Annotated in this window: 99 protein-coding genes (2 of these 99 running past the window's edge); 53 read left to right on the top strand and 46 right to left on the bottom strand. The window is 71.0% G+C overall.

What is annotated here, in order from left to right; all coding sequences use genetic code 11:
* The 3 genes in view from SALPAC2_RS0109745 to SALPAC2_RS27290 are tightly spaced (at most 21 nt apart) and all read right to left on the bottom strand, a layout consistent with a single transcriptional unit that may run on beyond the window.
* Window positions 1-1,204, bottom strand: partial view of an FUSC family protein gene (locus SALPAC2_RS0109745; RefSeq protein ID WP_018216475.1) — the 5' portion only. Its footprint begins 977 nt before the window's first position; only the first 1,204 of its 2,181 coding nucleotides appear in the window; it begins with the start codon at window positions 1,202-1,204; its stop codon lies beyond the left edge, outside the window.
* 21 nt (window positions 1,205-1,225) lie between these two features.
* On the bottom strand, window positions 1,226-1,558 hold the full coding sequence (locus tag SALPAC2_RS24675) for a hypothetical protein (protein ID WP_018216474.1): 333 nt from the start codon (window positions 1,556-1,558) through the stop codon (window positions 1,226-1,228).
* Entirely contained in the window at window positions 1,555-1,890 is a 336-nt protein-coding gene (locus SALPAC2_RS27290) for a hypothetical protein (RefSeq protein WP_162561325.1), read from the bottom strand. The genes SALPAC2_RS24675 and SALPAC2_RS27290 overlap by 4 nt, the downstream gene beginning before the upstream one ends.
* Before the next feature lie 297 nt (window positions 1,891-2,187).
* Here SALPAC2_RS27290 and SALPAC2_RS0109735 point away from each other — a divergent pair, with 297 nt between their 5' ends.
* Window positions 2,188-2,454, top strand: a complete 267-nt coding sequence (locus SALPAC2_RS0109735) for a winged helix-turn-helix domain-containing protein (protein ID WP_018216473.1) — start codon at window positions 2,188-2,190, stop codon at window positions 2,452-2,454.
* Between the two features lie 122 nt (window positions 2,455-2,576).
* Here SALPAC2_RS0109735 and sucB read toward each other — a convergent pair whose 3' ends face one another.
* Together sucB and lpdA are read right to left on the bottom strand one after the other, a co-directional pair.
* Window positions 2,577-4,367: a 2-oxoglutarate dehydrogenase, E2 component, dihydrolipoamide succinyltransferase gene (gene sucB / locus SALPAC2_RS0109730; RefSeq protein ID WP_018216472.1), complete on the bottom strand. Its 1,791-nt coding sequence runs from the start codon at window positions 4,365-4,367 to the stop codon at window positions 2,577-2,579.
* Window positions 4,368-4,433: 66 nt separating this feature from the next.
* A complete protein-coding gene (gene lpdA / locus SALPAC2_RS0109725) occupies window positions 4,434-5,861 on the bottom strand; it encodes a dihydrolipoyl dehydrogenase (RefSeq protein ID WP_018216471.1) in 1,428 nt (475 codons plus the stop codon).
* A gap of 140 nt (window positions 5,862-6,001) precedes the next feature.
* Between lpdA and SALPAC2_RS0109720 the strand changes: the two genes are divergently transcribed.
* Window positions 6,002-6,328, top strand: coding sequence for a hypothetical protein (locus SALPAC2_RS0109720; RefSeq protein ID WP_018216470.1), 327 nt, complete (start codon window positions 6,002-6,004; stop codon window positions 6,326-6,328).
* Window positions 6,329-6,407: 79 nt separating this feature from the next.
* Here SALPAC2_RS0109720 and SALPAC2_RS0109715 read toward each other — a convergent pair whose 3' ends face one another.
* Entirely contained in the window at window positions 6,408-7,973 is a 1,566-nt protein-coding gene (locus tag SALPAC2_RS0109715; RefSeq protein WP_018216469.1) for a leucyl aminopeptidase, read from the bottom strand.
* 161 nt (window positions 7,974-8,134) lie between these two features.
* Here SALPAC2_RS0109715 and gcvT point away from each other — a divergent pair, with 161 nt between their 5' ends.
* The gene (gene gcvT / locus SALPAC2_RS0109710; RefSeq protein ID WP_018216468.1) at window positions 8,135-9,259 is read left to right on the top strand and encodes a glycine cleavage system aminomethyltransferase GcvT; all 1,125 of its coding nucleotides are present in this window, start codon (window positions 8,135-8,137) and stop codon (window positions 9,257-9,259) included.
* Between the two features lie 57 nt (window positions 9,260-9,316).
* Here the strand turns inward: gcvT and SALPAC2_RS0109705 are convergent, their stop codons facing one another.
* The 3 genes from SALPAC2_RS0109705 to SALPAC2_RS0109695 form a co-directional block, all read right to left on the bottom strand.
* Window positions 9,317-10,612: a hypothetical protein gene (locus SALPAC2_RS0109705; RefSeq protein ID WP_018216467.1), complete on the bottom strand. Its 1,296-nt coding sequence runs from the start codon at window positions 10,610-10,612 to the stop codon at window positions 9,317-9,319.
* 64 nt (window positions 10,613-10,676) lie between these two features.
* Window positions 10,677-11,450, bottom strand: coding sequence for an adenosylcobinamide-GDP ribazoletransferase (locus SALPAC2_RS0109700; RefSeq protein WP_018216466.1), 774 nt, complete (start codon window positions 11,448-11,450; stop codon window positions 10,677-10,679).
* Window positions 11,440-13,386: a bifunctional adenosylcobinamide kinase/adenosylcobinamide-phosphate guanylyltransferase gene (locus SALPAC2_RS0109695; protein ID WP_018216465.1), complete on the bottom strand. Its 1,947-nt coding sequence runs from the start codon at window positions 13,384-13,386 to the stop codon at window positions 11,440-11,442. The genes SALPAC2_RS0109700 and SALPAC2_RS0109695 overlap by 11 nt, the downstream gene beginning before the upstream one ends.
* A gap of 162 nt (window positions 13,387-13,548) precedes the next feature.
* On the opposite strand from SALPAC2_RS0109695, the gene SALPAC2_RS0109690 reads away from it, so the two are divergent.
* Window positions 13,549-13,749, top strand: coding sequence for a hypothetical protein (locus tag SALPAC2_RS0109690; RefSeq protein WP_018216464.1), 201 nt, complete (start codon window positions 13,549-13,551; stop codon window positions 13,747-13,749).
* Window positions 13,749-14,546, top strand: a complete 798-nt coding sequence (locus SALPAC2_RS0109685; protein ID WP_026184586.1) for a site-2 protease family protein — start codon at window positions 13,749-13,751, stop codon at window positions 14,544-14,546. Before SALPAC2_RS0109690 ends, SALPAC2_RS0109685 begins: the two co-directional genes overlap by 1 nt.
* A gap of 84 nt (window positions 14,547-14,630) precedes the next feature.
* Here SALPAC2_RS0109685 and SALPAC2_RS0109680 read toward each other — a convergent pair whose 3' ends face one another.
* From SALPAC2_RS0109680 to nadA, 5 genes are all read right to left on the bottom strand, one after another.
* Window positions 14,631-15,629 (bottom strand): aldo/keto reductase family protein, encoded by a 999-nt coding sequence (locus tag SALPAC2_RS0109680; protein ID WP_018216462.1) that lies wholly within the window; start codon window positions 15,627-15,629, stop codon window positions 14,631-14,633.
* A gap of 119 nt (window positions 15,630-15,748) precedes the next feature.
* Complete coding sequence (locus SALPAC2_RS0109675) at window positions 15,749-19,189, bottom strand: tetratricopeptide repeat protein (RefSeq protein ID WP_026184585.1); 3,441 nt, start codon at window positions 19,187-19,189, stop codon at window positions 15,749-15,751.
* A 408-nt stretch (window positions 19,190-19,597) separates the two neighbouring features.
* Window positions 19,598-20,191: a DUF3043 domain-containing protein gene (locus SALPAC2_RS0109670; protein WP_026184584.1), complete on the bottom strand. Its 594-nt coding sequence runs from the start codon at window positions 20,189-20,191 to the stop codon at window positions 19,598-19,600.
* Window positions 20,192-20,286: 95 nt separating this feature from the next.
* Window positions 20,287-21,735, bottom strand: a complete 1,449-nt coding sequence (murA, locus tag SALPAC2_RS0109665) for a UDP-N-acetylglucosamine 1-carboxyvinyltransferase (RefSeq protein WP_026184583.1) — start codon at window positions 21,733-21,735, stop codon at window positions 20,287-20,289.
* A gap of 118 nt (window positions 21,736-21,853) precedes the next feature.
* Window positions 21,854-23,053: a quinolinate synthase NadA gene (nadA, locus tag SALPAC2_RS0109660; RefSeq protein ID WP_018216458.1), complete on the bottom strand. Its 1,200-nt coding sequence runs from the start codon at window positions 23,051-23,053 to the stop codon at window positions 21,854-21,856.
* A 68-nt stretch (window positions 23,054-23,121) separates the two neighbouring features.
* Here nadA and SALPAC2_RS0109655 point away from each other — a divergent pair, with 68 nt between their 5' ends.
* The 3 genes from SALPAC2_RS0109655 (at window position 23,122) to SALPAC2_RS0109645 (ending at window position 25,895) form a co-directional block, all read left to right on the top strand.
* Window positions 23,122-24,258 (top strand): glycerate kinase family protein, encoded by a 1,137-nt coding sequence (locus tag SALPAC2_RS0109655; protein ID WP_018216457.1) that lies wholly within the window; start codon window positions 23,122-23,124, stop codon window positions 24,256-24,258.
* A gap of 138 nt (window positions 24,259-24,396) precedes the next feature.
* Window positions 24,397-24,759, top strand: a complete 363-nt coding sequence (gene erpA / locus SALPAC2_RS0109650; protein ID WP_018216456.1) for an iron-sulfur cluster insertion protein ErpA — start codon at window positions 24,397-24,399, stop codon at window positions 24,757-24,759.
* Between the two features lie 158 nt (window positions 24,760-24,917).
* Window positions 24,918-25,895: a carbohydrate kinase family protein gene (locus SALPAC2_RS0109645; protein ID WP_018216455.1), complete on the top strand. Its 978-nt coding sequence runs from the start codon at window positions 24,918-24,920 to the stop codon at window positions 25,893-25,895.
* A gap of 34 nt (window positions 25,896-25,929) precedes the next feature.
* Here SALPAC2_RS0109645 and SALPAC2_RS0109640 read toward each other — a convergent pair whose 3' ends face one another.
* A complete protein-coding gene (locus SALPAC2_RS0109640) occupies window positions 25,930-26,160 on the bottom strand; it encodes a sulfurtransferase TusA family protein (protein WP_018216454.1) in 231 nt (76 codons plus the stop codon).
* Window positions 26,157-27,308 (bottom strand): cysteine desulfurase family protein, encoded by a 1,152-nt coding sequence (locus SALPAC2_RS0109635; RefSeq protein WP_018216453.1) that lies wholly within the window; start codon window positions 27,306-27,308, stop codon window positions 26,157-26,159. The genes SALPAC2_RS0109640 and SALPAC2_RS0109635 overlap by 4 nt, the downstream gene beginning before the upstream one ends.
* A 191-nt stretch (window positions 27,309-27,499) precedes the next feature.
* Between SALPAC2_RS0109635 and ctaC the strand changes: the two genes are divergently transcribed.
* Complete coding sequence (ctaC, locus tag SALPAC2_RS0109630; protein WP_026184581.1) at window positions 27,500-28,471, top strand: aa3-type cytochrome oxidase subunit II; 972 nt, start codon at window positions 27,500-27,502, stop codon at window positions 28,469-28,471.
* A 10-nt stretch (window positions 28,472-28,481) separates the two neighbouring features.
* Window positions 28,482-28,907, top strand: a complete 426-nt coding sequence (locus tag SALPAC2_RS0109625) for a cytochrome c oxidase subunit 4 (protein ID WP_018216451.1) — start codon at window positions 28,482-28,484, stop codon at window positions 28,905-28,907.
* A gap of 139 nt (window positions 28,908-29,046) precedes the next feature.
* On the opposite strand, the gene trpD is transcribed toward SALPAC2_RS0109625, so the two are convergent.
* The 3 genes from trpD to SALPAC2_RS0109610 form a co-directional block, all read right to left on the bottom strand.
* Complete coding sequence (trpD, locus tag SALPAC2_RS0109620; protein WP_018216450.1) at window positions 29,047-30,108, bottom strand: anthranilate phosphoribosyltransferase; 1,062 nt, start codon at window positions 30,106-30,108, stop codon at window positions 29,047-29,049.
* A gap of 77 nt (window positions 30,109-30,185) precedes the next feature.
* Entirely contained in the window at window positions 30,186-30,581 is a 396-nt protein-coding gene (locus tag SALPAC2_RS0109615; protein WP_018216449.1) for a response regulator, read from the bottom strand.
* A gap of 91 nt (window positions 30,582-30,672) precedes the next feature.
* Window positions 30,673-31,641 carry a cytochrome c oxidase assembly protein gene (locus SALPAC2_RS0109610; RefSeq protein ID WP_018216448.1) on the bottom strand — a complete coding sequence of 323 codons (969 nt, stop codon included), beginning with the start codon at window positions 31,639-31,641 and terminating at the stop codon, window positions 30,673-30,675.
* A 107-nt stretch (window positions 31,642-31,748) separates the two neighbouring features.
* On the opposite strand from SALPAC2_RS0109610, the gene ctaE reads away from it, so the two are divergent.
* From ctaE to SALPAC2_RS0109585, 5 genes are all read left to right on the top strand, one after another.
* On the top strand, window positions 31,749-32,348 hold the full coding sequence (gene ctaE, locus SALPAC2_RS0109605; RefSeq protein ID WP_018223187.1) for an aa3-type cytochrome oxidase subunit III: 600 nt from the start codon (window positions 31,749-31,751) through the stop codon (window positions 32,346-32,348).
* 72 nt (window positions 32,349-32,420) lie between these two features.
* A complete protein-coding gene (gene qcrC, locus SALPAC2_RS0109600; RefSeq protein WP_018216446.1) occupies window positions 32,421-33,254 on the top strand; it encodes a cytochrome bc1 complex diheme cytochrome c subunit in 834 nt (277 codons plus the stop codon).
* Between the two features lie 67 nt (window positions 33,255-33,321).
* Window positions 33,322-34,404: a cytochrome bc1 complex Rieske iron-sulfur subunit gene (qcrA, locus tag SALPAC2_RS0109595; RefSeq protein ID WP_018216445.1), complete on the top strand. Its 1,083-nt coding sequence runs from the start codon at window positions 33,322-33,324 to the stop codon at window positions 34,402-34,404.
* Window positions 34,401-36,008 (top strand): cytochrome bc1 complex cytochrome b subunit, encoded by a 1,608-nt coding sequence (qcrB, locus tag SALPAC2_RS0109590; RefSeq protein WP_018216444.1) that lies wholly within the window; start codon window positions 34,401-34,403, stop codon window positions 36,006-36,008. Before qcrA ends, qcrB begins: the two co-directional genes overlap by 4 nt.
* A gap of 143 nt (window positions 36,009-36,151) precedes the next feature.
* Window positions 36,152-36,832 (top strand): DUF4142 domain-containing protein, encoded by a 681-nt coding sequence (locus SALPAC2_RS0109585; RefSeq protein ID WP_018216443.1) that lies wholly within the window; start codon window positions 36,152-36,154, stop codon window positions 36,830-36,832.
* A gap of 107 nt (window positions 36,833-36,939) precedes the next feature.
* Here the strand turns inward: SALPAC2_RS0109585 and SALPAC2_RS0109580 are convergent, their stop codons facing one another.
* The 5 genes from SALPAC2_RS0109580 to SALPAC2_RS0109560 form a co-directional block, all read right to left on the bottom strand.
* Window positions 36,940-37,227: an Lrp/AsnC family transcriptional regulator gene (locus SALPAC2_RS0109580; protein WP_018216442.1), complete on the bottom strand. Its 288-nt coding sequence runs from the start codon at window positions 37,225-37,227 to the stop codon at window positions 36,940-36,942.
* Between the two features lie 36 nt (window positions 37,228-37,263).
* The gene (locus tag SALPAC2_RS0109575) at window positions 37,264-38,133 is read right to left on the bottom strand and encodes a sugar phosphate nucleotidyltransferase (RefSeq protein ID WP_018216441.1); all 870 of its coding nucleotides are present in this window, start codon (window positions 38,131-38,133) and stop codon (window positions 37,264-37,266) included.
* Complete coding sequence (locus tag SALPAC2_RS0109570; protein WP_018216440.1) at window positions 38,130-38,672, bottom strand: NUDIX hydrolase; 543 nt, start codon at window positions 38,670-38,672, stop codon at window positions 38,130-38,132. The genes SALPAC2_RS0109575 and SALPAC2_RS0109570 overlap by 4 nt, the downstream gene beginning before the upstream one ends.
* A 53-nt stretch (window positions 38,673-38,725) precedes the next feature.
* On the bottom strand, window positions 38,726-40,513 hold the full coding sequence (locus SALPAC2_RS0109565; protein ID WP_026184580.1) for a RelA/SpoT family protein: 1,788 nt from the start codon (window positions 40,511-40,513) through the stop codon (window positions 38,726-38,728).
* Between the two features lie 124 nt (window positions 40,514-40,637).
* Window positions 40,638-42,395: a DEDD exonuclease domain-containing protein gene (locus SALPAC2_RS0109560; protein WP_018216438.1), complete on the bottom strand. Its 1,758-nt coding sequence runs from the start codon at window positions 42,393-42,395 to the stop codon at window positions 40,638-40,640.
* Between the two features lie 171 nt (window positions 42,396-42,566).
* On the opposite strand from SALPAC2_RS0109560, the gene SALPAC2_RS0109555 reads away from it, so the two are divergent.
* The 4 genes from SALPAC2_RS0109555 (at window position 42,567) to SALPAC2_RS0109540 (ending at window position 47,293) form a co-directional block, all read left to right on the top strand.
* Entirely contained in the window at window positions 42,567-44,174 is a 1,608-nt protein-coding gene (locus tag SALPAC2_RS0109555; protein ID WP_018216437.1) for an NYN domain-containing protein, read from the top strand.
* A gap of 217 nt (window positions 44,175-44,391) precedes the next feature.
* Window positions 44,392-44,601 (top strand): hypothetical protein, encoded by a 210-nt coding sequence (locus tag SALPAC2_RS0109550; protein ID WP_018216436.1) that lies wholly within the window; start codon window positions 44,392-44,394, stop codon window positions 44,599-44,601.
* A 305-nt stretch (window positions 44,602-44,906) separates the two neighbouring features.
* Window positions 44,907-46,166 (top strand): M48 family metallopeptidase, encoded by a 1,260-nt coding sequence (locus SALPAC2_RS0109545; RefSeq protein ID WP_018216435.1) that lies wholly within the window; start codon window positions 44,907-44,909, stop codon window positions 46,164-46,166.
* Window positions 46,163-47,293, top strand: a complete 1,131-nt coding sequence (locus SALPAC2_RS0109540; protein WP_026184579.1) for a glycosyltransferase family 4 protein — start codon at window positions 46,163-46,165, stop codon at window positions 47,291-47,293. The genes SALPAC2_RS0109545 and SALPAC2_RS0109540 overlap by 4 nt, the downstream gene beginning before the upstream one ends.
* Window positions 47,294-47,335: 42 nt before the next feature.
* Here SALPAC2_RS0109540 and SALPAC2_RS0109535 read toward each other — a convergent pair whose 3' ends face one another.
* The 5 genes from SALPAC2_RS0109535 to SALPAC2_RS0109515 all read right to left on the bottom strand — a co-directional run bounded on the left by SALPAC2_RS0109535 (window position 47,336) and on the right by SALPAC2_RS0109515 (window position 54,205).
* Window positions 47,336-49,045 carry a putative bifunctional diguanylate cyclase/phosphodiesterase gene (locus SALPAC2_RS0109535; RefSeq protein WP_018216433.1) on the bottom strand — a complete coding sequence of 570 codons (1,710 nt, stop codon included), beginning with the start codon at window positions 49,043-49,045 and terminating at the stop codon, window positions 47,336-47,338.
* Window positions 49,046-49,085: 40 nt separating this feature from the next.
* Window positions 49,086-49,895, bottom strand: coding sequence for an SAM-dependent methyltransferase (locus SALPAC2_RS0109530; RefSeq protein WP_018216432.1), 810 nt, complete (start codon window positions 49,893-49,895; stop codon window positions 49,086-49,088).
* A gap of 131 nt (window positions 49,896-50,026) precedes the next feature.
* A complete protein-coding gene (locus tag SALPAC2_RS0109525; protein ID WP_012014490.1) occupies window positions 50,027-50,692 on the bottom strand; it encodes a response regulator transcription factor in 666 nt (221 codons plus the stop codon).
* A 7-nt stretch (window positions 50,693-50,699) separates the two neighbouring features.
* Entirely contained in the window at window positions 50,700-52,391 is a 1,692-nt protein-coding gene (locus tag SALPAC2_RS0109520) for a sensor histidine kinase (RefSeq protein WP_033661865.1), read from the bottom strand.
* A gap of 14 nt (window positions 52,392-52,405) precedes the next feature.
* Window positions 52,406-54,205 carry an AMP-dependent synthetase/ligase gene (locus tag SALPAC2_RS0109515; protein ID WP_018216430.1) on the bottom strand — a complete coding sequence of 600 codons (1,800 nt, stop codon included), beginning with the start codon at window positions 54,203-54,205 and terminating at the stop codon, window positions 52,406-52,408.
* A gap of 126 nt (window positions 54,206-54,331) precedes the next feature.
* On the opposite strand from SALPAC2_RS0109515, the gene SALPAC2_RS0109510 reads away from it, so the two are divergent.
* The 5 genes from SALPAC2_RS0109510 (at window position 54,332) to SALPAC2_RS0109490 (ending at window position 58,885) form a co-directional block, all read left to right on the top strand.
* The gene (locus SALPAC2_RS0109510) at window positions 54,332-54,775 is read left to right on the top strand and encodes an SRPBCC family protein (RefSeq protein WP_018216429.1); all 444 of its coding nucleotides are present in this window, start codon (window positions 54,332-54,334) and stop codon (window positions 54,773-54,775) included.
* 42 nt (window positions 54,776-54,817) lie between these two features.
* Window positions 54,818-55,441 carry a hypothetical protein gene (locus tag SALPAC2_RS0109505; RefSeq protein ID WP_018216428.1) on the top strand — a complete coding sequence of 208 codons (624 nt, stop codon included), beginning with the start codon at window positions 54,818-54,820 and terminating at the stop codon, window positions 55,439-55,441.
* Window positions 55,442-55,498: 57 nt separating this feature from the next.
* Window positions 55,499-56,455: an ROK family glucokinase gene (locus SALPAC2_RS0109500; protein ID WP_188115892.1), complete on the top strand. Its 957-nt coding sequence runs from the start codon at window positions 55,499-55,501 to the stop codon at window positions 56,453-56,455.
* Window positions 56,456-56,554: 99 nt separating this feature from the next.
* Window positions 56,555-57,961 (top strand): flavin-containing monooxygenase, encoded by a 1,407-nt coding sequence (locus SALPAC2_RS0109495; RefSeq protein WP_018216426.1) that lies wholly within the window; start codon window positions 56,555-56,557, stop codon window positions 57,959-57,961.
* Window positions 57,962-58,069: 108 nt separating this feature from the next.
* Window positions 58,070-58,885: an alpha/beta hydrolase gene (locus SALPAC2_RS0109490; RefSeq protein ID WP_018216425.1), complete on the top strand. Its 816-nt coding sequence runs from the start codon at window positions 58,070-58,072 to the stop codon at window positions 58,883-58,885.
* Window positions 58,886-58,896: 11 nt separating this feature from the next.
* On the opposite strand, the gene SALPAC2_RS0109485 is transcribed toward SALPAC2_RS0109490, so the two are convergent.
* The 3 genes from SALPAC2_RS0109485 to SALPAC2_RS0109475 form a co-directional block, all read right to left on the bottom strand.
* The gene (locus tag SALPAC2_RS0109485; protein WP_018216424.1) at window positions 58,897-60,315 is read right to left on the bottom strand and encodes an alpha,alpha-trehalose-phosphate synthase (UDP-forming); all 1,419 of its coding nucleotides are present in this window, start codon (window positions 60,313-60,315) and stop codon (window positions 58,897-58,899) included.
* A gap of 264 nt (window positions 60,316-60,579) precedes the next feature.
* A complete protein-coding gene (locus tag SALPAC2_RS0109480; protein ID WP_018216423.1) occupies window positions 60,580-61,383 on the bottom strand; it encodes a DUF308 domain-containing protein in 804 nt (267 codons plus the stop codon).
* Window positions 61,384-61,576: 193 nt separating this feature from the next.
* The gene (locus SALPAC2_RS0109475; protein WP_018216422.1) at window positions 61,577-62,269 is read right to left on the bottom strand and encodes a Crp/Fnr family transcriptional regulator; all 693 of its coding nucleotides are present in this window, start codon (window positions 62,267-62,269) and stop codon (window positions 61,577-61,579) included.
* A 259-nt stretch (window positions 62,270-62,528) separates the two neighbouring features.
* Here SALPAC2_RS0109475 and SALPAC2_RS0109470 point away from each other — a divergent pair, with 259 nt between their 5' ends.
* The 3 genes from SALPAC2_RS0109470 to proC all read left to right on the top strand — a co-directional run bounded on the left by SALPAC2_RS0109470 (window position 62,529) and on the right by proC (window position 65,157).
* The gene (locus tag SALPAC2_RS0109470; RefSeq protein WP_026184575.1) at window positions 62,529-63,050 is read left to right on the top strand and encodes a polyadenylate-specific 3'-exoribonuclease AS; all 522 of its coding nucleotides are present in this window, start codon (window positions 62,529-62,531) and stop codon (window positions 63,048-63,050) included.
* A 189-nt stretch (window positions 63,051-63,239) separates the two neighbouring features.
* Complete coding sequence (locus SALPAC2_RS0109465) at window positions 63,240-64,268, top strand: 6-phosphofructokinase (RefSeq protein WP_018216420.1); 1,029 nt, start codon at window positions 63,240-63,242, stop codon at window positions 64,266-64,268.
* Between the two features lie 70 nt (window positions 64,269-64,338).
* Entirely contained in the window at window positions 64,339-65,157 is an 819-nt protein-coding gene (proC, locus tag SALPAC2_RS0109460; RefSeq protein ID WP_018216419.1) for a pyrroline-5-carboxylate reductase, read from the top strand.
* Between the two features lie 170 nt (window positions 65,158-65,327).
* On the opposite strand, the gene SALPAC2_RS0109455 is transcribed toward proC, so the two are convergent.
* Entirely contained in the window at window positions 65,328-69,611 is a 4,284-nt protein-coding gene (locus SALPAC2_RS0109455) for a GH92 family glycosyl hydrolase (protein WP_018216418.1), read from the bottom strand.
* Window positions 69,612-69,916: 305 nt separating this feature from the next.
* On the opposite strand from SALPAC2_RS0109455, the gene SALPAC2_RS0109450 reads away from it, so the two are divergent.
* The 5 genes from SALPAC2_RS0109450 (at window position 69,917) to SALPAC2_RS0109430 (ending at window position 75,288) form a co-directional block, all read left to right on the top strand.
* Window positions 69,917-71,158 carry an ABC transporter substrate-binding protein gene (locus SALPAC2_RS0109450; RefSeq protein WP_018216417.1) on the top strand — a complete coding sequence of 414 codons (1,242 nt, stop codon included), beginning with the start codon at window positions 69,917-69,919 and terminating at the stop codon, window positions 71,156-71,158.
* Between the two features lie 105 nt (window positions 71,159-71,263).
* Window positions 71,264-72,160 (top strand): carbohydrate ABC transporter permease, encoded by an 897-nt coding sequence (locus SALPAC2_RS0109445; RefSeq protein WP_026184574.1) that lies wholly within the window; start codon window positions 71,264-71,266, stop codon window positions 72,158-72,160.
* On the top strand, window positions 72,157-73,050 hold the full coding sequence (locus SALPAC2_RS0109440; RefSeq protein WP_018216415.1) for a carbohydrate ABC transporter permease: 894 nt from the start codon (window positions 72,157-72,159) through the stop codon (window positions 73,048-73,050). Before SALPAC2_RS0109445 ends, SALPAC2_RS0109440 begins: the two co-directional genes overlap by 4 nt.
* A 1-nt stretch (window position 73,051) precedes the next feature.
* A complete protein-coding gene (locus SALPAC2_RS0109435; RefSeq protein WP_018216414.1) occupies window positions 73,052-74,329 on the top strand; it encodes an AGE family epimerase/isomerase in 1,278 nt (425 codons plus the stop codon).
* A complete protein-coding gene (locus tag SALPAC2_RS0109430) occupies window positions 74,326-75,288 on the top strand; it encodes a carbohydrate kinase family protein (RefSeq protein WP_018216413.1) in 963 nt (320 codons plus the stop codon). Before SALPAC2_RS0109435 ends, SALPAC2_RS0109430 begins: the two co-directional genes overlap by 4 nt.
* Before the next feature lie 58 nt (window positions 75,289-75,346).
* Here SALPAC2_RS0109430 and SALPAC2_RS0109425 read toward each other — a convergent pair whose 3' ends face one another.
* A complete protein-coding gene (locus tag SALPAC2_RS0109425) occupies window positions 75,347-76,363 on the bottom strand; it encodes a LacI family DNA-binding transcriptional regulator (protein WP_018216412.1) in 1,017 nt (338 codons plus the stop codon).
* 401 nt (window positions 76,364-76,764) lie between these two features.
* Between SALPAC2_RS0109425 and SALPAC2_RS0109420 the strand changes: the two genes are divergently transcribed.
* The 4 genes from SALPAC2_RS0109420 (at window position 76,765) to SALPAC2_RS0109405 (ending at window position 81,698) form a co-directional block, all read left to right on the top strand.
* The gene (locus SALPAC2_RS0109420) at window positions 76,765-78,387 is read left to right on the top strand and encodes a glycosyl hydrolase family 18 protein (protein WP_026184573.1); all 1,623 of its coding nucleotides are present in this window, start codon (window positions 76,765-76,767) and stop codon (window positions 78,385-78,387) included.
* 140 nt (window positions 78,388-78,527) lie between these two features.
* Window positions 78,528-79,016: a hypothetical protein gene (locus SALPAC2_RS0109415; RefSeq protein WP_018216410.1), complete on the top strand. Its 489-nt coding sequence runs from the start codon at window positions 78,528-78,530 to the stop codon at window positions 79,014-79,016.
* Between the two features lie 119 nt (window positions 79,017-79,135).
* Window positions 79,136-80,542 (top strand): class II 3-deoxy-7-phosphoheptulonate synthase, encoded by a 1,407-nt coding sequence (locus SALPAC2_RS0109410; protein WP_026184572.1) that lies wholly within the window; start codon window positions 79,136-79,138, stop codon window positions 80,540-80,542.
* Window positions 80,543-80,678: 136 nt separating this feature from the next.
* The gene (locus SALPAC2_RS0109405) at window positions 80,679-81,698 is read left to right on the top strand and encodes a threonine aldolase family protein (RefSeq protein ID WP_018216408.1); all 1,020 of its coding nucleotides are present in this window, start codon (window positions 80,679-80,681) and stop codon (window positions 81,696-81,698) included.
* A 20-nt stretch (window positions 81,699-81,718) separates the two neighbouring features.
* Here SALPAC2_RS0109405 and SALPAC2_RS0109400 read toward each other — a convergent pair whose 3' ends face one another.
* Together SALPAC2_RS0109400 and pknB are read right to left on the bottom strand one after the other, a co-directional pair.
* The gene (locus SALPAC2_RS0109400; RefSeq protein ID WP_026184571.1) at window positions 81,719-82,582 is read right to left on the bottom strand and encodes a deoxyribonuclease IV; all 864 of its coding nucleotides are present in this window, start codon (window positions 82,580-82,582) and stop codon (window positions 81,719-81,721) included.
* On the bottom strand, window positions 82,579-84,561 hold the full coding sequence (gene pknB / locus SALPAC2_RS0109395) for a Stk1 family PASTA domain-containing Ser/Thr kinase (protein WP_018216406.1): 1,983 nt from the start codon (window positions 84,559-84,561) through the stop codon (window positions 82,579-82,581). The genes SALPAC2_RS0109400 and pknB overlap by 4 nt, the downstream gene beginning before the upstream one ends.
* A 183-nt stretch (window positions 84,562-84,744) precedes the next feature.
* Between pknB and SALPAC2_RS0109390 the strand changes: the two genes are divergently transcribed.
* The gene (locus SALPAC2_RS0109390; RefSeq protein WP_018216405.1) at window positions 84,745-85,125 is read left to right on the top strand and encodes an Rv2175c family DNA-binding protein; all 381 of its coding nucleotides are present in this window, start codon (window positions 84,745-84,747) and stop codon (window positions 85,123-85,125) included.
* A 47-nt stretch (window positions 85,126-85,172) separates the two neighbouring features.
* Here SALPAC2_RS0109390 and SALPAC2_RS0109385 read toward each other — a convergent pair whose 3' ends face one another.
* Entirely contained in the window at window positions 85,173-86,255 is a 1,083-nt protein-coding gene (locus SALPAC2_RS0109385) for a polyprenyl synthetase family protein (RefSeq protein ID WP_018216404.1), read from the bottom strand.
* Window positions 86,256-86,436: 181 nt separating this feature from the next.
* On the opposite strand from SALPAC2_RS0109385, the gene metF reads away from it, so the two are divergent.
* Together metF and SALPAC2_RS0109375 are read left to right on the top strand one after the other, a co-directional pair.
* On the top strand, window positions 86,437-87,354 hold the full coding sequence (gene metF / locus SALPAC2_RS0109380; RefSeq protein WP_018216403.1) for a methylenetetrahydrofolate reductase [NAD(P)H]: 918 nt from the start codon (window positions 86,437-86,439) through the stop codon (window positions 87,352-87,354).
* A gap of 44 nt (window positions 87,355-87,398) precedes the next feature.
* The gene (locus SALPAC2_RS0109375) at window positions 87,399-88,088 is read left to right on the top strand and encodes a CDP-alcohol phosphatidyltransferase family protein (RefSeq protein ID WP_018216402.1); all 690 of its coding nucleotides are present in this window, start codon (window positions 87,399-87,401) and stop codon (window positions 88,086-88,088) included.
* Between the two features lie 135 nt (window positions 88,089-88,223).
* Here SALPAC2_RS0109375 and SALPAC2_RS0109370 read toward each other — a convergent pair whose 3' ends face one another.
* Genes SALPAC2_RS0109370 through SALPAC2_RS0109345 form a run of 6 tightly spaced genes read right to left on the bottom strand, consistent with a single transcriptional unit; the run spans window position 88,224 to window position 93,595 of the window.
* Entirely contained in the window at window positions 88,224-89,711 is a 1,488-nt protein-coding gene (locus tag SALPAC2_RS0109370) for a phytoene desaturase family protein (RefSeq protein WP_018216401.1), read from the bottom strand.
* A 9-nt stretch (window positions 89,712-89,720) separates the two neighbouring features.
* Window positions 89,721-90,848: a glycosyltransferase gene (locus SALPAC2_RS0109365; protein ID WP_018216400.1), complete on the bottom strand. Its 1,128-nt coding sequence runs from the start codon at window positions 90,846-90,848 to the stop codon at window positions 89,721-89,723.
* A gap of 52 nt (window positions 90,849-90,900) precedes the next feature.
* Window positions 90,901-91,779, bottom strand: a complete 879-nt coding sequence (locus SALPAC2_RS0109360; RefSeq protein WP_018216399.1) for a carotenoid biosynthesis protein — start codon at window positions 91,777-91,779, stop codon at window positions 90,901-90,903.
* Window positions 91,776-92,345 (bottom strand): GNAT family N-acetyltransferase, encoded by a 570-nt coding sequence (locus tag SALPAC2_RS0109355; RefSeq protein WP_018216398.1) that lies wholly within the window; start codon window positions 92,343-92,345, stop codon window positions 91,776-91,778. The genes SALPAC2_RS0109360 and SALPAC2_RS0109355 overlap by 4 nt, the downstream gene beginning before the upstream one ends.
* Window positions 92,342-93,100, bottom strand: a complete 759-nt coding sequence (locus SALPAC2_RS0109350) for a monooxygenase (RefSeq protein ID WP_018216397.1) — start codon at window positions 93,098-93,100, stop codon at window positions 92,342-92,344. Before SALPAC2_RS0109350 ends, SALPAC2_RS0109355 begins: the two co-directional genes overlap by 4 nt.
* 6 nt (window positions 93,101-93,106) lie before the next feature.
* Window positions 93,107-93,595 carry a YbaK/EbsC family protein gene (locus SALPAC2_RS0109345; RefSeq protein WP_018216396.1) on the bottom strand — a complete coding sequence of 163 codons (489 nt, stop codon included), beginning with the start codon at window positions 93,593-93,595 and terminating at the stop codon, window positions 93,107-93,109.
* 562 nt (window positions 93,596-94,157) lie between these two features.
* Here SALPAC2_RS0109345 and SALPAC2_RS0109340 point away from each other — a divergent pair.
* The 9 genes from SALPAC2_RS0109340 to SALPAC2_RS0109300 all read left to right on the top strand — a co-directional run bounded on the left by SALPAC2_RS0109340 (window position 94,158) and on the right by SALPAC2_RS0109300 (window position 104,680).
* Window positions 94,158-94,607, top strand: a complete 450-nt coding sequence (locus tag SALPAC2_RS0109340) for an SAV_6107 family HEPN domain-containing protein (RefSeq protein WP_018216395.1) — start codon at window positions 94,158-94,160, stop codon at window positions 94,605-94,607.
* 126 nt (window positions 94,608-94,733) lie between these two features.
* The gene (locus SALPAC2_RS0109335; protein WP_026184570.1) at window positions 94,734-95,516 is read left to right on the top strand and encodes a hypothetical protein; all 783 of its coding nucleotides are present in this window, start codon (window positions 94,734-94,736) and stop codon (window positions 95,514-95,516) included.
* A complete protein-coding gene (locus SALPAC2_RS0109330; protein ID WP_018216393.1) occupies window positions 95,513-97,099 on the top strand; it encodes a DNA polymerase Y family protein in 1,587 nt (528 codons plus the stop codon). The genes SALPAC2_RS0109335 and SALPAC2_RS0109330 overlap by 4 nt, the downstream gene beginning before the upstream one ends.
* A gap of 24 nt (window positions 97,100-97,123) precedes the next feature.
* The gene (locus SALPAC2_RS0109325; protein ID WP_018216392.1) at window positions 97,124-100,498 is read left to right on the top strand and encodes an error-prone DNA polymerase; all 3,375 of its coding nucleotides are present in this window, start codon (window positions 97,124-97,126) and stop codon (window positions 100,496-100,498) included.
* Between the two features lie 98 nt (window positions 100,499-100,596).
* The gene (locus SALPAC2_RS0109320) at window positions 100,597-100,776 is read left to right on the top strand and encodes a hypothetical protein (protein ID WP_026184569.1); all 180 of its coding nucleotides are present in this window, start codon (window positions 100,597-100,599) and stop codon (window positions 100,774-100,776) included.
* Between the two features lie 63 nt (window positions 100,777-100,839).
* Window positions 100,840-101,610, top strand: a complete 771-nt coding sequence (locus SALPAC2_RS0109315; protein ID WP_018216390.1) for a methyltransferase domain-containing protein — start codon at window positions 100,840-100,842, stop codon at window positions 101,608-101,610.
* Entirely contained in the window at window positions 101,607-102,845 is a 1,239-nt protein-coding gene (locus SALPAC2_RS0109310; protein ID WP_018216389.1) for an alkaline phosphatase family protein, read from the top strand. The genes SALPAC2_RS0109315 and SALPAC2_RS0109310 overlap by 4 nt, the downstream gene beginning before the upstream one ends.
* Window positions 102,846-102,907: 62 nt before the next feature.
* Window positions 102,908-104,167 (top strand): DNA polymerase IV, encoded by a 1,260-nt coding sequence (locus SALPAC2_RS0109305; protein WP_018216388.1) that lies wholly within the window; start codon window positions 102,908-102,910, stop codon window positions 104,165-104,167.
* Between the two features lie 114 nt (window positions 104,168-104,281).
* Window positions 104,282-104,680, top strand: coding sequence for a DUF3040 domain-containing protein (locus SALPAC2_RS0109300; RefSeq protein ID WP_018216387.1), 399 nt, complete (start codon window positions 104,282-104,284; stop codon window positions 104,678-104,680).
* Between the two features lie 49 nt (window positions 104,681-104,729).
* Here SALPAC2_RS0109300 and SALPAC2_RS0109295 read toward each other — a convergent pair whose 3' ends face one another.
* Genes SALPAC2_RS0109295 through SALPAC2_RS0109285 form a run of 3 tightly spaced genes read right to left on the bottom strand, consistent with a single transcriptional unit; the run spans window position 104,730 to window position 109,552 of the window.
* Window positions 104,730-107,186, bottom strand: coding sequence for a transglutaminase family protein (locus SALPAC2_RS0109295; RefSeq protein ID WP_018216386.1), 2,457 nt, complete (start codon window positions 107,184-107,186; stop codon window positions 104,730-104,732).
* Window positions 107,187-107,202: 16 nt separating this feature from the next.
* The gene (locus tag SALPAC2_RS0109290; protein WP_018216385.1) at window positions 107,203-108,498 is read right to left on the bottom strand and encodes a DUF58 domain-containing protein; all 1,296 of its coding nucleotides are present in this window, start codon (window positions 108,496-108,498) and stop codon (window positions 107,203-107,205) included.
* 1 nt (window position 108,499) lies between these two features.
* Complete coding sequence (locus SALPAC2_RS0109285; protein WP_018216384.1) at window positions 108,500-109,552, bottom strand: AAA family ATPase; 1,053 nt, start codon at window positions 109,550-109,552, stop codon at window positions 108,500-108,502.
* 326 nt (window positions 109,553-109,878) lie between these two features.
* On the opposite strand from SALPAC2_RS0109285, the gene mbhE reads away from it, so the two are divergent.
* The 5 genes in view from mbhE to SALPAC2_RS0109260 are tightly spaced (at most 20 nt apart) and all read left to right on the top strand, a layout consistent with a single transcriptional unit that may run on beyond the window.
* Window positions 109,879-112,629, top strand: coding sequence for a hydrogen gas-evolving membrane-bound hydrogenase subunit E (mbhE, locus tag SALPAC2_RS0109280; protein ID WP_018216383.1), 2,751 nt, complete (start codon window positions 109,879-109,881; stop codon window positions 112,627-112,629).
* Complete coding sequence (locus tag SALPAC2_RS0109275; protein ID WP_018216382.1) at window positions 112,626-112,949, top strand: sodium:proton antiporter; 324 nt, start codon at window positions 112,626-112,628, stop codon at window positions 112,947-112,949. The genes mbhE and SALPAC2_RS0109275 overlap by 4 nt, the downstream gene beginning before the upstream one ends.
* Window positions 112,928-114,412: a monovalent cation/H+ antiporter subunit D family protein gene (locus tag SALPAC2_RS0109270; RefSeq protein WP_018216381.1), complete on the top strand. Its 1,485-nt coding sequence runs from the start codon at window positions 112,928-112,930 to the stop codon at window positions 114,410-114,412. Before SALPAC2_RS0109275 ends, SALPAC2_RS0109270 begins: the two co-directional genes overlap by 22 nt.
* Before the next feature lie 20 nt (window positions 114,413-114,432).
* Window positions 114,433-114,819 carry a Na+/H+ antiporter subunit E gene (locus SALPAC2_RS0109265; RefSeq protein WP_033661869.1) on the top strand — a complete coding sequence of 129 codons (387 nt, stop codon included), beginning with the start codon at window positions 114,433-114,435 and terminating at the stop codon, window positions 114,817-114,819.
* A 3-nt stretch (window positions 114,820-114,822) separates the two neighbouring features.
* Window positions 114,823-114,989, top strand: the 5' portion of a protein-coding gene (locus SALPAC2_RS0109260; protein WP_018216379.1) for a monovalent cation/H+ antiporter complex subunit F. Its footprint extends 91 nt past the window's final position; only the first 167 of its 258 coding nucleotides appear in the window; the start codon lies at window positions 114,823-114,825; the stop codon falls past the right edge of the window.

The raw sequence follows: 114,989 nt of genomic DNA, 5'->3' as shown, positions 1-114,989 counted from the left end.
CGACGAACCGGGCGGCGGCCAGAGCGACGGCGAGTCGCAGGGCCCGCTGGAAGAACACGGAGCGTGGGGTGAGGTGTATCCGCAGCCGCTGCCAGTACAGCGACGGGGTGCTCCGCCGTAGATACCAGAAGCTGTGTGGTCCTCCCGGTTGATGGGGGGTGTTGCCAGGGTGGCCTCCCGCGATCCGGACGGCAGTCGCGACGAAGTCCGTGTGCCGGGCCAGCGACCGGACGATCATGGCCACGCGGAGCTTCTCGGTAGTGGCCGATCGCCCACCGTCCGGCTGCTGGTGCTCGCTGGAAACGGCCCGGTCGGGGGACGCCCGCTCTCTTCCCAACAGTGCGTCGCCGGAGTGGCGCAGGGACGCCGCGCAGTCCCGTAGGGACCTCGCCGCGCCCACGTCGGTGCTCGTCGGGTGGGCCTCAAGGAGCCACTCGGCGTGCCGGAACGTCTGGTGCAGGTCGGTAGCCGCGTCCCGCAGCGCGTGGTCTCGCCGGCTCGCCGAGGATGCCCGCTCGGACGGCGGCAGCCGCCACATCTGGGTCTGCTTGACCGCTTCGGCCGCCGTAGCCCGGCGCTGTCGGGCCGCCTCGCCCGCTGCTGACTGCCCGGCCAGCAGGTCCGCGAGCGCGGCCACGAACGAGGCGATACTCCGCGCGGCCCCGCCCAGGCGTCGCGAGGTGGTTGTCGGCGCCGGCCCGGGCCACAGCCACAGCTCTGCTGCCGCGATCAGCACGACGGCAAGCGTCACTCCGGCCAGCCGTTCCGGCAGGGTGTCGGGCTGGTACGGGGGAAAGCTGGCCAGGATGTAGGAGATCTGAAACGCGCCGACGAGGCCGATCAGGCGAGGTCCGCCGACACCGGCGAACGCCACGGCGAACCCGATCACCAGCATGCCGATCGTGGCGGCCCAGGTGCTCACCGCCAGGACGGTTCCGACGGCGATCAGGACCCAGATGACCGGCAGGGCGGCGAGCAGCGTCCGGGCCCGGTGCGCCGACCCGCCCGGCAGCTGGGCGAAGATGCCGGTGGCGATGGTGCCGAAGAGCGCGTACGTGGCCATGATCGTGCTGTTCAGGCCGTACCGGAAGCCGTAGAAGAGGAGGCAGGCGACGAGGGTCACCCGGGTCGCATGGCGGATGACGCAGTAGTCCGGATCCCGTTGCCGAAGCCACTCCAGGGCACGGACGTGTCGCGACCACACATACGAAGCGTATCGAAACGACTACTCGATCCGGACCTTGTTGGCGACGTGTTCGGCGCGGCACCCACCGCCGTTTGTCAGGTCCGCCGGTAGTTCGGGGCCGGACATCCGGCTTCGGTGCCAGCCGAGGAACCGGTCGAAGAGCTGACCCGCGTCCGGCATCTCCCGGGGGTTGAGCGCGTGCAGTTGGTCGGTCGCCTCGTACAGCAGCCCGCCGAGGTAGATGAGCAACGCAACCCGATCGTGGGCGTACTCCCGCAGCAGCGTCAGTCGCGCGGAGCCGCACGGCCACGGTGCGCCGCAGCGTCGGCACAGCCAGAGCGGCCGCAGTGGCGTGTGCGGCCGTTTCGTCACCAGTGCCCACCGTTCGCCCGCCAGGCCTGCGCGAGGGTCAACCGCCCGGCCCGCCCCACCTGTGGGTTGGCCTGGGTCGGCTCGTCGTACCAACGGGTGTTTCGCGGCCTCGGGGTCGGCGGTTCGGTCGGGATGGGTGCGTGCCGGTCCGGGCAGGCGGTCCAGCGTAGGCCGCACGAGCACCAGCGCCGTAGCCCCCGCCAGGTCCGCCGGTGTCGGGGCGCGAGTGGCACCGGCGGGTCGGGTCGCCGCCACCGGGGGAGTACGCGCGGCATGTTTCGCCTCGCCGAGTTGCGCTCCGCGCCGGTCGGTCGGGGTATGGCTCGTGGCATGGCGTCTCCTCTCGGGTCGCGGCACCGGAGGACCGGCGCGCGGAGGGTCCGGGCCAGGACGGTTGACGCCCGGAACTGTCCCCGGGGGTCTGAGGTCCTTCTCTGCGTCGGAGGCTCGGGCAGGGCGTGGCGCCCGACCGACCTCCGGGGGATGGGCGGCCGGTCGGGCGCGTTTCACGGAGTGACCAGCCCGGTTGCAGACCAGGGAGCCGGCCGAGACTCAGCATCACATAAGCGCTTATATAAAGCAAGGCATCGGTGGGCATTGGTTGCAATTACAAGTAGAGGCGTGATCAAATGGCGGTGCAGACCAGGGAGATTAAGATGCCCGCCAAACCCAAGTGGGCGAAGCTCGTTGACCACATCCGTGAGCAGGTTGCGTCCGGTGAGCTCGCTCCGGGAGACAAACTCCCATCAACACGGCAACTCTGCGAGGAGCACGGCGTCTCCGCCATCGTCGTGCGTCAAGCCATCTTCGCGTTGCGTACCGAAGGCTTGGTAGAAGGCGTGCAGGGAGTCGGCGTGTTCATCGCAGAACCGCCGGAGGGTGACAGCAGCGGCTAGTGTCGCTCGTGCCCTGTCCATCGCTTCGCCGACCATATCCGTGCGTCGCCGAGCAGCCGGAGCCCGGAGACGACGGTGGGCCGCCCGGAACACCGGGCAGCCCACCGTCGTCGGGTCGGGTGTTACCGGCCCAGTTCGGCCTCGAAGTTGCCGGCCTCCAGCCGCTCCTTGACCGCGCCAAGGAAACGGGCCGCGTCGGCGCCGTCGATCAGTCGGTGGTCGTACGACAGGGCCAGGTAGATCATCGACCGGACGGCCACGACCTCGCCCAGCTCCGGGTCGTTGACCACGACCGGGCGCTTGACCACGGCACCCGTGCCGAGCATCGCCGACTGCGGCGACGGCACGATCGGGGTGTCGAAGAGGGCACCGCGGCTGCCGGTGTTGGTCAGCGTGAACGTCGCGCCAGCGAGCTCATCCGGGCTGATCTTGTTGGTCCGGGTGCGCTCGGCCAGGTCGGCGACCCGCTTGGCGATACCGCCCAGGTTGAGGTCGCCGGCGTTGTGGATGACCGGCACCATCAGGCCCCGCTCGGTGTCCACGGCGACCCCGAGGTGCTCCGCCTCCGGGTAGGTGATCGTCCCGGCCCCCAGGTCCATCTGGGCGTTGACGATCGGGAACGCCTGCAACGCCTCGACGGCCGCCAGGGCAAAGAACGGCAGGAAGGACAGCTTCACGCCGTGCCGCTGCTGGAAGGCGTCCTTCGCCCGCGCCCGCAGCTTGGCGATCCGGGTGACGTCGACCTCGACCACGGTGGTGAGCTGCGCCATCTCGTGCAGCGACTCGTGCATCCGCTTCGCGATGGTCGTACGGATCCGCGGCAGCTTCTCGGTGCTACCCCGCTTGCTGCTGGGCGCGGGCCGGGCCGCCGGCTTCGCCGCGGGGGCGGCCGGCTGCGCCGCCGGGGCCGGAGCCGCCTTGGCGGCGCGGGCCTGCTCGGCCGCGTCGAGCACGTCCTGCTTGCGGATCCGACCACCCACGCCGGTGCCGTTGACCGTGGCGAGGTCAACCCCGTGCTCACTGGCGAGCTTGCGGACCAGCGGGGTGACGTAGCCGGCGTTCTCCGTGCCACCGGTCGTCGCCGGCCGGGGGGCGGGCGCGGACGGGGCGGAGGCCCGCTCCGCCTTCGCCGGGTCGGAGGCGCTCTCGGCTTCGGCCGCCGGCTCGTTGTAGGAGGCGCCCGGGGTCGGCTCGGTGACCTTCGGCTCGGGCTTCGGCTCCGGCTTGGGTGCCGGCTTCGCCTCGGGCTTGGGTGCCGGCTCCGGCTTGGGCTCGGGCTTCGCCGCCGCACCGGCGGTGCCGACGACCGCCAGTGTCGCGCCGACCTCGGCGGTCTCGTCCTCCGCCACGGTGATCTCCAGGACGGTCCCGGCGACCGGCGAGGGGATCTCGGTGTCCACCTTGTCGGTCGACACCTCGAGCAGCGGCTCGTCAATCTCGACGGTGTCGCCGACCTGCTTGAGCCAGCGGGTGACCGTACCTTCGGTGACACTCTCGCCGAGGGCCGGCATCGTCACCGGGCTGCCGTCGCCCGACGAGCTGCCCCCGCCGGAGGGCGCGGGAGCCGGCTGCTTCTGCTCCGGCTCCGGGCCGGTGCCCTCGGCGGCGGCGGTCGGCTCGGGCGTCGACTGCCGCGGCTCGGCCTCGCCGCCCGACGCCCCGCTGCCGCCCGACGCCTCATCGCCGATCGTCGCCAGCTCGCTGCCGACCTCGGCGGTCTCGTCCTCGCCGACCACGATGCGGGTCAGCACACCGGCCGCGGGGGACGGGATCTCGGTGTCCACCTTGTCGGTCGACACCTCGAGCAGCGGCTCGTCAACCTCGACGGTGTCGCCCTCCTGCTTGAGCCAGCGCGTGACGGTGCCCTCGGTGACGCTTTCACCGAGCCGGGGCATGGTGACCGATACCGGCATTTTCTCCAGACTCCTTCATTCCCCTGATGGGATCGTCGCCCGTCGCCGGACGCCGTGGTTGTCGTATCAGGCGTGCGCGTGCAGCGGCTTGCCGGCGAGGGCCAGGTGTGCCTCACCCAGCGCCTCGTTCTGGGTCGGGTGGGCGTGCACGAGCTGTGCCACCTCGGCGGGGTACGCCTCCCAGTTATAGATGAGCTGGGCCTCACCGATCAGCTCACCGACCCGAGCACCCACCATGTGCAAGCCAACGACCGGGCCGTCCTCGACCCGGACCAGCTTGACGAAGCCGGACGTCTTGAGGATCTGGCTCTTGCCGTTGCCGCCCAGGTTGTAGTTGTAGGTCTTGATCTTGTCGGTGCCGTACTGCTCCTTGGCCTTCGCCTCGGTCAGGCCGACCGACGCCAGCTCGGGGTCAGAGTAGGTGACCCGGGGAATGCCGGCCTCGTCGATGACGGCCGGGTTCTCTCCGGCGATCTCCTCGGCGACGAAGATGCCCTGCTGGAAGCCGCGGTGGGCCAGCTGGAGGCCGGGCACGATGTCGCCGACCGCGTAGACGTTCGGCACGCTCGTGCGCTGCCGCTCGTCGGTCAGCACGTAGCCCCGGTCCATCCGGACGCCCTGCTCCTCGTAGCCGAGGCCGGCGGTGTTCGGGCCCCGACCGACGGCGACCAGCAGCAGCTCGGCCTCGACGGTCTCGCCGCCGGCGATGGTCACGCGAACGCCGCTGTCGGTCTTCTCGACCTTCTCGAACGGCTTGCCGACCTTGAAGTTGATCTTCCGCTTCCGGAAGGCCCGCTCCAGCGCCTTCGACGACTCCGCATCCTCGGCGGCGACCAGCCGGGGCAGCGCCTCAATGATCGTGACGTCCACTCCGAAGGACTTCCACACGCTGGCGAACTCCACCCCGATGACGCCGCCACCGAGCACGATCACCGACGCGGGGACCCGGTCCATCACCAGCGCGTGGTCGCTCGTGATGATCCGCTCGCCGTCGACCTCCAGGCCCGGCAGGCTCTTCGCGTACGAGCCGGAGGCCAAAATGATGTTGCGGCCGGTGTACCGCTTCCCGTCGACCTCGACGGTGTTCGGCGCGACCAGCCGGCCAGCGCCGGCCACGATGGTGATGTTCTTCGCGCCGCGCAGCATGCCCTGCAGGCCCTTGTACAGCCGCGCGACCACCCCGTCCTTGTACGAGTTGACCGCCGCCATGTCGATGCCGACCAACTCGGCCTTGACGCCGAACTGCTCCGACTCGCGGGTCTGGTCGGCGATCTCGGCGGCGTGCAGCAACGCCTTGGTCGGGATGCAGCCGTTGTGCAGGCAGGTGCCGCCGAGCTTGCCCTTCTCGACCAACGCAACGGAGAGGCCCAGCTCGGCGGCGCGCAGCGCCGCTGCGTAGCCACCGCTGCCACCTCCGAGGATGACGATGTCGAAGGTCTCGTTCGGCTCGCTCACGTCCAACTCCCAGGTCGCCTGGCTGCATCGGGGGGTCACGGTGGGGTAATGCGGACACACCCCACCTCGGTCATCTTGTCACCACCACGCCCGGCACGGGTAACGAGGTGCCCAACGACACGTCCGAGACACGTACCCTTGGCATCAGCTTCGATGGTGCGGGTGTGGGGAGACGGCCGGTGGGACTGTTCCGACGGAAGAAGGCACGTCCGGTCAGTCCGGATCGCGGGGTTGACCGGGGTGATCTGGGCCACCTGGAGAACTTCGTACGGACCCGGCGGGGCGTCGAGGCGTACATCGAGCCCCGGACGACCATGACCGAGACCACGGTCATGCTGATCGCCGACGACGGTGAGTGGACCCGCCGCCGGATCGGCGGCCCGGACGGCGCGCGGCGCTTCGCCCACCGGCTGAGCATCCCGGTCTACGACGTGAGCCTGATGGGCTACCCGCAGCGGATGCGGGACTACAACGAACGCCGCAAGCGGCGCCCCGAGTTGTTCTGAAACCCGCACCGACCCGGCGGGTGGTGCAAGCAGGGGCCCTCATACCCGCCCGGCGGGTACGAGGGCCCCTGCTGACCGGTCAGCCCTGGCTGGCGATGTCCTCGATCAGGTGCAGCAGGGTGCGGACGGGCACCCCGGTGCCGCCCTTGGTCCAGTAGCCCGTCGGCTCACCCGAGTGGTAGCCGGGGCCGGCGATGTCGATGTGCGCCCAGGCGACCTCGTCGGTGACGAACTCACGCAGGAACACACCGCCCTGGAGCATGTGACCCGCCCGGTCCATCCCCGCGTTGACCTGGGAGATGTCGGCGACCTCGGAGTCCATGCCCTTGCGCACGTCCTCCGGCAGCGGCATCGGCCAGGTCGGCTCGCCGACCGCCTCGCCGGCGGTACGCACCCGCTCGCACAGCTCCGGCGTGCCCATCACCCCGGCGATCTTCTTGCCCAGCGCGACCACCTGGCCACCGGTGAGCGTGGAGGTCTCCAGCAGGTAGTCGCAGCCGTCCGCGCAGGCCCGGGCGATCGCGTCGGCGAGGATCATCCGCCCCTCGGCGTCGGTGTTGAGCACCTCGACGCGCTTGCCGTTGAACATCGTGATGACGTCGCCCGGCCGGTACGCCGTACCGGAGGGCATGTTCTCCGCCATCGGCACGTACGCGGTCACCGACACGGCGGGCGCGAGCTCCGCGACCGCCAGCATCGCGGCGGCGACGGCGCCGGCGCCGGCCATGTCGGCCTTCATCTCCCACATGCCCTGCGAAGGCTTGATCGAGACGCCGCCGCTGTCGAAGGTGATGCCCTTGCCGACCAGGGCGACCCGCTTGCCGTTGCCGCCGCCAGCCGGGGTGTAGCTGATTCGAACCAGCCGCGGCGGGGCCTGCGACCCCTGCCCGACGGCGGTGATGCCCCCGTAGCCGCCCTCGCGCAGGGCGACCTCGTCGAGCACCTCCACCTCCATGCCAGCCGCGCGGGCGGCGGTCGCCACCGAGTCGGCGAAGGCCGGCGGGCGCAGCTCGTTGGGGGCGGCGTTGACCCAGTCCCGGGAGGAGCGGACCGCGTTGGCCACCGCCTGCGCCCGGGCGACCTCAGCCGTGGCGGTGGCGTCACCCGCGTCCGGGACCGCGACCAGCACCTCCGCCACCGGCTCCCGCCGGGCCGGCTGCGGGCGGGTCTTGTAGCCGGCGAACCGGTAGCCGCCCAACAGGCCGCCCTCGGCGACCGCGCGCAGCGCGGCCGGCGCGTCGGCGTCGTCCGGCAGCGGCAGGGCCAGCGCGACTCGGGCCGAGCCGGCCAGCGCCCGCACCGCGGCACCGGCCGCCCGGCGCAGGGTCTCCGGGGTGGGGGCGGCGCCGGTCGGCTCCGGCCCGAGACCCACCGCGGCGATCACCGGAGCGGTAACCGTGCCGAGCGTGGCGAGCTTGATCACCTCGCCCGGGCCTCCGGTCGCGCCGAGCAACGCCAGCGTCTCGGTCAGTTTTCCATCGAAGGCCGCGGCGATGCTCTCCGCGCCGCTGGCCAGCAGCAGGGTGCCGACGAGGTCGCCGGCCGGCTCTCCGGTCTGGCTGTGCACGCCGATGACGATCGCGTCAACGGCGAGCTCGGCGGGGTCGGTGTCGACGAGGCTGAGGGAAATGGTGGGCGATGTCACTGAAGCTACTCCGGGCGGGCCGGGCTGGTCGCGTCGTCGCGTACCAGCGATGAAGGTCTCCGGCGGACCGTACCCGCCGTTGACCAGGGCTGTCCCGCCAGTGGTGCTGGCGGGTCCCGCCGATGCTAACCAGCCGGGGTGGTGCCGGTAAGTTGCCACCCATGACCGACGTGACCTCCGGCTCCGCCGAAACCCGGCTGCGCCGCTCCCCGCTGCACGACCGGCATGTCGCTGCCGGCGCCAAGTTTGCCCTCTTCGGCGGGTGGGAGATGCCGCTCGAGTACGCGGGGGGCGGGGTGCGCAGGGAGCACTCGGCGGTCCGCGACGCGGTGGGCGTCTTCGACGTGTCGCACCTGGGCAAGGTGCGGGTCACCGGCGCGGGGGCGGCGGAGTTCGTCAACGCCTGCCTCAGCAACGACCTGGCCCGGATCGGGCCCGGCCAGGCGCAGTACACCCTCTGCTGCGACGACGCCACCGGCGGTGTGGTGGACGACATCATCGCCTACCTGTACGCCGACGACCACGTCTTCCTGATCCCCAACGCCGCGAACACCGCCGAGGTGGTGCGTCGGCTGCGGGCCGCCGCGCCACCGACGGTCACGATCACCGACGAGCATGAGGCGTACGCGATCCTCGCGGTGCAGGGTCCGCGCTCGGCCGACCTGCTCGGCGCGCTGGGCCTGCCCACGGAGCACGGCTACATGAGCTTCGCGGAGGGCACGCTGGCCGGGGCCAGCGTGACCGTGTGCCGCACCGGCTACACCGGCGAACTGGGCTACGAACTGATCCTGCCCGCCGCGGAGGCGGGCGGAGTCTGGGACGCGCTCTTCGCCGCCGACGAGCAGCTACAGGCGTGCGGCTTGGCCGCCCGGGACACCCTGCGGACCGAGATGGGCTATCCGCTGCACGGGCAGGACCTGTCGCTGGAGATCACCCCGGTGCAGGGTCGTTCGGGTTGGGCGGTCGGCTGGGACAAGCCCGCCTTCTGGGGGCGGTCGGCCCTGCTCGCGGAGAAAGCCGCCGGGCCCCGGTGCCGGCTGCGCGGCCTGGTGGCGGTCGATCGGGCCATCCCGCGCCCCGGCATGGTCGTCTACCACGGTGCGACGCCGGTCGGCACGGTCACCAGCGGCACCTTCAGCCCGACCCGGAAACAGGGCATCGCCCTGGCCCTGATCGACACCGAGCCGGCCCTGGCCGACGGGGCCGAGCTCGAGGTCGACATCCGGGGACGCCGGGCAGCGGTGAGCCTGGTCCGCCCGCCGTTCGTCAACCCCTCGGTTCGGTAGCTCGCTCCCGGTCAGCCCCCACGCCACCCCCGCCGATCGGTGGGGGTGGGGCCGGGGTCAGACCGGCGGGGCGGGGCGTTCACCGGCATCCAGGACGGCCTGGGTCCAGCCGCCCTCCCGGACCCCGGTGCCGTCCAGGACCGCCCAGTCGACCACGTCGGTCGCCTCCACCACCACCGCCGAGCCGATCCGTACGGTCGGATCCGTGTTGGCGTCGCTGGCGCTGGCACCCTCGATCTGCTCCGGCGTCGGCCAGGAGGTCACCCCGGCCCACACGTACTCCGGGCCGTCCGCCCCGGGCAGTCCGTACTTCACCACCAGCTGCGTCTCCGGTGGTAGTGCCCCGGCGAGGAAGCGGGCGCGGATCTCGCCCAGCGCGGCGCGGGCGGTGGCGACCGCCTGGCTCATCGCGTCGCCGGAGCGGGTGTAGCGCACGTCGGGGGCGATGCCGGTGAAGAGGGTGCCACAGGCCGAGGCGTAGTAGCGGCCGTCCGGCCCGGAGTAGCCGGCCGGCGGCCGCAGGGTGAGGAACGAATCCGCCTCCGGGTCCGTCGCCGGGTCCAGTTCCAGCCGGAGCAGCACCGGGGCGGTGGCCCCATGCTGTTCCGGGTTGCCGTACGCCACCGCGATGTCTCCGCCAGTGACCGTGGCCAGTACGGGTAGCTGCACGAACGCCGGCAGCTCCTCGCCGGCCAGGCCGTCGGTCCACACCCGCAGCAGCCGCCGCGCCGTGCCGGTCATCACCGCGCCCCAGGCCCGGGTGAGGTGGTCCGGCACGCCCTGTGCCTGTAGTTCCAGCAGCCCGAACCGGCGCAACCCCTTGGTGGTGAACCAGAGCCCGTCGGCGTCGGACGAGTACGGCACCAGCACCCAGTCGACCAGCCGGACCCGGCCCTGCTCGTCGGGCAGGGACCGCAGCGCGGTCGTCGGGTCGAGGAACTGGAGCCCGAAGACATCCACCACGTCGCTGCCGGCGGTGTCGGCGACCGCCGCCGCCACCGCCCGCGCCGCCCACTCGTGCGCGGGGGGCCAGCCGGGCTGATACTCGGCCTGCACCACGACCAGATGGGTCGCCGCCGCCAGCCGGGACAGCTGGGCCTCGGTGGCGCCGAAGGCGGTGAGTAGGTCCGGCGGCAGCTCGGGGAACTCGTGGATCGGCCGGGTGTCCACGCTCATCAGTGGGCTGTCCAGCATCTGCTGGGCGAGGGCGTGCACCGGCTCGGCGAGCCGCCCGGTGAGCAGCCGTACCGCGGTCTTCGTGCCCACCTTCGGGAGCCCCGCCATCGGTACCAGGTAGGTGGCGTTCAGCGATTCCGGGACCGGTACGGGCAGGAAGTCGTCCGTGATGAGCATGGGTCTCCCGGATGGCCGTGCCGGTGTTGTCGTGCGTAACGCTACCCGTCGGGGTGGGCGGAGTTCAGCCGGACAAGACCAGTCCCAGGTAGACCAGGGTGGTGACCACCTCGACGGTGGCACCGAGCACGTCGCCGGTGATCCCACCGAGACGGCGTACCACGTGCTGGAGCAGCCAGGCCGCGGTGGCGAGGGCGGCGATGACGACCAGCGGTCCCTGCCACGGACGGTCCGGCACGGCGGCGAGCGCCAGCAGCGCCACCGCGGTGGTCCCGGTGGCGAGGGCGCCGAGCCGGACGGTCCCGGCGACTAGGGCCCCCAGCCCGTCCGGTCGGGCTGCCGGCACCCCGCGCCGGCAGGCCAGCGCGACTCCGAGCCGACCGGCGGCGGTGGCGGTCACCACCGCGGCCAGCGCGGTCGACGTGGACCGTTCGGCCAGCTCCGCCAGCACCGCCGCCTGTACCAGGAGGACGACCACCAGGGCGGTGACCCCGAACGGGCCGACATCCGGCTTCTTCATGATCTCCAGCGCGGCCGGCCCGCGCCGGTACGAGCCGAGTGCGTCCACGGTGTCGGCGAGCCCGTCCAGGTGCAGCCCTCGGGTGAGCAGCGCGCCGGCACCGACCGTGACGCCGGCCGCTACCAGTGGCGGCGCGAAGCCGCCGGCGAGTAGCAGCACTCCGGTGAGGAGGGCGCCGAGCAGCGCGCCGACGGCCGGGGCCAGGGACATCGCGGTGCCGGCCACGGCCCGGTCGATCCGGCCGGCCCGCACCGGCAACGTGGTGAACGTGGTCAGCGCCAGCCGGGCACCGGCGGCGAGCCGCGGTTCAGCCGGCACGCGGGCCGGACGAATCCAGCGGGGTGGACTCCGGATCGGTGCTGGTGGGCCCCGGTCCGGCCGGTTCTGGCTCGCGGAAATCCGGCTCTTCCTCCGTCGGCGGCGCCGGCTCCGGTTGCTCCGTCGTCGGCTCCGACTCCTCCGTCGGCGGTTCCGATTCGTCCATCGGCGGCGTGGCTTCGTCCGACTCGACCCGTAGCGACGGGTGTGCCGGCAGCGCCGCGGCCAAGGCCAGCGCCGACCGCAGCAGCGGCAACGCCACCAGCGCATTTCCGCCCTCGCCTAGGTCCAGCCGTAGGTCGAGCAGGGGAGTGAGGCCGAGCACGTCGGCGGCGAGCTGGACACCGGGGTGCCCGCCGTGGTCGGCGAGCAGGCACCAGTGCCGGGCCGGGCCGGCCAGGTCGCGGCTGACCAGACCGGCCGCAACTCCGACCGGCCCATCCAGAAGTACCGGCAGCCGCCGCGCGGCGGCGCCGAGCAGCACGCCGGTGGCGACCGCGATGTCGCCGCCGCCCACCTCGGCGAGGATCTCCCTGGGCTCGCGGGCCGAGTGGCGGCTGCGGTGCAGCCCATCCCGGACGGCCGCGCAGCGGACCATCCACGCGGCGTCGTCGTACTCGCCGGCCCCGGTGCGCACCCGGGCGAGTACGGCGGGTGGTTCGGCGCCGGCCGTGGCGGCGAGCACCGCTGCGGCGGCGGCGTCGGTGCCGGCGCCGCAGGCGCCCAGCACCAGCAGCCGTACGCCCGCGTCGGCGGCCTGGTCGGCGAGCCGCCAGCCGAGCTGCAAGGCCGCCTCGACCTGGTTGAGGGGGAGCGCCGGGTCGGTCTCGATCGGGTCCGCGGCGGGGGCGTCAACCACCTGCAGCTCAGCACCGGCCTCAGCGGCGAGGCGGGCCCACGCGCCCTGGCCGTCCCGGGCCTCCTGGGCCCGGCGGGCGGAGTCGCCCGGGGCGGTGCCGGCGGCGGCACCGCCCGCGTGGTCACCGTGCACCAGCAGCACCCGGGTGCTGGACCACGGGACGGGCTGCGGAGTGCCCTGGGTGGCGGCGGCGAACTCGACCAGCTGGCTGAGCCCGCCGAAGCCGGCGCCGGGCAGGTCCCGGGTGGCCGCCCGGGACCTGGCCTGTGAGCCGGCGTCCTCGTCGGGCATGGGTAGCTCCAGGCCCGGCTCGATGGCCAGGCCCGGCTCGATGGCCAGGCTGGTCGCGGCCACGGGCGGCACCAACCAGGGGGCGTCGGCGCCGGCGGTGACCGCGGCCGGTGTGGGCGGGGCGCTCGGGGTGAGCACCTCCGGTAGCGGCGGCGGTGCGAGGACCGGGCCGGTAGCGGCTCTGCTGTCGGCGGCGGCCGGCGTGATCTGCGCCGGGACGGCGGCTGGGCGGGTCGGTGGGGGCGGTTTGAGCCAGCTGGGCTGGCCGGCGACCACCAGTACGACCGTGTCAACCGCGTCGGCGATCGCCCGGTTGGCGGTGCCGAGCGCGTCGGTGAAGGCCCGGCCGAGCGGGGTCGTCGGCACCAGCGAGAGGCCAACCTCGGCGCTGACCAGCACCAGCCGCGCGGGGCAGGAGCGGATCGCCGCGACCAGCACGGCGACGGCGGCCGTGGCGTCGCCGGGTTGGTGGGCGGGGTCGAGGAGAGCCGTCACCCAGCCACCGACATCGTCGATGAGCAGCGTCTCGGCGGGCTGCGCGGCGGCCAGCAGCTCCGCCAGCCGGTGCGGCTGCCCCGCGGTCTCCTCCGTGGTCCACGTCGTCGGCCGGCGAGCGCGGTGAGCGTCGAGGCGGGTCGCCCACTCTTCGTCGTCGGCGCTGGTGTCGGCGGCGGTGGCCACATACCGGACTGTCGGCGCGTCGGCTACCAGGGCCTCGGCGAACTCCGACTTTCCCGACCGGATTCCGCCGAGTACCAGGACCGTGTTCCACCCGTCAATGGACATGTCCGTACCTTAAGGCCGCCCGCCTCCGGCCCGCCTCCCGCCCCGCTCCTCCCGGAGCTGCCCACATCCGCCTCGTAACGATCATGGCAGGCCGGACGTGCAGCCGTCGGCGGCGCGGCGGACTAGGCTGACGGGAGATCAGCGGCGAGGGGAGACACGCAGATGGCGTGGAGCTGGCAGTACGAGGGCGAGAACGGCGAACCGGCGTCGGGGCCGGCCGAGTCGTTCAGTAGCCAGGCGGACGCCGAGTCTTGGATCGGCCAGACCTGGCGGGAACTCGCGGCGGCCGGCGTAATCGCGGTCCTGCTTGTCGAGGACGACCGCGTGGAGTACCGGATGAGTCTGCAGCCCCCGGCGGAGTGATGGCCGGAGATCGTGCTGGAGGTGGGCCGCTGGTGCTGGGCGTGCCCCGGGCAGCGTTCCGCCCCAGCCCGGTCTTCCTCGGGCTGGTGGCCCTCTTCGTGCTCAGCGGGGTCCTGACCTGGCAGGGAGCTGGCAACGTCCGGGTGAACGTGTTCCTTTTCGTCGTCTCCGGGTGGCTGGTCTCACTCTGCCTGCACGAGTACGCGCACGCACTGGTGGCGTTCCGGGCCGGGGACCGTAGCGTCGCGCACCAGGGCTACCTCACCCTCAACCCACTGAAGTACAGCCATCCGCTACTGTCGATCGCTCTGCCGGTGGTGGTGGTGCTGCTCGGTGGTATCGGCCTGCCCGGCGGCGCGGTCTGGGTGGACCGGCACGCCATTCCGGGGCGGCTCCGGCACACCCTGGTCAGCCTCGCCGGCCCGGCCACCAACGTGGTGTTCACGCTGGTGCTGGTCATCGCCGTCCGGCTGGCAGCGGGCGGCGGCGGGCCGGTGCAGTTCTGGGCCGCGGTGGCACTGCTCGCCTTCCTCCAACTCACGGCGAGCCTGCTCAACCTGCTTCCGGTGCCGGGCCTGGACGGTGGCAACATGATCCAGCCCTGGCTCTCCCCGCAGTACCGGCGGGTGTACGACCTCTTCGCGCCGTACGGCTTTCTCCTGCTCTTCGCGCTGCTGTGGAACCCCCGGATCAACGGCTGGTTCTTCGGGACGGTCTTCGCCGTCGGCGACGCGTTGGGCCTACCGCCGGGCCTGTACGGGCTCGGCCTGGATCTGGTCCGCTTCTGGCAGGGCTGAAGCCCTGTGGGTGCCGCCGGTCATTCCGGTCGGCGCGCACGGCGGTGGGCCGGTCATGTCGGCTGGCCCACCGCCGTGGGCGGATCAGGGCCGCTGCGCGGGGGACTCGGTCCGGGCCGGGTCCCGCTCGACGACCGGCTCGACGATGTCATCGATGGCCTTGAGCAGGTCGGCGTCGAGCCGTACCCCGGACGCCTTGACGTTGTCGTGCACCTGCTCGGGGCGGGAGGCGCCGATGATCGCCGAGGAGACGTTCGGGTTCTGCAGCACCCAGGCGATGGCGAGCTGGGCCATGCTCAGCCCCGCCTGCTCGGCGAGCGGCTTGAGCTCCTGCACCCGGGTCAGCACGTCGTCGCTGAGCCACTTGGCGATGAAGCCCGCGCCGGACTTCTCGTCGGTGGCCCGGGAGCCCGCGGGTGGGGGGTGACCCGGCTGGTACTTACCGGTCAGCACACCCTGCGCCATCGGGGACCAGACGATCTGACCGACGCCCAACTCCTCGCTGGCCGGCACCACCTCGGCCTCGATGACCCGCCAGAGCATCGAATACTGTGGTTGGTTGGAGATCAGCGGAATCCGCAGTTCACGGGCGAGCTGGTGGGCCTGGCGCAGCTCCGTCGCCGTCCACTCCGAGACCCCGATGTAGAGCGCCTTCCCGGCGCGGACAACATCGGCGAACGCCTCCATCGTCTCTTCGATCGGGGTGCTGTGGTCGTACCGGTGCGCCTGGTAGAGATCGACGTAGTCGGTGCCCAGCCGGCGCAGCGAACCGTCGATCGACTCCATGATGTGCTTGCGGGACAGGCCCCGGTCGTTGCGACCCGGACCGGTCGGCCAGAACACCTTCGTGAACAGCTCGAGTCCGGCCCGCCGTTCGTTTTGCAGCGCCCGGCCGAGAACCTGCTCCGCCCGGGTGCCCGCGTACGCGTCCGCGGTGTCGAAGGTGGTGATACCGGCGTCCAGGGCAGCGCGGACACAGGCGAGGGCCGACTCCTCCTCAACCTGGGAGCCGTGGGTGATCCAGTTTCCGTACGAGATCTCGCTGACTATCAGGCCGGAACGGCCCAGGTGTCGGAATTCCATTCCCTGACCCTAACCCGGTGGCGCGCCGCCGACGGAGGGCACGGCTCGGCTCGCCGAACCGGTGCACCCGCGGGGATGGCCGTGGAGCTGTTGCTGGCCGTCCCTCCGGTCCGACCGGGTCAGAGGAGTGGCACCGCATCGGTGAGCAGCTGTTCGATCTCGGCGAGCACCCCGGCCTGGTCGGGCTGCGTCGGCTCGATCAGCGGTCTGCCCTGCCGGTCCAATGCTCCCCATCGACCGGCGGGGGTGGCTACCAGGTAGGCCACGGGGTGCACCACCAACGCCGGGTGCGCCGGCGGCACGATCACCCGGCCCGTCCGGTCCACCACGCCGTACCGTCCGGCCAGGTCAACGACGGCCAACCCCTCCTCGGTGAAGCCATCCACCTGCCCGCCGGCGGCGAGCATGGTGGCGAACCCGTGGTACCGGGTCGGTACCACCAGCCGGCCGGCGCGATCCACCGCGCCCCACCCCTCGCGCCGGACCACGGCGATACCCCGTCGGAACGGGCGCACGTCGGTGAAGCCCGGTGGCACCACGACCTCGCCCTGCGGGTCGATCGCACGCCAGTCACCGGGTTCGCCCTGGGACACCCAGGCCAGTCCGTCGGCGAACGGGCGGACCACCAGCCAGGACGCTGGCAACACGGTGCTGCCGGCTTGATCGAGCAGCGACCACCGTTGGTCATCCGGGTGGCGAACCCAGGCCAAGCCCTCCCGGAACGGCTGCGCCTCCGCGTACTCCGCCGCGATGGCCAGGTCACCGTCCGGGTCGGCGTACCCCCAGAGATCGCCGTCGCGCGCCGGCACCGGCGGCTGGTCCGGCTCCAGCAACTCCGCCCTGCTACGGGGGTACGGTCCGAAGCCGGTCTTTGCGGCCCGATCGGCGACCACGTCCAGACTCACCCGCACCCGGTCCAGCAGTTCCGGATCGGCGGTGCCGCGTAGGTCCAGAGCCCGCTCGAAATGCAGGCAGGCCTCGATCAGTCGACCTTGGTCAACGCAACACCGTCCCGCATGTTCGTGCAGCGCCACCCGTAGCCGGTCGGGCAACTCCGGCGAGTTCGCCTGGGCGAAGAGCCGGTCGGCTTCGTCGTACTCGCCCCGCCACCGCAGCACGTGTGCCAGCCGGGCCTGCGCGAGAGCGGACCGTCGCAACTCACCGGTGGCCTCCGCGTAGGTCAGGGCCAGTCGGCCGTCTGCCAGCGCCTCGTCCAGGTCACCGGCTGCCCGGGAGGCCACGGCCCGCAGACTGAGCAGCCGGGCCCGGGACCGGTTGTCCATGGCCGTGCCGAGCTTCTCGGTCAGCCGGTGTCGGATATTCCGGAACTGCTGGGGGTCGGGGATGACCTCGCGGAGCGTAGCCGGGTCCAGTCGCCAGGGAAGGCTGGCCAGCACCCGTTCGGGGTCGCCCGGTGGGGCGGTGTCGTTGACGTCCGGGGCCTCCGGTGGGTCACTCCGGTCCGTGGTGGTGGATGGAACCGTTGTGGGAGCGGCTGCCGTCTCCGGCGGGGGAGCGGTCGCTGCCTCCGGCGCGGGAACTTCCGTCGGTTCCGCCGCCTCCGTTGAGTCGGCCTCCGTTGAGTCGGCCTCCGTTGAGTCGGCCTCCGGCCGCGGCGTGGGGGGCGCGGGGAGCACCTGGGCCGGTTCCGGCGTGACCGTCGCCGCGGCCAGGTCTACCGGCATCGAGGTCGCTACAGTCTCCGGTTCCGGCTCTGGCTCCGGCTCCGGCTCCGGCTCCGGCCCCGGCTCTGGCCCCGGCCCCGGCTCTGGCCCCGGCTCCGGCATCGCCTCCGGCTCCGGCTCCGGCTCCGGCATCGGTTCCGGTCCCGGGACTGGCCCCCGGTCCGTTGCGACCGGTGGCAACGCGGTCTCCGAATCCGACGAGGCGGGCTCGGTCGTGGGAGCTAGTTCCACCGCTGGTGCCCGTTCCAGGTCAGCGTCGGCTTGCGCCGGGTCTGAGTCTCCTGTCGGGGCAGCGGCTGCGGACGGGGCAGGATCCTCGTTCGGGGCTTCATCGCCGCTGCCGAGGACGTCAGCGGCGCCGGCCGGGACGGCGTCGGCTGGCTCGGTCTCATCCGATGCGGGGTTGACGGATTCCGTCTTCTCCTCGGCGACGCTGGCGGGTTCCGCGTACTCGGTCGTGGCGCCGGCCGCTGTTGCCGAGAGCGGTGACGGGGCGGCTGGTGCGTTGTCGGGCGGGTGGGATGCGGCCGTCGACGGCGGTGCGTCGGGGCTGGAGGGGTCGGTGGTGGGGGTGAGCGGCTCGGCGGGGGCGGTTGGCTCGGTGGGGGTGGCCGGTCCGAACCAGACGCTTGGCCCACTTGGGCCTGGTGCGGGCCGGACGGGATCGGTGGTGGGCGGTGGTGGAACGTACCGCTGCGGCCGCGGTGCCTTGATGGCTGGTGTCGGTCCGGCCGCCTGGGGAGGCGACGGCGTCGGTCCAGGAGGCACGCCGGTGACCGGGCGGTCCGGGTCCGGATGGGGCGGCGGGGCCGTCCCGGCGCCGCCGGACACCGGTTGGCTGGGCATGCCGGATATCGGTCGGCCAGATGGGGGCGCCGACGTGCTTGTCGGGGGACCGGCCTGAGGCGGTCGGTGGGGTGGCGGGAGGTGCGGTCCGGGTGGTGTGCCGCGTTGGGGGTTCTGCTGGTTCGGGCCCGGCTGAGCTGGGTACCAAGGGCGCCCGGTGCCGGGCCGCCGGTTGGGGTGCGGCTGCTGCTGGCCGGGGTGCCAGTCGGGATGGTGGGCCGGTCCGGGTGCCGGGTCACGGTGCGGGTGGACGGTGCCGTGCTCGGCCGAGGGACCGGGGCTGGTCGGGTTACCAGGGCCGGATTGCCGTCGTGGGTATGGGTCAACCCGTCCGTCCCGGCATGACTGGGGCCCGTCCGGCCGCGGGCGCCCACCGTCGTTCTCGGGCGGTGCGCCGAGCCGACCAGGTTCGGGGCCGGTTGACCGCCCCCACGGGTAGCGGGTCCGAGGTGGCGGCCCCCCGGCCTGCCGACCGAGGGGGTAGCGGTCGGGTCCCTGGGGTCGCTCCTCGTCCGGTTCGGGAATCCAGCCCGGTTCCGGCTGCTGGGCGGGGGAGACCGGTTGACTCCGTCCCGCGGGCTCGTGCCACGGAGCCCGTCCGTCGTGCCGGTCCGGGCGGGCGTGGTGACTGAGCCCGGAGCCGGTGCGCTGGCTGTCCCGCTCCCGGCCGGGGTTGCCGTCGCGGGAACCGCCCGGCGCCGGGCGTCGGCCTCGGTCTGCTACCCGGGGTGTCTCACCCGGCCATCGGCGGCGCGGCTCCTCGTCCTGGTGGGCGCGGTGGTCGTCCGATTCATCCCAGGAGCGGCCGGTGTAGGTCCCATCAGGGCGGGTGGGCGCCAGCGGGGGCACCGTGGCTCGGCCGACAACGGCAGCTCGCCCGCGCGGGGCAGGCGGTTGGGTGTGCTCGACGCCGATGTCACCGGGGTAGCGCTGGCCGGGGAACTGTGGATGCCACTCGTTCGTCGGTTCGACCATCCAGGACGGCTCGGCGGTCCGGTGCCACGGGTCGTCGTAGCCGCCGCGACTCATCCGTGCGCCCCGTCGGGGTGGAGGAGGGGGCTGCCCTGGCCCGCAAGTGGTTGGGCAGGATCCGTCGGGGGCGTCGGTTTGCTTCCGGGCGCGCCCCGATGACCGGCTCGCGTCCGCTCGCTCACGGCGATTGTCACCTCGTTGCACCTTGTCGCGCTGGGCACCCCGCCGGCGGTAGCGTCTTCCGTCCCGCAAGGCGTGGTTGCGGAAGGAGGGTAGCGGCGCGGGCTCGGTCGCCGCCACTGCGGCGCCCGCGCGGGACCCAAACGTTATCCCATGTTCCGGAAATTTGGGTGAAATCCGGACCAGAGTTTCGATTCCGGTAGCGTCAGCGCCCCGCCGGATGCCGTACGGGCATCGGGCCGAGGTGTCGGCAAGGGGCGGGCGGGTGCTCGCTGGCGGGCACCGTCAGATCGGGTCGCCGATGGCGACGCGGGGTACGGGGGCCCGCATCCGGCGAGGGCTGATCGACCGCATGATCGCGTAGAGGTAGAGCGAGCCCAGCCGTTGCCCGGTATTCGGGAAACGCTCCCGGACCAGCTTCTTGATCTTTCGTGAGATCAGGACCGAGTCGACGATCAGGGCGAACGCGAGCATCACCCAGAGGATGTTGGAGCCCGTTCGGACCACCGGCGGCATCGCCTGGTTCGAGCCGAGCAGCACGATCAGTGCGCCACCCAGGAACCAGGTGCCCACCGTGCGTCGGGAGTCGACCACGTTGCGGACGAGCAGCCGCTCCGGCCCCCGGTCGCGGGGGCCGCCCTCGCGGCGGAACTCCGCGGCCGACTCGGCGCGCAGTCGGCGGCGCTCCGCGCGTCGCTCTTCCTTACTCAGCGACTTGACCACCGTGGTGGGGCGCCGCCCGGTGCTGGGTCGCTTGGGCGTCTCCCGCCCCTTCGCCGGCGTGTAGCCCCGGGGCTGGGCGGCAGGCTCCTCCTCGGGCGTCACCGGCGTGGTGGACTCGTCGAGCAGGTCAGTGGCTTTGCGACGAAACAGGGGCACGTAACAAGCGTAGCCAAACGCCCGCGCCCGGTGCACATCGCGGTGCACCGGGCGCGGGCGTCAGGAGCGGGCGGTGCCGCCCGGGGTGGTACGGGTCACGGGCGCTCGACGTGTGCGCCTAGGTCGGAGAGCTTCGCCTCGAAGTCCTCGTAACCACGGTTGATGAGGTCGACGCCGTACACCCGGGAGGTGCCTTCGGCGGCGAGCGCCGCGATCAGGTGGCTGAACCCGGCCCGCAGGTCGGGGATGACCAGATCGGCGGCGTGCAGCTTACTCGGCCCGGCGATGACTGCCGAGTGCTTGAAATTGCGCCGGCCGAAGCGACACGGCGTGCCTCCCAGGCAGTCCCGGTAGACCTGGATGTTCGCACCCATCGAGTTCAGCGCCGAGGTGTAGCCGAGTCGCTGCTCGTACACCGTTTCGTGCACGATCGAGAGGCCACGGGCCTGGGTCAGCGCCACGACCAGCGGCTGCTGCCAGTCGGTCATGAAACCCGGGTGTACGTCGGTCTCCAGTGCGACCGACTTCAGCTCCCCGCCCGGGTGCCAGAATCGGATACCGCCCTCCTGGCCCGGGTCGTTCAGCCGGGGTGGGCGGGCGTCGGTGACCTCGTACTCGCCGCCAACCGAGCGGAAGATGTTCAGGAACGTCATCATGTCGGCCTGTTCCGCGCCCAGCACCTCGACGTGGCCGCGGGTGGCCAGCGCGGCGGCGGCCCAGCTGGCCGCCTCGATCCGGTCGGGGATCGGGCGGTGCGAGTAGCCGTGAAGCTTCGGCACACCCTGGATCTCGATCACCCGGTCGGTGTGCACCTTGATGATCGCGCCCATCTTCTGGAGGACGCAGATCAGGTCGATGATCTCCGGCTCGACCGCCGCGTTCCGCAGCTCGGTGACGCCCTCGGCCATCACCGCGGTCAGCAGCACCTGCTCGGTGGCGCCGACGCTCGGGTAGGGGAGCGCGAATTTCGTGCCGTGCAGGCCGTTCGGCGCCGACAGGTGTAGGCCCTCCGGCTGCTTCTCGACGGTCGCCCCGAACTCGCGCAGCGCCTGGAGGTGGAAGTCGATCGGGCGGGGGCCGATGTGGCAACCGCCGAGGTCGGGGATGAAGGCGCGGCCAAGCCGGTGCAGCAGTGGCCCGCAGAACAGGATCGGGATCCGGCTGGAACCGGCGTGCACGTTGATCTGGTCGGTGCTGGCGCTCTCCACGTTGGCGGGGTCGAGGACCAGCGCGCCGTCCTCGTCGCCATCAGTGACCTTGACCCCGTGTACGCCGAGCAGGCCACGGACGACCTCGACGTCACGGATCTTCGGAAGGTCGTAGAGCCGGCTTGGGCTGTCACCAAGCAGCGCGGCGACCATTGCCTTGGAGACGAGGTTCTTCGCGCCGCGTACGCGAATTCGTCCTTCCAGCGGAGTGCCTCCGTGTACGACCAGGACGTCGTCGGTCAACGCAACCTCCAGCGCGTCGAGTGGTGCCGGGTATCGGTGGGGTTGGATGTCCTGCGATCTGCGATGACAGGGGTCGGGGACCGGGACACCCACAAGTCGTCGCCCAGGGCAGCATAGCCCTCTGTGACGAAGGCGGACTCGATCAGATCGCCCTTGGCGGTAGCTATCGGCGTTCTGGCACTTTTTGCGCCAGAGTCGATACGGACAGTTATCACACTCCGCTTGGTGGCCGGTTCTCCGTTCCGGGCAGGGCGAGCATCTGGTCCAGCGCGACCCGCGCCTGGTGCGCGGTCTCCGCGTCCACCGTGATCTGGTTCACGACCCGGCCGGCGACCAGCTCCTCCAGCGCCCACACCAGATGGGGTAGGTCGATGCGGTTCATCGTCGAGCAGTAGCAGACCGCCCGGTCCAGGAACATGATTTGCTTGTCCGGGTTGGCCAGCGCCAGCCGGCGGACCAGGTTCAGCTCCGTCCCGACCGCCCACGCCGAGCCGGCCGGCGCCGCCTCGATCATCTTGATGATGTACTCCGTGGATCCGACGAAGTCGGCGGCGCGGACCACCTCGTGTCGGCACTCCGGGTGCACCAGCACGTTGACGCCCGGCACCCGCTCGCGTACGTCGTTGACGCTGTCGAGGGTGAACCGGCCGTGGACCGAGCAATGTCCCCGCCAGAGGATCATCCGAGCGTCACGTAGCTGCGCAGCGGTGAGCCCGCCGGTTGGCTTGTGCGGGTCGTACAGCACGCAGTCGTCCAGCGAGAAGCCCAGCTCCAGCACGGCGGTGTTGCGGCCCAGGTGCTGGTCGGGGAGGAAGAGGACCCGCTGGCCCTGCTGGTACGCCCACTCCAGCGCCCGTTTGGCGTTCGAGGAGGTGCAGACGACACCGCCGTTGCGCCCGACGAAGCCCTTGATGTCCGCGGAGGAGTTCATGTAGGTGACCGGGACGGTGCCTTCGGTGAGACCGAGGTCGGCCAGGGTCTCCCAGGCGGCCTCGACCTGCGGGAGCGCCGCCATGTCCGCCATCGAGCAACCGGCGGCCAGGTCGGGTAGGACAACCCGCTGCTGGTCCGTGGTGAGGATGTCGGCGCTCTCGGCCATGAAGTGCACGCCGCAGAAGACGACGTACTCCGCGTTCGGCCGGGCGGCGGCCTCCCGGGCCAGCTTGAACGAGTCGCCGGTCACGTCGGCGAACTGGATCACCTCGTCGCGCTGGTAGTGGTGGCCCAGCACGAAGACCCGGTCTCCCAGCTGCGCCTTCGCCGCCGTCGCCCGGGCCACCAGCTCGGGGTCGCTCGGTGCCGGCAGGTCGCCGGGACACTCGACTCCCCGTTCGGAGGCCGGATCGCTGCCCCGACCGAGCAGGAGGAGCGCGGTGGCGGTGGCGGAAGGTTCAACCCAGGTCGACGTCACGCCCCCTATGGTTCCACAGCACGACGGCGTCGCGACTGTCGCCGGTGTGTGCTGCCACACTGCTCGGCATGCGTGTGCTGCTCTGCCCGGACAAGTTCGCCGGCACCCTGTCGGCGTCGGCGGTGGCTGCCGCCGTGGCCGCCGGTTGGCGCTCGGTGGCACCGGACGACGACCTGCTGGTGCACCCCCTCGCCGACGGTGGACCGGGGTTCCTGGACGCGTTGGCCGGGGCGGTGGACGCCCGCCGGGTGCCGGTACCAACCGTTGACCCCCTTGGCCGTCCAGCGGCCGGTGAGATCCTGCTCACCCCGGCTGGCACCGGGTACGTGGAGAGTGCCCAGGCCTGCGGTCTGCACCTACTCGCCCCGGCCGAACGTGACCCGAGGCGCACCACCTCGTACGGGGTGGGGCTCTTGGTGGCCGCCGCGGTCGAGTACGGCGCTTCCGAGGTGGTGATCGGGCTCGGTGGCTCGGCCACCAATGACGCTGGTGCGGGCCTGCTCGCCGCCCTCGGCGTGACCGCGCTGGACGACGCCGGCGCGGCCCTGCCGTACGGGGGAGCGGCGCTGGCCGCTGTCGCGGCGCTGGACGGGGCGCCGCGGTTGCGGGACGCCCGGTTGGTCGCGGCCACAGATGTGGACAATCCGTTACTCGGGGTGCATGGGGCGAGCAACGTCTTCGGACCGCAGAAAGGCGCCGACCGGGCGGACGTGCTGCTGCTCGACGCGGCGTTGGAGCGGTTCGTCACGGTCCTCGAACGGGACCTACCCGGTTGCCCTGGTGATCTGGGCGTCCTGCCCGGCGGTGGGGCGGCCGGTGGGCTGGGCGCGGCGGTGCTCGCCCTCGGTGGTCGGCGCTCCTCGGGGATCGGCCTGGTCGCCCGCGCCGTCGGGCTGGACGCCGCGCTGGACAACGCCGACCTGGTGATCACCGGCGAGGGCTCGTTTGATCAGCAGTCCCTGCGCGGCAAGGTGGTCGCCGGAGTGGCCGGTGCGGCCCGGGACCGGGGCGTGCCGTGCGTGGTGCTGGCGGGGCGGGTGGGCGCGGGCCGGCGCGAGGCGGCCGCGGCGGGTGTCACCGAGGCGCACAGCCTCGTCGAGCACTACGGCGGGGCGGAGGACGGCGGGGTGGAGGCGGCGATTGGCCGGCCGGCGGACGGGCTGCGGGCCCTGGCGGCCCGGTTGGCCCGGCAGTGGAGTCGTTGACCGGACCGGGGTGCGGCTGGCGTCACCTGGGTGGCCCGGCAGCAAGCGGCTTACAATCGAAAGCCGGACCGCAGTGGGAATCGTTGACCGACGTGTTGGCCACGACGACCACACCTTACGTGTGCAGGGAGATTCCACGTGACCACGCCAGCGCAGACCGAGTCGACCGAGGCCCCCACGACCGTCATCCTCACCGACGTCGCGGCCCAGAAGGTCAAGGCTCTGATCGAGCAGGAGGGCCGTGACGACCTGCGGCTCCGGGTCGCGGTGCAGCCGGGCGGCTGCTCCGGCCTGCGGTACCAGCTCTTCTTCGACGAGCGGTCACTCGACGGCGATGTCGTCACCGACTTCGACGGCGTGGAGGTCGTCGTTGACCGGATGAGCGCCCCCTACCTGGGCGGCGCCACCATCGACTTCGCCGACCGCATCGACGCGCAGGGCTTCACGATCGACAACCCGAACGCGGGGAACTCCTGCGCCTGCGGCGACTCGTTCAGCTGACCGCTTCCCGGCGGGCCGGCCCGGTTCCTCAGCATGGGACCGGACCGGCCCCCGGTGGTTGTTACGGGAGTTGTCGATGGTTCATCTGAACGGTTACCTCGGGGTAGCCGGAGCGGTAGGCTGACCGACGCCCCGCTCCCGACACCCCAAGGGATGACATGAAGATCGCCGTGACCGGCTCGATCGCGACTGACCACCTGATGAGCTTCCCCGGCCGATTCGCCGAGCAGTTCATCGCCGACCAGCTCGACAAGGTGTCGCTCTCCTTCCTGGTGGACGACCTTGTGCTACGACGGGGCGGGGTGGCCGCCAACATCGCCTTCGGGATGGGCCAGCTCGGCCTGCGCCCGGTGCTGGTGGGCGCGGTGGGCGCCGACTTCGCCGACTACCGGTCCTGGCTGGAGCGGCACGGCGTCGACTGCGACTCGGTACACGTGAGCGAGATCGCCCACACTGCCCGTTTCGTCTGCACCACCGACACCGAGATGTGCCAGATCGCCTCCTTCTACGCGGGGGCGATGAGCGAGGCGCGCAACATCGAGCTGGAGCCGATCGCCCAGCGGGCCGGCGGTCTCGACCTGGTGTTGGTCGGCGCAAACGACCCGGAGGCGATGCTGCGCCACTCCGCCGAGTGCCGGGAGCGGGGGTACGCGTTCGCGGCCGATCCCTCCCAGCAGCTTGCGCGGATGCCGGGTGAGGACGTCGTCGCGCTGATTGAGGGCGCCGATTACCTGATGACCAACGAGTACGAGAAGTCGCTGCTGCAGAGCAAGGCCGGTCTCAGCGACGCGCAACTGCTCGACCTGGTCAAGGTGCGGGTGACCACCCTGGGCAAGCAGGGCGTGGAGATCGCCGGACGGGACATCGACCCGATTCATGTGCCGATCGCCCGCGAGATCCGTGCCGTCGACCCGACCGGGGTCGGCGACGGATTCCGGGCCGGCTTCTTCGCCGGGCTCTCCTGGGGCCTCGGCCTGGAGCGGGCCGCCCAGGTCGGCTCGTTGCTGGCCACCCTCGTACTGGAGGCCGTCGGCACCCAGGAGTACCAGCTCCACCAGGACCTCTTTGTCAAGCGGCTCGCCGACTCGTACGGCGACGCGGCTGCCGAAGAGGTTCGTTCGCACCTGGTGCCGTAGTCCCACCCCGGCGCTGACCCCCGGGCCCCGGGGGTCAGCGCCGGCGGCGAACGTCGAATCCTGGGCCGTCGGGGCCGTCCACCCGGCCCACGAACTCCTGACCTCGAAGCCGGCACCAGGCGGGCAGGTCCACCGCGGCGGCCGGATCGTCGGCCAGCACCCGGACGAGGGCGCCCACCGGCAGCTCGGGCAGGCGGCGGGCCAGCGTGATCACCGGTAGCGGACAGCGTTGCCCCCGGCAGTCGATCACCTCGGGCGCCGTCACAGCCCCACCACCCCGGCTTCGGCCCGCAACGCGCCCACGATCCCCGGCAATTCGGTCAGGAACCGCTCCACCTCGGCCTCGGTCGTGTCCCGGTGCAGCGAGACCCGAACATTGCCGTGCGACAACACTCCCATCGCCGCCAGCACGTGCGACGGGCGCAGCGTCGACGAGGTGCACGACGACCCGGAGGAGACGGCGAAGCCGCGCCGGTCCAACGCGTGTAGCAGCGCCTCACCATCCACGTACAGGCAGGAGAAGGTCACCAGGTGCGGAAGCCGATCTTCTGGATCACCGACCACCTCCACATCCGGCACCTCGGTCGCGACCCGAGCCCGGATCCGGTCCACCAGGCGGGCGAGCCGGGCCGACCGCGCCGCCGCGTCGGCCGCCACCGCGCGCAGACTTGCCGCCGCAGCGACGACCGCCGGTAGGTTCACCACCCCCGGCGTACGCCCTGCCTCGCGTTCGTCCATCGGCCACGGCGACTCCCAGCGGGTGCCCTTGCGGACCACCAGCAGCCCGACGCCCGGCGGTCCGCCCCACTTGTGTGCGCTCGCGGTCAGCACCGACCAGCCCGCCGGCACCGGAGCGTGCCCGACCACCTGTGCCGCGTCAACGTAGAGCGGCACTCCGGCGGCGGCGCAGACGGCACCGGCGGCGGCGACCGGCTGCACGGTGCCCACCTCGTGACTCGCGGCGATCAGGGCCGCGAGCGCGGTGCCGGGTGCCCCGACCGCCGTTGACCAGGCGTCCAGATCGATTCGGCCGACCCGGTTGACCGGGACCGATGTCGCCGTGCCGCCGCCAGCCACGTGCCGCTCGGCGGCGTGCAGCACCGCCGAGTGTTCGATCGCGGAATGCACCAGGCCGGAACCGGCCCGGCGTCGTCCGGCGAGCCCACCGAGGACGGCCGAGTGCGCAGCCGCCGTACCGCTTGGGGTGAACGAGAGCTCGTCTGGTCGGACGCCGAGCGTGGCCGCTGCGGCTTCCCGCGCCGCGTCCAGGAGTTGACGCGCCCGCCGTGCCGGGGCGTAGAGCCGTTGCGGGTCGGCCCAGCCGTCGTCGAGGGCGGCCAGCAGCGCCTGTCGGGCGACGGGGTGCAGTGGCGCGGCGGAGGCGGCGTCCAGGTAGACCGGAGAGGCGTTCACGGAGTTCCACGATATCGCCTCCGCTGTCCCGTGATCACCCCGATGGGGGCGGACAACCCCCCCAATCGGGTCCAGCCGGTCCTGGTCGAGTAATCTGCGACCGTCGGTGACCCCTTTGCCGCCGGTGTTGTAGCTCCACCGGCGGAGGCCGGCAGACAAAATGAGGCGGCGCGCTAGGGAGGCAGGACCAGGTGGTCGCAAGGAGTTCGGAGGTACGGCCGTCGGCCGTACGGCACAGCGCGTACTCGGGAGCCGGTGGGCGCCGGGTGCGGGGTGCCGGCCGGGTGGCCGGGCTCGGTCTCGGCGGAGCGGCACTGCTGGTCCTGCTCACGGGCTGCGATGTCGGCGCCGCGTTCGGCGGCTTCGGCTGGCCGCAGGGTGGCATCACCCCCGAGGCGAACCGGATGTACGACCTGTGGATCGCCTCGTGCATCGCGGCGCTCGCGGTCGGTGTCTTCGTGTGGGGCCTCATCTTCTGGTGTGTGGTGCGCTACCGGAAGCGGGGCAACGAGCTGCCGGTGCAGACTCGCTACAACCTGCCGATGGAGTTCCTCTACACCATCGCCCCGATCCTGATCGTGGCCGTGCTCTTCTACTACACGGCGATCGTGCAGACCGATGTGGGCAAGACCTCCCGGGACCCGGACGTCACCGTCGAGGTGGTCGCCTTCAAGTGGAACTGGCAGTTCAACTACCGCGACGGCCAGGGCGTGGAGGCCAACACGGTCGCTTCGGTCCTCGGCACCAGCGAGGTCATCCCGATCCTGGTGTTGCCCTCGGACCGGTCGATCCGCTTCGAGGAGACCAGCCGCGACGTCATCCACTCGTTCTGGGTGCCGGAGATGCTGTTCAAGCGCGATGTCTTCCCCGGCAGCATTCGCAACGTCTTCGAGGTCTCCAAGCTCGAGGGCGAGGGTGCGTACGTGGGCCGCTGCGCCGAGCTGTGCGGCACCTATCACGCCTTCATGAACTTCGAACTGCGGGTGGTCTCGCCGGAGAAGTACGACCAGTTCCTCGCCGCCAAGCAGGATGGACAGTCCACGCAGGCGGCGTTGACCGCGATCGGCGAGGATCCGTACGCGATGACCACGGAGCCGTTCGACACGCGACGCACCGAGTCGAACTTCAACCCCGACAAGTCGGCCAGCGGCGCGGGTAACTGAGGGAGCAGGCATGAAGACCGAGTGGCGCATCTTCCTCATCATCGCCGGGTTCCTGCTCTTCGCCGCGGCGCTCTATGGGGGCTGGACCTACGGTGACGGCGGCCAGATCGAATGGGTTGGCACCATCGCCCTGCTGTTGAGCTTCGCGCTCTGCCTGATGTGCGGCGGCTTCTTCTGGTTTGTCGCCCGGCGGATCGATCTGCGCCCCGAGGACCGGGCTGATGCGGAGATCGCTGATGGCGCGGGTGAGGTGGGCTTCTTCAGCCCGGGCAGCTACTGGCCGTTCGGGATCGCGCTGGCGGCCACGATCGCCGGTCTCGGCCTCGTGTTCTGGCAGCTCTGGCTGCTGGCTGTCGGCCTGCTGGCGGTTGTCTTCGCCGCCTGTGGCCTGCTCTTCGAGTACTACAGCGGCACCCGGCGCACCGCCGAGCACTGAGCACTACCAGTCGAACGGCCCGTTCCCGGCAGGGAACGGGCCGTTCGACGCGACACAACTGAGCCGGTCTGGCCTTGGCTGAGCTGCTCCGGCCTTGGCTGAGCTGGTCCGGTGACCGTGTGGTCGGTCTGCGTTTGGCTCAGACGGTCGCCGGCCGGACGGTCTGGGCGACCTCGATCCAGCGGTCCAGAGTCTGGGCCGCGGCGCCGGAGTCGATCGAATCGGCGGCGCGGAGGAGGCCGGCCCGGAGCGCCTCGGTCAGGTCTGTGTTCAGGGGCCCCTGGGTGGCGAGCGCGGCGGCGGCGTTGACCAGTACCGCGTCTCGCACCGGCCCGGTCTCCCCAGCCAACAGGCGGCGTACCGCGTCGGCGTTGTAGGCGATGTCGCCGCCACGGAGGTCGGCGAGGGTGGCCCGGGGTATCCCAAGGTCGGTCGCGTCGAGCACGGTCTCGGAGACCGTGCCGTTCTGTGCCGCCCAGACGCGGGTGGGGGCGGCGGTGGTGAACTCGTCGAGCCCGTCCTCGCCGCGCAGGACGAGAGCCGAGTCGCCGCGGGCGGCGAAGACGGCGGCCATGACCGGCGCCATCCGAGCGTCGAAGCAGCCGACCGCGCCGGCTCGGGGACGAGCCGGGTTGGTGAGTGGGCCGAGGAAGTTGAAGGCGGTTGGTACGCCCAGCTCCCGACGGACCGGGCCGGCGTGGCGCATTCCGGGGTGGAACCGGGCGGCGAAGCAGAAGCCGATCCCCGCCTCGGCGACGCAGGTCGCCACCGCCTCGGGGCCCAGGTCCAGTGGCAGGCCGAGGAATTCCAGTACGTCCGCGGTACCGCAGGACGAGGAGGCAGCCCGGTTGCCGTGCTTGACGACCCGTACGCCGGCACCGGCGACCACCAGGGAGGCCATGGTGGAGATGTTCACGGTGTGCGCGAGATCGCCACCGGTGCCCACCACATCCACTGCGGTGGCGCGTAGCTCCGCGGGTAGATCGACTCGAACGGCGTGCGTGAGCATCGCCTCGACCAGGCCGGAGAGCTCGGCGGGGGTCTCGCCCTTGGCCCGCAGCGCGACGGCGAAGCCGGCGATCTGCGCCGGGCCCGCCGATCCGGACATGATCTCACCCATCGCCCACGCGGTGTCAGCGGTGGATAGCTCGTCGCCGCGCAATAGCGCGGCGAGCAGGTGCGGCCAGGTCCGTTCGCCCATCGGGTCCTCCCAAGCGGTCCAGGGGTTGGATCCGGCACCGGCGGATCCGGCGCCGAGGCGGTGCCGGAGTGGGGACGTCAGGTCGGTGCGTGGGTCCGCAGCACTTCGGCAACGGTCGTGCCGGTGGCCACCGGATCGAGTGGGTGCACCAGGGTGGCGTCAACCTCGGCGTAGGCGGCGAGCCATCGGTCGGCGGCGCGAGCGAGCACCACGCAGGTGGGCGGGGCGTCGGCCCGGTCGTCCTTGATCTGCCGGGCGATGCCGAGGCCGCCGCCGGGGTGGGCCTCGCCGTCCAGGAGTAGGAGATCAATTTCGTAGTCGTCGACCAGCCGGATGCACTCGTCGTAGTCGGACGCGTCGACGAACTCAACCAGGAGGCCGGGTGCGGGTCGGGTGCCGACGGCGAGTCGCATCCGGTCCCGGACCTGTGGGTCGTCACTGTAGAGCAGGACAGTGCACCGACGATCGCTCATTGCTTAACTGGCTCCCACCTCGTAGCTATCTGCCGATCGTACCGGGCGTACCCAGCAGGGCTTCCGCGGGCGGTGCTCCCCGGCCCGGCGGTCAGCCCACCGCCGGGCTGGCCCGCTGTTCGGCCTCTTGGCGGTCCAGCTCGCGGTCGATCCGGCGGGCCTCCCGTTCGGCCTGGCGCATCCAGCGCACGATCAGCACCGCCAGCATGGTGACGCTGACGAACTCGCCGCCGGCCCAGAGGATGCCGCCGGCGATCACCTGGTCCTCCCACGGGTCGGCCCAGGTCAGGCCGAGCGAGGAATGCCAGTCGCCACCGAAGAGGGCGGTTGACTGCATGACGGTGAGTCCGAGCACGGTGTAGAACGGCACGGAGAGCAGCATCAGCAGCGCCCGGCCCGGGTAGGGCCAGCGGTTGGGCAGCGGGTCGAGCCCGAGCAGCGGCCAGAAGAGGACGCATCCGATCAGGAGTACGTGTGCGCGGACCAACTCGTGCGCCCACGCGTGTTCGAGCGTGTAGCGGTACAGGTCGGTGAAGTAGAGGGCGAACGGGGTGACCATGAAGATCGCGAAGGCGACCAGGGGGTAGCTGCAGAGCCGGGCGAACCGGCTGTGCACGAGCGTTCGCAGCCGTTCGCGCGGGTGCGGTGGCAACGCCTGTAGCGCCAGCGTGACCGGGGCGCCCAGGGCCAGGAAGATCGGTGCCACCATGGAGAGCACCAGATGCTGCGTCAGGTACACCGACAGCAGCGTCGTGTCGTAGGCCGCCAGCCCGCTGAGGGTCACCGTGGCGACACCGCCGAGGCCGGGGCCGAGGAAGAGTAGCGTTCGGGTTACCGGCCAACGGTGACCGCGCACCCGAAGCCGGCGTACACCGTAGAGGTAGAGTCCAGCTGCGAGCGCCAAGCCGACCGCGATCCAGCTGACCGGCTGCACCTCGGTGAAGATCGATGTAAGGCTGAACGGCGGTGGGACGGCCGCGGGTGCCGCAGGTGCGGCGACCGAGGTCGCGGCTGGTGCGGCGACTTCGGTAGCAATGGAGACTGGATCGACGCGCTGCACGTTTTCACCCTAGGTGAGGCTAAACGGACCCCCCCGATCGGGCTGCCCGGAGCACCGGTTTGGGCCCCCGCTGATCGCCGGCCTTGCTTAACGGCAATAATGACCGCGTGACTGCGGCCCCAGCGATTGACAAGAGCCGGATCCACTCCCTGACGCGACCCAACATGGTCAGCGTCGGGACGATCGTGTGGCTCTCCAGCGAACTCATGTTCTTCGCGGCGCTGTTCGCGATGTATTTCTCGATCCGTGCCGCGGCGCCGGAGCAGTGGGCGGAGCACACGCCGCACCTGAATGTTCCGTACGCGACGACGTTCACGGTGATTTTGGTGCTCTCGTCGGTGACCTGCCAGATCGGCGTGTTCGCCGCGGAGAAGGGGGACGTGCACGCCCTGCGGCGCTGGTTCACGATCACCTTCGTGATGGGACTGATCTTCGTACTCGGCCAGCTGAACGAGTACCGGGAGCTGATCCATGAGGGCGTCAAGATCAACGAAGATGGCTATGGCTCGATGTTCTACCTCACCACCGGCTTCCACGGCCTCCACGTGGCGGGTGGTCTGGTCGCCTTCGTCATCTTCATGATTCGCACCACCATGGGTCGATTCACGCCGGCACAGGCGACGTCGGCGATCGTGGTGTCGTACTACTGGCACTTCGTCGATGTGGTGTGGATCGCGCTCTACGGCATGATCTACTGGCTTCAGTGATCTTGGCGCGCCCCGAACCGCGCCGCTGCTTCGTCCCCTCATGCAAGGTCCAACCGGTTAAGGACACAGGTCATGACTTCTGACAACGACCGCCGACGCGGTCTGTTCGCGCGGTTGCGCGGGCGGCCCGCGGCGCGCAGCCGGGGCCGCCGCCGGCTGGGTGCCGCGGTCCGGCTGCTGGCAGCGCTGATGCTGGCCGGCGGCGCCTACACCGCCTTCGCCCCCAGCGTGCAGGCGCAGGACACGCCGATGTCCGGCGTCGCCGCGGACGGCAAGGCGCTGTTCAACGAAAGCTGTGTGAGCTGCCACGGTCGCAACGCGCAGGGCGTCGAGGGGCGCGGCCCGAGCCTGGTCGGTGTTGGCTCCGCCTCGGTCGAGTTCCAGGTGGGCTCGGGTCGCATGCCGATGGTCCGGCAGGAGGCGCAGGCGCCCCGCAAGCCCCCGGTCTTCACTCCCGATGAGATCCGTCAGCTCGGGCAGTACATCCAGGAGCTTGGCGGCGGCCCGGAGTTGCCGCCCGGCGAGGATCTCCACGAGGACGGCAACCTCGCCGCCGGTGGTGAGCTGTTCCGGATCAACTGCGCGCAGTGCCACGCCTTCGGTGGTGGTGGCGGCGCACTCTCCTCGGGTAAGTACGCGCCGACCCTGAAGCCGGCCAGCGACCGTCAGATCTACGCCGCGATGCTCAGCGGTCCGCAGAACATGCCGGTGTTCGGGGACAACCAGATCACGCCCGAGCAGAAGGCCGACATCATCGCCTACATCCAGGAGAACCTGAACCACAACCAGGACCCGGGTGGCTTCAACCTCGGCCGCTACGGCCCCTCGACCGAGGGCCTGGCGATCTTCCTGGTCGGCATCGTCGCGCTGGTCTTTACCACCCTGTGGATTGCGGGTAAGTCGTGACCGGGCGGTTCCTGACCAACATTGCGCCGGTGTCGCGGGTCGGCACCGCCCACAGCGAGGTGACGGCATGACCACCACTCACCCTGGACACGCGGGCGGCGACCAGCCGGTCGATCTGGATGATCCGGATCTCAGTCGCTTCGACATCGTCCGTGCGGGCGCCCGTGAGGACGACATTCAGATCGTGCACTACGAGCCGCAGGTCGTGCCGGGCAGCAAGGCCGAGCGGCGACTGAGCCGTACGGTCGCCCTGTTCTTCCTGCTGACCGGGGTCTCCGCGACCGCCTTCCTGGCGATCTACATCTGGTGGCCCTGGGAGTACGAGCTGGGCTACGGCGGCGACAAGTGGTATACGCCGTTGCTCGGCGTCACCCTGGGCATCTCCCTGCTCGGCATCGGCTTCGGCGTCCTCACTTGGGGCAAGAAGTTGCTGCCCAAGGAGGTGTCGGTTCAGGACCGGCATGAGGGCGTCAACGAGCGGGACCGCAAGATCACCGGACAGACGATGCTCTACATGGCGGATGAGCTGGGCGTGAAGCGCCGGCCGCTGCTGGGAGTCTCCCTGCTGGCCGGTCTCGCGCCGGTCGGCGCGGTGGCTGCGGCGCCGCTGGTGGGTGGCCTGATCTCACAGCCACACAAGAACAACCAGATGTTCACCACGGGTTTCGCGCCCACCGAGGGCGGACAGAAGATCCGGCTGGTCCGTGAGGACGGCCGCCCGATCCGCCCGGCGGACGTCAGCGCTGGTGGCCAGATCACCGTCTTCCCCGGCATCGAACACGGGGTGAGTAACAAGTACGCGGACTCGCCGGCGTTGTTGATCCACCTTCGGGACACGGATGCGCAGGAGGCCCGCGAGGCCAACGTGCGGATCGGCCACGACGACTTCATGTGGGGCAACTTCGCCGCCTACTCCAAGATCTGCACGCACGCTGGCTGCCCCGCCAGCCTCTACGAACAGCAGACCAACCGGCTGCTCTGCCCGTGTCACCAGTCGCAGTTCCTGATCACCGACAACGCGAAGCCCATCTTCGGTCCCGCCAGCCGTCGGCTGCCGCAGTTGCCGATCGTCGTTGACGACGAGGGTTACTTCGTGGCCACGTCCGACTACACCGAGACCGTCGGGCCCGACTTCTGGGAGCGGCCGTGAAGCGGCGCAAGTTTGAGATGGCAGCCGTCCCGGGGAACGTGGCCCGGGGAGTGGACGACCGTTTTCAGGCGGCCACCCCGCTCCGTCGGCTGCTGAACAAGGTCTTCCCGGACCACTGGTCCTTCCTGCTGGGTGAGATCGCGCTCTTCTCGTTCATCGTGCTGCTGCTCACCGGGGTCTTCCTGACCTTCTTCTTCGAGCCGGCGATGACCGAGGTGATCTACAACGGCAGCTACGCCCCACTGCGGGGCACGCCGATGTCCGCCGCGTACGCCTCCAGTCTGGACATTTCGTTCGACGTCCGCGGCGGCCTGATCATGCGGCAGATGCACCACTGGTCGGCCCTGTTGTTCATGGCCGCGATCGTGGTGCACATGCTGCGGGTCTTCTTCACCGGCGCGTTCCGCAAGCCGCGGGAGACCAACTGGATCATCGGCTCGCTGCTGTTCTGGGTCGGCTTCCTGGCCGGCTTCACCGGCTACTCCCTGCCGGACGACGGCCTCTCCGGCACCGGGCTCCGGATCGCCTCCGGCATCATGTTGTCGATTCCGGTGATCGGCTCCTGGGTCACGTCCTCGATCTTCGACGGCGAGTTCCCCGGAACGATCATCGTCAGCCGGTTCTACATCGCGCACGTACTGCTCATCCCCGGCTTGCTGCTCGCCCTGATCGGCGCCCACCTGGGGCTGGTCTTCAAGCAGAAGCACACCCAGTGGCCCGGCCCCGGCCGGACCAACGACAACGTGGTCGGCGAGCGGATGTTCCCGCGCTACGCGTTGAAGCAGGGCGGCTTCTTCATGGTCGTCTTCGGCGTGATCGCGCTGATGGCTGGCCTGTTCCAGATCAACCCGATCTGGCTGTTCGGGCCGTACGAGGCGTGGGTGGTGTCGGCTGCCAGCCAGCCCGACTGGTACGTCATGTTCCTCGACGGCTCGACCCGGCTGATGCCCGCCTGGGAGATCAACATTCCGATCGGCGACGGGTACGTCATCCCGCCGCTGTTCTGGCCAACGGTCGTGTTGCCCGGGGTGTTGGTGGGTATGTCCGTGCTCTATCCGTTCATCGAGGCGCGGCGCCTCAAGGACTACCGTAGCCACAACCTGCTCCAGCGGCCGCGGGACGTTCCGGCCCGAAGCGGGCTGGGCGCCATGGCCGTCACCTTCTACCTGGTGCTGGCGCTCTCCGGGGCGAACGATGTCATCGCCGACAAGTTCAATATCAGCCTGAACGCGATGACCTGGGGTGGCCGGATCGGTCTGCTGCTCCTCCCACCGCTGGCGTACTTCGTCACCTACCGGATCTGTCTGGGGCTACAGCAGCACGACCGGGAGGTTCTGGCGCACGGCGTCGAGACCGGCATTATCCGGCGGCTGCCGGACGGTCGGTTCGTCGAGGTACACCAGCCGCTCCACCGCGAGGACGGCGAGCTGGAGTACGTCGGCTGGGTGGTGCCGAAGAAGATGAACCGGCTCGGCGCGCTCGGCCCGGCGATCCGGGGCTTCTTCTACCCGATCGAGAAGCCCGCCGAGGCGCCGGTATCGCCGGCACCCCCGGTCGATTCGGACACCGAGCGTTCGGAGATCACCAGCGGCGAGCGCCGCTGACCTCACCCGCGACGTAGCCGCATGTGGCGCCCGCCGGAGTTTCCGGCGGGCGCCACGTCTGTTGGGCATACCTGGGCCGGGACCGAGGAATAACCCCGGCCAGCCGGGTATCCGTGCGGTCCAACGTCTCTAGGGGAGGACGAATGTTGGGATTCAAACGCCTGGGCCTGCTGGCCGCGTTGGTGCTGGTGGGTATCGCACCCGCCGCGGCCGCCCACGCCGCGGCGCAGCCGTCACAGCAGGACACCCAGTACCTGCAGGCCCTACACCAGGTGAATCAGTTTGAGATCGGCAAGGGGGAGCTGGCCGGGCAGAAGGCCCAGGACCAGGGGGTCAAGAATTTGGGCCAACAGATCGGGACTGACCACACCCAACTGGACGAGACGGTCCAACAGGTCGCCAACCAGCTCGGAGTCGAGCTGTCGAGTGAGCTGACGGCCGACCAGCAGGACGCCACCGACCAGATGAACAACGCCAGTGGCGAGGAATTCGACCAGCTCTGGGTGACCAGTAACCTGACCGCTCACGTCCAGGCCATCCAGGCCACCCAGACGGAGATCTCGCAGGGCTCCGAGCCGTCGGTGATCGAGCTTGCGCAGACCGCGCTGCCGACCCTGCAGACCCACTACGACGAGTTGGTCGAGCTGGCGAACCAGCTGGGTGTCCCGGTCCCGCAGAGCACCGGCACCGGCACCCCGAGCCCGGGTATGACCACTCCGGGCCCGGGCACCACCACCGAGAGCCCGGCTCCGGGTAGCACCACCGAGTCACCGGCTCCGGGCGGCGGTACCGGCACTGAGACCCCGGCTCCGGGTACGAGCTGACCACGATGAGGTAGGCCCGGACAACGATAAGGTAGGTCGACGGCTGGTCCACCCCGGACGGGGTGGACCAGCCGTCGGCTGGCAGTGGCTGCGCCCTGTGCCGGCCGTCAGTCAGCGGTGGCGAGGCCGATCGCGAACGTCTGCTCGAGGTCGTGCTGCGAGTACGCGCGGAACGCGATGTGGGAGTCGGTGTTCAGCACCCCCGACACCTTGGAGATACGCCCCGCGATCACCTCAGCGATCTGCTCGAACTCGCGGACCCGGACTATCGCGACCAGGTCGACCTGTCCGGCCACTGAGTAGACCTCGCTGACGCCGGGCAGGGCGGCGAGCGCCTCCGCCACCTCGGGGATCGAGTCGGTGGCGCAGTCGATCAGGACAATCGCGGTGATCACGGGAGTTCGCTCCGTTCGTCGGCTTCGCCGCTCATGCTAGACGCTCCCGGCGGCGGTGGGTTCGTTGACGACGACGGTGAGGTCGGTCCCCACGCGGATCGCATTCTGAAGTTGCTCCTCCGCTGCCACCGTGGCGCCCGGCCAGACCACAGCCCTGGTGACAGCCCCGTGCACCCGGGCACCCGCCCCGACCACTGCCGACCGGCACTGGCCGGTGACCAGCGCCGTGGGGTGAACCAGGGCGTCGCCGCCCGTGGCGTGCAGGTTGGCGGTGAGATAGTCGGCGGGTGTGCCGGTGTCGTAGAACGTGCCGGGATAGGGGACCACGGTCAGCTCGCCGGCTGCCTCCGCCGGACGCCAGACCGTCCGGACTAGATCTCCGAACTCCGGTGCTAGGTCCCGAACTCGTCGCCAGGGCAGCAGGGAGAAACCGGTGAAGTCGTGGCCGTCGAAGGTGCCGGGTGCCGTCGGGTGCACGGCGGGTTGACCCAGCAGCCGTACGGTCTCGCCATCCCAGTCCTGCAGCAGTGCGGCGATATCCGGCCCAGGTGGACGGTCCGGGTCGGCGAGGTAGGCGTCGGCGTTTCCGACCAGCACGCCCCGCCCGTCGATCCAGTCGCGTAGCTTCGCCAGGCCGCCGGCGGTGCCGAGCGGGCCGTCGGGCTCCACCGACCGGTGGGCCCGGTCGCCGACGTGCGCTACTACCTGCTCGGCGAGGTAGCTGGCGTTGACCGCCACCCGGCTCGTCCCCGTCAGGCCGATCCCGGCGAGCCGCGCGAGCACCCGGTCCAGTAGCGGGACGTTCCCGACCGGACAGAGCGCCTTGGGTACCCGCTCGGTCAGCGGACGCAGCCGGCTGCCCTCGCCAGCGGCGAGGGCCACCGCGCAGATCTCGACGGCGGTCACGGCTGGTGGTCGGGGAGCGCTGGCGGGAACTGCCCGGCCAGCGGCCCGATGTCGAAGTAGCCGAGCAGGCGGGCCGTGGGCCAGGTCAACTTCGGTAGGGCGTCCAGCGGGTGCCAGGCGGCCTCGAAGACCTCCGCACCGTCTACCCGCAGGGCCGTGGTCGACGCCGGGACCTCGGCGGTGAACACCACGTCCACCCAACCCTTGTCGTGGACGACCGCGTTCGGTACCGCCGGGGTCAGCTCGTGGGGGGAGAGCCGGATCCCGGTCTCTTCGTAAAGTTCGCGGCACGCCCCGAGCACCGGCGCCTCCCGCTTCTGCAGCAGCCCCGCTGGCAGCGTCCACCCCCGGCCGGGCGGTTGGCGTAGCAGGAGCAGCCGGCCGGCTCCCGTGGCCTCGGTGTCGCGAACGAGGGTTACCGCACCGACGATGTACTTGGGCACGGTCAGCCGGACCAGGCGACGCCGGACGGGCAGCGGGAGCCGGTAGAAGACCTGGTATGCGACGGCACGTCCGGTTACCCGCAAGCGGCAGATCATGCGTTCAGGCTAATGCCGTCGGGTGAAGCTCTGCGGCCCTGGGGCCGGTCGGGTCACCGACGGTGGTCGACCAGGTCGATGAGCTGCTGCACCACCGCGTCCGGTGCGATCGCCCGGTCGAAGACCGCGACGAGCATCGTCTCCAGATCGGGGTAGCCGAGCTCCTCGGAGAGCCGGAGCAGGGGCAGGTCGCTGGCGAGACCGCGATCGTGCTTGCGTAGGGCCAGCCCGACGGCGGCCCGGCCGAGGCGGACCTTGTCGGCGATGGAGATTCCCGGTTCGGTGTGGTCGGCGAACCAGCGGTTGATCTGCATCTGGGCTTGTGGGGACTTGACGAAGCCGAGCCACTCCCGACGGGGGCCCCGCGGGGCCCCGTCGAAGTCACCGGGCGTCTGCTCGGTCTCGGTGAAGATCTCCACGACGTCGCCGTCCTCGAGGCAGGAGGAGAGCGGGGCGAGTCGACCGTTGATCCGGGTCGCCAGGCAGTGGTCACCGCGCTCGGTGCCGAGCTCGTACGCGAGGTCGACCGGGGTGGCTCCGGCGGGCAGCACCACCTGTCGCCCGTCGGCGAAGACCTGGATCTGCGCCTCGGCGAGGTCGCTGCGCAGTGACTCCAGGAACTGCGCCGGGTCGGCGGTCTCCTGTTCCCAGTCCAGCACGCGTCGCAGCCAGTCCAGTCGTTCGTCCTGAACGGCCTGGTCAACGTGGGCGCGGGGGAAGCGGTAGCTGGCGGCGATGCCGTATTCCGCACAGCGGTGCATCTCTTCGGTGCGGATCAGCACCTCCACCGTGCGGTCTCGCAGCCCGCGAACGCTCGTGTGGAGGGAGCGGTAGAGGTTGTTCTTCGGGGAGGCGATGTAGTCCTTGAACCGGCCGGGTACCGGTGGCCACGTGCCGTGAATCGCGCCCAGAGCCGCGTAGCAGTCGGTGTCCGGGCCGTTCACGACGACTACGACCCGGGGCAGGTCGTACGGGGTGGCGTGGTCGCCGGCCACGGTGTCCTTCCAGATCGAGTAGAGGTGGCGCGGCCGGGGGTTCACCTCGGCGTTGACCCGGCTACGGCGGAGCGCCGTCTTCGCCCGGGAGACGATTTCCGTCAGGTATGCGTCCCAGCCGGGCCGGTCGTGCAGGTGCCGGGAGATGCGGTCGTGCTCCGCTGGCTCCAGGTGCATCAGGACGATGTCATCCAGTTCTCGCTTGAGCTTCTGGATGCCCAGCCGGTCGCAGAGCGGAACGAGCACCTCCTGGGTCTTGCGGGCGATGCGTTCCCGGGACGCGGCGGAGCGAACTCCGAGTGTGCGCATGTTGTGCAGCCGGTCCGCCAGTTTGATGATCAATACGCGGACGTCCTTGCCGGCCGCGATGATCATCTTTCGGGTCGTCTCGGCCTCGGCGGCCTTACCGTAGAACGCCTTGTCGAACTTGGTCACTCCGTCAACCAGGTGGGCGACCTCGGGCCCGAAATCGTCGGCGAGGGCTTGGAGGGTGTAGCGGGTGTCCTCGACGGTGTCGTGCAGCAGCGCTGCGACCAGGGTGGTCGCGTCCATGCCGAGGCCGGCGCAGATCTGGGCGACCGCGAGCGGGTGGGTGATGTAGGGCTCACCGCTCTTGCGGAACTGCCCGCGGTGCATCGTCTCGGCGATCGTGTAAGCCCGACGCAGCACCGACGGGTCCGTTCCGGAGTGGATGTTCCGGTGGGTGCGGACCAGCTCACCAACCGGTTCGGCCTCGGTGGTGGACCAAGCCAACAAGGTCCGCAGTCGGCGGGTCAGCGGCAGCTCCGCCGGTTGGGGCGGAAGTCCGCCCTCCAAGGCGGCGCCGTGTCCGGCGTCGACATCCACGAGGGATACCTCCTCACCCCGGCCCCAGGTCACCGTGCCCGGTACCGGGAGCCGGCCCAGAAACGGGCGGGACTGCACTTGTTAACAGCTTATGCGAGTCAGCGTCATCCGATCAGCTAGTTGGTCATGGGCTTTCGGTCGAGAATTGGTGGGAAGCCGCGGTTGCCGCCTTCGTAAGTAGGGCTCGGAACCGGCCCGCACCGGCGGTCGGGGAGGCCCAGGCGGACGACATCTCTACCAACCGGGTCTCCGGACGCTCCAACCAGGACAGAATGCATTCGGTCTCCTCGGCGCTGGTAGCCGGAGTAGGTCCGTGCCCCGGGGTGACGGTCTCCGCGGTCGCCCGGATCGTGGCGATCGTCGGTCGTGGGTGGATTCCGGGCGGGGACACCCCGGCGCCGGCCAGCCGTCCGTGCCGCACCAGCGCCAACTCCCAACCCCCGTCCGGCGCCGGCCGGGCAGCCACCACCTCGGCGATCCCGGTCAGCGCGGCGAGTCGCTGCATCCGGATAATCGCGCGCAGCACGGCGGTGAGCCGGGACCGCACCACCGCGGCCTCCTCGTAGCGTTGTCCCGCCGAGAGTGTCTCGATTCGGCCAAGCAAGGCGTCCACCACGCCCTGCGGGTCGCCGCCACACGCCGTACGGAAGGGCGTCGTCGCGCGGTCCGCGTACTCCGCCGGAGTGATCCGGTGTTCGCAGGGCGCCGGGCAGCGACCCAGCTCGGCCACGGCGCAGGCCGGCGTGGCCTTCCGTAGCGACAGCCGGTGCGTGCACTGCCGCAGCGGCATCGCGTCGTGGAAGCCGGCCGCCGCGAGCTCCGCGGCGCGCCGGGAGGCGAAGGGCCCGAGGTAGGCCTCGTCCCCCGGGGCCAGGTTTCGCACCACCGACAACCGTGGGTACGCCTCGTCGGTCAGCTTCAGCCAGACCACCCGCTCGGGGAACTTCGACCGTCGGTTGTACGGCGGGGCGTGTGTCCCGATCAGGCGCAGCTCCCGCACCTGGGCCTCGAGCGGGTGGGCGCACTCCACCGCCTCCACCCGCTCGGCGGCGGCGAGCATCTCCGAGATGCGGGCCCGCTTCTCCCCGGCCGTGAAGTAGCTGCGGACCCGGGTGGCGATGTCGACCGAGGTGCCGACGTAGAGCGGGCGGTCGTCGGTGCCTCGGAACAGGTAGACCCCGGGCGCGTGGGGCAGGCCCTCGGCGAGGTGTCGCTTGCGGCGCTGCGTCGGGGTGACCGCCCGGGCGAACTCGATCGCCTCGCCGATGGTGTGCACCCGGTGGCCACCGAGCCGCGCGATCAGGCCGTGGAGCACGTCAACGGTGGCCCTCGCATCGTCCAACGCCCGGTGGGTGGGCCGGGTGGCGGTGCGGAAGTATGCCGCGAGGGTGCCGAGTCGGCGGTTGGGCACCTCGTCGCGGGTCAGCACCCGTCGGGCCAGCGCCGCCGTGTCCAGCACCCGCGGGTTCGGCCAGCGGTAGCCGTGCGCCGCGCAGGCCGCCTTGAGGAACCCCACGTCGTACGGGGCGTTGTGGGCAACCAGGACCGCGTCGGCGGAGAGGAACTCGAGGAAGCTCGGCAGGACCTCGGTGATCGGTGGGGCGGGCCGCAACATCGCCTGGGTGATGCCGGTGAGCACGGTGACGAAGGGTGGGACCGATGTGCCGGGGTTGACCAGGGTGGCGAGTTCGCCGAGCTGTTCGCCGCCGCGGACCTTCACCGCGCCGATCTCGGTGATGCCGCCGCCGTCCGGCGCGCCGCCCGTGGTCTCGAGGTCGACCACGACGAAGGTGGTCGCGTGGAGCGGCAGTGCCGGGTCAACGCCGCCGACAGCGGGGTCGAGACCGGCCAACAACTCCTGGACATATTTCTGCGGTGCCATCGGCGGGCACGCTAACGGCCCGGTCCGACACCGTGCCCCGCGGCCTTCGCCATCGTGTCGCCCGTGGCGTCGCCGACTTCGGTGGGCGGCGGAGAGTTGACAGCAGTACTGCGATGAGATATCGGCTCACTCGCTCGGCGGTGCGCCGGGCGACAGTGGGAGACTTGCCATATGCCCCTCGCCGAGCCGTACGACGACGACCACCGCCCCGTGGACGAGTCGGTCGCCGCTGCGCCGGAGCCGGGCATCGAGGGTACGGGGGGCACTCTCGATGATCCGGTTGTCGCCGGCGCCACCGCGTCCACCGCCAACCCGGCCAGCACCGGCATCGCCGGTGCGTCCGGTTCCGGACCCCGCAGCGGGGCCGATCCCGTGTCATCCGCTGACGGTCCCGCGCCAGCGGGCGACGGTCCCGCGTCGTCCGCTGACGGTCCCGCGCCGCCGGGTGACGCGGGCCCCGCAGCGGAGGGCGGTCCGGAACCGGTGCTGCCGGAGCCGGTCCGGCAGCGGATCGTGGTGCTGGCCGCCGCGGTGTTGCCCGGCTTGCCCGCCGACGAGGTGCCGGTCCCGCTGCGCCGGGTGGCCAAGTTCGCCCCCAACCGCCGGGCGCGGCTCGGCGCGCCGATGATCGCGACCCAGCTGACCGGCGACCCACTGTTTCGTCAGCGGGTAGCCGCGCGGGTGCTTGCCGACGCCGGTGACCTCGGCGCGGCGGTGCTCGGGGGCACCGCGCCGGCCGCCGCCGAGCCGGTGGAGGTTGCGGCACTGGCGTACCTGGCGCGTCCGCGGGGGTGGCGGGACCTCATCGAGTCCAGCGGCGCGGCGGTCCGGGCCGAGGCGGACAGCGCGGTCGTCGCCGAGCTGGTCCGAGAGGCCGAACAGCGGGCTACCCGGGCAGAACACGACCGTGCGGTGGTTCGGGTCGAGGCAGACAAACTCCGCGACGAGCTGGCCCGGGTCCGCGAGGAGATCGGCCAACTCCGGGAAGAGTCACGGCAGCTTGGCCGGTCGTTGCGGGAGACGCAGGCTCGAGAGCGCCGGGCGAGCGAGTTGCTCGCCACCGAGCGGGGCCGGGCGGCGCGCGTGACGGCGGACGCCGAGGCGGAGCTGCGCCGGGCCCGGGCCCGGCTGGCCGAGGCGGAGGCGGCGGCCGGGGTGGCCCGGGCCAGTGCCAAGGAGTCCAGGTCGGTTGACGACGCCCGGTTGTGGCTGCTGCTGGAGACGATCGGTCAGGCCGCGGTGGGCCTGCGGCGGGAGCTGGCGTTGGATCCGGCGGACAGCTTGCCGGCCGACTTCGTCGCCGAAGCCTTCGCCGACCGGTCCGACGCTCCCGTGACGGGCGTCGCCACCCGGGCCCGGGACTCCGACGATCCGGCCCGGTTGGACCAGCTGCTCGCGTTGCCCCGGGCGCATCTGGTGGTGGATGGCTACAACGTCACCAAACGAGGCTTCGGCGAGATGTCACTGGAGCAGCAGCGTAAGCGGTTGATCACCGGGCTGGGGGGGATTGCCGCGCAGACCGGCGACGAGGTGACCGTGGTCTTCGATGGCGCCGAGCGGATGCATGGCTTGCCGCCGAGTCCCCGGGGCGTCCGGGTGCTCTTTTCCCGTAAGGGCGAGACGGCCGATGAGCTGATCCGGCGGCTGGTCCGGGCCGAGCCGTCGGGGCGGCCGGTGGTGGTGGTCTCTGCGGACCGGGAGGTGGCCGATGGCGTACGTCGGCACGGCGCCTACCCGTTGGGCGCCGACGCGCTGCTGCGCCGGCTGGCCCGTTCCTGACTGGCCGGAGGATTCAGCCCGAGCGGACGCGGCAGTCGGATTTGACTCCCGGGGGAACCCGGTGGCGAGTTGATCTAGTTGTCCGGGATCTGTCATACGCTGTGTCTAGCGTCGATGTGACCGACGGTGTTGGGCGGACCTCGCAGAGGTGGGGTGCGGGCGTGGTCAGGAAGCGCGACCTGCTGGCCCGGTCACCCTCGGCGCGGCGGGAGGCGTGATGTTGATCGACTGTGACGGTTGCGTGGGTCGGGCAGACGGCTGTTCGGGTTGCCTGATGACCGTTCTGCTCAACGAGACCGTGGAGTTCGGTGCGGCCGAGGTACGGGCGATGGAGGTCTTCGCTCGGGCCGGGTTCGACGTGCAGGTGCTGTCGGAGCCCCGGCCTCCGGCGGACCGGCCCGGCCGTCGCCACCGTCGGGTGGCCTGAGCTGCCCATCGGAGCGGGGCGGGCCGCGTGGTGCCCCGTGGGGCGGGCCGCGTGGTGCCCGTGGGGCGGGGAGCCGCATGTGCCCGGGGGCGGGGAGCCGCGTGGTGCCCGCGGAGTCTCGACGCACCTACTGCGGCCGGCCCCGATCGTCCGGTTGTCGTCGATGGTGTGTGCACCTCGTCCGTCGGGACCGGGTGGCCACTACGATGGGCGCGCACAGCGGGAGGGAGTGGCATGACGCGGGAATGGCGCGCTGCGGGCGGGTCCGTCGCGACCGCCGGCATCGTGGGCCGGGAGGCGAACCGGTGAGTCCGCGCGGCTGGGCCCTGCTCACGCTGGTCGGGCTGGTCGCTGCGCTGGCCGTCACCGCCGCGGTGCTGATCCCGTGGCAGCGCCCGCCGGCCCCGCGCGCCGACCAACTCGCCGCCCTAGACGAGCTACCGGGAGAGCAGGTGCGTAGGGGGCGGGAGTTCCGGGCGGCACTGCGGCCCGGCGGCTGGGCGGCGCTCGGCGTCGGCCTGTTGGTGGCGCTCGCGCTGGGCCTCACCCCGCTGGGCAGTCGCCTGGTCGAGCTGGTTGGCCGCCCGTTCGGTGGGCACTGGGCCGCGCAGGCGGTGCTCGGTGGGCTCACCGTGGTGCTCGTCGCCGACCTGATGACCCTGCCGTTCGCCGCCTGGCGACACAGCGTGCTCACTCGCTACGGGCTGGCGACCAACAGCTGGGGTGGCTGGACCGCTGACCTGCTCCGGTCGTACGCGGTCAGCGCCGTCATCGGGGCAGTGGCCCTGGCTGGCTTCTACACCGTGATCCGGCTGGCGCCGCGCTGGTGGTGGGCGTTCGGCGCGGCCGGGGCAGCCGGCCTGGTGATGCTCTTGTCCTTCGTGTTCCCGGTGCTGGTGGAGCCGGTGTTCAACCGGTTCACCCCGTTGGAACCGAGCCCACTGCGGACAGAGTTGATGGAGCTGGCGGACCGTGACGGCGTACCGGTCCGGGACGTGCTGGTGGCGGACGCCTCCCGTCGCACCCGCGCCGTCAACGCCTACGTGTCCGGGCTGGGGCCGACCCGGCGGATCGTCGTCTACGACACCCTGCTGCGCGAAGCCACCCCGGAGGAGGTGACCGCGGTGGTGGCCCACGAGTTGGGGCACGCCAAGGAGCGCGACGTGGTGGTCGGCACGCTGACCGGCGCGCTGGGCGCGGCGGTGCTGGTGGTGGCGCTCTACCTACTCGGGTTTGTCGCTCCGTTGCTCCGGATGGCCGGTGTTGACTCGATCGACCAGCCGCGGGCCTTCCCGTTGCTGTTGGCACTGGTGACGGTGGCCGGCCTGGTCGCCACGCCGGCACAGGCGTTGATCTCCCGTCGGGTCGAGGCACGGGCTGACGCACACGCGCTGGCGCTGACCAGGGACCCGGGCGCCTTCGTGGCGATGCAGCGCCGACTCGCCGGCATCAACCTCGCCGACCCCGACCCGCCCCGGCCGGGATACCTCTATTCCGCCAGCCATCCGTCCACCGTGGAGCGGATCGCCGCTGCCCGCGCCTATGCCAGGAAGACCAGCCGATGAGCGAGAGCCGAACGTTGCTTGTGACGAACGACTTCCCACCTCGGCCCGGGGGAATCCAGTCTTTCGTGCATGGCCTCGCGGTGCGCCAGCCCGCGGGCTCGGTGGTGGTCTACGCCTCGAGTTGGCGGGGCGCCGAGAAGTTCGACGCCGAACAGCCCTTCGAGGTGGTGCGGGAAGACACCAAGGTGCTGCTGCCCACCCCGCTGGTGGCGCGGCGGGTCACCCAGCTTGCGAGGGAGAACGACTGCGATACGGTCTGGTTCGGTGCAGCGGCACCACTCGGGCTGCTCGCCGCGGGTCTGCGGCGTCGGGCCGGCGTGCGGCGGGTGGTGGCACAGACCCACGGGCATGAGATTGGCTGGGCAGCACTTCCCGGTGCCCGTTCCGCACTACGGCGGATCGGCCGGGACGTTGACGTGACCACGTACCTGGGGGAGTACACCCGGCTCCGGCTGGACCGGGCGTTGCGTGGGTCGACCGAGCTGCGTCGGCTCGCGCCCGGTGTCGACCTCGACACCTACCACCCGGCCGTCCAGGGCGACTCGGTGCGGGCCCGGCTCGGGCTGGTTGACCGACCGGTCGTGGTCTGTGTGTCCCGGCTGGTGCCGCGAAAGGGGCAGGACACGCTGATCCGGGCGTTGCCGGAGATCCGCCGCCGGGTCCCGGACACCGCACTGCTGATCGTCGGGGGCGGGCCCTACCGGAACGGGCTGGGGAAGCTGGCCCGGCAGGTCGGTGTCGAGCGGGACGTGGTCTTCACCGGCACGGTACCGGGGGCGGAGTTGCCCGCGCACTACGCGGCCGGCGACGTGTACGCGATGCCGTGCCGTACCCGGAACCGGGGTCTGGACGTGGAGGGGCTGGGCATCGTCTACCTGGAGGCCTCCGCGACGGGGCTGCCCGTGGTGGCCGGTGACTCCGGCGGCGCACCGGATGCGGTGCGCGACGGCGAGACGGGTTTCGTGGTGCGGGGGCGGGACGTGGCCCAGCTCGCCGACCGGGTGGCGACCCTGCTTGCCGACCGGGATCTGGCTCGCCAGTTTGGTGCCGCCGGTCGGGCCTGGGTCGAACGCGAGTGGCGGTGGGAGACCCAGGCCGCCCGGATGACCACACTCCTGCAGCCCTGAGCGACGCGGTTGGCCCGGAGCGGCGGTGTTCAGCCCCGGCGGTCAGCCCAGTCGGGCCAGAATCCGGTCAGCAGGTTCTGGACGGCCGAAGTGCCAGCCCTGGCCGGCGTCGCAGCCGATGGCCCGCAGCCGTTCGGCCTGCCCGGCGGTCTCCACCCCCTCCGCGGTGACGGTCAGGTTGAGCGCGTGGGCGAGCGAGACCAACGATGCGACGATCCTTTCGTCTGCCTGGGGCTCCTGGGCGCGCAGTCCGGCAACGAACTCCCCGGCCACCTTCAGCTCGGTTACCGGTAGGTCGCGCAGGTACGCCAGGTTGCTGTAGCCGGTGCCGAAGTCGTCGATGGCGATGCGGACACCGAGGTCTGCGAGGCGGCGCAGCGCCTGCACCGGTTCCTCGGCGGGGCTCATCATGGCGCTCTCGGTGATCTCCAGCTGGAGACGTTCCGGCGGTAGTCCGGTGTGTCGCAGTATGTTGCGGACCTCCTGCACCAGGCCCGGCCGGTGCACCTGCCGGACGGCGAGGTTGACGCTCACGAACGGCGTTCCGGTGGTCGCCGACCAACTGCCCGCTGCCCGGCACGCTTCGGCGAGCACCCACCCACCGAGCGGGATGATCAATCCGGTCTCCTCGGCAAGGCCGATGAACTGGCCCGGGCGCAGAACACCCAGCTCCGGATGCCGCCAGCGCACCAGTGCCTCCACACCCAGCATGCGGCCGTCGCGCAGGGAGGCGAGTGGTTGGTAGTCGAGGTAGAACTCGCCCCGGTCCAACCCGGCGGGGATCGCCGCGGTCAGTGCCTGGCTGGTTAGCTCTCGGCGGTCGCGCTCGGCATCGTAGAGCGTCCAGCGACCGCCGCCGGCTGCCTTGGCCCAGTGCAGGGTGCAGTCGGCGGCCCGCATCAGCTCGTTCGCGGAGGCGCCGGCAACCTGCCGCTCCACGATGCCGATGCTGGTCCGGACCGTCACCTCGTGGCCCGCCACCGCGGCCGGTTCGTGCACGGCGGCCAGGGCCGCCTCCGCCACCGCGATCACGTCCCGGGTGCCGCCGGTGCGTTCGATCAGGATGACGAACGCGTCGCCGCCGAGTCGGGCGACCAGATGCCCGGTGAGGGCCTGGCGCAGCCGGTTGGCCACTTCCGTGAGCACCCGGTCTCCGGCCTGGTGCCCGTGCTGGTCGTTGACCCGCTTGAACCCGTCCAGGTCGAGATAGCAGAGGCCGACCCGGTCCGTGTCGCGCTGCGGCGCCTCCAGCGCCGCGGTGAGCCGCTCGGTGAAGAGATTCCGGTTCGGCAGGTCGGTGAGCGAGTCGTGGGTGGCCTGGTGCCGAAAGCGGGCCTCGCTGGCCCGGAGCGCCCGTTCGGCCTTCGTGCGCTGTGCCATCGCGGCCCGCCGGATCGACTCCTGCTCGTCCAGCGTGCGGTCGCGCAGCGCCCGGGCGTACCCGGTGGTCACAGCGGCGAGCAGCCGGGCCAGGCGGTCCGTTACGTCCTCGGCGACCAAGCCCAGATCGCGTACGAGACGGAGCTGAACGACCTCAACGGTACGTCCCAGCGCCTCGGCGGAGGCGATGTGTGCGGCCACCAACTCGGCGCCGACGCGCTGACCGGCTCGCAGGTCGAACGGCTCGGCGAGCAGGGCTGCCGCCAGCTGCCGGCCGAGGCGGTCAAGTAGTCGCTTGAGCTGTGCCTGGGTCATCGGCAGGTAGCTCGTCCCGGCGATCGCGTTCGCCCATTCCTGAGTGAAGACCGTCATGCCGGGGCTGGCACCCCCTGGCTGAGCCGCGGTGGCTGGGCTAGCCACCGATCCGCCCCACGCCACCGAGGAATGCCGACGCCTCGGCGTTCACGCTGCTCTCCGGTGTCTCCGGGCGCCACTGCGGGACCCACACCACCCCGGGCTCGACCAACTCGAAACCGTCGAAGAGCGTGGTCAGTTCGGACCGGCCACGGAACCACAGTGGACTGCCGGTGCGTTGGTACACCGCCTCGGCGTCGTTCCGCTCGGTGTCCCGCCGCCCCTCGTCGCTGGCCTGCGACAACACCAGCCAGCTCCCGGGAGCGAGGGCCTCGCGCAGGGCCCGCAGCAGCTCGGTGGGGCGGTCGTCGTCGGAGACGAAGTGCAGGACGGCGACGATGAGCACCGCCGTCGGCTCATTGAGGTCGAGCAGCCGACGGAGCTCGGGATGGCCGAGGATACGGTCGGGGTGCCGCAGGTCCTCCTGCACCACGGTTGCCTGGTTGTTGTCAGCGAGAATCTCCTGGCTGTGCGCCACTGCCACCGGGTCGGTGTCGACGTAGACAACCCGGGAGCTAGGGGCGACCTGCTGGACGATCTCGTGCACGTTGCCGACCGTGGGGATTCCGGAGCCGATGTCGAGGAACTGGCGGACCCCGGCATCAACCAGGAAGTGCACCGCCCGGCGCAGGAAAGCACGGTTTGCCTGGGCCATCAGCGGGGCTTCTGGAACGGCTGCGACCATGGCCTGCGCTGCTGCCCGGTCCACCGCAAAGTTGTGGGAGCCGCCAAGGTAGTAGTCGTACATTCGGGCGACGCTGGGACGCTCGATGTCAATGTCGTCGGGTGCCCAGTCCGGCCGTCGCATGCCTCACCTCTTCGTGCGCACGGGGCCCGCCCCTGCAGACCGCCCCTCCGCCGGGGGAGACCTTAGCGTGACATCGCGCCGACGGACACTGCCGTAGATGAGAAGTTGTCCGCTTGTTAGCTGGGGGGAGATCAGAATTTTGGTGCGTCGGGAGCCTCGAGCAGACCGAGCCGGAGCGCAGTCATCAATGCCTGGGCGCGATTGGCGGCGCCGAGCTTCTCGTACAGTTTGGAAATGTGGGTCTTGGCAGTGGACTCACTGACGAAGAGTTGCTTGGCGATGCCAGCCACGCTCATTCCGTCGGCGAGCAGGCGCAGCACCTGCCCCTCGCGTGGGGAGAGCTGCGGCCCGGACGGGGCCAGCCGGCGCTTCATCGCCTCAGCCAGGTCGGCAGCGGTGAAGGCGCTGGGCGAGGAGGCGGCGTGCCGGGCGGCAGCGACCACCTCATCCGCCGGGGCGGTTTTCGGGACGAAGGCACTCGCGCCCGCCTCGAGCGCGCCGAAGAGCTGGTCGTCGCCGGCGTACATGGTCAGCACGACGATGCCCATCGTGGCGCTGGACTTGCGTAGCGCGCGGGTGGCCTCGAGGCCGCTGCCGTCGGGCAGTCGTAGGTCCATGATGACCACGTCCGGTTGGAGGGCGCCGGCCTGGCGGACCCCCTCGGCCGCGGTGGCAGCCTCGCCGACGACCTCGAACTGCCGGTCGCGCTCGAACGCATGCCGCAGCCCTTTACGGATCAGGTCGTGATCGTCCACAAGGAGGACCTTGGTGCGAGTGGCGGGTGTCGGTGTGGTCATCCTCGGGTTACTCCCCTTCTACTGCGGTACTGCCACGCACGTTATCGCGTTGGGACGACGAACCCACCACCACGGCCACCGTTGTGCCGCTCGGCTGCCGCGGCCGGATCTCCAGTCGACCTCGGATACGTTCCGCCCTCTCGGCCATGATCGCAAGACCGTAGTGCCCGTCCGTACGGTGGTCGGAGATCCCGTGACCGTCATCCGACACTTCAATTTGGGCGTACGGCGGGTCCACCGCACAGGTGACCCAGAGGTTCGAGGCACCAGCGTGCTTGCGGGCGTTGGCCACCGCCTCCTGGGCGATCCGCAGGAGCTCGGCCTCGGTGGCGGCGGGCAGCCGGGCGGTCGACTCGTCCAGCGAAAGGTGCACCCGCAGGCCGCCGGAGACCCCGACCGTGCGCGCGTACTCGGCGATGGCGGCGGCGAGGCCACCGTGCCGGTCCACCTCGCTGCGCAGCTCGAAGAGGCTGAGCCGCAGCTCGGTGATGACCCGGGTGACCTCCTGACGTAGCCCACGCAGCGACTCGGCGGTCTCCTCGGTGTCCTCGTGCACCGTGGCCAGGGCGTTGTCGATGCCGTAGCCGACCATCACCAGTTCCTGGGCCACCCCGTCGTGGATCTCCCGGGCGAGTCGTTGCCGCTCCTCGTTGGTGGCCAGGGAGCGCACCTCGTCGAAGAGCAGGGCTGCCTCCAGGCGCAGCGCGGCGGGGGAGGTCAGCCCGGTTGCCCGGGCCACCACCGCGGGTGGGTACGCATGCGCGACATCCGCCTCCAGCACCACCAGTCCGACCGTGCGCACCCCGGCGACCAGCGGCACGATCAGCGCAGAGACCTCCCCACCGACGGGTGAGCGGGCTTGCGAGTGCGCGGCGGTCTGTGGCTGCTGGCTGGCCCACGCGTCGGCGATCGCCGAGTCCGCGTCCAGCGTGGTTTCCCAGTCCACCCGGTCGGCGCCGCACTGGGCCAGGACCACCAGCCGGCCACCACCACTGGCGGACAGGACGGCCCCCCGGTCCGCCCGGGCCAGCGTCCGCAGCTCCTCTAGCAGGTGCTCGGAGATGCCGCCCGGGTCCAGTGTGGCGCCAGGTAGCTTTCGAGCGACGGTGCGTAGCTGGGTTAGGAGGCGGGTCGCCTCCGCGTACGGCTGGGGCTTGCTGTCGCTGTGCGCCCGGATCACCCGGTGCAGGGTTCGCGCCGCATAGAGCCCGAGGCCGGAGAGGGCCAGCCACTGGGCGCTGACCGCCAGGTAGCCGACCTGGAAGATTTGCCGCTGGCCGTCGATCTGGGTCAGCGCCCCGGCCAGCAACAGGGTGAGACCGATGACCGCCAGCAGCCCTGCGCCCTCGCGGAAGCGTCGGCGCAGGGCGGTGACGGTGATCGGGACGGTCAGATATGGCAGCACCGCGGAGGCGCCCAGCCCAGCGTTCTGCGCGCCGATCGTCGCCACCGAGGCGACGTGGCTGGTGGCGAGCCCCAGCACCACCACCTCGGCGCCCCGGCTCAGCGGCCCGAGCCGGTCGTGTGTCGGTGCGAGCAGTGCCGGCAGGCCCGCCGCCGCCAGGAGCGCGATCCACCACAGCTGGGCGAGGTCGTGCGTGGCGAGCAGGCTCAGTACCGCCACCAGGGCCAGCATCACCACACGCGCGGCAGCGGCGAGGGGATGCGGTCGGGGCGGACTCGGAGTGGAGGCGGGCACCTGACGGATGGTAGTCAGCTTCGGTAGATTTCAGCGATTTCTGCAGCGTACGACTTGTGCACGATTTGTCGTTTTACTTTGAGGGAGGGGGTCAGCTCGCCGGTCGTCTCGGTGAAGTCCCGGGGCAGGATTCGGAAGACTCGGATCGCCTCGGCCCGGGACACGGCCTGGTTGGCCGTGTCGATCGCGGACTGGATCTCGGACCGCAGCCCCTCATGATCGCGTAGCTGCTCGACCGGGGTGGTCGCCGGCAGACCGGCCTCCTCCAACCACGCCGGAAGCGCCTCCTCATCCACGGTGACCAGCGCCGCGACAAAGGGCTGCCGGTCGCCGACCACCACGCACTGGCTGACCAGCGGGTGTGACCGGACCTGGTCCTCAAGGACCGCCGGAGCGACGTTCTTGCCGCCCGCGGTCACGATGATCTCCTTCTTCCGGCCGGTGATCTGCAGGTAGCCGTCGCTGTCGAGCTGACCCAGATCGCCGGTGCGGAACCAGCCGTCGGCGGTGAGCACATCCGCGCTGGCGGCCTCGTTGCGCCAGTAGCCCCGGAAGACCAGGTCTCCAGCGACGAGGACCTCCCCGTCGTCGTCAATCCGGATGGTCACCCCGGGCAGCGGCCGCCCGACAGTGCCGATCCGGATGGCGTCGGGCAGGTTGGTGGAGGCAGCGGGGGAGGTTTCGGTCAGCCCGTACCCCTCGTAGATGGTCACCCCCACGCCGCGGAAGAAGTGCCCGAGTCGCGCGCCCAGCGGCGCCCCGCCAGAGATCGCATCGTTGCACCGCCCACCGAGCGCGGCGCGCAGCTTGCGGTAGACCAGTCGGTCGAAGAGCGCGTGCTGCACCCGCAGCGCCAGGCCCGGCCCGGTCGCGGTCTCCAGCGCCTCGCTGTACGCGATCGCGACGGCCTCGGCACGGGCGAAGATCCGACCCTTGCCGGAGGCGTCGGCCTTCTGCTTGGCGCTGTTGTAGACCTTCTCGAAGACCCGGGGGACGGAGAGCACGAACGTGGGGCGAACCGTCTGCAACCGGGGGAGCAGGTCGCTGGTGTCCGGGCAGTGGGCCATGGTGGCGCGCGCCTGCACCACACCGACCTGGATCAGCCGGGCGAAGACGTGGGCGAGTGGCAGGAACAGCAGGGTGGAGGCGCCCGGGCCGAACAGGTTGGGTAGCACGGGCACGGCGTTGGCGATGTCGGCGAAGATGCTGCGGTGGGTCAGCATGCACCCCTTGGGGCGGCCGGTGGTGCCGCTGGTGTAGACGAGGGTGGCGATGTCGTCGGCCCGCACGGCCGCGCGGCGCTGCTCGATCTCGGTCGGGTCAACCGACTCACCACCGGTGACCAACTCGTCCATTCCGCCGCGGTCGATCTGCCACACGTGCGTCAGCTCGGGGACCCGGTCGCGGACACCGGCGACCAGCTCGGCGTGCGCGTCCGTCTCCACCAGGACGCCGACCGCCCCCGAGTCGGACAGGATCCAGGCGGTCTGCTCGGCGCTGGAGGTCTCGTAGATCGGGACGGTGACGGCGCCGGCAGCCCAGACCGCGTAGTCGAAGAGCGTCCACTCGTACCGGGTGCGGCTCATCAGCCCGACCCGGTCGCCGGGCTTTACCCCGGCCGCGACCAGGCCGCGTGCCGTCGCGACCACCTCGTCGCGGAACTGGCCGCAGGTCACGTCGACCCAAGTGTCGTCGGCACCCGCGCGGATGAACTGCACCACGTCTGGGGCTACCTCAGCGTTTTCCCAGACCGGATCGGTTAGGTTGGCCGAGTCGCCGACGGTGACGATCGGTGGGACGGAGAACTCGCGCACCTGCACTCTCCTCGTGTTCACGCTGGCTGGGCAGGCCGCCCTCGCGGTCGGCTCTGTCGCAACCTACCCGCCCAGCGCCGCGGGTGGTGTAGACAGGTTCGTCACACGGCCGGGTAGCCTCCCCCCATGGCGGACTCCTCCACCCAGTCGATCACGATCGGTGCGGCACCGGAACAGGTGGCGGCGGTCATCTGTGACCTGCCCCGCTACCCCGAATGGACCGACGCGTTGCGGCAGGTTGAGGTGCTCGAGGAGGACGCCGACGGCTACGCCCGTCAGGTGCGGTTCACCCTCGACGCCGGCGTCCTAGTGGACGAGTACGTGCTGGTCTACGAGTACGCGGCGGACCTCAGTCGGATTGGGTGGCACCTGGCGGCGCCCTCCCGAATGCAGCGCTCCCAGCACGGTTCGTACGACTTGGTGGGCAACGCGGACGGCACGACCACGGTGACCTACACCCTGGAGGTCGAGCTGTCGGTGGGGATGCTTGGGATGTTTCGCCGTAAGGCTGAGAGAATGATCATGGAAGCTGCGTTGAAGCAGCTCAAGCACCGGGTAGAAAGCATCTGACGCGCCGTGTTGACGCGGCCGTTTCGGTAGAGGGAGCCGACCATGGGGGCAACGGATCCGGGTTCGGCCCGGGAAGAGGCGGAACGGCTGGTCGCGACCCTGTTGGCCGCGGTGCGGCTCGCCGGGGCCGGCGCGGAGGGCGGCACCTCGTGGGGTCCGCTCGGCGGGATTGTCTCGAGTGTTCTCAGTCACGCTGGGAGTTCGACCGGTGCCGGCCTGTCGACCGGTACGGCGGAGTGCTGTATCTGCCCGCTCTGCCGGGCGATTGTCGCCTTACGAGACCCAAGTCCGGAATTCGCCGAGCGGCTCGCCACCGGAGCCGGTGACCTGGCTGCCGGAGTGGCGAGCCTGCTCCGGGCATTCGCCTCGGCGCAGCCGGCTCCCACCGCCGCGGCGGACCCCACCGCGGAGACCGCGGCATCGGGGAGGCCAACCCCCGTGTGGCAGGCAGCTACCCGGAGCAGGCATGATTCTCCGTCGGCGCCCGAGGGGGATGTCTGGTCCGCTGCGACTCGGGCGGAGGAGGACCCCGTCCCGGCCGCCGCACCGCCCGTCAACGGCGCCGGGCCGACCGCGACAGAGAAGATACCGGCGACGGCTGACCGTCCCGTGGTGCCCGCCGCTCGGGTGCCCGGCGACATGGGCGAGGACGCCCGAGGGGCCTGACCCAGTACCCCGACCCAATCGGCGTAAGCCCCGGGCCGGGCAGTACAGCAGAGGGGAGTGGCAGCGGTGACGCTGACCATCGGAGTGGACGTCGGTGGCACGAAGGTCGCAGCCGGCGTCGTGGACGACTCGGGCACGGTGCTCGTGCAGACCCGACGGGACACTCCCGCGGATGACGTCGGCAAAACCTGTGACCTCATCGTCGAGGTGGTCCGAGAGCTGGCCGAGGGGCGGGCGATCGAGGGGGTCGGCATCGGTGCGGCCGGCTGGATCGACGCCCGCCGTTCAACTGTGCTTTTCGCCCCGAACCTCGCCTGGCGGGACGAGCCGCTGCGCGAGTTCGTCAATGACGCCACCGACCTGCCGGTGATCGTGGAGAACGACGCCAACGTGGCCGCCTGGGCGGAGTTCCGCTACGGTGCGGCCCGCGACGCCGAGGACTCGATGGTCATGTTCACCATCGGCACCGGGGTCGGCGGCGGCATCGTGCTCGGCGGTGAGTTGGTGCGTGGCGCGCACGGCATCGCCGCCGAGCTGGGACACATGCTCAGCGTGCCGGACGGGCACCAGTGCGGCTGCGGCCGGCTGGGCTGCGTCGAGCAGTACGCCAGCGGGAGCGCCCTGGTGCGGTTCGCCCGGGCGGCAGCCCGCCAGGAACCGCACCGTGCTGCCGCCCTGCTGGCCTGTGCCGGCGGCGACGTTGAGGCGATCACCGGCCGGATGATCACCGTCGCGGCGCAGGACGGCGACCCGGTCTCCACCGAGGCTTTCGCCCAGGTCGGCCACTGGCTCGGCAACGGTCTCGCCGACCTGGCCCAGATCCTGGACCCGCAGGTGTTGGTGGTCGGCGGTGGCGTCGTCGAAGCCGGTGAGCTGCTGCTGGGCCCGGCCCGCTCCGCCTACACCGAGGCGCTCTCGCAGCGGGGCCGGCTGCCGGTGGCGCAGGTCTGCCCCGCCAAGCTCGGCAACGACGCCGGTCTCATCGGCGCTGCCGACCTCGCCCGTCGAAGCTAGGACGCCGGCCGGTACGACGCCGGGCTGGACATTGGGCATCCGATGTGGGCAGGATGCTGCGCGACCTGGCATCCGTACCGCACCTAAGGAGATGCCTCGGTGACCACCTCCACCGATCACGGCCGGCCCGACCCGGAGTCGAGCACCTTCGACCCGGCCCGGGCGGGCCGCTCCGTCTCCGACCGCGGTGAGACTGTCTGTGTGATCGGGGCGGGCCCGACCGGGCTGACCGCGATCAAGAATTTGACCGAGCATGGGTTCGGCGTCGACTGCTACGAGCGGGAGACCGGTGTCGGCGGGGTGTGGAACTGGCGGCACGACCGCAGCCCGGTCTACGCCAGCACGCACCTGATCTCGTCGCGTCCGTTAACCCAGTTCCCCGACTTCCCGATGCCGGACGACTGGCCGGACTACCCGCACCACAGTCAGCTGCTGTCCTACCTCGAGCGGTACGCGGACCATTTCGACCTGCGCCGGCACGTCTGGTTCGGTACGGAGGTGGTGCGGGTCGAGCCGGTTGACGGCGACCGGTGGGACGTCACGACCCGCAGCACCGGCGGCTACGGCCCGGAACGGACCTCCCGGTACGCCGCGGTAGTGGTCGCCAACGGCCACAACTGGTCGCCGAAGCTACCCACCTACGAGGGCCTTACCGAGTTCCGTGGCGAGGTCATGCACGCCTCGGCCTACCAGGACCCGGCGCAGTTGCGGGGCAGACGGGTGCTGGTGGTCGGAGCTGGCAACACCGGCTGCGACATCGCTACCGAGGCGGCCCAGCAGGCCGCCCACTGCTGGCACTCCACCCGCCGTGGCTACTGGTACGCGCCGAAGTATCTCCTTGGCCGTCCGGCTGACCAGCTCAACGACCTGATGCTGGCGCTGCGGGTACCCCGGCGGCTCCGGCAGTGGCTCTTTCACCGCCTCCTCCGGGCGAGTGTGGGGGATCTGACCCGCTTCGGTCTGCCGCGCCCCGACCACCGGATGCTGGAGACGCATCCGATCGTGAACAGTCAGCTTGTCTACTATCTGGGCCATGGTCGAGTCACTCCGGTGCCGGAGGCCGTCCGTTTCCACCCGGACTCCGTCGAGTTGGCGGATGGCCGGCAGGTCGATCCGGAGCTGGTCGTCTTCGCCACCGGCTACCTGCCCCGGTTCGAGTTTCTCGACCCGAAGATCCTTGGCGACGATGGCACGACCGGGCGTCCGGTGCTGTGGCTCAACGCCTTTGTGCCGAATCATCCGACCCTGGCCGTGGCCGGCCTGGTGCAGCCGGATTCTGGCATCTTCCCGCTGTCCCACTGGCAGAGCGTGCTCTTCGCCCGGTTGCTGCGGCTGCGGGAGACCCGGCCCGGCAAGACGGCAGCCTTTGCCGCCACGGTGACCGCGCGGGCGGGGGAGCGCTACTCGGGGCCGGTCAAGGAGAGTAGCCGGCACTGGTTCGAGGTCGGTCACGCCGACTACCTGCGCGCCCTGCAGCGCGCCCTGCACGACCTGGAGGCCAAGTGAGTGCGAGGAGTGAGCTTGCGAGCCCCGCAGTCGCGAGCGGAGGGTGGGGTTGGTGAGTGCGAGGAGTGAGCTTGCGAGCCCCGCAGTCGCGAGCGGAGGGTTTACCCGGTGAGCCGGCAGGTGCGGATCATGCGGGGGCGGGAGTGGGCTCGCCCGGTCCGTCCGGTGCGGCGCGAGGTGCTCGAGGCCACCCCCGGGCTGGATGAGGGCCGACCACCGTTGTTGTTCGTCCCCGGCTTCGGGCACGGTGCGTGGGCGTTCGCCGAGCACTGGTTGGGGCACGCCGCCGAGCGCGGTTTCTCTGGGTACGCGTTGAGTCTGCGTGGGCAGGCTGGCAGTGGACCGGCGCCGGAAGCCACGCTGCGGGCGTACGCCCACGATGTGGTGCAGGTGGCCGCGGGCTTGTCCCGCCGGGCGGTGCTGGTCGGGCATGGGGCCGGGGCGCTGGTGGTGGCGCACGCCCTGGCCCGCTACCCGGCCCGGGCCGCCGTGATGGTGGCCCCGGTCTTCGGTGGTTGGGCGACGGCGTTCACGGCGCTGCGCCGTAACCCCCTGGGTACGCTGCCCGCGCTCGTTGGCGGCCGGCTGCGGTGCAGCCGCGCCCAGCTGTTCGGTCGGGAACTTCCCCGGGACGAGGCGCGGCGGCACCTGTCCCGGCTGGGCCGCCCCGCCCGGCGTGCCCAGTGGCAGCTACTGCTCGGGCGAGAGCCCGAGCCGGCTGTGGGCGACCCACCGGTGTTGGTGCTCGGCAGCCCGGAGGACCGGGTCGTGCCGCACCCGGTGCTCACCCGGGCGGCGAGACGGTACGGCTCGGCCCCGCTGCTCTTCCCCGGCATGAGCCACGACCTGATGCTGGACGCTCGGTGGCGGGAACCGATCGACGGGATCCTCGACTGGCTGGAGAAGGAGCCGTCCGCCGGCTGAGCCCGGGTGGGTCAGCGGGTGGTACCGAGTCGGCTGAGTAGGGCGCTGTCCTGGTCCAGCGCGGCGAGGTAGGAGCGAGCCCAGGCGTGGATGTCGTGCTGGCGCAGGTGTGTCCGCATCGCTCGCATCCGCCCGCGGACCTGCTCCGGTTGGGCCCGCAGCGCCGCGAGCAGGCCCTGCTTGAGGCCTTCCAGGTCGTGTGGGTTCACCAGGTACGCCTGGGCCAGCTCGGCGGCGGCGCCGGCGAACTCACTGAGCAGCAGCGCGCCGGTGTCGTCTACCCGGGCGGCTACGTATTCTTTGGCGACCAGGTTCATGCCGTCCCGGAGCGGGGTCACCGCCATCACATCTGCGATCCGGTAGAGCGCGGCCAACTCGGCACGGCCGAAGGGCTGGGTCAGGTAGTGGATGGCCGGCTCGCCGACGCGGCCGAATTCGCCGTTGATCCGGCCGACCTCGCGCTCTACCCGTTCGCGGAGGATCTGGTACTGCCCCACTCGTTCCCGGCTGGGCACCGCCACCTGAACCAGGACAGTGTCCTGTACCTTGATGTGCCCGTCGGCGATCAGCTCGCTGTACGCCTTCAGTCGCTGCTCGATGCCCTTGGTGTAGTCCATCCGGTCCACGCTGAGGATTACGCGCTCCGGGCTGCCCAGGTCACGGCGGAGCCGCTTGGCGCGGTCGGCGACGTCGGGTCGGTCGGCCAGGGCGGCCATCTCAGCGGTGTCGATGGAGACCGGGAACGAGCCGACGCGGACGATCCGGCCGTCAACGGCGATTCGACGGTCGGTGGCCGGCAGCCCGAGTACCCGGTCGGCGAGCTGGGCGAAGTTGTGTGCCGCTTGGGCGCGCTGGAAGCCGACGAGGTCGGCGCCGAGCATTCCCCGCAGTAACTCGGCCCGCCGGGGGAGCTGCATGAACAGCTCCGGCGGTGGGAACGCCACGTGGAGGAAGAAGCCGATTCGCAGGTCCGGGCGGAGTGCCCGGAGCAGACCGGGTACGAGCTGTAGGTGGTAGTCCTGCACCCAGACCACGGCGCCGGGCTCGGCCACCTCGGCGACGGCCGCCGCGAACCGTTGGTTGACTCGCTGGTACGCCTCCCACCAGCGGCGGTGGTGCTCCGGCTGTTCAACGGCGTCATGGTAGAGCGGCCAGAGCGTGGCGTTGACGAAGCCCTCGTAGTGGTCACGCAGATCTTCGGCGGTGAGCGGCACCGGGCGCATCCGGACACCGTCGACGTCGGGCAGCGCCGGTGCCGGTCCGGTGCCACCCGCCCACCCCACCCAGGTGGCGGGGGTCTGCCGTAGTGGCGAGTGCAGGGCGCTCACCAGGCCACCGGGGCGGCGGCGCCACTCGCAGGCACCGTCCGGCGCCGTACTGTCGTCGATGGGGAGGCGGTTGGCGACCACCACCAGGGAACTCTGTCGCACCTCGGACGTTTCCGATCTGCCGGAGACCGCCGCAACAGGGGGGTAGGGCCGGCAGCCGGCGGAGGGGGAATGACGGACAGCAGTATTCCTACTAACCGTAAGTTACACCACTGTTACGTCCCAGCTTTGGAGTGGGTGCTCGGTCGGCCCGCAATCGCTGCGGTGGGCCGACGATGATGGGCGGCTCGTAATCGATGCGGGGGACCACGGCGGGTGGGCTGCCGGAGCGGGTGGGGTTGCCTGATTCGGGCCAGTAGGCCCAGCTCAGACGACGGCGCCGTCGTCCGGGTCGTGTTCGTCCCGGTCGCCGGGGCGGAGCCGGCAGATCAGGGTGACGAAGCCGGCGAGGATGCCGGTGAAACCGAGCAGGGTGACAATCCCCGGGTCTACCGGGAGCAGCTCCGGGTAGAGGAAGAGTAGGAAGCCGACCACGATGGCCAGGACGCCGAGCGCGGCGTACTTGGAGATGCGGGGCAGTGGTGGGGGTGGGGGCGGCGTGTACCGCTCTGCCTCCTCCTGCTCGTCGTCGGGCAGGCCCGCGCCGAAGGTGTCCAGCCCGTCGAGGAGCGAGGGCTCCTCCTCCCGCCCTTGGCTGACGGTGACGCCGGAGACGTCCGCCGCGTACGGCAGGCGCCGCGTGTCGGTGGAGGTCCGGCCGGCCCGGTCGTCGTCCACGTCCTCGGCAGCGGGCCACCGGTTGTCACCGCCGCTGGCGGAGGTGGTGTGGAACCCGGCGACTATCCGTGCCCATTCGGCCTCGATGTCGGGCTCGTTGTCCCGGGTCCGGTCGGTGGCACCTTCGTCGGCGAGCTGGGTGAGGTAGTCCCGGGCGGTTCGCAGGTGGGAGCGGTCCACGTACAGCCGGTCGATCGGCCGGGGTGGGACGGTGGTGGTGCGGGTGACGGGGTTGAGGTCGGCCGAGGGTTGTAGATAGGCGGCGATGCCCCCGGCGGCGAGGACGTCCAGAAGATGCTCACCGACCCGGGGATCCACGTCGCCAGCGACCGCGTAGTCACTTGCGTCGATCCCGTTGTCCCGCCGTCCCCGGCGGGCCCCACCCGCTGACACCGGACAACCTCCTCTTCGCGCGCCGGGGGCGCGCTCCCGAAGCCCTCTCGGCGTCTGTGCCCGCCGTGCCTTGAATCGTGACACGCCGGGGGCCGGTTGCGGGAGTGCGTTCGCTCGCGTCTTGCGATCGGAGCAGTCGTGGGTGGGGCCCGGCCGGGGCCGTCGCCCACCCCGACCCCGATTGTACGTGCCGTCAGCGCTCGCTCATGCCGGCGCGGCGGCGCAGCGAGGCCACGTCGGTCACCACGATCCGGCGGCCCTCGGTGCGCAGCCAGCCCCGGTTGGCGAAGGAGCCGATCGCCTGGTTGACGCTTTGCCGGGAGCCGCCGGCCATCTCGGCGAGCTGGCTCTGGTTGAGCTCGATGGTGATCATCGGGGCCTGGCTCTCACCAGCGAGGCGGACCAGTGTCTTTGCCACCCGTCCGGGCAGATCGAGGAAGACGTGGTCGGCGTTCTGCTCGGTCAGCCGGCGGATCAGGCTGCCGAGGGAGCGCATCACCGCGTCGAGGATGCGCGGATTTGAGTGCACCAACTCCATGAACGCCCCCCGGGACAGGGCGAGGGCCGCGCAGTCCTCGATCGCCTCGGCGGACGCAGATCGGGTGGAGGCGTCGAGTAATGAGACCTCGCCCAGCACTTCCGGCGGCCGGATCACCGACAGCACCGCCCGCTCGCCGGTGGGAGCCGTGCGGAAGACGGCTACCGCGCCGCGGCGTAGCACGATCAGGGACTCGCCCGGGTCGTTTTCGACGAAGAGTAGCTGCCCCTTGCGGTAGGTGCGTGGCACCGCCGCCGAGATTACCCGTTGCCGGGCTTCTGGCTCGAGGCCGGCGAACATCTCGACGCCCGTGAGCGCGTCACCTGGCTCCGGTAGGCGCACCTCCACGGCCCAACCCCTCCCCGGTCAAGGACCCTTGACTCGCTCCCGGGTGAACCTGACAGGGGCTGCCAGGGTACTCCGACGCCTCCGGTAGCGGTACACATCAGATCATGACGGCCTGGTTGCTTGCTGTACACCCCTCAATTCGTTTGCGTGACCTTCGAGACCTATCCGATACCAGTCCTGACCTGCGAGGACGCGGAGCATTCGGGCCGGTGGCACCCACCCCGGCCCGGTCGTGGCGGCGTACGCCAAGATGGCGTCGATGGTTTATCGCTACTTTTATGACTGCGAGTTCATCGAGGATGGCCGCACCATCGATCTGGTGTCGATCGGCGTCGTCGATGAGTACGGCCGTGACTTCTACGCCGTCTCGACCGAGTTCGACGACTCCCGGGCGGTGCCCTGGGTACGTCGTAACGTGCTGAGTCAGCTGCCGTCGCCGGCGGATCGGGCCTGGCGGTCCCGCGCCCGAATCCGGGACGAGCTGGAGGAGTTCCTGTTGGAGCCGGTCCGGGGCCGTCCGGGCGAGCAGCTGGAGCTGTGGGCGTGGTACGCGGCATACGACCACGTGTCGCTGGCGCAGCTGTGGGGGGCGATGCCAGCACTGCCTCGGCAGATCCCGCGCTTTACCAAGGACCTGCGCCAGCTCTGGGACGACCGGGGTCGTCCGCCGTTGCCGGACGCGGAGGCGGCTCGGCATGATGCGCTGGTGGACGCGCGACACAACCTGGCTCGGTGGCAGGCCATGACCGGATCGGGTCGGACGGGACCGGGTCACCGTTGATCAGATCTCGCTCCGGGGCTGGTCTACCGCCTGGTTCCCAGGGGCGCGGTGTCGGCGCGCACCGGACGGGACTACAGTTCGCAATGACGGCCCGCCCCGGGCCGGCAATGGCGCCGATGGTCTGTTTCGACACATATCCTGGGGCTTAACCGGGCTTTACCCAATTGTTCCCAGGAGGATGAGCAGATCATGCGTATCGGCGTGCTCACCGGCGGCGGCGACTGCCCCGGTCTCAACGCGGTCATCCGGGCGGTGGTTCGGAAGGGCGTGGCCAACTACGGTCACGAGTTTGTGGGCTTCCGGGATGGCTGGAAGGGCCCGCTCGAGGGGCTTTCTCGCCCGCTGGGGATCGCCGAGGTGCGGGGCATCCTGCCGCGTGGCGGTACGATCCTGGGCTCCTCCCGGACCAACCCGTTCAAGATTGAGAACGGCGTTGAGCGGATCAAGGAGAACCTCGCCGCGCAGGGCGTTGACGCGCTGATCGCGATCGGCGGCGAGGACACCCTCGGTGTCGCCACCAAGCTGCACGAACTCGGCGTCAACGTCATCGGCGTGCCGAAGACGATCGACAACGACCTCGGCGCCACCGACTACACCTTCGGCTTCGACACCGCGGTCAACATCGCGATGGAGGCGATCGACCGGCTGCACACCACCGCCGAGAGCCACCACCGCACCCTGGTGGTTGAGGTGATGGGTCGGCACGCTGGCTGGATCGCCCTGCACGCCGGTCTCGCCGGTGGCGCCAACGTGATCCTGCTGCCGGAGCGGCAGTTCGACGTGAACCAGGTTGCCGACTACGTCGAGAAGCGTTTCCAGCACCAGTACGCCCCGATCGTCGTGGTCGCCGAGGGCGCCCACCCGCTCGAGGGGCAGATGGTCCTACACAACCAGGAGCTGGACGCCTTCGGCCACGTCCGCCTCGGTGGCGTCGGCCAGTGGCTCGCCGAGCAGCTCGAAGCCAAGACCGGCAAGGAAGCCCGTACCGTCGTGCTCGGCCACATCCAGCGTGGGGGCACCCCGACCGCCTTCGACCGGGTGCTCGCTACCCGGCTCGGCCTCCAGGCGATCGACGCCGCGCACGAGGGCGACTGGGGCAAGATGGTGGCGATGCAGAGCACGGACATCGTTCGCGTGCCGCTGGCCGAGGCCACCCGCGAGCTGAAGACCGTGCCGCTGGAGCGGTACGCCGAGGCCGAGGTCTTCTTCGGTAGCTGATCGTCAACCGGTGCGCGGTGGGGTCCACGGCCCCACCGCGCACCGGCCTACGCGGGAAGAGGTGAGGCCGGTGGCGGAAACCGTGCGCCCGGTCGCGGTCATCGGGGCTGGCAAGATCGGTGAGCTGGTGCTCTCCGGCCTGCTGCGCTCGGGCTGGCCGGCGGAGCGGCTGCTGGCCACCACCCGGCGGCAGGCGCGGGCCGAGGAGCTGGCTCTCCGCTACGGCGTACGGGTGGTTGACAACCACACCGCGGTGGCCGAGGCCGAGGTGCTCGCGATCGCGGTCAAACCGCAGGACGCGGCGGCGCTGCTGGACGAGATCGGCCCGAAGATTCCGGCCGACAAGCTGGTCATCTCGCTCTGCGCCGGCCTGCCCACCAGCTTCTTCAGCCGGCGGTTGGCCGCCGGCACCCCGGTGGTGCGGGTGATGACCAACACGCCGGCCCTGGTTGACGAGGCGATGTCGGCGATCTCCGCCGGAGAGCACGCCACCGCCGCGCACCTGGCCCTGGCCGAGGAGATGTTCACCCCGCTCGGCGGGACCCTGCGGGTCCCCGAGTCGCAGCAGGACGCGGTGACCGCGTTGTCGGGTTCCGGGCCGGCGTACTTCTACCTGCTGGTGGAGGCGATGGTTGACGCGGGCATCCTGCTTGGCCTGCCCCGGCAGGTCGCCCATGAGTTGATCGTGCAGACCGCGATCGGGTCGGCGGTCATGCTGCGCGACTCCGGCGAGCACCCGGTCAAGCTGCGGGAGGCGGTGACCTCGCCCGCCGGCACCACCATCTCCGCCGTCCGCGAGTTGGAGAAGCACGGGGTGCGGGCGGCGCTGTTGGCCGCCTTGGAGGCGGCCCGGGACCGGGCCGGGGAACTGGCCGCCAACGTCGACTGAGCGGCAACGGACACCGGTGGCGAGGAGACCGCCACCCTGGCCGCGCGGTACGCCGCACCGGGAGTAGGCCGGCCGCGCTGACCACCGCCGGGCCGGCAGCGGGCCCCGAGGGGCACCCTCGTGGCCGGCAGCAGGGCCGGCCACTGTGCCAGCGGCCGGCCCCGGAATCGTTACAGGTCCCCACACTGCCCGGAGGTAGGTCCCCGCACCGAGTTCGGCACCCCGTTGTCCGTGGGCGCGACGGTGTTGCGGGAGCAGGACAGGGGTCCGCCCACCGACGCCGCCGCGATCACCGGCGCCTGGTTCTGCGTCAGGACCGCCGATCCGCCGACGGTGGTGCGTTCGATGCTCACCTCGCCGGTCACCTGGGACACCGCCAGCGCCCCTCCGAGCTGGACCTCTCGGAGCACCACCGCCTCGGCCCCGTTGGCGGCGATTGGACCGGAGATGGTCGAGGCAACCGCGTGGAGCGCGGCACCGGATCGCACCGTCACCGGCCCGTTGACAGTCGCCTCGGACAGGCACGTCACCCCGGAGTCGACCTTCAGCGGCCCCGTGATGGTGCCGTTCACCGTCTTCGTACACGAGGGGGAGGGCGTGGCGAGTAACTCGACCTCGGCGAGGACGGGGACGGAGTCACCGCTCTCGGGCGTGAGCCGGTAGTGCAGGTACCGCCCGGGTCGGTCTACGGCGAAGGACCGGGTCTGCAGTCGCCAGGTGAACTCCTCAGCGACACGACTGTCGATGGTGGTCCAGGTGTCTCCGTCGTAGGAGCCCTGCAGCTGCCAGCCCACCGGGTCGGTCCCGGTGTCCGGCCCCGACGTGAGGGTGTAGTGCGTGACCCGCTCCGGGGCACCCGCTACCGCCCACTGCACCGGCGCCGCCACCGAAGCCGAGGTGGTGGAGGTGTTGTCGGCCAGCGCCGCGGGACCGCCGGTCACCGCGATGTCGGACATTGGTCGGGGGGTCGCACCGGAGGGAGTGAGGGACGGGGGGAGGTCCGCTTCGCCGCTGCCCCAGGAAGACGGTTGCGAGCCCATGCTGAAGTCCAGCACCGCGCCACCGGCCAACACCTCGTGTGAGATCGAGGTCTGGTGGTACGGCTTCCCGTTGACCTTGAGGCCCTGTACGTAGACGTTGTCGGCGCTGTTGTTCGGCGCGTTGACGACGATCTTCTTACCGTTGTCTAGGTGCACGGTGGCCTTCGTGAACAGCGGTGAGCCGATCACGTAGTTCTCGCTACCCACCTGGAGCGGGTAGAAGCCCAGCGCGCTGAACAGGTACCACGCCGAGGTCTCGCCGTTGTCCTCGTCGCCGGCGTACCCCTGGCCGATCTCACTGCCGATGTACAGCCGGGACAGCACCTCTCGTACGATCTTCTGCGTCTTTGCCGGCTGGCCGGCGTAGTTGTACATCCAGGGAATGTGGTGCGACACCTGGTTACTGAAGCCCCACATGCCCATCCGGACGTCCCGGGCCTCCCGCATCTCGTGGATGATCCGGCCGTACGAGCCGGGGAAGGTCCCCGTCTCCGGCGTGGCAAAGAATTCGTCCAGCTTCTCGGCCAGCGCCTCCCGCCCCCCGTACAGGCTGGCGAGGCCTTCGCCGTCGTGCGGGACGTGGAAGGCGAAGTTCCACCCGTTGGTCTCGGTGTAGTCGTGCTCGTGCCCCCACACGTGCGGCTCGTACGTTTCTGGCGTCGACTTCCACTGCCCGGACGCGTCGCGCCCCTGGAAGAACTCGATCGCCGGGTCGAAGGTGTGCACGTAGTTGAGTGCGCGGCTGCGGAAATACTCCGCCTCCTCCCGGTAGCGGGACCGGTCGGCTTCCGGGGTCTCCGGGTCCTCGGCCAGCTCGGCGGCCATGTTCGCGATGCCGAAGTCGTTGATGTAGCCCTCCAGCCCCCAGGAGACGCCTTCGGAGACCGCGGTCGAGGTGTATCCGTGGAAGATCGACTCCGGTAGGCCCTTCCGGCCGACGCTGCTGTTGTTGGCGTTCCCGGGTGGCACGACGGTGGCGTTGCGCACCGCCGCGTCGTACGCGGCCCGGACGTCGAAGTTGCGTACCCCCTTGACGTACGCGTCGGCGAACGAGACGTCCGAGCTGGTGCCGGTCATCAGGTTCCGGTAGCCGGGAGCCGACCACCGCGACACCCAACCACCGTCCCGGTACTGCTGGACGAAGCCGTCAACGAGCTCACCGGCGGTGGTGGGGCTGAACAGCGCGTACGCCGGCCAGGCGGTGCGGTAGGTGTCCCAGAAGCCGTTGTTGACGTACACCTTTCCCGCTACCACGTCCGCGCCGGTCTCGGTGGGTGTGGTCCCCGGTGGCAGGGTGCTCGAGGTGGACGACTGCACCGCGTGCTTCCACACCGGGGCGGTTGCCGTTCCGACGTTCTCATGTGCGGAGTTTGGGTAGAGGAAGAGCCGGTAGAGGTTGGAATACAGGGTCACGAGTTGCTCGTCGGTGGCACCTTCGACCTCGATGACCTCGAGCTTGTCATCCCAGAGGTCCTGGGCCCGGGCGCGGACGGTGTCGAAGGTGTCGTCCTCAGCGATCTCCAGCGCCAGGTTTTTCCGAGCCTGGTCGAGGGAGATCAGCGAGGTGGCGATCCGGAGTGTTACGACCTTCGACGTTGAGGTGTCGAAGGCCAGGTAGCCGGTCACGTCGTCGCCACCGCCACCGGTCAGCCCGCCGTGGGCGACGACGGGGTGGTCCACCGTGCCGTAGACGAACATCCGGGTGGCGCCGCTGCCCAGCCGGGTGTCGGAGTAGCCGGTCACGGTTCCGTCGGGGTTGAGGTTCAGGCCGCCCTGGTTGTTGAGGTTGTCGAAGATCAGGTTGCCGCGGTCCCCGGTGAAGGTGAATCGGAACATCGCCGCGTGGTCGGTGGGAGTGATCTCCGTCTTGAGTCCGTTGTCGAAGGTCACGCCGTAGTAGTGGGGCCTGGCGGTCTCGTTGTCATGGTGGAAGGCCAGTGCCCGCGCGGTTCTGTTGGCGTTCGGTTTGTCGCTGCTTGCCGCGGGCATGATCTGGAAGGTCTGCCGGTCACCGATCCACGGGCTGGGCTCGTGGCTGGCGGTGAACGCCTGGATCGTCGGCCGGTTGTCCGCGTTGTTGTCCCGCTGGTATTGGTAGACCCAGCTGTTCGAGCCGGCGTCGGTCATCGGCGTCCAGAAGTTGAAGCCGTGCGGCACCGCGGTCGCCGGGAAGGTGTTCCCCCGGGAGAAGTCACCGGTGGAGTTCGTCCCGCGGGTGGTCAACGCGTAGTCGGAGAGCCGGTCGTAGGCGGGGCGCTCGGGGCTCCCGGTCACGCGGATGTCGTCCACCCAGCCCCGGAAGGTGGCGGGGCCGATGCTGCTGTCGTACCCGATCAGAATCCGATCGATCCGCTTCCCCGCGGCCACCTCACCGAGCGACGATCGTTTGCTGTTCCACTGGTCGGCGTAGAGCGACTTGGTGGTCCCCTGCTTCGACGGGTGTAGACCGAAGCCGTACTGGTCAACCGGGTTCAGGTCGCTGAGGTAGGTGCCGTCGTCGAAGGCCAGGTCGACCGCGGCGTAGGTGCTCGGATAGTCGAGATCGCCCTGGGTCAGCTCGGGGAAGATCAGGTACGACAGTTCGCTTGTCGGGGTGACGTCGATGGCAACATCGAAGATCTTGTTGTAGGCGTAGCCGCGTCCGTCAACGGTCTGTCCCCCCGAGTAACGCAGCGCGTGTTCGCCGCTCCAGCCAGCGTTGGCCTTGGCGGTGGGGCTTCCCGCGGGTCCGTTGTCAACGACGCTGTACATCGGGGTCGGCGGCTTTGGGGTGGTGTCGCCGTTGGAGAGCTGGAGATCCGCCAGCTGGACGATGTCTGCGCCGTGGTTGGCCGTGATGTCTAGGCGGTAGTGCGAGTACTCGGTGTCGTTGTTGAACCGGTACTCCTTGGTCTGGAATCGTTCGGGGAAGTCCTGCCCGGTCTGGGCGTCGAGGGTGACCCAGGTGTCGCCGTCGGTCGACCCCTGTAGCTCCCAGTCCTGCGGGTCCCGCTCCGGTACGTCGTTGGCGGCGGTGAGCGCGTAGTGCACCACCGTCGCCGGCGTCTCGAGCTGGGCCTGTACCCAGCCGGTGGGCTCGAAGACCAGCCACTTGGTGGACGCGTCATTGTCGATGACCCGCCGGACGGTTTCGTTGGGCGGGTTGTCGCCGTTGGCGGTTACCTCGGCAATCGTGTCATTGATGTTGCCGGGGATTCCGCCGGAATCTGGATTCCCGGTTACGCCGGACATCTTGGGTTTTCCGGCTGCGTCGGTTTCCACGGTGTTGGTCCACGTCGGCTGCGAATCGTCGGAATCGAACGAGGAGAAGAAGTCGGTGTCGAGCGACGGTGCCGCCGCTGCTGGCAGTTGGGTGCCCGGTATTGCCAGGCCAACCGCGAGCACGGTGGCGATCGCCCTCCGGTGTCTGCCCACGTGATCCTCCAGGGGGTCGTCAAGCGTGCGGGGGTCACGCTTGAGGGTCGGAGAAAGCGTGTCGGCCGTAGACAACGTTGTCAATAGGTTGGTGACCGTCTCGGGTGCGACTCGGTTGGCGCAATTCATGATCGCCGGGCCAGGGTGGCGGCAATAGGGGAGTTAAGTGGTTTTTGGCGGGTCGCCTCGTGATGTCATCGTTACTTTTTCGTAGCTGGGTCGATGTTGACGAGGGCTGGCCGCAGCGAAAGTGTTGTGGCCCTCAGACAACGATGTCACCCGTAGCGGGAGGAAGCATGGGCAGGATGCGTAGGGCGGCCGTCGCCGCGGTTGGGGCGCTCGCGTTGCTGTCGCCCGCCGCTTGCGGTGGTGCCGACAGCGGGGCCGACCAGGAGGTGGAGGTCTTCACCTGGTGGGCTGACGGAGGCGAGAAAGCCGGCCTCGACGGTCTGGTCGCTGCCTTCGACGAGCAGTGCGACTACTCATTCGTGAACGGGGCGGTGGCCGGCGGCGCCGGTTCGAACGCCAAGCAGGTGTTGGCCTCCCGGCTCCAGCAGGGCGATGCGCCGGACACCTTCCAGGCCCACGCCGGTACCGAGCTGTCGGACTACATCGCGGCCGGTCAGATCGAGGATCTCAGCGCCCTGTACGAGGAGTGGGGCCTAACCGAGGCGCTGCCGCCGGGCCTGATGGACAACCTCAGCGTGGACGGCAAGGTCTACTCGGTTCCGGTGAACATCCACCGCTCGAACGTGCTCTGGACGAACAAGTCGGTCCTGGCCGATGCCGGTATCACGGCCGAGCCGACGACGCTGGCCGAGCTCTTCACCGCGCTCGACACGTTGAAAGCCGCGGGCGTCAGCGCGCCCCTCGCGATCGGCAAGGACTGGTCCCAGCTGATGCTGCTGGAGGCGGCCCTGATCAGTGACCTCGGCCCGGAGAGCTTCACCGGCCTCTGGACCGGTGCGACCGACTGGAACAGCCCCGAGGTCACCCAGGGTCTGGAGAACTACAGCCGGCTGCTCAGCTACACCAACACGGACCGGGACACCTACGACTGGACCGACGCCGGCAAGCTCCTGATGGACGGCAAGGCCGGCTTCTTCCTGATGGGGGACTGGGCGCCGAGCGACTTCGAGACCAAGGGCTTCACCGACTTCGGCCACCTCGCGTTCCCGGGTAACGGGGGCACCTTCCAGTGGCTGGCCGACTCCTTCGTGTTGCCGCAGGGGGCGAACAACCCCGAGGGCACCAAGTGCTGGCTGAAGACGGTCGGCAGCGCCGAGGGGCAGCAGGCGTTCAACATCAAGAAGGGCTCGATCCCCGCCCGTACCGATGTCAACGAGGCCGACTACCCCGCCTACCAGCAGTCGGCCATCCAGGACTGGAAGACCGGCACGCAGGTCCCGTCCTGCGCCCACGGTGCCGCCTGCTCGCAGGGCGCCATCGAGGCGGCGAACTCCGCGATCGGCAAGTTCTCCAGCGACCAGGATCTGGCGGGGCTGCAGCAGGCGATGTCCGCCGCCGCCGCGCTCGGCAAGAACTAGAACGGCTCGCAGTTCCGGTAACCGCACGGCTGGCGCTCTCGCGCGGTCGTGCGGTTACCGGTCCCGGTTGACCCTCGTCCGTCCGAACCCACCCAGGAATCTGCCATGCTTACTCGCGTCCGGCGATGGGGACCCGGCCTTCTGCTGATATCCCCTTCGTTACTCCTGCTTGGAGTCTTCGTCTACGGCCTCATTGGTTGGACGATAAAGGTATCGATGTCCGATCGGCACACTGCCGCTGAGTCGGACGGATTCGTCGGACTGAGTAACTATGTCGATCTGTTCACCAACGACATCAATGGCCGGTTCCTGCACTCCCTACGGAATCTGCTGATTTTTACCGTCGTCTTCCTGCTCGGCACGATGCTGTTGGGCCTGCTCTGGGCGTTCCTCCTGGAGCGCGGGGTACGGGCAGAGGGGCTGTTCCGGACGGTCTACCTGTTCCCCATGGCCGTCTCGTTCGTCGCCTCCGGTGTGGTCTGGCGCTGGCTGATGAACTCCGGGCAGGGCGACGACGCTGGCGGTCTGAACGCGATCTTCGGGCAGCTGAATCTTGACTTCCTGCAAAACCCTTGGTGGACCGACCCGGAATGGGGCATGGTCGCCATGGCGGTCCCGGCGGTCTGGCAGCTCTCCGGCTACGTCATGGCGCTGTTCCTCGCTGGGTTCCGCGGTATCCCGGCGGAGCTACGCGAGGCGGCCGCGGTCGACGGGGCCAGCACCTTCCAGCTCTACCGGCGGGTTCTCTTTCCGCAGCTGACCCCGGTGGCACTCTCCGCCTTGATCATCGTCGGACACATGTCCATGAAGATGTTCGACCTGATCATGTCTGTCTCCGGCGCCCAGTGGTTGACCGAGGTGCCGGCCGTCTACGTCTGGCAGACCCTGTTGACCAGTGACTACGCCAAGGCCTCGGCGATCTCGGTGATTCTGTTGCTGCTGGTCGCGCTGGTCATCGTGCCCTACCTGGTGCAGACGATGAGAACGGAGCGACGTTCGTGACCACCACAACCACTCAGCGGACGTCCCCACCGGCCGTCGCGGCGCCGCCCCCACCGCGTCGCCGTCCCGCCGCCGGCGTAGTCGGGCGCACCCTCCGGTACGGCGTGCTGCTGCTCTTCCTGCTCATCGTGCTGATGCCGGCGTACGTCCTCGTCGTGACCAGCTTCAAGTCGGGCTCTGATATCGGCGTGAACGGGCAGTGGAATCTGCCCGAGCAGTGGAGCACCGAATCGTGGGCCAAGGCGTGGGAGGCCCTGGGCCCGTCGTTCGTCCGGACCTTCCAGCTCGCCGTTCCGGTCGCGTTGATCTCTTCGCTGCTCGGTGCGGCGAACGGCTTCGTCCTGTCCCGGTGGCGGTTTCCCGGTGCGGACGTCGTGTTCACCCTGATCCTGTTCGGGATGTTCATCCCCTACCAGGCGGTGATGATCCCGCTGCGGGATGTGGTCAGCACCCTCGGTATCGCGCCGGGTATTCCGACGTTGATCTTCGTGCACTGCGTCTACGGCATCCCGATCTGCACGCTCATCTTCCGTAACTACTACGCCACCACGGTGCCGGTGGAGATGGTCGAAGCCGCGTGGGTCGACGGTGCGGGCCTCATCCGTACCTTCCGGTCGATCATCCTGCCGGTGTCCATTCCGGGCTTCGTGGTCGCCGTGATCTGGCAGTTCACCTCGGCGTGGAACGACTACCTGTTTGCGATCTTCCTCTCCAACACCCGTAACGGGCCGATCACGATCGCGCTCAATGCACTCGCGGGAGCTCAGTCCCCCGACTACGCGGCCTCGATGGCCGGGGCGCTGATCACCTCGCTGCCCACTCTGGTTGTCTATGTATTCCTGGGTCGCTGGTTTATCGGTGGCCTGATGGCAGGATCGGTGAAGAGCTGACATGACCGAACATCTCTCCGGCCGGGGGCCGACGCTAACCGGCCCGGCCCCGGACCCCGCCCATCAGCAGCTCCTCGCCAACCAGCGCGCCGCGCTGCTGCGCGCCGCGCGCGCCTCGGTTCGGCCCGAGGGAGGGTTCTGGTGGTTGGGCGAGCATGGCGAACCTGACCCGCGCCAGCCGCTGCACACCTGGATCGCCTGTCGGATGACCCACGTCTTCGCCCTGGCACACCTACAACAGACCCCGGACACCGCCGACGCGGTCGACCACGGCGTCGCCACGCTGCGCAGTACCCTGCGGGACGCGCGGCACGGCGGTTGGTTCAGCGCCGTGGAATTGGGCGGGGAACCGGTCACGGACCGGAAGTCCGCGTACGAGCACGCCTTTGTCCTGCTCGCCGCGAGCAGCGCGACCCGCGCCGGCCGGCCCGGCGCCGACCAGCTCCTGGCCGAGGCGATCGCGGTGGTGGGCGAGCGGTTCTGGGACGAGACCGCCGGTCGGACCCGGGAGTCGTGGAGCCGGGACTTCTCCGAGCTGGAGCCCTACCGGGGTGCGAACAGCAGCATGCACATGGTCGAGGCGTTCCTGGCCGTCGGGGAGGTCACCGGGGACCGCCGCTGGGCGCAACGCGCGCTGGCGATCTGCGAGCACCTGGTGCACGGGGTGGCCGCCCGACACGACTGGCGGCTGCCCGAGCACTTCACCGCCGACTGGGAACCGCAGCTGGACTACAACCTGGACCAGCCCGCGGACCCCTTCCGGCCGTACGGGTCCACGGTGGGCCACTGGCTGGAGTGGGCGCGACTGCTGCTACACCTCGAGACCGCGCTCGTCGCACCACCGCACTGGCTGCTCGAAGACGCGCGCGCGCTCTTCACCGCGGCGGTCACCCGGGGCTGGTCGGTTGATGGGACGGACGGATTTGTCTACACCCTCGACTGGTCGGACCGGCCGGTGGTTCGGTCCCGGATGCACTGGGTGCTGGCCGAGGCGATCGGGTCGGCGGCGACCCTCTGGCGGCGCACCGGCGACCACTACTACGAGCACTGGTACCAGACCTTCTGGGACTACGCCGTACGCCATCTCATTGATGCGAAGACCGGAGAGTGGCACCACGAGCTGGACGAGCTGAACCAGCCGGCGAACCAGGTCTGGCACGGCCGTCCCGACGTTTACCACGCGTACCAGGCTGTCCTGCTGTCCCAGGCCCCGATAAAGCCCAGCCTCGCGGGTCTGTTCGACCCGATGGGGACCGATCAGGTGGAGGTAGACCGGTGATCGCGGTTGTTGGTGAGGCGCTGGTCGACCTGGTCGCCGAGGACACGGCCGGGAGCTACCGAGCCGTACCCGGCGGCTCACCGGCCAATGTCGCACTCACCCTGGCCCGGCTCGAGCAGCCGGTCCGGCTGCTCGCCCGGCTCGGTAGCGACGGCTTCGGCCAGCGGATCCGGGACCACCTGCACGCCAACGGAGTCGATCTGACCTGGGCGGTTTCCGCGGTCGAGTCAACCTCACTGGTGGTCGCCACGCTCGACGACTCCGGCCAGGCCACCTACCAGTGCTACCTGACCGGGACCGCCGACTGGCAGTGGACCACGGCCGAGCTACCGAGCTTCGAAGACACCGGGCTTACCGCCCTGCACTCCGGCTCCCTGGCCCTGGCCCTGGCGCCGGGTGCGGCGGTGGTGGAAGATCTCTTCGCCCGGGAACGGGACCGCGGGGCGCTCACCCTCTCGATCGACCTCAACCTGCGTCCCACCATCGTCCCCGACCGCGTCGGGGAGCAGCGCCGGGTGGAGCGACAGGTCCGCTCCGCGCACCTGGTCAAGGCGAGCGAGGAGGACCTTGACTGGCTCTACCCGGACCGCACCATCGAGCAGGTCATGGCCGAGTGGCGGGCCGCCGGGGTGGCCTGCGCGGTGGTGACGCGCGGCGCTGCCGGCAGTCTTCTGCTGGCACCGGACGGGGCGATGTACCGACAGCCAGCCCGGCGGGGTGAGGTGGTCGATACCGTCGGTGCGGGCGATTCGTTCACCGGCGGCCTGCTCGCCGCCCTCGCGGACTTCGGTGCGCTCGGCGACCAGCCCGGTGCCCGTCTCGCGGCCGTCACCCCGAACCAGTGGCGCCAGGGGCTGCACCAGGCCAGCACCGTCGCCGCGCTCACCTGCGGCCGGCGGGGGGCTGACCCACCCACGTTTGCCGATGCTGTCGCGGCGTTCTCCCCGGGGCCAGCGTAGCGATCTGGGCCCGGCCGGCGGGAGCGTCGGCCGGGCCCGTTGGTGCTCGGGGGTGACGTCAGCGCCGGCCGCGGTGAACCAGCTGCGTCGGCAGGACCGAGGTCGACGGCCACGACCGGTCTCCACCGATGCGTTCGAACAGTTGCTCCGTCGCGATCCGTGCCAGTTCACGTTGGTCGTGGGCGATGACGGTCAACGGTCGCGGCATCAGATGGGACAGTTCAAAATCGTCGAAGCCAACCAACGCCGCGTCGCTGCCTCGGCCATGAAGTTCCTGGAGTGCGCCGAGGGTGAGGCGGTTGTTGGCGCAGAAGAAGGCGGTGGGCTGGTCGGCGAGGCCGAGCATGTCTGCCACCGCCCGGCTGGCCTGTTCGGGACCCGCTATTCCACTCCGCACCAACGCCTCGTCGTACGGGATTCCGGAGCCCGACAACTCGGCCTGCACGCCGGCCAGTCGCTCACGCATTGTGTAGACGTTCAAGGAACCCAGCAATAGGCCGATCCGTCGGTGTCCGGCGTCGAGTAGTGAGCGGATTCCGGCGCGACTTCCGCCCTGGTTGTCTAGGAGGACCACATCGGCGAGGAGCTGTCCGGGCGGTCGGTCGATAAACACCGCCGGAAGGCCCAGCTCCACCTCCCGGCGCAGAAAGGAGTGGTCTGTTCCGGCGGGAACCACGAGCAGGCCGTCCACCCGGCGTTGGACCAGCTCCAGCAACAGCGTGCGCTCGCGGTCCGGATCCTCCTCGGAGGAGGCGGTGATCAGCAGCGTCTGGTGTGCCGCCGCGATCTCCGCCGCGACACCCGCGACCGTCGCGTAGAACGGGTTGGCGATTTCTTCGATGAGTAGGCCGATCGTCGCGCTGAGCTGCCGGGATCGGAGATTACGGGCGATGCCGTTGGGCCGGAAGCCCAAGTCGGAGATGGCAGTCAGCACTCGTTCGGCAAGTTCGGGGCCGACGGTTGGTTCGTTGTTGACTACGCGGGAGACGGTCTTCAGACTCACACCGGCACATCGCGCGACGTCCACCATCGTGGGCCGTCGAGGCTGGGGCGGTTTGGCCGGGTGATGCAGCATGTGCCGTCCTTGTCGGTCCGGGTCGCCGGCTCGATGGGATGGACCGAAAGATAGCTGGACTTTACCAATCGCTCTACTGCGAACCAAACCGCTTCAGCGGATGTGCGAAAGAGCCGCTCCGCGGGTGCGGGAGGGGCTCCCTTCCGGGTGTGCATTTCCGGGGAACTGTTTCGGACCGGGCTTCTGAAGCAAAAGCGAATTTTCCGTCATGCGTGGCATTTCAAACTTTATGGGTCGCTCGGTTTGTGTCGGGGCTGCGTCCAGCAGATGTACGGACGGTTAAGCCGGCGTTATCCGGGGCGTTCGATTGCGACGTGTGTGAACTTCTTGACGAATTTGTGGTCTGTGAGTAACGTCTCATAATCATTAGAAAAGTTTCCTAACTATTTGAGGGGTGTTACATGAAGAGATCACTTCGCCGGGCTCTCTGGGCCGGCGCCGTAGTCGTGCTGGCGGTCGCGGCTGTTCCGATGGCCTCCGCGTACGGAGCCGGCAGCGTCACCGCCACCTTCAACCAGGTGCAGGACTGGGGGAGCGGCCACTCGGCGAGGGTGACGGTCACCAACGGCTCAAACGAGTCGGTGAGCACCTGGCGGATCGAGTTCGACCTTCCTGCCGGGACCAGCATCGGCGTGTTCTGGGACGCCGACGTCACCCGCACCGGGAACCACTACGTCGCGGTCAAGAAGAGTTGGGCCGGGCCGCTCGCCCCGGGTGCCAGCTTCAGTTGGGGGTACAACGGGACCGGCCCCTATCGAGCGCCCCTGAACTGCACGATCAACGGTGTTGCCTGTTCCGGCGGGTCTGCCCCACCGACCACGTCACCCCCGACCACATCACCTCCGACGACCGCGCCGCCGACCACACCGCCCCCAACCACGCCGCCCCCGACCACCGCACCCCCCAGTGGTGACCACAAGATTGTCGGCTACTTCACCCAGTGGGGTGTCTACGACCGTGACTACCACGTCAAGAACATCCACACCAGTGGCTCAGCATCGAAGCTGACCCACATCATGTACGCCTTCGGTAAAACGGAAGGTGGGCGCTGCGGGATCGGCGACAGCTACGCCGACTACGAGAAGGCGTACACCGCGGCGGGCAGCGTGGACGGCGTCGCCGACACGTGGGATCAGCCGTTGCGGGGGAACTTCAACCAGCTGCGCAAGCTCAAAGCGATGTACCCGCACCTCAAGGTGATCTGGTCCTTCGGCGGCTGGACCTGGTCCGGCGGGTTCACCCAGGCAGCGCAGAACCCGACGGCCTTCGCCGAGAGCTGTTACAACCTGGTTGAGGACCCCCGCTGGGCGGACGTCTTCGACGGCATCGACATCGACTGGGAGTACCCGAACGCCTGCGGCCTCACCTGTGACTCCAGCGGACCAGCCGCGTTCAAGAACGTGGTGGACGCGCTGCGTGCCCGGTTCGGCCCGTCGGCCCTGGTCACCGCCGCGATCACCGGTGACGCCAGCAACGGTGGCCGGATCGACGCTGCCGACTACGCCGGCGCTGCGCCCAACCTTAACTGGATCATGGCGATGACCTACGACTACTTCGGCGCCTTCAGCCCGCAGGGTCCGACCGCCCCGCACTCGCCGCTCTACTCGTACTCCGGTATCCCGCAGCAGGGCTTCTGGTCCGACGCGGCGATCCAGAAGCTGAAGAGTAAGGGGGTCTCGGCCGACAAACTGCTGCTCGGCATCGGCTTCTACGGTCGAGGTTGGACCGGTGTCACCCAGACGGCGCCAGGTGGCACCGCGACCGGACCCGCTTCCGGCACCTACGAGGCGGGCTTTGATGACTACAAGGTTCTGAAGAACACCTGTCCGGTAACCGGAACGGTCGGTGGCACGGCGTACGCCAAGTGCGGCAACAACTGGTGGAGCTACGACACCCCGTCCACCATCGGCGGCAAGATGACCTACGCGAAGAACGAGGGTCTCGGCGGAGCGTTCTTCTGGGAACTCTCCGGTGACACGACCAACGGTGAGCTGATCAGCGCCATTGAGGGCGGTCTCGGCTAGCTCGGTGATGCCCGATCGACCCGGGTGGGGGAGGGGCGACGGATCGCGCCCTTCCCCGCCCGTGTCGGTTGGACCGGCGCTCCGGCCGGTGTGACAGACTCGCCGGTCGATGGTCGGAATCCATGGCGTTCGGAGGTGGCATGCGTACGGCGTACCGGAGGCTGGTGCTCGGCGTGCTCGGCGGGAGTTTGCTGGTGACCCTCCTCGGTTGCAGCGCGGACGGGCCGACGGAGTCCGCCGAGGAGGCGCCCGCGGTCGAGAGTGCGACCAAGGCGCGGGAGCGGGTGCAGGCGTACCTGGATGCGGTAGCGGCCAAGGACGTGGCTGCCGGGCGTAGCCAGTTCTGCGCCGTGATGCATCCGGCGTTCGACGCCGTCGCCACCGGACCGAGCGGTGACTTCGCTGACCACTTTGAGGTGTCGCAGGCACAGATCACCGAGGTCGGGCCCGGTCCGCGGGGTGAGGAGGTCAGTGCGACGGTGTCGGTGACCGCGGGTGCGGACGAGCTGGTCCGCCCGCTGCTGTTCACGGTCACCCGGGACGGGGCTGACTGGTGTATCGCGAGTGAGACATCCGGCAGCACGGAGTCCGCCTCGGCCGGGACTCCTGAGCCGACCGAAACCCCCTGATGTGGCTGTTCCCACTGCCGGCGCCCGACCCGGTTCGAGTTCGGTGACGGATCTCTCACCTGGCGGAACGGCCCCCCTCGCGGGTTCGGTGCCGGATCCGTCGCCGTAGGCTTTCTAGCATGCGCCAAGAGTGGCATCAGCTGAGCCATCCCGCTGTCGGTAGTCCGGTGCTGCAGACCAGCCGGCCGACCATCGATTCCGCCGAGGACGCTGCCCTCGGCCTGGACCGTTGGCGGGACCTGCCGCGGGCCCAGACCCCGCCCTGGTCGGACGCTGCGCAGGTCGCTGAGGTCTGCAAGGTGTTGGAGGACGTCCCGTCGGTCGTGGCCCCGTACGAGGTTGATCAGCTGCGGCGCCAACTCGCACTGGTCTGCGAGGGTAAGGCGTTCCTGCTCCAGGGTGGGGACTGCGCGGAGACCTTCGCCGACAACACCGAGAGCCACCTGCTCGCCAACGCCCGTACCTTGCTGCAGATGGCGATCGTGCTGACCTACGGCGCCTCGTTGCCGGTGGTCAAGGTCGCCCGGGCGGCCGGTCAGTACACCAAACCCCGGTCGCTGCCGACCGACGCCCGCGGCCTACCGGCCTACCGGGGCGACATGATCAACTCCTTGGACGCGACGCCGGAGGCGCGGGTTGCCGACCCGCAACGCATGATCCGGGCGTACGCGAACTCCGCCGCCGCGATGAACATGCTCCGTGCCTACCTTGCTGGCGGGCTGGCGGACCTGCACGCGGTGCACGACTGGAACAAGGGCTTCGTGCGGAACTCGCCGGCCGGCGAGCGGTACGAGGCGATCGCCCGGGAGATCGACCGGGCGCTGGCCTTCATCCAGGCATGTGGGATGACCGAGGACGAGGCGTTGCGGACCGTCACCCTCTACTGCTCCCACGAGGCGTTGGCCCTGGAGTATGACCGGGCGTTGACCCGTGTCTCCGACAGTCGGGCGTACGGGCTCTCCGGGCACCTGCTCTGGGTGGGTGAGCGTACCCGGCAGCTCGACGGGGCGCATATTGACTTCATCTCCCGGATCGCGAACCCGATCGGGGTGAAGCTCGGCCCGACGACGAAGCCGGACGACGTCATCGAGCTGTGCGAGAAGCTCAACCCGGACAATGTTCCGGGCCGGCTGACCCTGATCAGCAGAATGGGCAATCACCGGGTCCGTGAAGTCCTGCCGTCGCTCGTCGCCAAGGTCACCGCCGCTGGCGCCAAGGTGGTGTGGCAGTGCGACCCGATGCACGGCAACACCCATGAATCGTCCAACGGCTACAAGACCCGGCACTTCGACCGGATCGTAGACGAGGTGCTGGGCTACTTCGAGGTGCACCGTGGCCTGGAAACCCATCCCGGCGGGCTGCACGTCGAGCTGACCGGTGAGGATGTCACCGAGTGCCTCGGTGGTGCCCAGGGCATCGGCGATGTCGATCTGCCCGATCGGTACGAGACCGCCTGTGACCCGCGGCTGAACACCCAACAATCGCTGGAGTTGGCGTTCCTGGTAGCCGAGATGCTCCGTGGCTGACGCGAGGAGTGAGCTTGCGAGCCCCGGAGTCGGCGGCCGGTGGGGATGATGGTGGCTGACGCGAGGAGTGAGCTTGCGAGCCCCGCAGTCGGCGGCCGGTGGAGGCTCCGTGGCTGACGCGAGGAGTGAGGACGTCATGATCGATCTGCGTTCGGACACTGTCACCCGCCCGACCGAGGGAATGCGGGAGGCGATGGCCGTCGCCGAGGTGGGCGACGACGTGTACGGCGAGGACCCTACGGTCAACGCCCTGGAAACCGAGGTCGCGGCGCTCTTCGGCCATGAGGCGGCGCTGTTCTGCCCGACCGGGACGATGGCCAACCAGATTTCGCTGCAGCTGTTGGTGCCACCCGGCGGCGAACTGCTCTGCGACGCGGACGCGCACGTGGTGACGTACGAGATCGGTGCGGCTGCCGCGTACGGCGGCATTTCGTCGCGGACCTGGCCGGCGGTCGGCGCGGCGGTTGACCCGGACGTGGTCGCTGGCATGATCCGGCCCGACGGCTACTTTGCGGTGCCCACTCGGGCGGTCGCGGTGGAGCAGACCCACAACCGGGGCGGCGGTGGGGTGATCCCGCTGGCGGCTCTGAATGAGCTGCGTCGGGTCGCCGACGCGGCTCAGGTCGCGGTGCACTGTGACGGTGCTCGAATCTGGCACGCGCACATCGCCGACGGGGTACCGCTGGCCACCTACGGCGTGCTCTTCGACACCCTGTCCGTCTGCCTCTCCAAGGGGCTTGGCGCGCCGGTCGGCTCGCTGGTGGTCGGCAGTGCCGACAAGATCGAACGGGCTCGGTTCATCCGGAAGCGGATGGGCGGTGGCATGCGGCAGGCCGGGATCCTCGCGGCTGCCGGCCGGTACGCCCTGGCGAACCAGGTGCAGCGGCTCGCCGAGGATCACGCGAAGGCGACCCGGCTCGCCGACGCGGTCGCCCCGTTCGGGGTCTTGGCGGCCGAGGTGCGTACCAACCTGGTCCCGTTGGATCTCACCAAGACACCGATGAACGCGCACACCTTCGCCGCAGCGGTCCGTGCGGAAGGGGTGCTGGTCAGTGTGCTCGGCCCGGGTACCGCCCGCCTGGTCACCCACCTGGGTGTGGACGATGCGGCGATCAACCGCGCGATCGACGTCCTCACCCGTGCCCTGCGTACCTGATCCGTACCGCGGGTCGGGGGTCAGGTACGCAGTCGCTTGAGAACGGCTACGTCGCTGGCGTGGCCCACGTGTTTCTCGGTGGGCGTTTCCACCACCATCGGCACCCCGGAGGTCGCTGGGTGGTGCATCAGCTCGGCGAAGGCTGGCTCCCCGATGGTGCCCTTGCCGATGTTCTCGTGGCGGTCCCGGGTGGAGCCGCAGAGGTCCTTCGAGTCGTTGGCGTGTACCAGCCGTAGCCGGTCCGCCCCCACGGTGTGCACCAGCGTGTCGAGGGTGGCGGTCATGCCACCTTCGACGGACAGGTCGTGCCCGGCGGCCCAGGCATGGCAGGTGTCGAAGCAGACACCGAGCCATGGGTGCCGGTCCACCGCATCCAGGTAGGGGCCGAGCTGTTCTACCCGGGCGGCGAGCGAGCGCCCGCCACCGGCGCTCGGCTCGACCAGCAGCATCGGCCCGTCCGTGTCACCGGCGGTGTCCAGCAGTGGCAGCAGCATTTCCCGGACCTGGCGCATCGCCGTGTCGGCGTACCCGGCGTCCACCGCGCTGCCGGCGTGGAAGACCACTCCCTGGGCGCCGATCGCTGTCCCTCGGCGTAGCGCGTGCGCCAGGGTCAGCGCTGACCGCTCCACCGTCGCCGCGGTGGGCGAGCCGAGGTTGACCAGCAGGGACGCGTGGATGAATACCGGCACGCCACGCTCGGCGCAGCCGGCGCGAAACAGTGCGTCTTGCGTCGGGTTGCCGGGCGGCAGTGCCCAGCCCCGCGAATTGGACACGTAGACCTGGGCGACCTCGGCGCCCGTCGCGTCCAGGTAGGGCAGGGCGGCTTTCGCCAGCCCGCCCCCGGTCGGTGTGTGCGCGCCGACCGGCCGCACTGTCGTCGTCACAGGCAGCCGATGGTGATCTGGGTACCGGGTGGTACCTGCGAATTCTCACCGGGTGTCTGGAATCGGACGGTGCCGTTCTCGTTGAACTGCACCGCGACGGGGAAGGGCTGCCCCTCCAACACCTGTTTGGCCTGTTGGCACGGCATGCCGATCACGCGGGGGACGACAACCTGCGGTGGGCCCTGGCTGATCTCCAGGCTGACCTCCGCCCCCTTCTCCACGCCAGCGCCGTCGGCTGGACTCTGCCCGATGACCTCGTTTTGGGGCTTGTCGGACTCCTTCACCGTCGGCGGTTCCACGAGTACCAGCCCGAGCTGATTCAGGATCGAACGGGCCTCGTCCAGGGGCTTGCCGACCAGGTTCGGCACCGAGATGGGCGCCCTGCCCTTGCTCAGAGTCACCGTGACCTCGTGTCCGGGCTTGACCTCGGTGCCCGCCTCCGGGTCGGTGGCGACCACCATGCCCTCCGGCAGGCTGTTGTGGTAGCTGGTGGAACCCTTGATCACTTCCAGGCCGGCCTCGGTCAGGTCAGTCGCGGCCAATTCGAATTCTTTGCCGACGACATCGGGCACCGCGAACTGCTCGGGACCCAGCGAGAGGGTGAGGGTGATCGTGCCGCCCTTCACGATGCGGGAGGCGGAGGCCGGATCCTGGGACAGTACGGCGTCCTTCGGCACCTGGTCGTCGTGGCGCGGGTCGGCGTACTGGAGGACCAGACCGGCCCGCTTCGCCTGTGCCTCCGCGGCGGCCTGGTCCAGGCTCACCAACTCTGGGGCCTGGGTGAATCGGCCGACGCCGACCCACCAGCCACCCACCGCGGCAATCAGCCCCAGCATCACGACGACAGCGGCCACCGCAAGCCGGCCGCGCTGCTCACCCATCAGCCGACCGGGCAGCGGGGCCAACCGGGACCAGACACTCTCGTTTTCGACCGCCCGTCGTCGGCCACCCCGCGGGGCCTCCTCGGGTAACCGGGCCCAGGCGGGGCGCTGCGCCGGCCGTACGGCCGCGACCACCATGGTCGGGTCACTCACCGGGGGCTGCTCGGTCACCCGGCGCAGCACCGTGGTGTGGGTATTCGGGTTGCCCAACCCTTCCCGAGCCGCCTGTACCTGGGTGAGCAGCGCACCGGCGTCGGCCGGGCGGGCACCGGGATCGCGCCGGGTGGCGCGGACGACCAGGTCATCGAGGGCCTTCGGTAGCCCCGGCACCAGGGTCGACGGTGCCGGCACATCCTGTCGGACATGCTGCCAGGCCACCTCGACCGGGCGATGGCCGTCATAGGGCACGCGGCCGGTGAGCATCTCGAACAGCACGATGCCCGCGGAATAGACGTCGGTGCGCGGGTCGGCGTGCCCGTCGGTCACCAATTCCGGTGCCACATAGGCGATCGTGGCCATCAGCTGGTTGGCCTGTGCGTCGTCGGCGCTCGCCTCCACCGCCTGGGCCAATCCGAAATCGGCGACCTTCACCACGCTGTCGACCAGGTTGGCCGCACCTCCGGTCGGTGCCTCGGCGACCAGCACGTTTTCCGGTTTGACATCCCGGTGGACGAGCCCGGCCCGGTGTGCGGCGGCGATCGCGGCGAGCATCTGTTCGGTGATCGCGAGCGCCTCGTCGGGGTTGAGTCGGTGCCGTTCGGCGAGCACATCGCGCAGCGTGCGCCCGCGCACGTACTCCATGACCAGGTATGGCCGGTCGGCGTGGATGCCCTGGTCGTAGACCGCGACGACGTTGGGATGGGTCAGCCGCGCGATGGTCTTCGCCTCGTCGGCGAAACGGTCCACGAATCCCGCTGTCCGCCCCTGGGCCTCCGGACCCGGCGTGGGATGGATGATCTTAACTGCGACGGTGCGATCGAGGCGCTCGTCGGTTGCTGTGTATACAGTCGCCATGCCACCCCGGGCGACCCGACCGCGGATGCGGTAGCGCCCGTCGATCAGTGAGCCCAGCAACGTGTCGGCGACCTGTGTGTCCATCGGCAGGAAGTCTATGCGTCCAGGGGTAGGTGGTTGGACACCGATGCTACAGGCCGGCAGTGACGTTTGAGTCCGGTGACCCGCCGGATGGCCGTTTCTGCAGCTCCGGTCGGTGCGCGACGGCCCTGATCTGGGGCGTGGGGGCGTTCGCCCGATGCCGGGGCGGCGTGGCAGGGTGGTCGGGTGACCGACTCCGTACCCGCTGGCGAGCCCGCCGTGAGCCCTGCTGCCGAACCGACCGCGTGGCTGACCCTGCCGGCTGTCGCCGAGCGCCTCGACCTGACGATCAGCAAGGTCCATCAGATGATCCGGGACCGGGAGCTGATCGCGGTCCGCCGAGACGGTGCCCGTCGGGTGCCGGCGGACCTGGTGGCGACCCGAGGGGTGCTCAAGCATCTACCCGGGGTGCTGAACCTCCTCGCCGACGCCGGCTACGACGATGAAGAGATCCTGCGCTGGCTCTACCAGCCCGATGGCACCCTGCCCGGCGGCACCGCCGCCGTGGCGCTGGCCGGCGATCAGGCCCGCGAGGTCAAACGTCGCGCCCAAGCCCTCGGTTTCTGACTCGGGGTTCCCCGCCCGGTCCGGTCGAGGTCCGGACGGGGCGGGGGTCAGGCAGGGCGGCGGGTGGCGGCGATCGCGAGGTCGGCCAGGGCTTGGTGCGCCTCGGTGTCGAGGTCAACGGTGGACAGTGCGGCGAGCGCGGTGTCGGTGAGCTCCTGGATCCGCTGCTCGGCGCGGCCGAGCGCGCCGCTGGCTCCGATCAGCTGCCGCAGCCGGGCCACCCCGGCGTCGTCGAGGTCGGCGTCGCCGAGACCCTCGAGCAGCACCTCCCGGTCGGCGGTGCCGACCATCTCCAACGCCGCCGCCACCAGGTAGGTCCGCTTTCCCTCGCGGAGGTCGTCGCCGGCTGGTTTACCGGTCTGCGCCGGGTCACCAAAGATCCCCAGCACATCGTCGCGCAGCTGGAAGGCCTCACCCAGCGGCAGCCCGTACGCCGAGTACGCCGCGTGGACCTCGGGGGCGGCGTCGGCCAGTGCGGCGCCGAGTAACAACGGGCGTTCGACGGTGTACTTCGCCGACTTGTAGCGGGCGACCTTCCCGGCCCGTTCGACCGACGTGTCCCCGGTGACCTGGGTCAGTACGTCGAGGTACTGACCCACGGTGACCTCGGTCCGCATCTGGTCGAATACCGGCCGTGCCCGGGCGATGGTGCGCGGGTCCAGTCCGGCGGAGTGCAGCAGCTCGTCGGACCAGACCAGGCACAGGTCGCCCAGGAGAATGGCCGCCGCGTCACCGAAGCCGTCCGCGTCTCCGTCCCAGTCCGCCGACCGGTGCCGGGCGGCGAACCGCAGGTGCACCGCCGGCTCACCTCGCCGGGTGTCCGAACGATCGATCAGATCGTCGTGAATCAAGGCGCTGGCCTGCACGAACTCCAACGCGGCTAGGGCGGTTGTCACCTGTTCGGTGTCGATTCCACCGGCGCCCCGGTAGCCCCAGTAGGCGAAGGCGGGCCGTAGCCGCTTGCCGCCGCCGAGGACGAATGCCTCGACCGCGTCGGCCAACGGGGCGAGGGAGGCGTCAACATCGGTCATCCAGGCACGTCGGGTCACCAGGAAGTCGGCCAGTGCCTTGTTGACGCGTTGCCGAAGCCCGGCACGGTCCACCGGGGAGACAGGAGCAGCGTAGGTCACGCCCTGACGCTAGCCGGTCGCGACGGCTGGTTACCCACCGGCGGCCTGGCGACGCGCCGGTCCCGGTCGGGCGGTGTCGACTGTGCCGTGTTGCGGGGTGTCGGCCGCGCCGTACCCCTTGTCATCGTTTGCGACGGGGGAAGGTCTAGGGATCGCGGCCCGGCGCCGCTAGAGTCATGGCGTGGCGCTTGGTCTTCCATCGGTTCTCCCCAATCCGCAGTCGGCGATCGGGGAGCTGATCCGCGACCGCCGGCCGACCTTCTCCTTCGAGTTCATGCCACCGAAGACAGCGCAGGGCGAGCGGCTGCTCTGGCAGGCCATCCGGGAGCTGGAGTCGCTGCGCCCGTCGTTCGTCTCGATCACCTACGGCGCCGGTGGCTCAACTCGGGACACGACCGTAGCGGTTACCGAACGGGTCGCCACCGAGACCACGTTGCTGCCGATGGCACACCTGACCGCGGTCAACCACTCGGTGGCCGAGCTGCGGCACGTGATCGGACGGTTGGCGGCTGCGGGCGTGCGTAACGTGCTCGCCGTGCGCGGCGACCCGCCCGGCGACCCCACCGGCGAGTGGATCCCCCACCCGGATGGTGTGGACTACGCGGAAGACCTGGTCCGCCTGGTCCGTGACGCGGGTGACTTCAGCGTCGGCGTTGCCGCCTTCCCGTACAAGCACCCCCGCTCGCCCGACATCGACTCCGACACGGCGTACTTCATCCGCAAGTGTCGGGCGGGAGCCGATTTTGCGATCACTCAGATGTTCTTCGACGCGGACGAGTACCTTCGGCTGCGGGACCGGGTGGTAGCGGCGGGCTGCGACACGCCGATCATCCCCGGTGTGATGCCGGTAACGAAGATCAGCACTATCGAGCGGTCGGAGCAGCTTTCCGGCGCGCCTTTCCCGCCGGCTCTGGCCGCACGCTTCGAGCGGGTCGCGGACGACCCGGAGGCAGTCCGCCAGCTCGGCGTCGAGCAGGCCAGCGAGATGAGTCAGCGGCTGCTGGACGAGGGTGTTCCCGGCATCCACTTCATCACCTTCAACCGGTCCACCGCGACCCGGGAGATCTGGCGGAATCTGCGAGTCAGTACCCCCGGGTGAGCAGACGCGCCACGACACCGCGCGATCGGTGCGACGGTTGATCCGTGGTGGGCAGACAGCTGAACTGGGACCAGTACGCCACGGCCTGGGCGCGACTGCACGGTGGGTTCGATCCGCGCACCGCAGCCCCGCCCGTCCGGGCCTGGCTGCGCCTCGCGTACCACGGGGGCTACGTGCTGGGTCGGCTACGGGTCACCCCGACCGCGGTGACCGTCGCCGGGGTGCTGCTCTGCCTCGGCGTGCCGCTGGTCGCGGTACGCCCGCAGGACGGGCCGTTTCTCGGCGCGTTGCTGGTGCTGCTCGCCTCAGTGGCGGACAGCCTCGACGGCGCGGTCGCGGTGGCGAGTAACCGCACCACCCGGCTCGGGTACGTCTACGACTCGGTGGCCGACCGGCTCGGCGAGGCGGCCTGGCTGGTCGCGTTCTGGCTGCTCGGCGCGCCGGGCGTGCTGGTGGTCGCCGGTGGCGCGCTCTCCTGGCTGCACGAGTACGTGCGGGCCCGGGCGACCTCCGCCGGAATGCGAGAGGTCGGTGCGGTGACCGTGGGGGAGCGGCCGACCCGGGTCGTGGTGGCCCTCGTCGGCCTGCTGTTGGCCGGGCTGGCGGGGTTGATCGCGCCGGACCTGACCGCGGGCACCATCACCATGGCGACCGCGGTCTGGGCGTTGCTGGCCGGCTTCGGCCTCGGACAGCTACTGGCCGCCGTCCGGGGCGCACTGATCAACGCCAGCTGACGCTCGCGCCCCACCGGAGGCGCCGGTGAGGCCGGGACCCGCGCGGGTGGGCGCCGGCGAGGCCGGGAACCCCGCGGGTAGGCGCCGGCGAGGCCGGGACCCTGTGGGTGGGCGTTGGCGGCTCGGGCCGGCCCGCTACCAGGCAGGGCCGATGGAGTCGGCGACGATCTGGGCGGAGAGGGCGACCATCGGCAGCCCGCCGCCCGGGTGGCAGGAGCCACCGACCAGCCACAGCCCGCGGACCGGCCCCCGGTTGGGCGGGCGGAGCAGGCCGCCCGTGGTGCCGTAGATGGCTCCGCCCGGTGTGCCCGTCGCCCTGCCCAGATCGGCCGGGGTACGAATCTCCCGGAACAGCAGCCGGTCCCGTACGTCCACCCCCCGCGCGGCCAACACGTCCAGGATCCGGTCCGCGTACGCCTCGGCGAGGCCGGGGCGCCGCCAGTCGACAGCACCGGCGGCGGTGCCCTGCCGAGCGGCGTTGACCAGCACGAACCATGCCTCGTGCCCAGCCGGGCGGACCGTCTCGTCGGCGGCCACGGTGACGAAGACCGCCGGGTCCGGGGCCGGGCGCGCCCGAACCCCCCGCCCGGGCGCCCCGAAGACCGCGTCGAACTCGCTGTCGTAGGCGTCGGGGAAGAAGACGTTGTGGTGGGCCAGCCCGGAGTCCCCGCGTACGCCGAGCAACAGCACGAAGCCGGCGAGGCTGCGGTCGGTCAGCGTGGCCAGCCGTCGCGGGGTGGGCAGCAGGTCCCGGTAGAGGGTGAGCGCGTCAACGTTGGACACCACCACATCGGCCGGCACCGGGGCGCTCGCGCCGGCGAGGCGTACGCCGTGCACCCGTCCGCCCGCCGCGTCGATCCGGGTGACCCGGACGCCGGTCCGTACCACCACCCCGAGCTCCCGGCAGCGGGTCAGCAGGGCGTCGGCGAGGGTGCCCAGGCCACCGCGGAGGTACCAGCCGCCGAAGGCCAGCTCGGCGTACGGGACGGCGACGAGGGCCGCCGGCGCCCGGCGCGGGTCAGTTCCGGCGTACGTCGCGTACCGGTCGAGCAGCATCCGGAGCCGGGGGTCGGACAGGTGGGCGCGGCCCAGTCCCCGTAGCGTCCGGCCCGGGCCGATAGCGGCCAGGTCACCCAGCCGCCAGGCCAGCATCGCCAGGTCCCGGGGTGAGTCGACCCGGCGGCGTAGGACATCGCGTTCCGAGGCCGTCCAGACCCGCTCGGCACGTCGCCAGAGGCGCCGCCACTGGGCGGCGGCCCGCTCACCGAAGGCCGCGCCGACGCGGGCGGCGAACTCGTCGGAGTCGGCGCACGAATCGAGCGTTGGTCCACCCCGGGGGAAGACGTGTCGCACGATCGGGTCGAGCGGGACCAGGTCCAGGTATTCGTCGAGCTTCGCCCCGGTCACCTCGAACAGGTCGTGGAACACCTGGGGCAGAGTCAGCAGGCTGGGCCCGGTGTCGAAGTGGAAGGGGCCGGCGGGTGTGTCATGTACGTACCGGCCGAGCTTGCCGCCCACCGTGTCACCCTGCTCCAGGAGGGTGACCTGGTGCCCGGTGGCGGCCAGCCGGGCGGCGGTGGCCAGGCCACCCACCCCGGCACCGACGATCACGATCCGCGCCATGGGTGCCTCCTAGCCGACCGGACGGCCCCGCCAGCTCAGGCGCCGTCGCTTCCGCAGATGGTACGACCGCAGGGTCAGCCAACCGAGGACCGCTACCGACGCGGGGTGCCCCAACGCGTCCGGCCACCACCGGCCGCCGGTCGCCCGGGCGCTGACCACCCGCCCACCGACCCCGAGCAGGTAGGCCCCGGCGGCGACGGCGGCCGTCCCCGGCGCACCGCCGACCAGCGCGGCCACGACGACCAGCGCCGGGGCGGTGTAGAGCAGTAGCAGCAGCGCGACCACCGCGGCTGCCGCCGAGGGATGACCGAACGAGGCCCACAGCGACTTCGAGTAGCCGTCGCGCAGCTGTGGCCAGTCGTCGTACATCCGGCAGGTGGCCAGTTGTGAGCCGTCGGCGAGGGCGATCTGGCCGCCGGACCGCTTGACCGCCCGGGCCAACTCGACATCCTCCAGAACCCGGTCGGACACCGCCGCGTGGCCACCGGCGGCGGTGTATCCGGCCCGGTCCACGACCAGGAACTGCCCACCGGCCGCGGCCAGGGACGGCCGGGCCGACCGCTCCATCGCGGCCAGCGGCAGGAACGTCAGCCACAGCCACTGCAACAGCGGCTGAACCAGTCGGTCGGCCACCGTCGTGACCAGGATCCGGGGGTACGGCGACAGCAGCGCCACCCGCGCGGCCCGTAGCTCGCCGACCGCCGCGGCCACGGCGTGGGGGGCGAGCACCACGTCGGCGTCGACGAAGACCAGCACGGTGGCCGCCGGGTCGGCCCGGGCGGCGAGTTGCCAGCAGGCGTGCGGCTTGCCCAGCCAACCCGGCGGTGGAGCGTCGCCGTCGAGCAGGGTGACCCGGGGGTCGTCGCCGGCGACCCTGCGGACGACCTCGTGGGTGCCGTCGGTCGACCCGTCGTCGAGCACCACGATCTGTAGCTGCGGCACACCGCGCTGGGCCAGCAGCGCGCGCAGGCAGGGGGTGACTCGGGCGGCCTCGTTGCGCAGCGGCAGCAGCACCGCCACCGGTTCGGTCACCGTCGCCGGCGTCCCGACCGGGCGGCGCAGCCAACGGCCCGCGTTGACCAGGGTGTGTGTGGTCAGCGTGGCCACGCCGGCCAGGACCGCCAGCAACAGGATCATGCCGGCACCCCACCTCGGTGGGGGCCGGCGGTGCGACACCGGGCCGGATCGCTCATACCGACGTGTCGGCGCGTCGCCGCCGGTCCGCTGGTGTCCTCCGGCCGCGTCGGTGCAGCAGCGTCGGCCGGCCGCGTCGGGGCAGCAGCGTCACCGCCAGCGGCACCGCGGTCAGCGCCATAACCGCGGCGCCCCACCCGGCCGAGGCGGGTAGGCCGAGGAAGACGGCGTGGGCCAGCACGCTGGAGCCGTACGTCCACAGATAGAGCGCGAGCATCGGGGCGTCGCGGCTGTCGGTGGTGGCGACGGCGGTGCCGGCCAGGGGCCGCAGGGCGGCCATCACCAGCACCGCGAAGAGCAGCCAGCCCAGGTAGTTGCTGATGGGGATGCCGGGCAGGCCGGGCAGCGCGGGGGTGGCGTTCCGCCAGACCCAGTGCCCCTCGGCGACCATCTGCGGGTCGAGGAAGAGATCCCAGGCGGCCAGCCCGACCGCTGCCAGCGCGATTCGGCGGACAGCTGGCCCGGTGCCCCCGGCCGGCCCACCCCCGGTGAGGCGGACCGCGGTCAGCCAGGCGGGCCAGGCCATCCAGGTCCAGGCGAGGGGGATGATCAGCGGTACTCCGGCCAGCTTCGGCCCGAGCTGCTCCGCGTAGACGTAGCTGCCGAACGGGAACCCGGTGGCCACCCCGAGCGCCTCGATGGCGAAGCCACCGCCGGTGACCACGGCGAGCAACGCCGCCGCCGTCCGGGGACCCCGGCTAAGCAGCGCGTGGCCGACCGAGAGCAGGTAGCCGAGCAGGACTGTGGCGACGGTCAGCCGGGCCCGGGTCTGCCCCGTGGTCAGGGGGTAGCAGATCTGCACCAGCACCAGCACCGCCAACAGCGCCCAGACGGTCCGGAGGGCCGGCCCCGGCAGGGCGGTGGGCCGGGTCATGCGGGTGCTCTCCCGGCGGCGGTGGGGGAGGGGAGCGGCAGGTCTCGACCGAGTACCCCGAACAGGCGTTCGTCACCGGGGAAGCGGAAGTCGCGCAGGACGTCGACGAAGCCGAAGCGTCGGTACAGTCGCCAGGCCCGGGAGTGCTGCTCGTCTGCCTCCGGGGTGGACAACAGCGTGGTGCTCCCCTCCGCTATCCCGAGCAGGGCGCGCAGCTGGCTGGCGCCCAGCCCGTGCCCCTGCGCGGGCGGTCGGACGTGCAGCTCGACCACCTCGAAGCAGCTGGCCAGCCAGCGGCGGCGGGTGGCCGGGTCCAGCGTCCGCCCCACCTGGTCGTGCCACCACTGGCCGGGCTTCCCGTGGTACCCGTAGCCGAATCCGGCCAGGTGGCCCTCGGAGGTGAGGCTGGCGACGGCGCGGAAGCCGGGGCGGCGGACGTGGGAGGCGATGTAGCCGCGCCGCGCCCTGAGTAGATCGGCGCGGTACCCCATCGCCTCGCCGTAGACGGCCACCACGTCGTCCAGCCGCCGAACGAGGTCGTCCGGTGTCCACCGCACCAGCCTCATGCCGTCCCCACCTTCGTTCCGCCGTCCGTGGTCCAGCCCAGCACCGTCCGGTCACCGACCACGTCGCGTACCTCGAACCGGGCGAAGAGCTCCTCCGCGTACCACCCCTCGGTGGTGGTTCGCCTGATCGCGGCACGATGCTCGGGGTGACGGTACGCGAATGCGACCAGCTCCGCCGGGGTGCGCCACACGCTGACCGTGCCCTGCCAGCCCAGCGGCGCCTCGCCGACGCCGAAGCGGGCGAGTAGGCCGGGTGCGGTGTGCAACGCGCGGGCCACCGGGGGTACCGCCTGCCAGAAGGTGACCGCCCGGGCGGGGCGGAGCCGGGCCCGGGTCAGTGCCAGCACCGGGCCGTTGGGTCGCCCGCCTGGTGGGTCGCCGAAGGGCCGCCGGCCGGACCACTCGCCCCGGCTGGTGAGCGGGCGTAGGTCGATTCGGACGGCGGCGCGGGCGATACGTGCCCAGGCCCGTCCCACCGGGGAGGCGGCGAAGCCGGTGGCCGCGGCGGGAGAGTCCCACACGGTCAGCGCCGCCCACCGGGTCAGGTCCGCGTCGCGTGGACCGAAGCCGGTGCCGGTCCCGGTGCCGAGCAGTTTGGCGAAGCGGACGCCGGGCAGCGCGCGGAGCCGGCGCGGGTCGGCTGCCATCCGGGTCAGCGCCCGGGGCAGCCCGGCTCGGCTGGTCCGCCACACATGCAGGGTGACCAACTCGGGGACCGGCGCCCGGCGGCTGACCGGGCGTGGCTCGTTCGACAAGCCCGCTCACGCCACCTCGGCCGGTGTGCCGCCGGTTACCCGCAGCAGCTCCGGATAGGTGGTGGGGAAGACCGCGCGGGGTACGCCGCCAGCGGCCCAGATCTCGTCGTATTTGTCGAGGGTGGTGTCCACCAGGGTGCGCAGCGGCCGGGGGTGACCGACCGGGGCGACTCCACCGATGACCTGTCCGGTGTGTTCGCGGACGAACTCCGGCGTGGCCCGCCGGAGTCGGGTGACGCCGATCGCCGCGGCGAGGCCGACGGTGTCCACCCGGTGCGCTCCGGAGGTCAGCACCAGCAGTGGCCCGTCGGCTGTCTCGAAGACCAGGGAGTTGGCGATCTGCCCGATCTCGACATCGAGGGCGGTGGCGGCTGCCGCGGCGGTGTGGACGGCATCGGGCAACAGGCGAACCAGGCTGGGTGCGCCAGCACCGTCGAGTGCGCCAGCGGCGTCCAGCGTCTCCTGCGTCGCTCGTACTTTCGGGTGTGGGTGCATCCGGCCATTCTTCCCGGTGAGTCCCGGGCGCCTTCGTTGACCACGCCAGCGGTGGTGGCCGGTGGGCGGCGAGCCCGAGGTGGCGACCACGGGCGGTCCGGCCGCCAGGGTGACTGCGGTGGGTGCGGCGGGGTGCGGTGGCCGGTGACCCGTCCGACGTGCGGCGACGTGTGGCACACGTTGTGTTTTTGTCGGCGGGAGGGTGTACTGTCAGCAGTAGTTAGAACGGGTGTTCGATACGAGGTTTGCTTCGCATGCTCGTTCCGACGGTCGGAGTGGTGTTTCGCGGCGCCGCTCCGGGCGGGTGCGGCGCCGCGGGTCGCGCCCCAGGGCCGTGGGCGGTCGCGAGCCCCGACCCATCAGGCGGGAGCGTCGCCCGCCGCCCTCGACCCCCGGGCGGCGGGCGACGAACCTGCTGGTCATGCCGGCCGGGTGTGGTGTGGGGAAGCGTCCATGCCCGGCCGGCCCCGCCGGTGCGTCTTCCTCCGCACCACTCGACCCGGCGGTCCGCCGACGGATCAGGTCCGTCGGGTGGCGCCTCGGCCCCTGGAGGAGACAGCGCATGCCGATCAACCCAGCTCCCGTGCCGACGGTGCCGGCTCACGTACTGCCGCAGCGCACCCCTGTCCAGCTCGTCACGGTGGCCCGTTGCGGGCTCGTCGAAGCTGCCCGTACCGGCCCCGACGGTCTTCGCTACGCGGCGGCCCACCTGGCGGCTCTGCGGGCCGCCGCGGCGCTGCTCGCCGTCCACGCTCGCCCCGTGCCGACTCGGCGTAGCCGGGTTACCAGTGTCTGGGCCCTGCTCTCCGGTGTCGCCCCCGAGCTCGACGAGTGGGCCCGGTTCTTTGCCCTAGCCGCCAGTAAGCGCGCAGCTGCCGAGGCCGGCATCCCGCGGGTCGTCACCGCCCGGGAGGCCGACGACCTGCTGCGTGCCGCCGAGGAGTTCGTGCTGGTGGTGGAGGCCGCGTTGGGGGTGGTGCAAGCGCCACCCCCGGCGGGCCGGGCGGCCTGAGTCGCGGCGACGCCGAGGGTGCTGGTCGCAGCAGAGGGGTTCTTTCAATAGGCCCGTTTTGTGAGTTCTTGAGCTATTTGTAATGCGCTGGTTCATCAGTACAACAGCACGACAGGGGGTAGGTCGATGGCGGGCCGCATGGTGGTCGGTTCCGCCGCGTTGGCGGGTCTGGTGCGTCCGGCGAGTGCACCGGACCCGATCGGGGGGCAGCGGGTGCTGCCGGTAGCCCCCGAGCTGACCGGCCTGCTGCCCAACCGGGGGCTACGCCGCGGCAGCACGATTTCGATCGCCGCTGGCCAGCCCCGGCACAGCGGCGCCACCTCCCTGGTCCTGGCGCTGCTCGCCGAGGCGTCCCGGGCCGGCTCGTGGTGCGCCGTGGTCGGGGTGCCGACCCTCGGGGCGGTCGCCGCCGCCGAGCTCGGGATCGCCCTGGACCGGCTCGCCCTCGTGCCGCATCCAGGACCCGAGTGGGCCACCGTCGTCGCCACGCTGATCGATGGGGTGGACGTGGTGGTCGCCGCCGTCCCGGCCGCAGTGTCCGCATCGGTCGCCAGCCGGCTGGCGGCTCGGGCCCGGCAGCGGGGCAGCGTCCTCGTCCCGTACGGACGGTGGGACGGCGCCGACCTGACCCTTCGGGTGACCCGGGGAGTCTGGCAGGGAGTCGGTGTCGGCCGGGGCCGGCTGCGGCGGCGGGAGGTCACCGTGGCGGCGCGGGGCCGGGGCGCCGCCACCCGTCCCCGGGAGGTGACGATCTGGCTGCCCGGTACTGGTTCGACCCAGATGGTTCCGGACTCGACCCGTGGTACCCGGGCGGCTCCGCCCACTGGGCGATCCGGTGCCGGGCGACTCCGGGCGGTGCCACCGGCCACCGACGCGCCCGGGCCGCTCACCCTGGCTGGTTCGGCATGACCGGGCTCCGCACGATGGTGCTCTGGTGCCCGGACTGGCCGGTGGTCGCCGCTGAGCTGGTGGAGGGGGTGCCCAGCACCGACCCGGTCGCGGTACTGCACGCCAACCGGGTGGTCGTCTGCTCCGAGCCGGCCCGGGCCGAGGGAGTGCGTCGGGGACTACGGCGGCGGGAGGCGCAGAGTCGCTGCCCCCGACTCACCGTCGTCGCCCACGATCCCGCCCGGGACGCCCGAGCGTTCGAGCCGGTGGTGGCCGCAATCGAGGAGTTGGTGGCCGGGGTGGCGGTGGTCCGTCCCGGGATGTGCGCGGTACCGGCCCGGGGCCCGGCCCGCCACCTCGGCGGTGAGGAGGCGGCGGCGGAGCGAATCATTGAGCACGTCGCCCAGGCCTGTGCGGTGGAGAGCCAGGTCGGCATCGCCGACGGGGAGTTCGCCGCCGGGCTGGCCGCCCGCAGCGGCCGGGTGGTTCCCCCGGACGGGACGCCCCGGTTCCTCGCCGACCAGCCGGTCGAGGCGCTCGGTCGACCGGCCCTGGCCGACCTGCTGCGTCGGCTCGGTATCTGCGCCCTCGGCGACTTCGCCGCGCTGCCCCCCGGCGACGTGCTGGCCCGATTCGGCGCCGATGGTGCGCTGGCCCACCGGCTGGCCATGGGCCGGGACCACCGCCCGCTCGCGGTTCGGCAGCCCCCGGTGGACCTGACGGTCACCGTGGACCAGGACGAACCGCTCGACCGGATTGACGCGGCGGCCTTCGTCGCCCGCGCACTGGCCGAGCGGCTGCACGACCGTCTCGCCGCGTACGGGCTGGCCTGCACCCGCCTCGGTATCGAGGCGGTGACCGCGCACGGTCAGGAACTGCACCGAACCTGGCGGCACGACGGTCTGCTCACCGCCGCCGCCATCGCCGACCGGACGCGGTGGCAGCTCGACGGGTGGCTCTCCGGTGGCCGGTCGGGTGCCGAACCGGTGCGGCCCACCGCCGGCATCGTCCGGCTACGGCTGGTGCCCGACGGGGTGGTCGCGCTGGGGGCCCTCCAACCCGGCCTGTGGGGGGAGGCGGGGGAGGAGCGGGACCGGGCGCACCGGGCGTTGAGCCGGATCCAGGGTCTCCTGGGCCCTGAGGCGGTGGTCACCGCGGTACTCGGCGGTGGGCGCTCCCCGGCCGACCAGGTACGCCTGGTGCCGTGGGGCGATGAACGCCGGTCGGCCCGCCCCGGGTCCCCCACGTCGGGGTGGTTGCCGGGCCGGCCGGGGGAGCCGCCGTGGCCGGGCCGGCTGCCACCGCCGGCGCCAGCGGTGGTGCTCCCCGAGCCGCTGGCCGCTACCGTGCAGGACGCCGTCGAGGAGCCCGTCGTGATCAGCGCACGTCTGGCGGTGAGTGCGGCACCGGTGTGGCTCACCATCGGGGCCGGCCGGCCGGTGGCGATCATCGGATGGGCTGGTCCATGGCCGGTTGACGAGCGGTGGTGGGAACCGGCGGCGGCCCGGCGGCGGGCCCGGTTCCAGGTCTGCCTCGCTGATGGTGCCGCCCTGCTGCTCGCGGTCGAGGGGGGCCGGTGGCTGGTGGAGGCGAGCTATGACTGATCCCGGTGGCGTCGGCGGGCACCGATGAGCTTCCACAACCCGGATTTGCCGTGGTCGGAGCTGGAGCGGGTGCTCAGCGGCGAATCCACTCGGGGGCAACGTCGTACCCGCGACCGCGAGCGGCATCTGCACGTGGTGGACCCGCTGGCGGTGGAGGCCGACGGCGGCGATGCTCCCGCGCGGGCCGGTAGGCGTCCGTACCATCCGCCGCCCGCGACAGCCCGCCCGGACGATGTGGTGCCGTACGCCGAGCTGCACACGCACACCAACTTCAGCTTCCTCGACGGTGCCAGCCACCCGGAGGAGTTGGCCGAGGAGGCTGCCCGACTGGGGCTCACCGCGCTCGCGGTGACCGACCACGACGGTTTTTACGGCGTGGTGCGTTTCGCCGAGGCGGCCCGTGCCCTGCACCTGCCGACGGTCTTCGGCGCGGAGCTCTCCCTCGACCTGCCGGGCGTGCCCGACGGCGAGCCGGACCCGCCCGGGCGGCACCTGTTGCTGCTCGCCCACGGCCACGAGGGGTACGCCCGGTTGGCCGCCACCATCTCCCGAGCCCAGCTACGCGGTGGTGAGAAGGGCCGTCCGGTCTACGGGGAGTTGGCGGAGGTCGCGGCCGAGTTGCGGGACCACGTGCTGGTGCTCACCGGCTGCCGCAAGGGTCACGTACCGGCTGCGCTGCTCACCGAGGGAGTTGACGCGGCGGCCCGGGAACTGGACCGGCTGACCGCGCTGTTCGGCGCGGAGATGGTCGCGGTGGAGTTGACCGACCACGGCCACCCGGTCGACACCGACCGCAACGATGCCCTCGCCGAGCTGGCGGCGGCCGCCGGGCTACCGACGGTGGCCACCAACAACGTGCACTACGCCACTCCGGGGCGGCGTCGGCTGGCCACCACCCTCGCCGCGGTCCGCGCCCGCCGTAGCCTGGACGAGATCGACGGCTGGCTACCCGCTGCCGGCACCGCCCACCTGCGCAGCGGCGCCGAGATGGCGGCCCGGTTCGCCGCCTATCCGGGGGCGGTGGCCCGAGCCGCCGATTTCGGCGCGGAACTCGCCTTCGACCTACAGCTCGTCGCCCCGGCGCTACCGGCGTATCCGGTGGGTTCTGGGCACACCGAGATGAGCTGGCTGCGTCATCTCACGGCGCGGGGGGCACGCGAGCGCTACGGCCCGCCGGAGGCGCACCCCGAGGCGTACGCGCAGCTTGAACATGAGCTGAACATGATCGAGGAGCTGGGCTTTCCCGGCTACTTCCTGGTGGTCTACGACATCGTCACGTTCTGCCGGGAGCAGGACATCTACTGTCAGGGCCGCGGGTCGGCGGCGAACTCGGCGGTCTGCTACGCGTTACGGATCACCAACGTTGACGCGGTCCGCCACCGGCTGCTCTTCGAGCGTTTTCTCGCTCCGGAGCGGGATGGGCCACCGGACATTGACGTGGACATCGAGTCCTCCCGTCGAGAGGAGGTGATCCAACACGTCTACGCCCGGTACGGGCGGGAGCACACCGCTCAGGTGGCCAATGTCATCTCGTACCGGCCCCGGTCGGCGGTGCGGGACGTGGCGAAGGCGTTCGGGTTCTCCCCCGGCCAGCAGGATGCCTGGAGTAAACAGATAGATCGGTGGGGTTCGGTCGCCGCGGCCGATGTCGAGGGCATCCCCGAGCCGGTGGTGGCGTACGCCGACGCGGTGCAGACCTTTCCCCGGCATCTGGGCATTCACTCCGGCGGCATGGTGATCTGCGACCGGCCGGTGATCGAGGTGTGTCCGGTGGAGTGGGGGCGGATGCCCGGCCGGAGCGTGCTTCAGTGGGACAAGGACGACTGCGCCGCCGTCGGTTTGGTCAAGTTCGACCTGCTCGGCCTCGGCATGCTCGCCGCGTTGCACCACGGTTACGACCTGATCGGGGCGCGGCTCGAGCTGGGCGACATGTCCCTGGACGACGCCGAGGTCTACGACATGCTCTGTCGGGCCGACTCGGTCGGGGTGTTCCAGGTGGAGAGCCGCGCCCAGATGGCCACCCTGCCCCGGCTCAAGCCCCGCTGCTTCTACGACCTGGTGGTGGAGGTGGCGCTGATCCGGCCGGGTCCGATCCAGGGCGGCTCGGTGCACCCGTACATCCGGCGTAAGAACGGACAGGAACCGGTCACCTTCCCGCATCCGCTGATGCGTAACGCGCTGGAGAAGACCTTGGGCGTGCCGCTGTTCCAGGAGCAGCTCATGCAGCTCGCCATCGACCTGGCCGGCTTCGACGCGGCCGAGGCAGACCAGCTGCGCCGGGCGATGGGGGCCAAGCGGTCGGCGGAGCGGATGGCCCGGATCGCCGATCGGCTCTACGCCGGGATGGCCGAGCGGGGCATCACCGGTGAGCTGGCCGACGATGTCTTCCGCAAGCTCACCGCGTTCGCCAGCTACGGCTTCCCGGAGAGCCACGCGATGAGTTTCGCCTACCTGGTCTACGCCAGCTCCTGGCTCAAGCGGTATCACCCGGCACCGTTCCTGGTCGCGCTGCTCAACGCCCAACCGATGGGGTTCTACTCGCCGCAGACCCTGGTGGATGACGCCCGTCGGCACGGGGTGGAGGTCCGTCGGCCGGATGTTAATGCCAGCGGTGCCGGGGCGGTCCTGGAGTCCACCCCGAACACCCGGTGGGGAAGCCAGCCGGGGGAGCCACTGCAGGAGTGGGGGCTGGGTGGTCCGGCGGTCCGGCTCGGGCTGGGCAGCGTGCGTACGCTCGGTGTGGAGGTGGCCGAGCGGATCGAGACCGAGCGGGCAGCGCGCGGGCCGTATCAAGATATGTCGGACCTAGTCCGGCGGGCGGGTCTGACCGCCACGCAGCTGGAGGCGCTCGCCACCGCGGACGCCTTCGCGTGTTTCGGCGTGACCAGACGGCAGGCGCTCTGGAGCGCCGGGGCGGCAGCGCAGGAGCATCCCGACCGCCTGCCCGGTACCGTGCCCGGCACGGTCGCGCCGATGTTGCCCGGGATGGCGGCGGTCGATCGTCTCGTCGCGGATGTCTGGGCGACCGGGCTGTCGCCGGAGAGCCATCCGGCCCGGTTCGTCCGGGACCAGCTCGACGCTCTGGGGGCGGTGCCGATCGCCCGGCTTGCGCTGGTGGAGCCGGGTCGGCGGATTCGGGTTGGTGGGATCGTCACCCACCGGCAGCGTCCGGCGACCGCGGGCGGGGTCACCTTCCTCAACCTGGAGGACGAGACGGGGATGCTCAACGTCACCTGTTCCCCCGGGCTGTGGCAGCGCTATCGGCAGGTGGCGAAGAACAGCGGAGGGCTGGTGGTCCGGGGTCTTCTCCGCCGGCACGAGGGGGTGATCAATCTCACCGCTGATCGACTGGACCCGATTGAGCTCCAGGTTCGCCCGACCGCCCGCGATTTTCGGTGATCGTCAAGTGATTCAGGTTACGGTTTTTCGCTCTGGGCGGCGGGAGACTCCCTGTCCGCGCCGGCAACGTGGCCCGCGCGGTACGAGGGGACGAACCGATGACGGGGAATCGCGCCTACCACGGTGGGGTGGCCAACACGAGCCGGACCCGGCTCGGCGCCGGATGGGTGCCCACCCATCACGCCGAGGCCCGGGAGTACGAGATCACCGAGGGGCCGGTGGCCAATTCGGTGCGTTCGCAGCACGAGGAGGAGGCCGTCACCGGCGGCGAGTCCTGACTCGGCTCAAGTCCTGACCCGTCCCGGGTCCTGGCCGGCCGGCCGTTCCGGACGGGACTGGACGTGGTGACTAGGCTGGTCGAGGTGGAGCAGACCCGAGGGCGGCTCGCTGGCCCGCCGCTGACCCCGCGTACCGCTGTCATCTGGTCGGTGCTGCGCGCCGAGCTTGACCGCCGTGCCGGCACTGACCTGACCGTACTCGACGTGGGTGGGGGCACCGGCGGCTTCGCGGTCCCGCTGGCCCTGGCGGGGCACCGGGTGACCGTCGTGGATGCCAACCCCGACGCGCTCGCCGCGCTGACCCGCCGCGCTGCTGAGGCCGGGGTTGCCGACCGGGTGCATGCGGTGCAGGGCGACGGTGACGCGCTCGCCGGGCTCGTGGCGCCGGCCAGCGTGGATCTGGTGCTCTGTCATGCCGTTCTGGAAGTGGTTGACGACCCGGCGGCGGTGGTCGCGGCGCTGGCCGGTGCGCTGCGCCCCGGCGGGGCCGCGAGCGCCCTGGTCGCCGGGCGGGCCGCCGCCGTGCTCGGCCGGGCCATGACCGGCCAACTCGATGTCGCCGCGCTCCTCGCCGCCGACTCCTCCGGAGCCGCCGGCCCCCGGGACACGCTGCGGCGGCGCTTCGCCGCCGATGAGGCGGCCGCGTTGCTCACCGCCGCCGGGCTGACGGTCGAGGAGATCCACGGCGTACGCGTCCTCACCGACCTGCTGCCCGCCGCGGTCGCCGACGGCCAGCCCGCCGCTCTGCTGGAGCTGGAGCTGGCGCTCGCCGCCCAACCGCCCTGGCGGGACCTCGCCGCCCAGCTGCACCTGTTCGCCCGCCGGCAGGCATGACCGGCCCGCCGGAGCACATCCGCCTGCCGGGCATCCCGCCGGCGTGGGCCGGTTCCGGTTCGGCTGCCGGGGCTGACTCCGGGGCGAGCGATCCCTACGGGATCCTCGCACCCCGGTACGGCGTGGCGAGCCTCGCGGACATCCTGCCCGCCGCGCTCGCGGCACTGGGAGTGCCCGGCGCGACCGACGTGCTCGGCCTGACCACCATGCTTGACGGGGTGCGCCGGATCGCCGTGCTGTTGGTGGATGGGCTCGGCTGGCAGCAGATCCCCACCGCCACGCCGTACGCACCGGTTCTGGCTGAACTGACCGCAACCACCGGCCGGCCGCTCACCTCCGGCTTTCCGTCGACGACCCCGACCAGCCTGGTGACCCTCGGTACGGGCACTGCTCCCGGTGCGCACGGCGTGCTCGGGTTCACCCTGCGGGTCCCCGGCACCGACCGAGTGCTCAACCACATCGACTGGGCCGGCGACCCGGAGCCGCTGCGCTGGCAACCCGTCCCCACCCAGCTGGAACGGGCCCGGGCCGCCGGGGTCCGGGTGACGGTGGTGAGCCGGCCCGAGTTCGGCGGGAGCGGCCTCACGCTGGCGGCCAACCGGGGTGGCGACTACCGGGGTGCGGCGGACGTCGACGAACTGGGTCGGGAGATGCTGGCCGCGCTGGCGGCTGGCTCCGGGCCCACCCTGGTCTCTGGCTACCACCCCGACCTCGATCGGCACGGCCATCTCAGCGGGGTTGATTCGGCGCCGTGGCGCGCCGCCGCGGCCGATGTTGACCGGCTGCTGGCTCGTCTTGTGGAGGGGCTGCCGCCGGACGCGGCGTTGCTGGTTACCGCCGACCACGGTCAGCTCAACATTCCCCTCGAGCACCGGTTCGACCTGGACGCCGACCCGCGCCTGCGCGCCGGCGTGATGGTGGTGGCCGGCGAGCCCCGAGTTCGCTACCTGCACGTACGGCCCGGCGCCCGGGACGACGTGGTGGCCGCCTGGTCGGCCGTGCTCGGTGCCGCCGCCCGGGTCACCACCCGGGCGGAGCTGGTGGCGGCCGGCTGGTTCGGCCCGGTGCCCGAGGAGCACCTGGGTCGAATCGGGGACGTGGTGGTGCTCTGCAACGGCGACTACGCCGTGCTGGCCACCCGGTCCGAGCCGCCGATGGCGAGTCGGCTGGTGGCCTACCACGGTTCGGACACCGCGGCGGAGATGACGATCCCACTGCTGGTGGTCCGGGGCTGAGCTGCGGTTCCGCTGCCGCGCCGCTGGTCGGGGCGGGGATAACCGCACTAGCCTTTGCGGGTATGGGCCGCAGCCAGTCGTTGCCGCGCGGCGGCGACTCACGTTTCGGGCCGGACGCTGACGACTCCGGATGCCGTGTCCTGCACGTCGACATGGACGCGTTCTTCGCCGCTGTCGAGGTCTGCCGCCGGCCGGAGCTGCGCAGCCAGCCGGTCGTGGTCGGCGGGCTTGGGCCGCGGGGGGTGGTCAGCTCGGCGAGCTACCCGGCCCGACGGTACGGCGTCCGCAGCGCGATGCCGACCGCGCGGGCCCGGGCACTCTGCCCGCATGCGGTCTTCCTGCCGCCCGACTTCACCGCCTACACGACCGCCTCGCGTCGGGTCATGCAGATCTTCCGGGAGATCACCCCGCTGGTCGAGCCCCTCTCCCTGGACGAGGCGTTCCTCGACGTGGCCGGCGCCCAGCGGCTGTTCGGCCCGCCGTCGGCGATCGCCCGGCTGATTCGCGAGCGGGTGGCGACCGAGGTGGGAATCACCTGCTCGGTCGGGGTGGCGTCGAGCAAGTTCGTCGCGAAGCTTGGCTCGACGCGGGCCAAGCCGGACGGGCTGCTGGTGGTTCCGACCGCGCGGGTGCTTGAGTTTTTGCACCCGCTGCCGGTGGAGGCACTCTGGGGGGTCGGGGAGCGGTCGGCCGAGACGCTGCGTCGGCTCGGCCTGGTCACCGTCGGTGAGCTGGCGCAGGCGCCGGACGGGATGCTCCGTCGGGCGCTCGGTACCGCCGCGGCCCGGCACCTGCACGAGCTGGCGTGGGGGCGGGACCCGCGGCGGGTCACCCCGGAGCGGGGGGAGAAGTCGGTCGGTGCGGAGGTGACGTTCGACGTTGACGTGACCGATCGGCGGGAGATCCGTCGGGCGCTGCTCGGCCTCGCCGAGAAGGTCGGTGCCCGGCTGCGCCGCGGTGGCCAGGTGGGGCGGACGGTGACGTTGAAGGTGCGGCTGGCCGATTTTCGTACGGTCAGCCGCTCCCGCAGCCTCGACGTCCCGACCGATGTCGGCCGGGAGATGTTCGACACTGTCTGGGCGCTTTACACCCTTCTCGACCCCGAGGAACCGATCCGGCTGGTCGGCGTCCGGGCCGAGCAGATCGTGCCCGTCCGGGACGCACCCCGGCAACTCGCCCTTGGTGAGCCGGCGCGGGGGTGGCGGGAGGCCGAACGCGCCGTTGACGCCGCCGCTGCCCGTTTCGGACGTTCCGTCGTCGGCCCAGCCAGTCTGTTGAGCCCCCGTGACCAGCGGCTGAGGGAAAATCAGCGCCGGCCATAGGTCGTCCCGCTTTCCGACGCGCGAGGGCCCTCGTAGACTTGTGGGTAAGCAGCTGGTTGGCTGCCACGGTCTGTCGGCCGCCCGGGCCGACCAACGTGACCGGGGAGGAGTGCCGTGCCGCTCTCGGAGCACGAGCAGCGGCTGTTCGATCAGATCGAGCGGTCGCTTGCCGAGGACCCCAAGTTCGCCTCGGCCGTGCGCGCCAGCGACCCGCGTTTCCACGCGCGGCGTCGTCTGTTCATCGCTGCCGGCGTGGTCGTCGTCGGCCTGTCCCTGCTGGTTTACGGCGCGGTGATCAAGACCCCGCCGCTGGCGGTGGCGGGTTTCGTCGTCATGCTGGCCGCGTTGGGCTTCGGGGCGCAGTCGCACCGGCGGTCGCAGTCCCCCGACCTGCATGTCGTGGGTGGGACGACGACAAAGCGCCGCCGGTCCCGTGGGCGGTCGGGGCGTCGACCGTCAATCCTGGACCGGATGGAGGACCGGTGGCGGCAGCGCCCGGAGGGGCGCCGTTGAGCCCTTGACCGTCCCGCCCCAACCGGTGCTCCCGGTTGGGGCGGGTGTGTCAACGGGGGCGGCGGTCGGCCAGCAGCCGGCGCGGGCTCCAGCGTAGGGTCACGGCCCGGAACCGACCGTAGGAAGACGTCAGGCGGGTGAGGGCGGCAGCGGCGGCCACCCGCCAACGCAGCAACACCGACGCGGGCAGGGTCGCCGCCAGCAGGCGCGTGCGGCGGTCGGATCCTGCCACGAGCGCGGCCCGAACCCGACGCAGAGCTGGCAGCAGCGGCTCCCCGGGGTGCGGATCGCGGGCGTAGCGGGCGAGCTCCTCTGCCCGGCCCAGCAGCCGTACCGCCGATCTGGCGTCGCTGTCCGCACGGAAGGTGTCGCGGGCGAGCCGGCTGGCGGTGGCGCGCGGCGTCTCCGCCCCGTTGATCCGTTGCCGGAAGTCGACCAACGTGTCCAGCAACTCGTCCCAGGCCGCGTGCGCGTCGGCCCGTGCCCGGTCCGCGTCAGCCAGCACCACCATGTGGTGCTCGCCCGAGGGTGTCCCGCCCGCGGCGACCCCGGCCGGCGTGGCCGACGGCGTCCGTCTGCCACCGCGTCGTCGGCGTAGGGCGGACCGCTGTAACGCCGGTGCGGTGAGCAGCATGAGCAGGGCCACCGCCCCGACAGCCCACCAGAGCCAGGAGGATTCGGGCCGGGTGGGGGTGCTGGTGCCGTTCGGCAGCCCCGACAACTCCCCCTCCAGCCCTTCCTGCAGCTGGTTCTGACTCGTCCCGGAACCGGAGCCCGCCGGACCCGCTGACGCGCTCGGCCCCGGGGCGACCTCCTCCTTCACCTCCAGATCGGGGGCCCAGTCGGAGCGGACAGCCCCCGGTACGCCATATGCGGGAGTAGCGTCGAACGGAACCCAGCCAAACCCGTCGAAGTAGACCTCGGTCCAGGCGTGCAGGTTGCGGTTGGTCAACACGTACGTGTCCCCGTCGGAGTTGCTGCCGGTGGTGAACCCGAAGGCGACCCGTGCCGGAATGTCGGCGGCCCGGACCAACCACGCCATCGCGGCGGCGTACTGCTGACAGAACCCGACCTTGTTGGTGAGGAAATCAACGATCTCCTCACCGCTGGTGCCTCCCTCGGTACTGAGGGCGTAGCTGAACCCGTTCTCCGTGGCGAAGTGGTCATAGATGGCCCGCACCTTGTCGTACTCGGTGCCTTGGTCTTGGGTCAGCTCGTCCACCAACGCCTCCACCTCGGGCACCGCTGGCGTGACCGTCTGTCGGCGGAGGCTGTGCTCGGCCGGGAGTGGGCGGGCCTGCCGCAGGGCGGCCGGCGAGTAGGTCGACCGCACGTACTCGAACTCGTAGCGCTTGCCCGACGAACGCTCCCGATTGGAGAAGAGGACCTGCTGGCTCGGGTCGAAGGACCAGCCGCCGCTCAGCTTGAACTGGACCGGCTCGGGGTACACCGGCAGCAGCGGCATGTCGAAACCCTCCATCACCTCGACCGTCGCTTGGTAGCGGGCACGAGTGATTTCCGCCCGGTCCGGCACGGTCGGGCGGAAATCCCGGTTGATCGGGACACCACTGGGAGACCGGGCCTGGAAGCCACCACTTCGCAACTGGTCGGCCGTGCCGAACCGTAGGTAGGGCGGGGACGGCTCATTGGTGGTCACCTTCACCATGTCGGTGGTTTCGCCCTGGCTGAGCTGGCCTTGGAGGGCCGAGAAAAGGTCGACCTGGCCGGTTGTGCCCCGGCCCGATCCTCCCGTGCCGTCCCCGGCGCCGGAGCCGAGCGTGCTGAGTAGGCCACTGGTCATCCCCGGCACCGCCAACGGCAGCAGGACCGCGACCGCGACCCCCACCGCCGCCAGCCGGCGACCGGCGGCCGCAAGCGGGGATGCCTCCCACACGTCGACCCCCCGGCCGTCGCCGCTGAATCGCCGGCCGAACCGGCGAACCCGGTCGACGTTGTCGGCGGCCAACAGCCAGAGGTAACCGGCCGCGCCGACGGCGAACGGCACCGGAGGGACGCTGTTCACATAGACGGCCACCGGGACCGAGTAGATGGCCAGCATCGGAAGACCGGCGAGTGCGGGCCGGCGCAGCCCGACCGCCAACAGGTCAACCAGCACGGCGACACCGCCGATGCCGAGTACGGTGACGAACAGCAGCGGGTCGGTGTCAGGCACCTTTACCTGATAGCTGCGCATGTCTACCAGCGACGCCTCCGCCAGCGCCCCGAAGTGCCCGATGGTGGCCGGGGTCGGCACCACGCCCAGCAACTCGGTGCCGGCGGGAAACAGCCAGGTCAGGGTTAGCAACAGGCCACCGAGCATGGCCAGCACCTGCCCCCACAGCGGGGCCCGACCCAGCCGGGCCAGGGCGGCCACCACGGCCACCGCGGCGACGGCGATGGTCGACTGGACCAGCCAGGTCCAGCGGTCGAAGATGGCCGACAACGGCGCCGCGGCGAGCAGCGTCGCGGCCGCGGCGACCAAGCCCAGGTTCCGGTGGGATTTCATGTGCGCGGCCTCCGGTTCATCGTCTGCCCGCCACGGTCTCGGCCGACGTGGCCCGGACAGCGAAGCCCTGTGCGCCCCGGCCGGCCTGCGGCCACAGAGCCGGTAACCGGGAGCCATGGTCCACGCCGATCACCCGCCAGCCGCTTCGGACCAGCGCAAGCGCGGCGGTGGCGTGCGCGTCGTCGGCCTCGGCCCGGGCACTGGCCGGCAGGGTCAGCCAGGTGGAGCTGTTCTGCAGAAACGCCACGCAGGTGGCGCCGTTGCCGCGTAGCGCGGCCAGTAGCTCGGCCTCAACGGTGCTGAGCGTCCCGAACAGGCCGATGATCAGACCACCGCCGACGTGTTGTCGAACCTCCCGGACCAGGGTGGCGATCTCGGTTCGCTGGTCGAGGCGGGCGTCGGCGAGGTTGTCCAGGAGGAGCCCGTGCCCGCTCGCCTCCGTCGCGTCGATGTCCGTACCGGAGCCGGTGAGCAGTCGTAGCCGGTAGCCGCTCTGCCGCAGGTGCACGGCGATGCTCGCGGCGGCGGAGACCGCCCACTCGAAGCTGGCCGTCGGCCCGTCACCACAGTGCCCGTACGCCCGGGTGTCCAGCAGCACGGTGGCGCGGCTTTCCCAGGGTTGCTCCTCGCGGCGGACCATCAGCTCACCGGTGCGCGCGGTGGACTTCCAGTGCACCCGCCGTAGGTCGTCGCCCAACCGGTACTCCCGGGTCGCCGCATCGTCCTCGCCGTGCACCGCGACCGACCGGGCCCGGCTGTCGCCGCTACCCGCGTACTCGCTGGGAAGTCGGACTGTGGGCAGGGGCGTGGCCTGCGGGACCACCGTCAGCTGGTCAGTGCTGGGGAAGGCACGGGTCACCTCGCACAGCCCGAACGGGTCGGTCATCCGGACCACCAGTGGGCCGATCTTGTATCGGCCACGGACGTCGGCCCGCACCGTGTACGCCACCGAGCTGGCCTGCTGTGCGTCGAGCCGGTCCAACACGACCCGAGGCCGGCTGCCCAGCGCGTACGGAAGTCGGTCCTCCAGCAGGAGCGTACCGGTGGGCAGGCGGGACAGGTTCTGGAGGCGCAGCACCACCCGGGAGCTGGTGCTGACCGGTACCCGCCCTGGTTCCAGCGACCGGTTGCAGGCCAACTTGTACCGGCTACGGCCGACGTAGAGTGCGGCCAGCAGCGGCAGGAATGCGAGCAGCGCCGCTACCCGGAGCAGGTCCCGTTCACCGAGGATGGCGGCCGAGATCCCCGCCGCGACCGCCGCGGCGAGGAACGACCGGCCCCGCGTGGTCAGCCCGCGCAGCCCGTCGCGCACTTCACGCCCTCCGCGGCTCGTACGGGACGCGGCCGCCGTCGGTGGCGGGCCGGGTGTCGTACGACGAACGCCGGCGTTCCTGCGGCACCGGCAGCCGGTGCACCAGATCGGAGACGATCGTGTCGGTGGTGCGTCGGGCCAGCTGGGCGTCGGCGGTCGGAATGATTCGGTGCGCCAGCACCGGTACGGCCAGCACCTGCAGATCGTCGGGGAGGACGTAGTCGCGCCCCTCGAGCGCGGCGACCGCGCGGGCGGTGCGCAGCAACTGGAGGGTCGCTCGGGGCGACGCGCCGAGGCGGAGGTCGGCAGCCTCGCGGGTGGCGGTGACCAACTCCACCGCGTAGCGCTTGACGGCGTCGGCGACGTGCACCTGCCGGACGTGGGTGATGAGTCGGCGCACGGTGCTGGCGTCGGAGACCGGCCGCAGCGACTCCAGCGGGTCGGTGGCGCCGTGCCCGTCGAGCATCGCCAACTCGGCCCCGGCGTCCGGGTACCCCATCGCGATCCGGGCGGTGAAGCGGTCGCGCTGGGCTTCCGGCAGCGGGTAGGTGCCCTCCATCTCGATCGGGTTCTGGGTAGCGACCACCATGAACGGTGTCTGCAGCGGGTAGGTCACGCCGTCCACGGTGACCTGCCGCTCCTCCATGCACTCCAGCAGCGCGGACTGGGTCTTCGGTGAGGCCCGGTTGATCTCGTCGCCGACCACCAGGTTGGCGAAGACAGCGCCGGGACGGAACTCGAAGTCGTGCGTCTCCTGGTTGTAGACGCTGACCCCGGTGACGTCGCTGGGTAGCAGGTCGGGGGTGAACTGGATACGGCGTACCGAGCAGTCGATCGAACGCGCCAGTGCCTTGGCCAGCTTGGTCTTGCCAACCCCGGGGACGTCCTCGATGAGCAGATGGCCCTCGGCGAGCAGAACCGCGAGGGCGAGTTGCACGGTGGCGGTTTTACCCTCAATGACCTGTTCGATGTTCGCCACGATCGCGTCACCGACGGCGCAGAACTCATCGTGTGGCAGCAGACCGCCCACCTCGTCCCAGGTCTGTTGGGTCACGGACGTCCTCCTCGTCGCCTCGACGGCAGCTCGTCCGGAGCGGCTGGCCCCGCCGTTGGGCTTGCGCGGTCGCGCGCATGCCTCGTCTGCCGCAGAAATCTCACTGGCCTCTCAGGCTAGCGAGGTTTGACACCACAGCCGACCACCACCGGTGTTCCATCGCATTCGTCCGGATTATTCGTCCGTCGGGGGGAGGTGTCGACGGGGCAACGGACGGGTAGTAGTCCGCAGCCCCGACCCGGTCGGTGGAGTAGGGAGAAGGCGATGGCAGCCGTGGCGGTGCCGGGGGTTCGTGGGCGACACCGGTCCGGCTGCTGCGGGCCGACATGATTCTCGCGGTCGTCCTCGGCGGGCAGTTCCTCCTCGCTGCCGTAGCGCCGGTGCTGACCTGGTGGTTGGGGCGCAACGCCGGCTACCTGCTCGCCGTCGGCTACCTGGCCGGGGCGGGCCTGCTCTTCTCCCAGCGTCCGCTCCTGCTCGCCGACCAGGCCGTCACCCTCTCCTGGCCGTGGCTACCGTCGCTCGGGGTCTACGCGGAGCTGCGGATGGACGCACTCAGTCTCATCTTCGCCCTGCTGGTGTTGGGAGTGGGCGCGTTCGTCATGGCGTACTGTCCGCGCTACCTGGGCCCGGACAGCCGGCATACCCGGGTGTACGTGACGATGACCCTGTTCGCCGCGGCGATGCTGGGTCTGGTGCTCGCCGACGATCTGCTGCTGCTGTTCGCCTTCTGGGAGCTGGCCAGCATCCTGTCGTTCGTTCTCATCGGGCAGGACGGTCGCCCGCAGGCCCGAGGGCCGGCGATCCAGGCCCTCGTCGTCACCACCACCGGTGGGGTGGCGCTGCTGGTGGCGGTGGTCGTGCTGACTGCGAGCCTCGGCACCAGCGACCTCCATCTGATCCTGGCTGATCCGGGCCGGCTGGCGACCGGACCCGCCTGGGCCGCGGGCGCGCTGGTGATCTTCGCGGCGATCACGAAGTCGGCGCAGGTGCCGTTCCACTTCTGGCTGCCCGGTGCCATGGTCGCCCTCACCCCGGTCAGCGCCTATCTGCACGCCGCCACGCTGGTGAAGGCGGGCATCTACCTGTTGATGCGCTTCTCGGCGCTGTTTGGCGGACAGTGGCCGTGGGACCTGACGTTGATCGGCCTCGGGCTGCTCACCGCGATCGTCGGCGCGGTGTTGGCGCTCCGCCAACACGATCTCAAGGCCCTGCTCGCGTACTCCACGGTGAGCCAGCTCGGCCTGCTGGTCAGCGTGATCGGCGTCGGCACGCCCGCCTCGGACGCGGCGGCGATCCTGTACACGATCGCGCACGCCCTGTTCAAGGCGACGCTGTTCATGCTGGTGGGAATCATCGACCGGCAGGCGGGCAGCCGGGACATCCGGGCCCTGTCCGGGTTGCGGCGGGCGATGCCGATCACCGTGACGCTTACCGTGTTGGCGGCCATGTCGCTGGCCGGTCTGCCGCCGACGATCGGCTTCGTCGGCAAAGAGGCGATCTTCGAGGCGCTCATTACGGTGGACGAGGTGCCCTGGCTCGGGTGGATCGCCGCCGGCCTGGCGGTGCTCGCCGCGACGCTCACCTTCGCGTACGCCGCGCGGCTGGTCCATGGTGTCCTCTCCGGCCCGACCCGGCAGCGTGAGCTGCACGAACCGGCCTGGTCGTTCCTGGCACCGGCGGCTGTCGCGGCGGTCCTCGCCACCGCTCTCGGCCCGGCCGTCGCGCTCCTCAGCCCGATGGTGGAGCGGGCCGCCAGCGATGCCCGGCCCCAGGGACCGGCGCCCTACCTGGCCTTCTGGCATGGCTTTACCCCGGCGCTCGGGCTCTCCGCGCTCACCGTCCTGCTCGGGACGCTGCTGTTCTGGTACCGGCGCCGGGCCGATCCGGTGCTCGCGGCGATACCAACCACCCCACCGTTCACCGGCTACCTCGAGCGGTGGCGGCGTGCGTTGGTGCGCTTCGGGGCGGTCGTGGCCCGGCCCGCCCAGGTCACGGCTCCCGCCCCCTACCTGGCCCGGCCACTGCTCGCCGTGGTGGCGCTGGCGGCGGTCGCCGCGCTGCTCCTCGGCCCGCTACCCACCCGGCACCCGGACGCCACCCGGCCGGGGGACTGGCTGGTGCTCGGGCTGCTCCTGGTCACCCTCGCCGGCCTGGTCACCACCCGTTCGGCGCTCGCGGCGGTCGCGCTGACCGGTGCGGTCGGCCTGATCCTGGCCGCCTGGTTCCTCACCGTGGGCGCCCCGGACGTGGCGCTCACCCTGATGCTGGTCGAGGTGCTCACCACGGTGGTGGTCATGCTCGCCCTGCGGGGCCGGCCCGGCCGGTTGGTCGCGCCGGGCCGTCGGGTGGGGATAGTCGCCGGCATCGGGCTGGCGGTGCTCGCCGGGGTGGCGGCGGCGGTGGCGACCGCGGCGTTGACCGGCCGCCGCGACCTGTCGCCCGTCGGCGACTGGTACCTGCGGGAGGCGTCCTCGGCGACCGGGGGGCAGAACCTGGTCAACACCATCCTCGTCGACATTCGGGCCCTGGACACCCTCGGTGAGGCGGTCGTACTCGCGGTGGTCGCGGTGGGGCTGATCGGCCTCGCCCGGCCGGCCGAGGCCGTACGGAATCCTCCCGACGCGGTACGGCATGCCGTCGATCCGGTGCTCGAGCTGGCGTACCGCGTGCTGGCTCCGGTCATGCTCGTCGCGTCCGCGGTGTTGTTCCTCCGCGGCCACCAGGAGCTCGGGGGCGGGTTCATCGCCGCTCTGCTCGCCGGTACCGCGGTCGGACTCGGTCACCTGGCGCACCCGGCGGGAGCGCCGCTGCTGGGCCGGCTCCGGGGAGCGCCGCTGCTCACCGTCGGTCTGCTACTGGCGCTCGTCGCGGGCTTGGTGCCGCTGGCCGGGGGCATTGCCTTCCTGGCCCCGGTCAAGTTCCCCCTGCCCGGCGTCGGTTCGGTGTCGTCGGCTCTCCTGTTCGACCTGGGTGTGTACCTGATGGTGCTGGCCCTGGTCGTGGCGGCGGTCCGCCGACTGGACAGCGCGCCCGCCGGTCCTGCGCCCGGGCCGGTTCGGGAGCGGGTCCGATGAGCGGGCCGCTGATCGTCGGGGTGCTGGTGGCGGCCGGCGTCTTCCTCCTGCTCCGCCCCGGGCAGCTGCGGCTGGTGCTCGGCTTCGTGCTGCTCGGGCACGCGGTGAACGTGCTCCTGCTGGCCGCCGGCGGCCTGCACCGGCGGGAGCCGCCGGTTGACGGCGGGGGCGCGGAGAGTGCCGACCCGCTGCCCCAGGCCTTCATCCTGACCGCGATTGTGATCACCTTCGGCATCACCGTCTACCTGCTGCGGCTGCTGCGCCGTGCCGCCCGGCGGGGGAGTCGCCCACCGGAGACGTGGGACGGGGGGCCGCGGTGAGCATCCTGTTGATTGTTCCGGTGGCGGGTCCGCTCCTCGCCGCCGCCGTGCTGCTCGCTCTTCCCGACCGGCTGCTGCTGCGCCGGGTGGTGGCGCTGCTCGCCACGGCGGCCGTCATCGCGGTGGGTGTCGTCCTGCTGGTGGCGACCTCCGACGGCGAGGTTCCGGTGCTCAGGGTCGGCGACTGGCCGCCGGTTGTCGCGATCACCCTGGCGGCCGATCCCCTGAGCGCGTTGCTGGTCACGGTCTCGGCGATGGTGGTGCTGGCCTGCCTGGTGGCCGCCGCGGGGACCGGGGATGACCGCAAGCGGGCCTTCCTGCCACTGTCGATGGTGCTGTCGGCAGGGGCGTATGGCGCCTACCTCACCACCGATCTGTTCAACCTGTTCGTGCTGGTCGAGGTCATGCTCGTTCCGTCCTACGTGCTGCTGGCGCTCTCCGGTGGCCCGGGCCGGGCCGGTGCGGGCCGGGTGTACATCGCTACCAGCCTGCTCGGCTCCACGATCCTGCTGGCCGGCGTCGGACTGCTCTACGGGGTCACCGGTACGGTCGGGCTCGCGGACCTCGCCGGTAGGGCCCGGGAGGTCCCCGCCGCCGCGGCCGCCGGCGGTGTCGTGCTGCTGGCATTCGCGCTCAAGGGCGCGCTCGTGCCGCTGCACGACTGGCTGCCCCGCGCCTACCCGGTCGCGTCACCGGTGGTCGTCGCGCTCTTCTCCGGTCTGCTCACCAAGGTGGGGCTGTACGCGATCATCCGGATCTACGCGGTGTTGTACGGCGGCGACCCGGCCTACCACCCGTTGCTGGTGGCGGTGGCGCTGGCGTCCATGGTGATCGGGGTGCTCGGCGCGATCGGCGTCGGTTCGATGCGGAAGGTGCTGGCCTTTCACATGGTGAGTCAGATCGGGTACGTGCTGCTCGGGCTGGCCCTGTTCACCGCCGCGAGTCTCGCCGCCGCCATCTTCTACCTGGCCCAGTACGTGCTGGTGAAGGCGGCATTGTTCCTGTGCGCGGCGGTGGTGGCGGCCACCCGCGGTACCGACCGATTGAGTCGGCTGGGTGGGTTGGCCTCGTCCAGCCCGCTGCTCGCGTTGGCCTTCGGCGTCGCCGCCCTCTCCCTGGCCGGTCTGCCCCCGTTCGGCGGGTTTCTCGCCAAGTTTCTGGTGCTGCGCGCCGCCAATGAGGTTGGGGACTGGCTCGTGCTGACGGTGGCGGTGTTGGTCAGCCTGGTGACGCTGCTGTCGATGCTGAAGATCTGGGGCGTCGCGTTCTGGGGTGAGGTGCCGCGAGCGGCCCGGGAGCGAACCGCCCGCACCGGTCTGGCGCTGCTGGGACCGCCGTTGGCGCTCGGCGGGTGCGCGCTGCTGCTCGGGCCGTTGGGCGGGCCGCTGCTGCAGGTGGCCGACGACGCCGCGGCGGGGCTGCTGGAGCCGGCCGGGTATGTGCGGGCGGTGAGCGGCCGGTGAGCGGTGGGGTGGGCCGGGCAGTGGGTGACGTGGTGCGGCGGGCCGTGGTCCGGGTGGCGCGGATCGTGGGGTTCCTGGCCTGGTTCACGGGCCGGCTGGTACAGGCGAACCTGGTGGTGGCCCGCGAGATCGTCACTCCGGGCCTGGGGTTGCGGCCCGCGGTGGTCCGGGTTCCGCTGCGCGCCCGGACCGACTCCGAGGTGGCCCTGCTCACGCTCTTCGTCACCCTGACCCCGGGCACCCTCGCGCTGGCGGTGCGGCGGGACCCGCGGGTGATGTGGGTGCACGGCATGTACGCCGACGACGCGACGGTGTTTCGCCGCGCCGTGGCGGAGTTGGAAGGGCGGCTGTTGGCTGCCGTCCGACCGGTCGGCGGCGGCCGGACCGGTGGTGAGGGAGGTGGGTGACGGATGCTCCTGCTCGACGTGGTGCTGGTGGTGCTCGCCCTGTCGATGACCGTGGTGCTCGGCCGGTTGATCGTCGGCCCCACGGACGCCGACCGTGCGGCCGCGCTCGACCACGGCTTCTTCGTGTTCCTGGCGGCGGTGGCGGTATTGGCGGTGCGGTTGGACGCGCC

The organism is Salinispora vitiensis (genome assembly GCF_000378825.1).
In the GTDB taxonomy this organism is placed as follows: domain Bacteria; phylum Actinomycetota; class Actinomycetes; order Mycobacteriales; family Micromonosporaceae; genus Micromonospora; species Micromonospora vitiensis.
The sequence above is the reverse complement of the archived record's forward strand: the minus strand, read 5'-3'. Positions and strand labels throughout refer to the sequence as shown.

Coding starts and splice junctions, on each gene's coding strand:
- SALPAC2_RS0109425 (WP_018216412.1), bottom strand. CDS start 76,363: ATGCTGCATCACCCGGCCAAACCGCCCCAGCCTCGACGGCCCACGATG.
- qcrA (WP_018216445.1), top strand. CDS start 33,322: ATGACCACCACTCACCCTGGACACGCGGGCGGCGACCAGCCGGTCGAT.
- gcvT (WP_018216468.1), top strand. CDS start 8,135: ATGACCGACGTGACCTCCGGCTCCGCCGAAACCCGGCTGCGCCGCTCC.
- SALPAC2_RS0109525 (WP_012014490.1), bottom strand. CDS start 50,692: ATGACCACACCGACACCCGCCACTCGCACCAAGGTCCTCCTTGTGGAC.
- SALPAC2_RS0109675 (WP_026184585.1), bottom strand. CDS start 19,189: ATGAGTCGCGGCGGCTACGACGACCCGTGGCACCGGACCGCCGAGCCG.
- SALPAC2_RS0109680 (WP_018216462.1), bottom strand. CDS start 15,629: ATGGAATTCCGACACCTGGGCCGTTCCGGCCTGATAGTCAGCGAGATC.
- SALPAC2_RS0109695 (WP_018216465.1), bottom strand. CDS start 13,386: ATGTCCATTGACGGGTGGAACACGGTCCTGGTACTCGGCGGAATCCGG.
- SALPAC2_RS0109585 (WP_018216443.1), top strand. CDS start 36,152: ATGTTGGGATTCAAACGCCTGGGCCTGCTGGCCGCGTTGGTGCTGGTG.
- SALPAC2_RS0109360 (WP_018216399.1), bottom strand. CDS start 91,779: ATGACCCGGCCCACCGCCCTGCCGGGGCCGGCCCTCCGGACCGTCTGG.
- SALPAC2_RS0109365 (WP_018216400.1), bottom strand. CDS start 90,848: ATGATCCTGTTGCTGGCGGTCCTGGCCGGCGTGGCCACGCTGACCACA.
- qcrC (WP_018216446.1), top strand. CDS start 32,421: ATGACTTCTGACAACGACCGCCGACGCGGTCTGTTCGCGCGGTTGCGC.
- SALPAC2_RS0109560 (WP_018216438.1), bottom strand. CDS start 42,395: ATGGCACCGCAGAAATATGTCCAGGAGTTGTTGGCCGGTCTCGACCCC.
- SALPAC2_RS0109465 (WP_018216420.1), top strand. CDS start 63,240: ATGCGTATCGGCGTGCTCACCGGCGGCGGCGACTGCCCCGGTCTCAAC.
- SALPAC2_RS0109340 (WP_018216395.1), top strand. CDS start 94,158: ATGCCGATCAACCCAGCTCCCGTGCCGACGGTGCCGGCTCACGTACTG.
- SALPAC2_RS0109335 (WP_026184570.1), top strand. CDS start 94,734: ATGGCGGGCCGCATGGTGGTCGGTTCCGCCGCGTTGGCGGGTCTGGTG.
- SALPAC2_RS0109705 (WP_018216467.1), bottom strand. CDS start 10,612: ATGCTCATCACGGACGACTTCCTGCCCGTACCGGTCCCGGAATCGCTG.
- SALPAC2_RS0109615 (WP_018216449.1), bottom strand. CDS start 30,581: ATGAGCGATCGTCGGTGCACTGTCCTGCTCTACAGTGACGACCCACAG.
- SALPAC2_RS0109570 (WP_018216440.1), bottom strand. CDS start 38,672: ATGATCTGCCGCTTGCGGGTAACCGGACGTGCCGTCGCATACCAGGTC.
- SALPAC2_RS0109305 (WP_018216388.1), top strand. CDS start 102,908: ATGGGCCGCAGCCAGTCGTTGCCGCGCGGCGGCGACTCACGTTTCGGG.
- SALPAC2_RS0109510 (WP_018216429.1), top strand. CDS start 54,332: ATGGCGGACTCCTCCACCCAGTCGATCACGATCGGTGCGGCACCGGAA.
- pknB (WP_018216406.1), bottom strand. CDS start 84,561: ATGGACACACAGGTCGCCGACACGTTGCTGGGCTCACTGATCGACGGG.
- SALPAC2_RS0109275 (WP_018216382.1), top strand. CDS start 112,626: ATGAGCGGGCCGCTGATCGTCGGGGTGCTGGTGGCGGCCGGCGTCTTC.
- SALPAC2_RS0109330 (WP_018216393.1), top strand. CDS start 95,513: ATGACCGGGCTCCGCACGATGGTGCTCTGGTGCCCGGACTGGCCGGTG.
- SALPAC2_RS0109535 (WP_018216433.1), bottom strand. CDS start 49,045: ATGACGGTCTTCACTCAGGAATGGGCGAACGCGATCGCCGGGACGAGC.
- SALPAC2_RS0109685 (WP_026184586.1), top strand. CDS start 13,749: ATGGCCGGAGATCGTGCTGGAGGTGGGCCGCTGGTGCTGGGCGTGCCC.
- SALPAC2_RS0109435 (WP_018216414.1), top strand. CDS start 73,052: ATGACCGAACATCTCTCCGGCCGGGGGCCGACGCTAACCGGCCCGGCC.
- SALPAC2_RS0109655 (WP_018216457.1), top strand. CDS start 23,122: ATGCGTGTGCTGCTCTGCCCGGACAAGTTCGCCGGCACCCTGTCGGCG.
- SALPAC2_RS0109540 (WP_026184579.1), top strand. CDS start 46,163: ATGAGCGAGAGCCGAACGTTGCTTGTGACGAACGACTTCCCACCTCGG.
- SALPAC2_RS0109320 (WP_026184569.1), top strand. CDS start 100,597: ATGACGGGGAATCGCGCCTACCACGGTGGGGTGGCCAACACGAGCCGG.
- SALPAC2_RS0109420 (WP_026184573.1), top strand. CDS start 76,765: ATGAAGAGATCACTTCGCCGGGCTCTCTGGGCCGGCGCCGTAGTCGTG.
- SALPAC2_RS0109530 (WP_018216432.1), bottom strand. CDS start 49,895: ATGCGACGGCCGGACTGGGCACCCGACGACATTGACATCGAGCGTCCC.
- SALPAC2_RS0109295 (WP_018216386.1), bottom strand. CDS start 107,186: ATGAAATCCCACCGGAACCTGGGCTTGGTCGCCGCGGCCGCGACGCTG.
- SALPAC2_RS0109625 (WP_018216451.1), top strand. CDS start 28,482: ATGAAGACCGAGTGGCGCATCTTCCTCATCATCGCCGGGTTCCTGCTC.
- SALPAC2_RS0109445 (WP_026184574.1), top strand. CDS start 71,264: ATGCTTACTCGCGTCCGGCGATGGGGACCCGGCCTTCTGCTGATATCC.
- SALPAC2_RS0109370 (WP_018216401.1), bottom strand. CDS start 89,711: ATGGCGCGGATCGTGATCGTCGGTGCCGGGGTGGGTGGCCTGGCCACC.
- SALPAC2_RS0109325 (WP_018216392.1), top strand. CDS start 97,124: ATGAGCTTCCACAACCCGGATTTGCCGTGGTCGGAGCTGGAGCGGGTG.
- SALPAC2_RS0109345 (WP_018216396.1), bottom strand. CDS start 93,595: ATGCACCCACACCCGAAAGTACGAGCGACGCAGGAGACGCTGGACGCC.
- SALPAC2_RS0109550 (WP_018216436.1), top strand. CDS start 44,392: ATGTTGATCGACTGTGACGGTTGCGTGGGTCGGGCAGACGGCTGTTCG.
- SALPAC2_RS0109735 (WP_018216473.1), top strand. CDS start 2,188: ATGGCGGTGCAGACCAGGGAGATTAAGATGCCCGCCAAACCCAAGTGG.
- SALPAC2_RS0109405 (WP_018216408.1), top strand. CDS start 80,679: ATGATCGATCTGCGTTCGGACACTGTCACCCGCCCGACCGAGGGAATG.
- SALPAC2_RS0109355 (WP_018216398.1), bottom strand. CDS start 92,345: ATGAGGCTGGTGCGGTGGACACCGGACGACCTCGTTCGGCGGCTGGAC.
- mbhE (WP_018216383.1), top strand. CDS start 109,879: ATGATTCTCGCGGTCGTCCTCGGCGGGCAGTTCCTCCTCGCTGCCGTA.
- SALPAC2_RS0109450 (WP_018216417.1), top strand. CDS start 69,917: ATGCGTAGGGCGGCCGTCGCCGCGGTTGGGGCGCTCGCGTTGCTGTCG.
- SALPAC2_RS0109555 (WP_018216437.1), top strand. CDS start 42,567: ATGCCCCTCGCCGAGCCGTACGACGACGACCACCGCCCCGTGGACGAG.
- SALPAC2_RS0109470 (WP_026184575.1), top strand. CDS start 62,529: ATGGTTTATCGCTACTTTTATGACTGCGAGTTCATCGAGGATGGCCGC.
- SALPAC2_RS0109690 (WP_018216464.1), top strand. CDS start 13,549: ATGGCGTGGAGCTGGCAGTACGAGGGCGAGAACGGCGAACCGGCGTCG.
- SALPAC2_RS27290 (WP_162561325.1), bottom strand. CDS start 1,890: ATGCCACGAGCCATACCCCGACCGACCGGCGCGGAGCGCAACTCGGCG.
- SALPAC2_RS0109415 (WP_018216410.1), top strand. CDS start 78,528: ATGCGTACGGCGTACCGGAGGCTGGTGCTCGGCGTGCTCGGCGGGAGT.
- SALPAC2_RS0109310 (WP_018216389.1), top strand. CDS start 101,607: ATGACCGGCCCGCCGGAGCACATCCGCCTGCCGGGCATCCCGCCGGCG.
- SALPAC2_RS0109410 (WP_026184572.1), top strand. CDS start 79,136: ATGCGCCAAGAGTGGCATCAGCTGAGCCATCCCGCTGTCGGTAGTCCG.
- SALPAC2_RS0109645 (WP_018216455.1), top strand. CDS start 24,918: ATGAAGATCGCCGTGACCGGCTCGATCGCGACTGACCACCTGATGAGC.
- sucB (WP_018216472.1), bottom strand. CDS start 4,367: ATGCCGGTATCGGTCACCATGCCCCGGCTCGGTGAAAGCGTCACCGAG.
- trpD (WP_018216450.1), bottom strand. CDS start 30,108: ATGGGCGAACGGACCTGGCCGCACCTGCTCGCCGCGCTATTGCGCGGC.
- SALPAC2_RS0109505 (WP_018216428.1), top strand. CDS start 54,818: ATGGGGGCAACGGATCCGGGTTCGGCCCGGGAAGAGGCGGAACGGCTG.